Annotated in this window: 110 protein-coding genes, 2 tRNA genes, 3 rRNA genes and 9 pseudogenes (2 of these 124 only partly in view); 109 read left to right on the top strand and 15 right to left on the bottom strand. The window is 31.4% G+C overall.

The genetic code is table 11. The annotated features are described in order from the left end of the window. The 11 genes from EAG11_RS09840 to EAG11_RS09800 form a co-directional block, all read left to right on the top strand. On the top strand, positions 1-553 hold the 3' portion of the coding sequence (locus EAG11_RS09840) for a PhoH family protein (RefSeq protein ID WP_129539036.1). It extends 398 nt beyond the left edge of the window; the window shows 553 of its 951 coding nt (coding positions 399-951); its start codon lies beyond the left edge, outside the window; the stop codon is at positions 551-553. 245 nt (positions 554-798) lie between these two features. Beyond that, a complete protein-coding gene (locus EAG11_RS09835) occupies positions 799-1,632 on the top strand; it encodes a Cof-type HAD-IIB family hydrolase (protein WP_129539035.1) in 834 nt (277 codons plus the stop codon). 688 nt (positions 1,633-2,320) lie between these two features. Then, entirely contained in the window at positions 2,321-2,716 is a 396-nt protein-coding gene (gene tssD / locus EAG11_RS09830) for a type VI secretion system tube protein TssD (protein WP_129539034.1), read from the top strand. A 122-nt stretch (positions 2,717-2,838) separates the two neighbouring features. After that, complete coding sequence (locus EAG11_RS09825; RefSeq protein ID WP_129539033.1) at positions 2,839-4,704, top strand: type VI secretion system Vgr family protein; 1,866 nt, start codon at positions 2,839-2,841, stop codon at positions 4,702-4,704. A gap of 2 nt (positions 4,705-4,706) precedes the next feature. After that, entirely contained in the window at positions 4,707-4,880 is a 174-nt protein-coding gene (locus EAG11_RS21700) for a hypothetical protein (RefSeq protein WP_164998691.1), read from the top strand. Positions 4,881-4,945: 65 nt separating this feature from the next. Then, a complete protein-coding gene (locus EAG11_RS09820) occupies positions 4,946-6,031 on the top strand; it encodes a DUF2931 family protein (protein WP_129539032.1) in 1,086 nt (361 codons plus the stop codon). 105 nt (positions 6,032-6,136) lie between these two features. Continuing rightward, the gene (locus EAG11_RS09815; RefSeq protein WP_129539031.1) at positions 6,137-7,222 is read left to right on the top strand and encodes a DUF2931 family protein; all 1,086 of its coding nucleotides are present in this window, start codon (positions 6,137-6,139) and stop codon (positions 7,220-7,222) included. Between the two features lie 2 nt (positions 7,223-7,224). Beyond that, entirely contained in the window at positions 7,225-7,377 is a 153-nt protein-coding gene (locus EAG11_RS21695; RefSeq protein WP_164998690.1) for a hypothetical protein, read from the top strand. A gap of 14 nt (positions 7,378-7,391) precedes the next feature. Then, complete coding sequence (locus EAG11_RS09810; protein WP_129539030.1) at positions 7,392-8,624, top strand: DUF2235 domain-containing protein; 1,233 nt, start codon at positions 7,392-7,394, stop codon at positions 8,622-8,624. Between the two features lie 378 nt (positions 8,625-9,002). Beyond that, positions 9,003-11,354 (top strand): prolyl oligopeptidase family serine peptidase, encoded by a 2,352-nt coding sequence (locus EAG11_RS09805; RefSeq protein WP_129539029.1) that lies wholly within the window; start codon positions 9,003-9,005, stop codon positions 11,352-11,354. 169 nt (positions 11,355-11,523) lie between these two features. Then, the gene (locus EAG11_RS09800) at positions 11,524-12,474 is read left to right on the top strand and encodes a phosphoribosylaminoimidazolesuccinocarboxamide synthase (protein ID WP_129539028.1); all 951 of its coding nucleotides are present in this window, start codon (positions 11,524-11,526) and stop codon (positions 12,472-12,474) included. 59 nt (positions 12,475-12,533) lie between these two features. On the opposite strand, the gene EAG11_RS09795 is transcribed toward EAG11_RS09800, so the two are convergent. Continuing rightward, positions 12,534-13,079, bottom strand: a complete 546-nt coding sequence (locus tag EAG11_RS09795) for an SRPBCC family protein (protein WP_129539027.1) — start codon at positions 13,077-13,079, stop codon at positions 12,534-12,536. Between the two features lie 25 nt (positions 13,080-13,104). Next, on the bottom strand, positions 13,105-13,566 hold the full coding sequence (locus EAG11_RS09790; RefSeq protein WP_129539026.1) for a DUF1801 domain-containing protein: 462 nt from the start codon (positions 13,564-13,566) through the stop codon (positions 13,105-13,107). 523 nt (positions 13,567-14,089) lie between these two features. Here EAG11_RS09790 and EAG11_RS09785 point away from each other — a divergent pair. From EAG11_RS09785 to EAG11_RS09775, 3 genes are all read left to right on the top strand, one after another. Then, positions 14,090-14,488: an ankyrin repeat domain-containing protein gene (locus EAG11_RS09785; protein WP_129539025.1), complete on the top strand. Its 399-nt coding sequence runs from the start codon at positions 14,090-14,092 to the stop codon at positions 14,486-14,488. A 322-nt stretch (positions 14,489-14,810) separates the two neighbouring features. After that, a complete protein-coding gene (locus EAG11_RS09780) occupies positions 14,811-15,182 on the top strand; it encodes an ankyrin repeat domain-containing protein (RefSeq protein ID WP_129539024.1) in 372 nt (123 codons plus the stop codon). A gap of 351 nt (positions 15,183-15,533) precedes the next feature. After that, positions 15,534-15,920, top strand: coding sequence for an ankyrin repeat domain-containing protein (locus EAG11_RS09775; RefSeq protein ID WP_129539023.1), 387 nt, complete (start codon positions 15,534-15,536; stop codon positions 15,918-15,920). 80 nt (positions 15,921-16,000) lie between these two features. Here EAG11_RS09775 and EAG11_RS09770 read toward each other — a convergent pair whose 3' ends face one another. The 5 genes from EAG11_RS09770 to EAG11_RS09750 all read right to left on the bottom strand — a co-directional run bounded on the left by EAG11_RS09770 (position 16,001) and on the right by EAG11_RS09750 (position 22,682). After that, positions 16,001-17,089 carry a M42 family metallopeptidase gene (locus EAG11_RS09770; protein WP_129539022.1) on the bottom strand — a complete coding sequence of 363 codons (1,089 nt, stop codon included), beginning with the start codon at positions 17,087-17,089 and terminating at the stop codon, positions 16,001-16,003. 292 nt (positions 17,090-17,381) lie between these two features. Beyond that, positions 17,382-18,398: an FAD:protein FMN transferase gene (locus tag EAG11_RS09765; protein ID WP_129539021.1), complete on the bottom strand. Its 1,017-nt coding sequence runs from the start codon at positions 18,396-18,398 to the stop codon at positions 17,382-17,384. Between the two features lie 22 nt (positions 18,399-18,420). Further along, complete coding sequence (locus EAG11_RS09760; protein WP_129539020.1) at positions 18,421-20,610, bottom strand: PepSY domain-containing protein; 2,190 nt, start codon at positions 20,608-20,610, stop codon at positions 18,421-18,423. 9 nt (positions 20,611-20,619) lie between these two features. Beyond that, positions 20,620-21,105, bottom strand: a complete 486-nt coding sequence (locus EAG11_RS09755; protein WP_129539019.1) for a DUF2271 domain-containing protein — start codon at positions 21,103-21,105, stop codon at positions 20,620-20,622. An 80-nt stretch (positions 21,106-21,185) separates the two neighbouring features. Continuing rightward, entirely contained in the window at positions 21,186-22,682 is a 1,497-nt protein-coding gene (locus EAG11_RS09750) for an ankyrin repeat domain-containing protein (protein WP_129539018.1), read from the bottom strand. A 619-nt stretch (positions 22,683-23,301) separates the two neighbouring features. Between EAG11_RS09750 and EAG11_RS09745 the strand changes: the two genes are divergently transcribed. From EAG11_RS09745 to rrf, 8 genes are all read left to right on the top strand, one after another. Beyond that, a complete protein-coding gene (locus tag EAG11_RS09745; protein ID WP_242499329.1) occupies positions 23,302-23,901 on the top strand; it encodes a DUF4294 domain-containing protein in 600 nt (199 codons plus the stop codon). A gap of 242 nt (positions 23,902-24,143) precedes the next feature. Further along, a complete protein-coding gene (locus tag EAG11_RS09740; RefSeq protein WP_129539016.1) occupies positions 24,144-31,037 on the top strand; it encodes a S8 family serine peptidase in 6,894 nt (2,297 codons plus the stop codon). A gap of 289 nt (positions 31,038-31,326) precedes the next feature. Then, entirely contained in the window at positions 31,327-38,232 is a 6,906-nt protein-coding gene (locus EAG11_RS09735) for a S8 family serine peptidase (protein ID WP_129539015.1), read from the top strand. Between the two features lie 892 nt (positions 38,233-39,124). Further along, positions 39,125-40,638: ribosomal RNA gene (locus EAG11_RS09730) — 16S ribosomal RNA — on the top strand. Between the two features lie 123 nt (positions 40,639-40,761). Continuing rightward, a tRNA-Ile gene (locus EAG11_RS09725) sits at positions 40,762-40,835 on the top strand. An 87-nt stretch (positions 40,836-40,922) separates the two neighbouring features. After that, a tRNA-Ala gene (locus EAG11_RS09720) sits at positions 40,923-40,996 on the top strand. Positions 40,997-41,130: 134 nt separating this feature from the next. Then, a 23S ribosomal RNA gene (locus tag EAG11_RS09715) occupies positions 41,131-44,014 on the top strand. A 158-nt stretch (positions 44,015-44,172) separates the two neighbouring features. Further along, a 5S ribosomal RNA gene (rrf, locus tag EAG11_RS09710) occupies positions 44,173-44,282 on the top strand. Together the 16S, 23S and 5S rRNA genes with 2 tRNA genes alongside form the textbook arrangement of a ribosomal RNA operon. A gap of 614 nt (positions 44,283-44,896) precedes the next feature. On the opposite strand, the gene EAG11_RS22275 is transcribed toward rrf, so the two are convergent. From EAG11_RS22275 to EAG11_RS09690, 3 genes are all read right to left on the bottom strand, one after another. After that, positions 44,897-45,151 carry a transposase gene (locus EAG11_RS22275; RefSeq protein ID WP_242499328.1) on the bottom strand — a complete coding sequence of 85 codons (255 nt, stop codon included), beginning with the start codon at positions 45,149-45,151 and terminating at the stop codon, positions 44,897-44,899. An 894-nt stretch (positions 45,152-46,045) separates the two neighbouring features. Then, positions 46,046-47,413, bottom strand: coding sequence for a DUF5458 family protein (locus EAG11_RS09695; RefSeq protein ID WP_129539013.1), 1,368 nt, complete (start codon positions 47,411-47,413; stop codon positions 46,046-46,048). Between the two features lie 2 nt (positions 47,414-47,415). Next, the gene (locus EAG11_RS09690; RefSeq protein WP_129539012.1) at positions 47,416-47,871 is read right to left on the bottom strand and encodes a type VI secretion system contractile sheath small subunit; all 456 of its coding nucleotides are present in this window, start codon (positions 47,869-47,871) and stop codon (positions 47,416-47,418) included. A gap of 157 nt (positions 47,872-48,028) precedes the next feature. Between EAG11_RS09690 and EAG11_RS09685 the strand changes: the two genes are divergently transcribed. The 34 genes and pseudogenes from EAG11_RS09685 (at position 48,029) to EAG11_RS09525 (ending at position 80,190) form a co-directional block, all read left to right on the top strand. Beyond that, complete coding sequence (locus EAG11_RS09685; RefSeq protein WP_129539011.1) at positions 48,029-48,448, top strand: GPW/gp25 family protein; 420 nt, start codon at positions 48,029-48,031, stop codon at positions 48,446-48,448. 8 nt (positions 48,449-48,456) lie between these two features. Then, complete coding sequence (locus EAG11_RS09680; protein ID WP_129539010.1) at positions 48,457-50,217, top strand: hypothetical protein; 1,761 nt, start codon at positions 48,457-48,459, stop codon at positions 50,215-50,217. Positions 50,218-50,221: 4 nt separating this feature from the next. Beyond that, positions 50,222-52,654, top strand: a complete 2,433-nt coding sequence (locus EAG11_RS09675; protein WP_129539009.1) for an AAA family ATPase — start codon at positions 50,222-50,224, stop codon at positions 52,652-52,654. A 3-nt stretch (positions 52,655-52,657) separates the two neighbouring features. Then, a complete protein-coding gene (locus EAG11_RS09670; protein WP_129539008.1) occupies positions 52,658-53,563 on the top strand; it encodes a hypothetical protein in 906 nt (301 codons plus the stop codon). Between the two features lie 33 nt (positions 53,564-53,596). After that, a complete protein-coding gene (locus EAG11_RS09665; RefSeq protein WP_164998689.1) occupies positions 53,597-54,481 on the top strand; it encodes a TssN family type VI secretion system protein in 885 nt (294 codons plus the stop codon). 95 nt (positions 54,482-54,576) lie between these two features. Then, complete coding sequence (locus EAG11_RS09660; protein WP_129539007.1) at positions 54,577-55,713, top strand: hypothetical protein; 1,137 nt, start codon at positions 54,577-54,579, stop codon at positions 55,711-55,713. A gap of 10 nt (positions 55,714-55,723) precedes the next feature. Then, positions 55,724-56,215: a hypothetical protein gene (locus EAG11_RS09655; protein ID WP_129539006.1), complete on the top strand. Its 492-nt coding sequence runs from the start codon at positions 55,724-55,726 to the stop codon at positions 56,213-56,215. 9 nt (positions 56,216-56,224) lie between these two features. Continuing rightward, on the top strand, positions 56,225-56,695 hold the full coding sequence (tssO, locus tag EAG11_RS09650; RefSeq protein WP_129539005.1) for a type VI secretion system TssO: 471 nt from the start codon (positions 56,225-56,227) through the stop codon (positions 56,693-56,695). Next, positions 56,685-57,620, top strand: a complete 936-nt coding sequence (locus EAG11_RS09645; RefSeq protein ID WP_129539004.1) for a PKD domain-containing protein — start codon at positions 56,685-56,687, stop codon at positions 57,618-57,620. The genes tssO and EAG11_RS09645 overlap by 11 nt, the downstream gene beginning before the upstream one ends. A 3-nt stretch (positions 57,621-57,623) precedes the next feature. After that, positions 57,624-59,948 (top strand): type VI secretion system protein TssR domain-containing protein, encoded by a 2,325-nt coding sequence (tssR, locus tag EAG11_RS09640; RefSeq protein ID WP_129539003.1) that lies wholly within the window; start codon positions 57,624-57,626, stop codon positions 59,946-59,948. A 9-nt stretch (positions 59,949-59,957) separates the two neighbouring features. Further along, positions 59,958-60,278 (top strand): DUF5457 domain-containing protein, encoded by a 321-nt coding sequence (locus EAG11_RS09635; RefSeq protein WP_129539002.1) that lies wholly within the window; start codon positions 59,958-59,960, stop codon positions 60,276-60,278. A gap of 98 nt (positions 60,279-60,376) precedes the next feature. Next, positions 60,377-60,733 carry a hypothetical protein gene (locus EAG11_RS09630; RefSeq protein WP_129539001.1) on the top strand — a complete coding sequence of 119 codons (357 nt, stop codon included), beginning with the start codon at positions 60,377-60,379 and terminating at the stop codon, positions 60,731-60,733. A gap of 1,208 nt (positions 60,734-61,941) precedes the next feature. Further along, the gene (gene tssD, locus EAG11_RS09625) at positions 61,942-62,337 is read left to right on the top strand and encodes a type VI secretion system tube protein TssD (RefSeq protein ID WP_129539000.1); all 396 of its coding nucleotides are present in this window, start codon (positions 61,942-61,944) and stop codon (positions 62,335-62,337) included. 169 nt (positions 62,338-62,506) lie between these two features. Beyond that, on the top strand, positions 62,507-62,998 hold the full coding sequence (locus EAG11_RS09620; RefSeq protein WP_129538999.1) for a hypothetical protein: 492 nt from the start codon (positions 62,507-62,509) through the stop codon (positions 62,996-62,998). Positions 62,999-63,184: 186 nt separating this feature from the next. Next, positions 63,185-63,922, top strand: coding sequence for a hypothetical protein (locus EAG11_RS09615; protein WP_129538998.1), 738 nt, complete (start codon positions 63,185-63,187; stop codon positions 63,920-63,922). Between the two features lie 5 nt (positions 63,923-63,927). Next, entirely contained in the window at positions 63,928-64,440 is a 513-nt protein-coding gene (locus EAG11_RS09610) for a hypothetical protein (RefSeq protein ID WP_129538997.1), read from the top strand. Between the two features lie 116 nt (positions 64,441-64,556). Next, on the top strand, positions 64,557-65,276 hold the full coding sequence (locus EAG11_RS09605) for a hypothetical protein (protein ID WP_129538996.1): 720 nt from the start codon (positions 64,557-64,559) through the stop codon (positions 65,274-65,276). A gap of 63 nt (positions 65,277-65,339) precedes the next feature. Beyond that, positions 65,340-65,831, top strand: a complete 492-nt coding sequence (locus EAG11_RS09600; RefSeq protein ID WP_129538995.1) for a hypothetical protein — start codon at positions 65,340-65,342, stop codon at positions 65,829-65,831. Positions 65,832-65,965: 134 nt separating this feature from the next. After that, a complete protein-coding gene (locus EAG11_RS09595; RefSeq protein WP_129538994.1) occupies positions 65,966-66,574 on the top strand; it encodes a hypothetical protein in 609 nt (202 codons plus the stop codon). Positions 66,575-66,686: 112 nt separating this feature from the next. After that, positions 66,687-68,453 (top strand): type VI secretion system Vgr family protein, encoded by a 1,767-nt coding sequence (locus EAG11_RS09590; RefSeq protein WP_129538993.1) that lies wholly within the window; start codon positions 66,687-66,689, stop codon positions 68,451-68,453. 2 nt (positions 68,454-68,455) lie between these two features. Then, a complete protein-coding gene (locus EAG11_RS09585; RefSeq protein WP_129538992.1) occupies positions 68,456-69,784 on the top strand; it encodes a hypothetical protein in 1,329 nt (442 codons plus the stop codon). Between the two features lie 255 nt (positions 69,785-70,039). Further along, a complete protein-coding gene (locus tag EAG11_RS09580; RefSeq protein WP_129538991.1) occupies positions 70,040-70,366 on the top strand; it encodes an immunity 17 family protein in 327 nt (108 codons plus the stop codon). A gap of 5 nt (positions 70,367-70,371) precedes the next feature. Beyond that, positions 70,372-74,835, top strand: a complete 4,464-nt coding sequence (locus EAG11_RS09575) for a DUF6531 domain-containing protein (RefSeq protein ID WP_129538990.1) — start codon at positions 70,372-70,374, stop codon at positions 74,833-74,835. A 13-nt stretch (positions 74,836-74,848) separates the two neighbouring features. Then, on the top strand, positions 74,849-75,298 hold the full coding sequence (locus EAG11_RS09570) for a hypothetical protein (protein WP_129538989.1): 450 nt from the start codon (positions 74,849-74,851) through the stop codon (positions 75,296-75,298). 221 nt (positions 75,299-75,519) lie between these two features. Next, a pseudogene (locus EAG11_RS22270) lies at positions 75,520-75,606 on the top strand (RHS repeat-associated core domain-containing protein); the annotation flags it as partial. Between the two features lie 105 nt (positions 75,607-75,711). Next, the gene (locus tag EAG11_RS09560; protein WP_129538988.1) at positions 75,712-75,990 is read left to right on the top strand and encodes an HNH endonuclease signature motif containing protein; all 279 of its coding nucleotides are present in this window, start codon (positions 75,712-75,714) and stop codon (positions 75,988-75,990) included. A 14-nt stretch (positions 75,991-76,004) separates the two neighbouring features. Then, positions 76,005-76,607 carry a hypothetical protein gene (locus EAG11_RS09555; protein WP_129538987.1) on the top strand — a complete coding sequence of 201 codons (603 nt, stop codon included), beginning with the start codon at positions 76,005-76,007 and terminating at the stop codon, positions 76,605-76,607. A 384-nt stretch (positions 76,608-76,991) separates the two neighbouring features. Then, on the top strand, positions 76,992-77,348 hold the full coding sequence (locus EAG11_RS09550; RefSeq protein ID WP_242499327.1) for a hypothetical protein: 357 nt from the start codon (positions 76,992-76,994) through the stop codon (positions 77,346-77,348). Positions 77,349-77,358: 10 nt separating this feature from the next. Further along, positions 77,359-77,703: a hypothetical protein gene (locus EAG11_RS09545; RefSeq protein WP_129538986.1), complete on the top strand. Its 345-nt coding sequence runs from the start codon at positions 77,359-77,361 to the stop codon at positions 77,701-77,703. Positions 77,704-77,865: 162 nt separating this feature from the next. Further along, positions 77,866-77,973, top strand: a pseudogene (locus EAG11_RS22815) (RHS repeat-associated core domain-containing protein); the annotation flags it as partial. A gap of 168 nt (positions 77,974-78,141) precedes the next feature. Then, positions 78,142-78,384 (top strand): hypothetical protein, encoded by a 243-nt coding sequence (locus tag EAG11_RS22810; RefSeq protein ID WP_371414634.1) that lies wholly within the window; start codon positions 78,142-78,144, stop codon positions 78,382-78,384. A 15-nt stretch (positions 78,385-78,399) separates the two neighbouring features. Then, positions 78,400-78,852 (top strand): hypothetical protein, encoded by a 453-nt coding sequence (locus EAG11_RS09535; protein ID WP_129538985.1) that lies wholly within the window; start codon positions 78,400-78,402, stop codon positions 78,850-78,852. Positions 78,853-79,103: 251 nt separating this feature from the next. Beyond that, complete coding sequence (locus EAG11_RS09530; protein WP_207209652.1) at positions 79,104-79,601, top strand: RHS repeat-associated core domain-containing protein; 498 nt, start codon at positions 79,104-79,106, stop codon at positions 79,599-79,601. Between the two features lies 1 nt (position 79,602). After that, the gene (locus tag EAG11_RS09525) at positions 79,603-80,190 is read left to right on the top strand and encodes a hypothetical protein (protein ID WP_129538984.1); all 588 of its coding nucleotides are present in this window, start codon (positions 79,603-79,605) and stop codon (positions 80,188-80,190) included. A gap of 99 nt (positions 80,191-80,289) precedes the next feature. Here EAG11_RS09525 and EAG11_RS21690 read toward each other — a convergent pair whose 3' ends face one another. Further along, a complete protein-coding gene (locus EAG11_RS21690) occupies positions 80,290-80,451 on the bottom strand; it encodes a hypothetical protein (RefSeq protein ID WP_164998688.1) in 162 nt (53 codons plus the stop codon). Positions 80,452-80,647: 196 nt separating this feature from the next. On the opposite strand from EAG11_RS21690, the gene EAG11_RS09520 reads away from it, so the two are divergent. The 25 genes and pseudogenes from EAG11_RS09520 (at position 80,648) to EAG11_RS09405 (ending at position 93,425) form a co-directional block, all read left to right on the top strand. Then, positions 80,648-81,052 carry an AHH domain-containing protein gene (locus tag EAG11_RS09520; protein WP_207209634.1) on the top strand — a complete coding sequence of 135 codons (405 nt, stop codon included), beginning with the start codon at positions 80,648-80,650 and terminating at the stop codon, positions 81,050-81,052. A gap of 2 nt (positions 81,053-81,054) precedes the next feature. Then, the gene (locus EAG11_RS09515) at positions 81,055-81,645 is read left to right on the top strand and encodes a hypothetical protein (protein WP_129538982.1); all 591 of its coding nucleotides are present in this window, start codon (positions 81,055-81,057) and stop codon (positions 81,643-81,645) included. Between the two features lie 403 nt (positions 81,646-82,048). Beyond that, complete coding sequence (locus EAG11_RS09510; RefSeq protein WP_129538981.1) at positions 82,049-82,267, top strand: hypothetical protein; 219 nt, start codon at positions 82,049-82,051, stop codon at positions 82,265-82,267. A gap of 11 nt (positions 82,268-82,278) precedes the next feature. Continuing rightward, positions 82,279-82,737 carry a hypothetical protein gene (locus EAG11_RS09505; RefSeq protein WP_129538980.1) on the top strand — a complete coding sequence of 153 codons (459 nt, stop codon included), beginning with the start codon at positions 82,279-82,281 and terminating at the stop codon, positions 82,735-82,737. 296 nt (positions 82,738-83,033) lie between these two features. After that, positions 83,034-83,450 (top strand): hypothetical protein, encoded by a 417-nt coding sequence (locus tag EAG11_RS09500; protein WP_242499360.1) that lies wholly within the window; start codon positions 83,034-83,036, stop codon positions 83,448-83,450. A 13-nt stretch (positions 83,451-83,463) separates the two neighbouring features. Beyond that, positions 83,464-83,766 carry a hypothetical protein gene (locus tag EAG11_RS09495; protein ID WP_129538979.1) on the top strand — a complete coding sequence of 101 codons (303 nt, stop codon included), beginning with the start codon at positions 83,464-83,466 and terminating at the stop codon, positions 83,764-83,766. Between the two features lie 315 nt (positions 83,767-84,081). Then, a pseudogene (locus tag EAG11_RS22805) lies at positions 84,082-84,174 on the top strand (RHS repeat-associated core domain-containing protein); the annotation flags it as partial. 159 nt (positions 84,175-84,333) lie between these two features. After that, a complete protein-coding gene (locus tag EAG11_RS09485) occupies positions 84,334-84,585 on the top strand; it encodes a hypothetical protein (protein WP_129538978.1) in 252 nt (83 codons plus the stop codon). 13 nt (positions 84,586-84,598) lie between these two features. After that, on the top strand, positions 84,599-85,111 hold the full coding sequence (locus EAG11_RS09480) for a hypothetical protein (protein WP_129538977.1): 513 nt from the start codon (positions 84,599-84,601) through the stop codon (positions 85,109-85,111). A gap of 141 nt (positions 85,112-85,252) precedes the next feature. Next, positions 85,253-85,546, top strand: a pseudogene (locus tag EAG11_RS22800) (AHH domain-containing protein); the annotation flags it as partial. A gap of 134 nt (positions 85,547-85,680) precedes the next feature. Next, positions 85,681-86,271, top strand: coding sequence for a hypothetical protein (locus EAG11_RS09470; RefSeq protein WP_129538975.1), 591 nt, complete (start codon positions 85,681-85,683; stop codon positions 86,269-86,271). A 278-nt stretch (positions 86,272-86,549) separates the two neighbouring features. Beyond that, entirely contained in the window at positions 86,550-86,825 is a 276-nt protein-coding gene (locus EAG11_RS09465) for an HNH endonuclease signature motif containing protein (protein WP_129538974.1), read from the top strand. Between the two features lie 16 nt (positions 86,826-86,841). Next, positions 86,842-87,459 (top strand): hypothetical protein, encoded by a 618-nt coding sequence (locus EAG11_RS09460; protein WP_129538973.1) that lies wholly within the window; start codon positions 86,842-86,844, stop codon positions 87,457-87,459. Positions 87,460-87,871: 412 nt separating this feature from the next. Then, complete coding sequence (locus EAG11_RS09455; RefSeq protein ID WP_129538972.1) at positions 87,872-88,240, top strand: hypothetical protein; 369 nt, start codon at positions 87,872-87,874, stop codon at positions 88,238-88,240. Beyond that, positions 88,230-88,574: a hypothetical protein gene (locus EAG11_RS09450; protein ID WP_129538971.1), complete on the top strand. Its 345-nt coding sequence runs from the start codon at positions 88,230-88,232 to the stop codon at positions 88,572-88,574. The genes EAG11_RS09455 and EAG11_RS09450 overlap by 11 nt, the downstream gene beginning before the upstream one ends. A gap of 245 nt (positions 88,575-88,819) precedes the next feature. Beyond that, positions 88,820-89,035: an RHS repeat-associated core domain-containing protein gene (locus EAG11_RS09445; RefSeq protein ID WP_129541071.1), complete on the top strand. Its 216-nt coding sequence runs from the start codon at positions 88,820-88,822 to the stop codon at positions 89,033-89,035. A gap of 238 nt (positions 89,036-89,273) precedes the next feature. Then, entirely contained in the window at positions 89,274-89,645 is a 372-nt protein-coding gene (locus tag EAG11_RS09435; protein ID WP_129538970.1) for an Imm44 family immunity protein, read from the top strand. Positions 89,646-89,836: 191 nt separating this feature from the next. Further along, positions 89,837-89,941: pseudogene (locus EAG11_RS22795) on the top strand (RHS repeat-associated core domain-containing protein); the annotation flags it as partial. A 21-nt stretch (positions 89,942-89,962) separates the two neighbouring features. Further along, a complete protein-coding gene (locus tag EAG11_RS09430; protein ID WP_207209633.1) occupies positions 89,963-90,334 on the top strand; it encodes an AHH domain-containing protein in 372 nt (123 codons plus the stop codon). Positions 90,335-90,536: 202 nt separating this feature from the next. Then, positions 90,537-90,920, top strand: a complete 384-nt coding sequence (locus EAG11_RS09425) for a hypothetical protein (RefSeq protein WP_129538968.1) — start codon at positions 90,537-90,539, stop codon at positions 90,918-90,920. A 190-nt stretch (positions 90,921-91,110) separates the two neighbouring features. Then, the gene (locus EAG11_RS22250) at positions 91,111-91,599 is read left to right on the top strand and encodes an RHS repeat-associated core domain-containing protein (protein ID WP_129538967.1); all 489 of its coding nucleotides are present in this window, start codon (positions 91,111-91,113) and stop codon (positions 91,597-91,599) included. A 1-nt stretch (position 91,600) separates the two neighbouring features. Next, positions 91,601-92,188, top strand: a complete 588-nt coding sequence (locus EAG11_RS09415; protein WP_129538966.1) for a hypothetical protein — start codon at positions 91,601-91,603, stop codon at positions 92,186-92,188. Between the two features lie 223 nt (positions 92,189-92,411). Continuing rightward, positions 92,412-92,516 (top strand): annotated as a pseudogene (locus tag EAG11_RS22245) (RHS repeat-associated core domain-containing protein); the annotation flags it as partial. Positions 92,517-92,621: 105 nt separating this feature from the next. Next, positions 92,622-92,912, top strand: coding sequence for a hypothetical protein (locus EAG11_RS22240; RefSeq protein ID WP_242499326.1), 291 nt, complete (start codon positions 92,622-92,624; stop codon positions 92,910-92,912). Positions 92,913-92,975: 63 nt separating this feature from the next. Further along, complete coding sequence (locus EAG11_RS09405) at positions 92,976-93,425, top strand: SMI1/KNR4 family protein (RefSeq protein ID WP_129538965.1); 450 nt, start codon at positions 92,976-92,978, stop codon at positions 93,423-93,425. 180 nt (positions 93,426-93,605) lie between these two features. Here EAG11_RS09405 and EAG11_RS21685 read toward each other — a convergent pair whose 3' ends face one another. Beyond that, the gene (locus tag EAG11_RS21685) at positions 93,606-93,767 is read right to left on the bottom strand and encodes a hypothetical protein (RefSeq protein WP_164998687.1); all 162 of its coding nucleotides are present in this window, start codon (positions 93,765-93,767) and stop codon (positions 93,606-93,608) included. 134 nt (positions 93,768-93,901) lie between these two features. Between EAG11_RS21685 and EAG11_RS09400 the strand changes: the two genes are divergently transcribed. From EAG11_RS09400 to EAG11_RS09300, 25 genes and pseudogenes are all read left to right on the top strand, one after another. Further along, positions 93,902-94,114: an RHS repeat-associated core domain-containing protein gene (locus EAG11_RS09400; protein WP_129541069.1), complete on the top strand. Its 213-nt coding sequence runs from the start codon at positions 93,902-93,904 to the stop codon at positions 94,112-94,114. 40 nt (positions 94,115-94,154) lie between these two features. Further along, positions 94,155-94,439, top strand: a complete 285-nt coding sequence (locus EAG11_RS09395; RefSeq protein ID WP_129538964.1) for a hypothetical protein — start codon at positions 94,155-94,157, stop codon at positions 94,437-94,439. A gap of 27 nt (positions 94,440-94,466) precedes the next feature. Continuing rightward, complete coding sequence (locus EAG11_RS09390) at positions 94,467-94,769, top strand: hypothetical protein (protein ID WP_129538963.1); 303 nt, start codon at positions 94,467-94,469, stop codon at positions 94,767-94,769. Between the two features lie 582 nt (positions 94,770-95,351). Beyond that, positions 95,352-95,516, top strand: a complete 165-nt coding sequence (locus tag EAG11_RS21680; RefSeq protein WP_164998686.1) for a hypothetical protein — start codon at positions 95,352-95,354, stop codon at positions 95,514-95,516. Between the two features lie 23 nt (positions 95,517-95,539). Next, positions 95,540-96,070: an ankyrin repeat domain-containing protein gene (locus EAG11_RS09385; RefSeq protein WP_129538962.1), complete on the top strand. Its 531-nt coding sequence runs from the start codon at positions 95,540-95,542 to the stop codon at positions 96,068-96,070. Positions 96,071-96,526: 456 nt separating this feature from the next. Next, positions 96,527-96,817 carry a hypothetical protein gene (locus EAG11_RS09380; RefSeq protein ID WP_242499325.1) on the top strand — a complete coding sequence of 97 codons (291 nt, stop codon included), beginning with the start codon at positions 96,527-96,529 and terminating at the stop codon, positions 96,815-96,817. A 208-nt stretch (positions 96,818-97,025) separates the two neighbouring features. Continuing rightward, complete coding sequence (locus EAG11_RS21905; protein WP_207209650.1) at positions 97,026-97,367, top strand: RHS repeat-associated core domain-containing protein; 342 nt, start codon at positions 97,026-97,028, stop codon at positions 97,365-97,367. Positions 97,368-97,385: 18 nt separating this feature from the next. After that, positions 97,386-97,601 (top strand): hypothetical protein, encoded by a 216-nt coding sequence (locus tag EAG11_RS09370; protein ID WP_129538961.1) that lies wholly within the window; start codon positions 97,386-97,388, stop codon positions 97,599-97,601. Between the two features lie 14 nt (positions 97,602-97,615). Beyond that, positions 97,616-97,891, top strand: coding sequence for an ankyrin repeat domain-containing protein (locus tag EAG11_RS09365; protein ID WP_129538960.1), 276 nt, complete (start codon positions 97,616-97,618; stop codon positions 97,889-97,891). Positions 97,892-98,112: 221 nt separating this feature from the next. Further along, a complete protein-coding gene (locus tag EAG11_RS09360; RefSeq protein WP_129538959.1) occupies positions 98,113-98,667 on the top strand; it encodes an RHS repeat domain-containing protein in 555 nt (184 codons plus the stop codon). A gap of 4 nt (positions 98,668-98,671) precedes the next feature. After that, positions 98,672-99,121, top strand: a complete 450-nt coding sequence (locus EAG11_RS09355) for a hypothetical protein (protein WP_129538958.1) — start codon at positions 98,672-98,674, stop codon at positions 99,119-99,121. Positions 99,122-99,336: 215 nt separating this feature from the next. Continuing rightward, entirely contained in the window at positions 99,337-99,702 is a 366-nt protein-coding gene (locus EAG11_RS21900; protein ID WP_207209649.1) for an RHS repeat-associated core domain-containing protein, read from the top strand. A 183-nt stretch (positions 99,703-99,885) separates the two neighbouring features. Further along, the gene (locus EAG11_RS09345) at positions 99,886-100,737 is read left to right on the top strand and encodes a hypothetical protein (protein ID WP_129538957.1); all 852 of its coding nucleotides are present in this window, start codon (positions 99,886-99,888) and stop codon (positions 100,735-100,737) included. A 190-nt stretch (positions 100,738-100,927) separates the two neighbouring features. Further along, a pseudogene (locus EAG11_RS22790) lies at positions 100,928-101,032 on the top strand (RHS repeat-associated core domain-containing protein); the annotation flags it as partial. Positions 101,033-101,176: 144 nt separating this feature from the next. After that, positions 101,177-101,419: an HNH endonuclease signature motif containing protein gene (locus EAG11_RS21675; protein WP_164998685.1), complete on the top strand. Its 243-nt coding sequence runs from the start codon at positions 101,177-101,179 to the stop codon at positions 101,417-101,419. 2 nt (positions 101,420-101,421) lie between these two features. Beyond that, entirely contained in the window at positions 101,422-101,892 is a 471-nt protein-coding gene (locus EAG11_RS09335; protein WP_129538956.1) for a hypothetical protein, read from the top strand. A gap of 349 nt (positions 101,893-102,241) precedes the next feature. After that, positions 102,242-102,328: pseudogene (locus EAG11_RS22230) on the top strand (hypothetical protein); the annotation flags it as partial. Positions 102,329-102,358: 30 nt separating this feature from the next. Next, the gene (locus tag EAG11_RS22225) at positions 102,359-102,532 is read left to right on the top strand and encodes a hypothetical protein (RefSeq protein ID WP_242499324.1); all 174 of its coding nucleotides are present in this window, start codon (positions 102,359-102,361) and stop codon (positions 102,530-102,532) included. Positions 102,533-102,627: 95 nt separating this feature from the next. Further along, positions 102,628-103,170, top strand: coding sequence for an SMI1/KNR4 family protein (locus EAG11_RS09325; protein ID WP_129538954.1), 543 nt, complete (start codon positions 102,628-102,630; stop codon positions 103,168-103,170). Positions 103,171-103,465: 295 nt separating this feature from the next. Then, positions 103,466-103,726, top strand: a complete 261-nt coding sequence (locus tag EAG11_RS21895; RefSeq protein ID WP_207209648.1) for an RHS repeat-associated core domain-containing protein — start codon at positions 103,466-103,468, stop codon at positions 103,724-103,726. A gap of 29 nt (positions 103,727-103,755) precedes the next feature. After that, positions 103,756-104,205 carry a hypothetical protein gene (locus tag EAG11_RS09315; RefSeq protein WP_129538953.1) on the top strand — a complete coding sequence of 150 codons (450 nt, stop codon included), beginning with the start codon at positions 103,756-103,758 and terminating at the stop codon, positions 104,203-104,205. 587 nt (positions 104,206-104,792) lie between these two features. Then, a complete protein-coding gene (locus EAG11_RS22620) occupies positions 104,793-104,918 on the top strand; it encodes a hypothetical protein (RefSeq protein ID WP_256387086.1) in 126 nt (41 codons plus the stop codon). 22 nt (positions 104,919-104,940) lie between these two features. After that, positions 104,941-105,510 carry an imm11 family protein gene (locus EAG11_RS09310; protein ID WP_129538952.1) on the top strand — a complete coding sequence of 190 codons (570 nt, stop codon included), beginning with the start codon at positions 104,941-104,943 and terminating at the stop codon, positions 105,508-105,510. 331 nt (positions 105,511-105,841) lie between these two features. Further along, a complete protein-coding gene (locus tag EAG11_RS09305) occupies positions 105,842-106,084 on the top strand; it encodes an RHS repeat-associated core domain-containing protein (RefSeq protein ID WP_129541068.1) in 243 nt (80 codons plus the stop codon). A gap of 2 nt (positions 106,085-106,086) precedes the next feature. Then, positions 106,087-106,497 carry a hypothetical protein gene (locus tag EAG11_RS09300; RefSeq protein ID WP_129538951.1) on the top strand — a complete coding sequence of 137 codons (411 nt, stop codon included), beginning with the start codon at positions 106,087-106,089 and terminating at the stop codon, positions 106,495-106,497. A gap of 387 nt (positions 106,498-106,884) precedes the next feature. Here EAG11_RS09300 and EAG11_RS09295 read toward each other — a convergent pair whose 3' ends face one another. Continuing rightward, positions 106,885-107,436 carry a PAS domain-containing protein gene (locus tag EAG11_RS09295; RefSeq protein WP_230728767.1) on the bottom strand — a complete coding sequence of 184 codons (552 nt, stop codon included), beginning with the start codon at positions 107,434-107,436 and terminating at the stop codon, positions 106,885-106,887. Between the two features lie 440 nt (positions 107,437-107,876). Between EAG11_RS09295 and EAG11_RS09290 the strand changes: the two genes are divergently transcribed. Together EAG11_RS09290 and EAG11_RS22220 are read left to right on the top strand one after the other, a co-directional pair. Then, positions 107,877-108,596: a hypothetical protein gene (locus tag EAG11_RS09290; RefSeq protein WP_129538950.1), complete on the top strand. Its 720-nt coding sequence runs from the start codon at positions 107,877-107,879 to the stop codon at positions 108,594-108,596. A 189-nt stretch (positions 108,597-108,785) separates the two neighbouring features. Beyond that, a pseudogene (locus tag EAG11_RS22220) lies at positions 108,786-109,094 on the top strand (type IX secretion system membrane protein PorP/SprF). 261 nt (positions 109,095-109,355) lie between these two features. Here EAG11_RS22220 and EAG11_RS09275 read toward each other — a convergent pair. After that, positions 109,356-111,563 carry a hypothetical protein gene (locus tag EAG11_RS09275; protein ID WP_129538947.1) on the bottom strand — a complete coding sequence of 736 codons (2,208 nt, stop codon included), beginning with the start codon at positions 111,561-111,563 and terminating at the stop codon, positions 109,356-109,358. An 834-nt stretch (positions 111,564-112,397) separates the two neighbouring features. Between EAG11_RS09275 and EAG11_RS09270 the strand changes: the two genes are divergently transcribed. Beyond that, positions 112,398-114,899: a T9SS type A sorting domain-containing protein gene (locus EAG11_RS09270; protein ID WP_129538946.1), complete on the top strand. Its 2,502-nt coding sequence runs from the start codon at positions 112,398-112,400 to the stop codon at positions 114,897-114,899. Positions 114,900-115,243: 344 nt separating this feature from the next. Here the strand turns inward: EAG11_RS09270 and EAG11_RS09265 are convergent, their stop codons facing one another. Continuing rightward, on the bottom strand, positions 115,244-115,343 hold the final stretch of the coding sequence (locus tag EAG11_RS09265) for a hypothetical protein (RefSeq protein WP_129538945.1). It continues 173 nt past the right edge of the window; the window shows 100 of its 273 coding nt (coding positions 174-273); the start codon falls outside the window, past its right edge; the stop codon is at positions 115,244-115,246.

Genomic DNA, 115,343 nt, shown 5'->3' with positions numbered 1-115,343 from the left:
GGGAACCGGAAAAACGTATACAGGTGTAGCAATGGCTGTAAAAGCGCTTAAAGATAAAGAAGTAAAAAGGATCATACTTACACGACCAGCGGTAGAAGCAGGGGAGAACCTTGGTTTTTTACCAGGTGATATGAAAGAAAAACTAGATCCATATATGCAGCCTCTTTATGATGCTTTGCGCGATATGCTGCCAAATGAAAAACTCGAAGATTATATCTTAAAAGGAATTATTCAGATTGCGCCATTGGCATTCATGCGTGGGCGTACACTCGATAATGCTTTTGTAATTTTGGATGAAGCACAAAATACGACACATTCTCAGATGAAAATGTTCCTGACTCGTATGGGGAAAAATGCCAAATTCATGATTACAGGTGATCCTGGTCAAGTTGATTTGCCAAGAAGAACTATTTCTGGGCTTAAAGAAGCAATATTGGTACTTAAAGATGTTGAGGGCATCGGAATTATTTATCTTGATGATAAAGACATTGTGCGCCACCGATTGGTAAAAAAAGTAATCGATGCATACAAACAAATAGAGAACAACGATTAAAATTGTCAAATGGTTTTTGCGAAATGTCAAATGTAAATCGTAAAATGTATTTTGATATTTAAAGATATTCGTTTTATACAAATCTGTTAGAGAGTTGTGTAAAACGAATGTTTTTTTTACGACTTCGTTAATTTGTGTTAAAGAAATAGTAAAGTTTAACTTATTTCTTTCAGATTTCTCAAATTTCTTTGCTTGCCAGTTTTCAAAGCAATAAATTTGTAAATCATAAATATTTGATACTCGATATGAATTCAGAATCTAAAAAAATTAAAGTAATAATTACCGATTTAGATGGTACATTACTTAATCCAGAACATAAAATTTCTTCTTACACAAAATCAGTTTTTCAAGAACTATACAATCAAAATTATCTAATAATTGTAGCCACAGGACGTCATCATCTTGATGCGTTTGGAATTATTAATACATTAGAAATTCCAGTTTATCTGGTAAGTTCTAATGGAGCACGTATTCATTCGCCAGAGAAGAAAGAACTTTTTGCTTTTGATATAGAAAGCGAAGTGGTAAAATCGGCTTTGAGTGCAGATATCGATCCAGAAATCACCACCGTTTTGTTTAAAGAAGACGTTTGGCTTACTAACAGATTGAGCGAAAAACTAAATGCTTTTCAAGCAGATTTAGTTTATCATCCAGAATTGGTAGATTACTCAAAACTGGAAGACTACAGCGCTATAAAAATATTCTTCACACATGATAACCATGAAAAATTGGTTGCCTTAAAAGATGTGATTTTAAGTACAAGTTCAGACAAGTTACATCATGCTTTTAGTTTACCAAACTGCCTTGAGTTTATGGATAAATCTGTAGATAAAAGTGTAGCAATTGCTAAAGTTTTAGAAATAGAGAATGCAACTTTTGAGGAAGCAATTTCTTTTGGAGATGGTTTTAATGATCTAAAAATGTTATCATCTACAGGAAAAGCACTAATTATGGGGAATGCTCCACAAAATTTAAAAAATGAGTTGCCAGATCTTGAAGTTATCGCGACAAATAGAGAAGACGGTGTAGCTAAATATTTATCTGAAAATGTCTTAGGTAAAGTTCCGGTTACAATTTAGAATATAAAGAGAATAAATCTTTAATTAAACCGCAAAGTCTGTATTTAGTCTCTTTGCGGTTTTTTTGTGCTTATAACTGACGGGATTAAAGGATTTCAAAGCTTTGCGACCTCTGCGTATCTCGATAGTTATTTAAATTGCGCACTTTTTTTAGCCACAGATTATTAAGATTAAAAAGATTCTATCTCTTTACGAACTCTTTGGTGTTAAAAAATATGAGATTGTACCTGACCTCAATCCAAATTGATTTACTATTTCATGCTATTTGATTAGCTGAACAAAACCAATGATTTTATCGGTTGTTATTTCTAAGATATTTCGAAGTTCTTGGGGTAGATTATATTCTTTTTGAATATCTGGAAACGATTGAAATATTAGTTAGCTTAAAAATTCGATGCAATACTTATAAATAAATATATTCCTATATATTGTAATTGTTTCGTTAGTTTTTTTATGAAAAATAGTACAAAATAATTTGTTTATTTCATTTGTAGTCATATATTCGCATTAATATTGATTACGAATCTTCCTCTTCTTTCTACAAGAAGTAAATCAAAAAATACTTTTAGTATAAAGAGAAGAGGTATTCTAAAATCAGTTAGAATACCTCTTCTCTTTGTTTTTACTAGTCGGATAACAGATTGAGGGTTCTAAAAAAACAATTTTAAACTAATTAATTATTTTTATTATGGCATTTAAAGCAATTTTAGAATTTGAAGGAAACGAGTACCAAGTATTATTCTCGAAAGTAGATATGATAAGACATACTGATGGTAAAGGAGCAGTTTCATCTGAAATAAAAGGAGGCAGATTAAATTTAAAAGTAAAATCTACAGACAACACTACTGTTATTGAGCAGGCAGTAAACAGTCAGCACAAACCAGTAAGTGGAAAAGTAAAGTATTTTAAAGCTGATTCTGAGCAAGTAATGAAAGAACTTTCTTTTGAGAATGCTTTTATTGTATTTTTCAGTGAGCAATTAGATGCTTTGGCAGAAACTCCAATGACTACTGAAATTACTTTCTCAGCAGAGAAAATTACATTAGGAAACGCAACATTAGATAACAATTGGGCAAGAGTTTAATTTTTATTATTTAATAAAGGTGGCATCTTGTGCTGCTTTTATTTTGCTTTCTAAATCACTATAATCATTTCTAATGATTATAGTGATTACTTATTTCAATCTTATTACTAGCCTAAAAGACCATGATACAGGAAAAAATTATATTCGGAGTTGACAGAAAAGAAGTTTCTCATTTTACTTCTATCGAAGTCGTGCAAAGCATCAACAATCATCATAAATTCACAATAAAAGTACCTCACTCAGTAATTGAACAACCTAGAGCTTTTACTATGGAAAATGCTCAGAATTGGCTGGGCAAAACGGTACATATTGCTTTAGAGAGAAAAAACAACTTTCTAGGAATAGTAACCAATATTCAATATGCTCAAGAATTAGGTCATGTGGGAAGCCAAATTATTATTTCGGGTTATTCTAAAACCATACTTCTTGAATCGGGAGCAAAACTCAATTCTTGGGAAGATACCAACTTACAAGATATTATTGAGGAAGTAATAAAAACAGCAACAGGCGAGCAATTGCAAAACGATATAAAACCAGAGTTCAGCAGTAATTTAGGCTATCAAACCCAATATCTCGAAACCGATTATCAATTCATACAACGCTTGGCCAAACAATACAACGAATGGTTGTATTATGATGGAGAAAAACTATTTTTTGGCAAACCAAATGCTAGTATGGATTTTACAAAATTAGTTTACAACAAAGATCTTTATAACCTAAATATTTCTGTTCAGGCAATTCCAAATCAGTTTGAAGCATTTACATACAACGAAGATATCAACAAACTGTACCAAGCTAAGACTAGAGACGAAATAGAAGGATTTCCAAAGTTGGGTACTGATGCTATAACTGCTTCTCAAAAATTATATGCCACATCATCATTAGAATATGGCAGAATTGCCACTGGTGACGATATGTATTTGCAAACCATACTGCAAAACCGACAACAAAGTGCTGCAGCCGAATCTAATTTTATAACCGCCACTAGTCGAAACAGAAGCTTACGAATAGGTATGAGCATTAGCATAGATGCCATGCAGGTAAAAGACAAATTAACGGCATTTACCAGCGGACAAGATATTAATAAAATCAACTACGAAACCAACGAAGTAGGTATCTATATTATCACCGAAATAACACATAAAGCCAGCGACATAGGCGAGTACGAAAACACTTTTAAAGCCTTACCTGCCAAAATACGTAAGTTACCTGAGCCAAACATCAGCTTTCCGATAGCTCAAATGCAACAAGCAGAAGTAGTAGCCAATGACGATCCAAAAGGACAAGGCAGAATACGTGTAAAAATGTTATGGCAAGATGCTAAACAACAACGTACACCATGGTTACGAGTAATGACACCCGATGCAGGAACCAGTGGTGAGGTTAGCACCAACCGAGGAATGGTTTTTATTCCTGAAGTAGGAGATCATGTGATGCTTGGTTTTCGCTACAACGACCCCAACAGACCATTTGTAATAGGAAGTTTGTTTAATGGAAAAATTGGTGCTGGTGGACAAGCAGACAATAATATTAAAAGTATTTATACCAGAACTGGAAGTACCATAACCTTTGATGAGGGCGAAAGTAGCATATTGGTAAAAGACCCTTCTGGCAATACTTGGTTTATGGATGGGAAAGGGAATATCAATGTTACTGCACCAAAGAATATTACAATGCAGGCAGGAGAAGATTTTATTGTCAACGCAGGTAAAAATGTAAAAATTGATGCAGGAGAAAATATGGATTGTGACGCAGGAAAAAATATTTCTCAAACAGCAGGTAATGATTTAACCCAAAGAGCAATGGTCGATATTATTGAAAGTTCCGACAATAGAAAAGAAACGGTTGATAAGGATTTTCTACGGCAGTCCGATATTTCTAATGTGGTAGCTTCTGGAGTTACTATTTTTAGCAATAAAGAGAATTTAACCCTACAAAGTGGTAAAACGGTGGAGGTTAACAGTGTAGAAAAATCTAAAATGTTTTAATTATGGCAATCTATAAAATTTGTAAAAACAGAAAAGTGACGGTTAATAATGAATATACTTTAATCGTAGGTGGTATATTAACAAAAATCACAAATCAATCTAATATCGAAGCTACAACAGGGAACCTTACTTTAATTTCGAATAAAAAGATAATCTCCCAAAGCAAAAAGCAGTAGTTTTTTATAACATAGATTATCTAAATTTAAGATTTTTTTGATGTCAAATAAAACACAGACCGATAATGATAAAAAAAACAATGCTTTTATTGCTTCTAGCAATAACAATAAATTCATGTATGGAAAAAAAGTATGAGTGGTCAGCAAATATTTCTGCACCAAGAGAATATCCTGTAGAAGTGTACACAGGAGCAGTTGGAGGTTATTTTTTTAGCCAAATGGGAGGATTTCGTAACTCTGGTTGGGGCGGCTCAGGTAGTATAAATTTTATTAAAGCGACCTTACCTGATAAGCTTGATATGACATGGTTGTCGTATGTTGATGATAAATTTTATACAGGCGAATGGAAACTCCCTACAGAAAAAATACAACAGCTATTTGATGAGGGTTTTTATGCTAAAAGAGGAGAAGAAGGAGTAACAGAACCTTATAAATATATAAAAATTGGCTTTGCTCCAAAAGGAATGGTAGTAGTTTGGGTTGCCGGAAATGGAAGACAAGTTGAAGTGGCTCGTTTTCAGGCACATGAAACCATTATAGACCCGAAACTTATTAGCAAAGACGAGAAGTATATGTTTAAAGAGGACTATGCGAAAAGGGCTCTAACTTACGATGGTACTATATCTAAAGACATTCGAGAACAGATTAAGCAATACGGTTACCCACCACCAGAGGTCTATGAGGAGTATCGAGAAAAATACAACTGGAAACCCAGAGTAATTTTACCTGAAGGCAGTAAAATAACCTCAATGTATATTAAAATGTGTAACGGAGAAATTGAAAATCCGTATGATAGACCAATAGAGCTAAAAAATAGAGCAATTCCTTTTTCTTTTCAAATTTTCTGGTCAATTGGCAGCGGCAAACAAGAACAAGAGTTTGTTTCTAGAATAGCTTTTACCCACGATAAAGAATATTGGGCTAAGTATCTTGAAGGAGGAAAGAATGAAATTCCGGTAGATTTTGATAAAAATCAAATCAGAAAATTGTTTAAAGAAGATCTTGATAAAAATAAGGCTGTCGAATTGGTTATAAAAATTGATCCGAATGTTGAGATAAAATCAGAGCGAGTTACTGATTTGTATTTAGAACAAGATGGAAAACGATATGAGATAAAAGAAAAGGTAACACGAACTGGTAAATACGAATAATTATGAATGTTATATTCGGACATTATACGCCACCTAAAAAAAAGACAAAGTTAGGAAACTAACCATCGGCATTTTTTCTGATGTCAAATAAAACACAGACCGATAATGATAAAAAAAACAATGCTTTTATTGCTTTTAGCAATAACAATAAATTCATGTATGGAAAAAAAGTATGAGTGGTCAGCAAGTATTTCTGCACCAAGAGAATATCCTGTAGAAGTTTATACAGGAGCAGCAGGAGGTTATTTTTTTAGCCAAATGGGAGGATTTAGCAACACTGGTTGGGGAGGTGGAGGCAGTGTAGATTTTATAAAAGCGCCCTTGCCAGATAGGCTTGATATGACATGGTTGTCGTATGTCGATGATAAATTTTATACAGGCGAATGGAAACTCCCTACCGAAAAAATACAACAGCTATTTGATGAGGGTTTTTATGCTAAAAGAGGAGAAGAAGCAGTAACAGTGCCTTATAAATATATAAAAATTGGCTTTGCTCCAAAAGGAATGGTAGTAGTTTGGGTTGCCGGAAATGGAAGGCAAGTAGAAGTAGCTCGATTTCAGGCTCATGAAACTATTATAGACCCGAAACTTATTAGCAAAGACGAGAAGTATATGTTTGAAAAGGACTATACTAAAGATATGTTGACTTACGACAGTACTATATCTAAAGATGTTCGAGAACAGATTAAGGAATATGGTTATCCTGCGCCAGAGGTTTATGAGGACTATCGAGAAAAATACAACTGGAAACCCAGAGTAATTTTACCTGAAGGCAGTAAAATAACTTCAATGTATATTAAAATGTGTAACGGAGAAATTGAAAATCCGTATGATAGACCAATAGAGCTAAAAAATAGAGCAATTCCTTTTTCTTTTGAAATATTCTGGTCTGTAGGCAGTGGCAAACAAGAACAAGAGTTTGTTTCTAGAATAGCTTTTACCCACGATAAAGAATATTGGGCAAAGTATCTTGAAGGTGGAGAGGATGAAATTCCAGTAGATTTTGATAAAAATCAAATTAGAAATTTTTTTAAAGAAGATCTTGATAAAAATAAGGCTGTCGAGTTGGTTATAAAAATTGATCCGAATGTTGAAATAAAATCAGAGCGAGTTACTGATTTATATTTAGAACAAGATGGAAAACGATATGAGATAAAAGAAAAGGTAACACGAACAGGAAAATACGAATAATTATGAGTGTTATATTTGGAAACTACACGCCGCCTAAAAAAGAAGACGAAGCTACGGAACTAGCCATCGGTATTTTTTTGATGGTACCAATAACAATAAAAACAACACCAATGCCAAAGAGTATTATGATAAAAGGGCTAGGGGTGAAAAATTAACACCTGAAGAAACCATTTCTGCAGAGGCGTATAGAAAAAATGGTAAAAACGCCCCAAGCAGCAGTTATCATAATGCTTGGTCTAATGTTGCACGGCTTCATGATGCTTATCCTACAAAATTAGCTGTATATGTTGATGGTATTGGTACTGAATCGGAAAAAGGAGATTCGCCATTAGGGGCTGGTTTCGGAACAGGATTTATTACCAGTGGTACAGGTATATTAGGAAAAGTACAAGAAGGCTGTAAAAAGTTAGCTGAGAAAGTAGCTGAGAAAGTAGCTGAAAAAAGTAAAAATAACAAAGTGAAAATACTTAATTTAGACGTTTTTGGTTTCAGCCGAGGTGCAGCAGCAGCTAGAGTTTTTTTGGATGAAATTGAGAAAATAGCAGATCTATCGGCTGTTAAATTTAAAAATAAAAGAGGTTATTTTGGGTATTATTTAGCTAAAAACAATATCACGGTTGATGTGGTAAGAGTTCGTTTTCTAGGTCTTTTTGACACTGTGTCTTCTTACTCGAAAGGAATAAGTGTGAATCCGAATTTTGATAATGATACAACCGAAATAGAACTAAACAATCTATCTCGGGCAAAAACAGTCATGCACTTTACCGCTACTGATGAACATAGAGCCAATTTTTCGCTTACTAAAACAAGAGTAGGAAAAGAAAGAGAATTTCCGGGTGTGCATTCTGATGTTGGCGGAAGTTACAATGATGGTGTTGAGCTAGTAGGGGTTATTGAGAAAAATTTTAAGGACGAATTAAAAGAGTTTTCAAAGAAACTAATAGCAGAGTCTTGGTATTTAGAAAAGCAATTAGAGGTTTCTTTTTTTGGACCAAAACACGAACTTAAAGGCACACGAGAGTTAAGCAAAAACTACAGTTACATCCCGCTGCATTTTATGGCAGAATCAGCCATAACAACACAAAAAGTACCTTTTCAAACAGAAAAATTAGAAATTAAAAAATACAGTATTGCTAACGATGCCTTGCTTATGCGGGTGAAAAAGCGTTTGCGAGAATATGTTTTAGCTGATGGTGAGCCATATGCATTTAAATGGTTTGGAGCAATTCATGAAAAGTATAAAGGGGTAAAAGCTGGTGATAAACAGTTTGTAGCTTACCAGCAAGAGTTACAAGAGCAAAAAGATTTACGAAAACTCCGTAATGAATATTTGCACTGGTCTGCAGACAATGGTTCTCTGGGTATGGAAGCAGCAAAAGATAGGATACGTAACAAAATTTAAATTATGGCAATCAACAAAATTTGTAAAAATAGAAAAGTGACGGTTAATAATGAATATACTTTAATCGTAGGTGGTACATTAACAAAAATCGCAAATCAATCTAATATTTAAGCTACAGAGGAAAATCTGACTTTAATTTCGAATAAAAAAATAATCACTCATAGCAAAAAGCAATAATTTTTTATTGCATAGATTATCAGAATTTAAGATTTTTGAGATTGTATTATACCGTTATATCTTATGGTAGATTTTCCCACCAACATTATAGATTTTCAATATTATATAGATTTCAAAATTGGTACGTTAATTTCCCTGCCAAAGAAAGATTTTTTTAATTGCAATCAAAGTGTATTTTTGTGTTAATCAAATAACATAAAAATGACTAAAAATATCTTTGTAGCTGCTTTGTTGATTTTTTCAATATCAGGCAAAAGTCAGAACCTGAAGTTGGATGAAATCATGAAAGGGGATTCATTTGTTGGTGTTCAGCCTACAAATCAACATTGGAGTTTAGACGGAAAAAAGGTTTACTTCGATTGGAACCCTAATAATGAGCTAGGTTTAAGTACTTATTTCTGGGAAAAAGGGATGACAAAACCAGTACTTGCCCAACCAAAAGAAGCGGCTTTTTCGCAATTGGATTTTAAAAGAAACCTAACATCCGATATTGTTTATTATATAGACAAAGGAGGATTATATTCTTATTCTATAAATAATAAAATTTCAAAAAAAATATTCCAGCAATCGAATCCGATTTCTAATTTAGAACTAGGCTTTGAAGTTGGAATTTTATTTTTTCAGCAAAATGATAATTTATTTAAGTACAATGCCAAAGAAGGGACGATAGTACAAATCTCAAATTTTAATAGTGGAGATAAAAAGGAGAAAGAATCAAATAAAGATTCTTTTTTGAAAACGCAACAAAAAGAATTATTCCAATTTATTAGAGATAAGGAAGCTAAAAAAGAATGGAATACAGCTAAAAAAAATAGCGTTAAATCTGATTTTCCTAAAGAATATTACTATGGTAAAAAAGATGATTTTGCAAGTCTTAAAGTAAATCCAAACGGAAATTTTGCAACATTTAGTTTAATCGAAAAATTAGATGTTAAGAAAGAAACAATGGAAGTTTTTATCACTGCCGACGGGTATAACCAATCACCTGAGACGAAAGAAAAGGTTTCTATAGATAATTTTGTAAAGACCAGATTCGGAATATATTCAGTTGCTAAAGATTCTGTTTATTTTGTCAATTTTTCTAGTTTAAGTCATATTCAGGATGTACCAAAATATTATGATTCGTATGAAAAGCTTAAAAATAAAGAGAAGTCAGATAAACTAATAACGGTTCAAGCTCCAGTTTATAATGCAAGTGGTTCATTGGCTATAGCCGAAATAAGAAGTCAGGATAATAAAGACAGATGGCTAATTAGTCTTGATTTAGATAAGGGAACTTTTCAGGAAATAGAACATCAGCATGACGAAGCTTGGATTGGCGGACCTGGAATTCCGTCTTATGATTTTGATTCGGGAACTTTAGGATTTCTTTCGGATAACGAAACGATTTACTTTCAATCGGAAGTTACAGGATATTCACATTTGTATACCTATAATTTAAAGACTAAAAAGAAAACACAACTTACTAGTGGTAATTGGGAAGTAAGAGATGTGATTTTATCAAAAGATAAAAAGACATTTTATTTAACTACAAATACAACACATCCTGGAAATAGAAATTTCTATAAATTGGCTGTAGCCAATGGTATTTTAGAACCTATTTTAACTAAAGATGGTGCGCATGAAGTAAGTTTATCTCCAGATGAAAAAACGCTATTGGTACGTTATTCTTATAAAAACAAGCCATGGGAATTATTTATAGGAGAGAATAAAAAGAATCCTGCATTACAACAAATAACTTCTTCGACTACAGAAGAGTTTAAAAAATACCAATGGAGAGAACCAGAGGTAATCACGTTTAAAGCGCAAGACGGAGCTACTGTTTATGCGAGATTATATACTCCAAAGGCAGAAAAAACAAACAAAGCTGCTATATTATTTGTTCATGGAGCTGGGTATTTGCAAAATGCACACAATTATTGGAGCAATTATCATAGAGAATATATGTTTCATAATATGCTGACCGATTTGGGTTATACTGTTTTGGATATTGATTATAGAGGAAGTGATGGTTACGGACGTGATGTAAGAACTGGAATATACCGTTTTATGGGCGGAAAAGATTTATCGGATCAAATAGATGGAAAGAAATATCTAGTTGATAATTACGGAATCGATGCCAATAGAGTAGGGATATATGGTGGTTCTTATGGTGGTTTTATCACTTTAATGGGAATGCTTACTGCTCCGGGAGAATTTGCTTCTGGAGCAGCCTTGCGTTCTGTTACGGATTGGGCACATTACAATCATGGTTATACCGGTAATATTCTTAATTTTCCTGAAACAGATCCAGATGCATACAAAAAAAGCTCTCCAATTTATTTTGCGGATAATCTAAAAGGAAACTTATTGATGCTTCATGGTATGGTTGATGATAATGTAGAATATAAGGATATTGTACGTATTTCCCAGCGTTTTATAGAATTAGGTAAAAAAAATTGGAGCCTTTCATCATTCCCGGTAGAGGCACATGGGTTTAAAGAAACGTATTCTTGGATTGATGAATATGACAGAATCTTGCATTTATTTAATGAGACACTATTAAAAAAGTAATTAGTAGTTGCAGTTTACAGTCGCAGTTTTCAGGCTGAGACTCTAAACTGTGACTGTAACTATAAAAGAGTACTCCTAAAAAAAGAATCTGAATAGATTCTTTTTTTATTTTATTTAGTTTTAAATTTGCATTCGTAAAAGACGAAACAACACAACACAACAAATAATAATGAGCAATACAATTACAACTACTAATTTTAATTTTCCTAATCAGAAATCGGTTTATCGCGGAAAAGTTAGAGAGGTTTATAATATTAATGATGAACTTTTGGTTATGGTTGCTACTGACAGGCTTTCGGCTTTTGATGTAGTTTTACCAAAAGGGATTCCTTATAAAGGACAAATCTTAAATCAGATTGCGACAAAATTCATGGAACTTACTCAGGATATTGTTCCGAATTGGCTAATCGCAACTCCAGATCCAAATGTTGCAGTAGGTCATTTATGTGATCCATTCAAAGTAGAAATGGTAATCAGAGGATATGTTTCTGGTCATGCAGCGCGTGAATATGCGGCTGGGAAAAGAGAAATTTGTGGCGTAGCTATGCCTGAGGGATTAAAAGAAAACGATAAATTCCCAACACCTATTATTACTCCAACTACAAAGGCAGATAATGGTGAGCATGATGCAGATATTTCGCGTGAAGCCATCCTTTCAAGAGGAATTGTTTCTGAAGAAGATTATTTGGTTTTAGAAAAATATACTAGAGCATTATTTCAAAGAGGAACTGAAATTGCTGCAAGCCGCGGCTTAATTTTAGTAGATACTAAATATGAGTTTGGAAAAACTAAAGATGGAGTAATTGTTTTAATTGACGAAATTCATACACCAGATTCTTCTCGTTATTTTTATGCTGACGGATACCAAGAAAGACAAGATAAAGGAGAAGAGCAAAAACAATTATCTAAAGAATTTGTACGTCGTTGGTTAATCGAAAATGGATTTCAAGGACAAGAAGGACAACAAATTCCAGAGATGAACGATGCTTATATTGAATCTGTATCGGAGCGTTATATCGAATTATATGAGAATATTCTAGGAGAAAAATTCGTTAAAGCCGATATTGATAATATTGACGAACGTATCGAAAAGAATGTAATAGCTTATTTAAGTAAATAAGATTTATTTAAAATTAAAAATGAACCTCACAACTTTAAATTGTGGGGTTATTTTTTAGATTATTGTGGACCTTCTTGAATAATTTTTAAATTTTGAAGACCAGTTTCAAGTTGCTCCCCAAGCATTTGATCTATATTCATAAACGCAAGCATTAAATTCATAGGATAAGGAGATCGACCATCAAATCCCCATTTTACTTTAGTTTGTGTTGGAGTAATTTCTTCGGTTGTCATATAAGCGGTATCAGTAGATTGCATAGGAGCCTCAAAACGTAATTCATATTCCAATCGTTCACCAGGAATAATTTTTTTTATTTCTTGTTCTCCTTTGCCAACGTTTTTATCATTGCTATCCCAGCCAGCGATTGCACCAATTGTTCCATCAGTACCAGAAAACGTTTTTCTCATTGCAGGGTCTAATCTGGACCATACGCTAAAATTGTGTTGGTTTTTTAAATACTTTATATAGTTAAAAACACTGTCTTTTGGCTTGTTGATAGTAACTTCTCTTTCTACATGATATTCATTTGGTAAAAATAAAGCTACTATTAATCCTAACATTACGATACTTAAAATCCCGAGAATAATTTTTTTAATAACATTCATAGTTTTATAATTAAGTGGTTTATAATTATTTTGATTTTTTAAGCTGTGTTTCATAGCAATTAATCCATTCGGTAACAGACATTTTTTGTACAAGCGCTGCTATTAGATCATAAGGAATATCATCCATCTTTTTAAAACGAATGCAACTTTTTCCCATATCCAGTTTTTGTTTGCTGTGTTTAGGATATTCAGTAACAAACCATTCTAGTAATTCTGGTTTTGCATAAATTCCCATATGGTACAACGCTATAAAGTTTTTTTGAGATGCTATATTTATAAATGGTAAAGGCAGTTTAGGATTACAATGATAACCTGCTGGATAAATAGAATGAGGTACAAGATAACCTAACATTCCATAGCTCAATTCTTCAGTAAATCCTTTAGGAATATTATTAAGTATTGTTTCACGAAGTTTAAGAAAAGAAAGCTTTCTTTCTTCAGGAAGTGATGATAAATATTCTTCGATTGTTTTGGCTGACGATTGCATTTTAAGTTTTTATTGTAAAGTTAAATAAAATTTAGTGTTGTGAATTTTAATTGTTTATAAAAATAATGTGCTAGTTTTTGTTTTTTATTACAAATTATGCAACCTTTTAGTTTTTTTGTACGTCTTAGTATTATATGGATAACTATTCTAGACTAATTAAAACTTAGTTTTTTATTTTCAAGAAGTTAATCGAATTAAAATCATTAAGAGATCAATCAAAAAATAATTATCATGAAAAAGTCAATCGTTTATTTAGGAATTGCTTTAATCGCTTTTGCAAATACAGCGTAGTAATTTGGAGCACAGATTAAAAATAAGAAAAGCAAAAATTGCGATTTAGTTCTGTAACATTTGGCTTTTTTGTGTGACTAATAATTGGCTGCGTATTTTTAAATTTAAAAGTAAAGTATAGTACTTCGTGTAGTATAATGTTATTTTAATTTATATATCTGTCAAAGAATTTGAAAGAATTCTTAAATCATCAATCAAAAAATCAATCAAAAAATCAATCAAATCAATCATCATGAAAAAAACAATCGTTTTTTTAGGAGTGGCTTTTATGGCTTTAACTCCCGTAGTCCAAGCTTCAAGTAGAAGTACAAGTTTTAAATTATTAAATACTGAAAAAAATATCGTACAAGGATATGATCGAAGTCCTCTTAATGTTGCAATTAGCAAAGGAGATATAGAAACAGTAAAGAAATTTATAGAATATGGTGCGAATGTCAATAAAGTACTAGACGGGATGTCTCCGTTGATGGCTGCAGCACGTTATAATAAAGTTGAAATTATGAAATTTCTTGTGTCTAAAGGTGCTGAAGTTGAGACTGAAAACGAGAATGGGTACACAGCATTGAAGTATGCAGAAGTATCAAAAGCAAAAGAAGCTATTGCTTTTTTAAAAGCTATTCTAAAAAAATAATTATTCTTTAAAGTTTAGTAAAAGACCTCAAGTCTTAATTTGAGGTCTTTTTTTTATTTATAAGCATCGTAAATGATTTAAAATATTGTTTTACATCTATTTGATAATTAGCTATAAAAAAGATGCATTATATAATTATGTAACATTTAGTTTGTTTGTATGACTTATAATAAACGATTTAGCTTTAATACAATACGGTTAAAGTTGTGTTTCAATAAAACGTTTTATAAAGCAAGATACCTTGTTATGCATACTATTGTTTTTATTTATATATTTGTTTCAGAATTATATTAATTTAAAATCATCAATCAAATCAATCATCATGAAAAAATCAATCATCTATTTAGGAGTAGCTTTAGTTACTTTTACAAATGTTGCACTAGCCTCAGATTATAAACCATTTAATTCTAACACGTATATCAGTGTTGATGTTAATCCTTTAAATACTGCCATTTGTAAAGGGGATATAGAAACGGTTAAAAAACTTTTAGAAAACGGCGCAAGAATAAATAAGTTCTCAGGAGGTTTAACTCCATTAATGACTGCCGCTCGTTATAACAAAGTTGAAATCATTCATCTCTTACTTTCTAAAGGAGCTAATCCTCATATTACTGCCGATAATGGGTATAATGCCTTAAAATTTGCAGAAGTTTCAAAAGCTGTAGATGCTGTAGCAATTTTAGAAAAATATTAGTCAATACTATTTTCTTAAATAAACACCTCAAATCTAAAGATAAGATTTGAGGTGTTTTCAATTTACAAAAGTTCAAAGTTTTTTAATTTACTAAGTATTTAAGTATTTGATATATAATGTTTTATTTGTTTTGAAAATAGTGTAACATTTTATTTATTAATACGTCTATATAAGTATAGTTGTTCTTTTTTCAAAACAATTATTTAAAATTGAGCTTCTAATTTTAAGCGAATGTTAATTATTAGTTAAAACAAAGTACCTTGTAATACATAATACCAATTTTAAATATATATTTGTATAAGAATTAATAAAGATTCTAAATCATCAATCATCAATCAAAAAACAATCACCATGAAAAATTCAATCGTTTATTTAGGAATAGCTTTAGTAGCTTTTGTTAATGTTTCTTTAGCTTCAAATCCAGCTAAAAATTTATTTGTTAATGACAAAACTTTTGTTTCAGTAGTCTTTGATTCAGCTCCTTTGAATGCAGCTATAAGAAAAGGAGATATTGAAACAGTTAAGAAGTTTATTGAATATGGAGTAGATGTCAATAATACTTCAGACGAATTGACTCCATTAATGACTGCAGCGAGATATAATAAAGCTGAGATTATAAAACTTTTGCTATCGAATGGAGCTGATAGTACAATAAAAAATGAAAAAGGTTTTACTGCATTAAAATATGCAGAATTGTCTAATGCAACTGATGCAGTTGCACTTTTGAAAAAAGCTTAAATAAGCCTATTATAGTTAGTAAAAATCCCCGCAAATCATAATTTGATTTGCGGGGATTTTAGTTAAAATTAGTTTTAATTTTATTTGAAATATGAAAAAGTCTCTTCATTTTCAATTTTCAACAATGATTCGTAGATCAATTTAATTACATTCTCAACATCATCACGGTGAACCATTTCTACAGTAGTATGCATGTATCTTAGCGGAAGCGAAATTAATGCAGAAGCAACACCACCATTACTATATGCAAATGCATCGGTATCTGTACCAGTAACACGAGAAGACGCTAAACGTTGAAACGGAATTTTGTTAGCTTCTGCTGCATCAATTATAAGTTCACGTAGATTATTTTGAACTGCTGGAGCGTAAGTAATAACTGGTCCTAAACCAATTTTTGTATCTCCTTCAATTTTCTTTTCAATCATTGGAGTTGTCGAATCGTGACAAACATCAGTAACAATAGCTACATTAGGTTTAATGGTTTTGGTAATCATTTCGGCACCACGTAATCCAACTTCTTCTTGAACCGAGTTTGTGATGTATAATCCAAACGGAAGTTTTACTTTATTTTCATGTAATAAACGAGCTACTTCGGCGATCATAAAACCTCCCATTCGGTTGTCGATGGCGCGACAAACAAATTTGTTTTCGTTTAAGATCATAAATTCATCAGGATAGGTAATAACACAACCTACATGAACGCCCATTTTCTCAACTTGTTCTTTGGTTTCACAACCTAAATCAATAAAAATATTGCTGATTTTTGGAGTTTCTTCCTTATCGCGTAATCTTGTATGAATTGCTGGCCATCCAAAAACACCTTTAACGATTCCGTTTTTAGTATGAATATTAACTCTTTTTGATGGAGCAATCTGATGATCTGATCCACCATTTCTTATTACATATATTAATCCATCATCAGTGATATAATTTACATACCATGAAATTTCATCTGCATGTCCCTCAATAACGACTTTATATGGAGCATCTGGATTTATAACTCCTACAGCAGTTCCATATGTATCGGTAATAAAAGTATCAACATAAGGTTTTAAATAATCCATCCATATTTTTTGACCATCACTTTCGTAGCCAGTTGGGGATGCATTATTAAGATAGCTTTCTAAAAAGGTAATCGAACTATCATTTAAGATTGATTTTGTACTCATAAAAATATTTTTTTGCTAATTTATAAATTTGTATTTTATATATTTTACCAGCGTATTCAAAAAGATTATGTAAGTGAATAATCTTTTTTAGTTAATAATTTAGGTAAGAAACAGCCATTTCTTATGCATATGCAGTACCTACAATATAAAATATATAGTAACAAAAGTAAACTTAATTTTGACGAAAGACAAACAAGGATAATCCAGTTTTTGTTAACTTTAACGAATAGGCAAAGTTGCTCAATGAGTAGCCACCAAGATTAAAATTATAAAATGTTTACTGCGATTTATTTTAGTGAAATTTAGCTTTGAATTTTTTAAGACGGAAGTTTTCAGACTTTATAACTTTTCCTTTATCAGTAATCATTAGACAGCTGTAATCTGGGAATTTTTTAAGTAAGAGTAAACCTTCTGTTTGTCCGAGTACCATTATAGAAGTACTTAAACCATTTGCCGTTTCGGCATTAGAACCAAAAATTGTTACACTGCATAAGCCAGTTGCAGGATATCCAGTTGCAGGGTTTATGATGTGAGAATAGCGTTTACCATCAAAAACAACAAATTTTTCATAGCTTCCAGAAGTTGTTACAGCTTCTTGTTCTAAAGGTACAGTAGCTAAGAGTTTTTCAGGATTAAACGGATTGGTAATTCCTATTTTCCATGGAGTTCCATTTGGTTGACTTCCCCAAGTACTCATATCTCCTGATCCATTTATGATTCCAGCTTTGATACCTTTTGCCAGCATCATATCGCGACACTTGTCAGCGGCATAACCTTCTCCAAGTGCACCAAATCCTAATTTCATTCCTTTTAGTTTTAGGAATATAGTAGAATTTACGGAGTCTAAAATGATATTTTTATACCCCACTTTTTCTACCGATTTTTTAATATTTTCCTCCGTTGGCATTTCAGTCATTGATCCGTCAAATTTCCAGATTCTGTCCATGGCAGCAAAACTGATATCAAATCCACCATTTGTTATTTCTGATAAACGGATTGCTCTTTGCGTCAACTCAAAAACTTCACGATCTACTTTTACAGGTCGAATTCCTGAATTTTGACTTACTTCAGAAACTTGAGAATCTGATTTCCAATCTGAAATTAAATTCTCAATTCGTGTAATTTCAGCAATAGATGCATCAATATTTTGCTCAGCAGTAAGAGAATCTTTTGCAACAATTGTGATGTCAAAACGACTTCCCATAAGGAGCGTAGTTCTTTTTCGTAAAACTTGCGCATTGCTATAAAAGCTACTAGTTAGTACAAAAAGAAACAAAAGTTGCTGTATGAAATTTTTATTAACTGACATGTATAGTGTCTTTTAAGTACGGTTAATAACAATCCGTTAATAACTGTCCATTATTTTTAAAATCTAGTATGCTTTTGGATTGCTTAGAAAGGCATAATACATCAAGAGCCATTTCTACATCTTTTTGCATTGCCAACGAACCGCAGATCATTATAGTACCACCTTGTAATAATAATTCAACAAAAAAGGCAGCATCACGATTTATAAGATCCATTACATAAATGTGTTCTGCTTCACGTGATAATGCTAAATGAAAACTATGAAGTTGTTGCTTTTCAATCATAGTCGCAGCAAACTTTTTATATCCAGAAACTGTTTCTGTTTCCATTCTGAAGCCACAATACAAATGAGTTTCAGTTTTTATCTTGTTTTGTTCAATCATTCCAAGGAAAGGAGCAATACCAGTTCCATTTGAAATAAAAGCCACTTTTGGGGATTTTTTTGGAAAGTGAAAAGCTTGATTCTTAAGAATTCTCGCTTTGATGCTATCGCCAGGTTCAAGATTATTTAAATAAGTAGAACCCAATCCATGTGAATGCAGTTTTACAACTAATTGCACATTGCCAGAATGGTTTCCGATAGAATAGAGGCGTTCTCTATTATCATTTGCAGGATAAACGGCTAATAAATCACCAGAAACAAATTTGGTTCTGCTTCCTGTCTGTAAAGTAAGTATAAAAGTATGTTCAGAATCAGAAACAGGAGTTTTGTCTAATACTATTAATTTCTGTAAGCCTTTTGGAACTTCATTATATAAGGAAGGTGTTGGAGATAATGGAATTCCAGTTTTAGTACTCCATAATCTAACCCAGTTTACAAATTCTTCTGCAGATTTATCATTTACAGTTTGTACTTCTAATAAACGATTAGCCCAATTTTGTTTTTCTAGTAAAGAATCAATTTCAAATGCAAAACCGCAATAGTTTGGATAGATTTTTGAACCAAACCCGACAACAGAAAATTGAACTTTATGTTCTTGATTGTGTTTTTTTAGAATGGATGTAAATTTATCTCCATTAGAAGGAGCGTCTCCTAATCCGTGTGTTGATGTGAAAATGATGATATGTTCTGCTTTCGGAAAAGTTTTAAAATTATTCAATTCGGTTATGAAAACTTTTTCACCGTTTGCGATCAATTGTTTTTGAATCGCACTAGCAAATCGCAATGAACTTCCGTTTTCTGAACCAGCCAATAAGATAAATTTGCTTTCCTCAGCTTTGCATTTATTTTTGATTCGGTTTGCTCTTCTTTTTAAGGTCATTGCAAACCCCGAATAAATAAAAAACAAAATGTTTAGACAAGCAACTGCTAGAATTATTGCCCAAACTGCATTGGTTTTCCCAGTATGTAGATTAAGGCTTAAAAGAGCCAATTGCGATCTCATCGGAGAAAGTTTCTCTGTTACTACAGCGCCAGTTACCTGATTAACTTCGATTTCTCGATCATTTAATTGAATGATATAATATTCTTCTGGATCATCAGAGAAAGGGAATTCTATTTTTTTAACATCAGATAAAAGAGTTTGTTTGAATATTGATGGAGCATCATTTTTTTGTTCCGCAACTGTTATTGATTTTTCGAACTTATTATTCTCTTTGTCCATGAAAAAGTTAAACCTTTCCAATGTTAAATAAGTTCCAGTGAGTGCAATAATTAAAATCGGAATTAAACTCCATCTTCCTAATATGATATGATAATATTGAGAAAAATAATCTTTAGTTACTTTTGAAAAGAATTTACGAACTCCCAACTGTCTTTTAACAACAAGAACAAAACCCGAAATTGAAATTAAAAAAAGTAAAAATGAAATAATTCCAACAAAAAGACGGCCTGTTTCTTTTAAAAATAAAGAACGATGAAAAGCAGTAACCCATTGAATGAATTCAGTCTTTTTTAAAGGTTTTCCTAACTCTTTGGCGGTTAAAGGATCAATATGAGCATTAACGTCATTTCCGTCTTGATCAATAGCCTGCAACGTTACAAACTGATTATGATCTACAGTTAACTCTGTAATTTCAGGATATACCTTTTTTAAAATAGGTAAAGTCTGTTCTAAAGTTATTGTGTCAAAATTTGTTGCTCGATAAGGAAGCGTTTTTTCTTGTACAGCATCAACGGCCAAAACGATACCTGTAACAGATGCAATAAATAGAAACAAAGAAGAAAACAAAGCCAAAGCCAAGTGAGAGTAACGCCAAAAAGAAAGAATCATTATATGCTATTATATTTTATTTAATCTTACGTAACGGATGTATCCTTTACCTTCTGTTTTAGTAGCTAATCCTTCTGTTGTTAGAGGGATTTCTAAGTCGTTTACATAATATTTTTGATCCTCAACAGCACTTTCAAATCTTAATTTGTATCCAGAATTGATTTTAGAATTTTCAATTTCTATCGTGGTAATGCTTCTGTCTCCGCCTGTTACAGAGGCACCCGTTTTTGCACTAATATTATCAGATGGTTTTTTAGAATGAAACTTATTCCATTCTTTTAGAGTGTTATACCATTTTTTATCATCACCCATTACATAAAGTGTTTTTTCATATTCTCCTTTAGCATTGATAAGAGAAACAACAATATAGGCTCCTTCTCCCATATAGTTTGACATTTGAAGCATGCATTTGTATTTTGAAGCTTGTGCAGAAGCTTGAAAAGATATTAGGCAGATAAGGGCTCCAGTTAGAGCTATTTTAAATATTGATTTCATGATGTAATTGTGTTTGTATTATTCAATTCCTAATAATGCGATCTTTTATTGTTATTTTAAAGAATCGCAAAAAGAAGTTATTATTTTAAAAATTCTAAAGAGACGTTATTTTTCGTCAAAGTTTCATTTTCTTTTGCTAAAGCATATGCACTTTCGTCAAATTCAGTTTGAATATCTTTTTTTGCACCAATAGACAATAAATATTTCAATATAGAATCGTCTTTAGAAACCATTGCAGCTTTATGAAGAGCTGTTAAGCCATCTTTGTTTTTTGCATTTACGTCAATATTTAAAGAAGCTAATTTCTTTAATAATGTTAAATCATTTTTAACCATTGCAATGTGATACAAGGTACTTCCATCCACTTGTGGAGTTGCTAGGTTCAATCCTTTATCTTGAAGTAATTTTATTTTAGCATCGAAAGGATCTTTTGCTGAAGTAGCTTCACGACTATTTTGCGGACGGTATGATTGTACTAAATAAAAGCCTAAATTATTTCCGTCTTTATCTTTAACTGCAACGTCAGCTCCTTTTGCTAAAAGAATTTCAACAGCTTCGGGAGTTCCTGATTTTACTGCAAATGTTAAAGCAGATTCCCCTTTACTATTTTGTGCATTTAAGTTTTTTACTACCGGAAGTAATTTTTCTAAAACAGCAGTATCTTTTGCCGAAGCAGCAATCATTAATGGTGTATTTCCGTCTTTATCGGTTTTGTTTGCATCTACGCCTTTTGCCAAGAAATATGTAACGATTTCAGTTTGGTTAGGTTTAGCTACTAAAAAGTGAAGAACATTTTCTCCAGACTTTGTTACAGCGGTTGGTTTTATCTTAACTTCTTCAACTAAATATTTATAAGCTTCAAGAGAAGTTGCTTCTCTACGAGCTCCTTGTGCTGCAATAAGAAGTGCATTATCATTAAACTTAACTCCTTTTTCTAAAAGTTTCTTTAAAAGAGCAACATTTCCAGATCTAGCTGCGTAATTAAAAGCAGTGTTTCCTTGGTTATCAACGTCTTTTAATGACATTCCTTTAGTCGCAAAATAAGTTGATAATACTAAATCTTTATCATTAGGAATTGCCATTAATAATAAATTAGCTCCATCTCTATATTTTTTCTTTGGATCAATACCTGCTTTGAAAAAAGTGTCGTATAAAGCCGTATTAGATTGTCCGTTGCTAGCAGCGAAAACAACCGGTGTTGCACCTTTACTATCTTCAAGATTAATATCAGAACCTTTTGCAATAAGATATTCTACAAGTTCGATATTTCCTTTGTTGGCTGCCCAATGTAAATAAATACGACTGTCATGAGTCATTTTATTTACTGGATTTCCAGGCTGTTCTAAAAGGAATTTTATAGTAGCTATTGGAGCATCATTGTTAATTGCTAAAACAACTGGATCAAAAGCATTTTGATTGGGCTGAGACGGGTTGCTTCCTTTTTCTATTTCGGCTTTAACAGCACTTACATCTGGTGACGTTTTCCAAAATGATTGTTCTAGTAAGATGTTTTTTTGCTGTGCACTAACAAATAAAGTAGCAGCTAATGCTATAGAAATAAAAAGATTCTTCTTCATATTTATGTATTTATTGTTTATTGATTTTTGACAAGATTTGTTTTTTATTAGATAGAAATAACTTATCTATTTAGAATAAATAAGAATAGAGCAAATGTAAATATTAATATCTTTAAATCAAGTTTAATTTATCAAAAAATAAAAATAATTGGAACTTTAGATTTATATTATGTTAAATATGCTTTATACATTTTATTGTCTCTTTTTAGTTATTGTTTTATCTATTATTGATGTCAATCAAAGACTATTAGTTACATTCTGATCTTTTTATTGAAATTATTTCTATATAATTGGTAAATGAATTTTTTATGTCAAAGTAGGGATAAAAAGAAGTAGAGGTTATTTTCTAATTATTGTAAGCTAGTTGTTTTCAGATATAAACTAGTTTTTTTGATTCATATTTGGAGGCTAATATTATTTTTTAAATTGTTAAGTTGTTGTATATTAGTTTTATATGATATTTTTTTTCTAAAATATAAATTTGGTATTACAATTGTATATAAATGTATAATTTTACATTCAAATTAATAACTCAATGAAGTTTAGAACTTATTTATTTTGCTTTTTTCTAGTGTGTTTTGTTGGTCATGCTCAAATCGATAAAAATAATCCCCAACAAATGGGATACGTTTTAACCGAAAAGGATTCTATATTAAACGATACAATTCAATTACCAGAAATTATTATTTCAAAAGAAAAGCTTGATCCTGAGGCTCAAAAACAATTTTTAATTTTACAGAATAGAGTTTATAAAACATATCCATTTGCTAGATTGGCTTCGGATAGATTAGTTGCTCTTAATAAAGGTATGGCTCGTTTATCTTCAAATAGAGAAAAAAAGAAATATTTTAAAATTGTTGAAGATTATCTTAATAATGAATTTGAAGGGAAACTAAAGAAGTTATCTCGTAAGCAGGGGCAAATATTAGTGAAGCTCATTCACCGTCAAACAGGAACGACTACATTTGAGTTAGTAAAAACTTTAAAAAGTGGATGGAAAGCCTTTTGGGCTAACACTACAGCTAATGTTTTTGATATTAGTTTAAAGACTGAATATGCTCCTTATGAGGTTAATGAGGACTATTTAATTGAAACAATCTTAATTCGTGCTTTTGAATCAGGAAGATTACAATATCAAGCACCAGCTCATCCAGTTGATTATAATGATCTTAGTGAGCGCTGGCAAGAAAAAGCCAAAGAAATGAAGGCCATAAAATAGCTTTATTTTTTATTAAAAATTATGAGAAGACCTATCAAATATGTTTTGATAGGTCTTTTTTTATAGCGTTATTTTGATTAGTAAAATAAAATCCTTTTTAAATAACTTAAATCTTTTAATTCCCATAACTATCCATAATTTAATATAATAAATCTTATAATATAGGTTTTTGCAGAATTAATTTGTAAGTTTAATCTTTATTTTGTTTTTTAGAAATAAGTGTTAATCAAATAGTTTTCAAAATGAAGAAAAAATTACTTAACCTAATTATGATGTTTTTAGCTATTTTGGGATGGTCACAAAACATTTCAGAAACTGATTTTTCTATTACTATAAATGGAAATAAAATTTCGACTACTGAAAATTTTAAACAGCAGTTTATAGAATTAAAAAAGAATACAAGCAAACGACAAAGACTTGATAAGGAATATATTTTGTTGCAATTTATAAGAATACCTTCAATAGATGAGCAACAAAAATTGAAAAAACAAGGAGTCACTTTGCTTAGCTATTTATCAAATAATGCTTATTATGCTACAATTGAATCTGATTTTTATAGTAAAAGAAATGTGTCTGATAATATAAGAAGCATAATTGCGATTGATCCAAAATATAAATTAGATCTAATGCTTGCCAATAATACTATTCCAGATTATGCTTTAGAGGAAAATGGAGTTAAGGTAGTAGTAAGTTATTTCAAAGGAGTAGATTCAAAAGTTATCTCAAATGATTTATCAGGTTTGTTTGTGAAAAACATAAAAATTGAAGAACCATTTAATCAAATTTATCTGCAGGTTTCTAAAGATAAACTAGAAGATATCGCAAAAAAATATTGGGTACAAAATATTGAATTAATTGCAGCTCCTGTTGAAAGTGATAATAAACCAGGAGTAACTTCGCATAAAGCAAATGTTTTGGGATCTACTATTTCAGGTTTAGAATATGGATTAACAGGAAAGGGAGTGAAAGTTGGTGTTTGGGATGGAAATTTAGAGAACCATAAAGATTATACAGGGAGAGTAATTAATAAGGAGTATGAATACAATTCATCTCATGGCAGTCATGTAGCAGGAACTATTGGTGGGGCTGGTTTATTAGATCCTAGAGCAAAAGGGATGGCTCCAGAAGTACAAATGTATGGATGGAATTTTAATACCCAATCAAATGGTTTATCGGTTGCAAGCGAAAGATTAAAATCAATTGCAGAAGATGGAATTGAAATTACATCAAATTCTTATGGAACAAGTCTTACTTCTGGCTTTAGTACCTATAGATATAATGGATCAGATTATGGTGATGATTTTGTTACCGCAATGAACCCTTATCTTTTAAACATATATTCTAATGGAAATGCTCAAACTATATATCCGGGAGGATTTAATACTTCTACAAAAAATTCGAAGAATTCATTGCATGTTGCAGCAAATAATCCAAATGATCAGATTAGTGGTTATAGTAGTTTTGGACCAACAGTTGATGGACGCTTGGTACCACAAATTGCAGCAGTTGGGAGCAATGTGTATTCATTAGATTATAGTAATTCCTATCAGTTCATGAGTGGAACTTCAATGGCAACACCAGGAGTAACTGGTATAGTTGCTTTGTTATACGAAAGATATAAAGGTATTTATGGAGAGAAACCATTAGCTTCATTAATGAAAGCTTTAGTTGCTAATACCGCAAAAGATGTTGGGAATCCAGGTCCTGATTATAAATATGGTTTTGGAAACATAAATGGACTAAGAGCAGTAAAAGTATTAGATAAAAAAATGTTTTATACCGCTTCTGTTGCTAATGGAGAAAGATATGAAGAAAAAATTATAGTTCCAAAAGGATTGGTTTCACTTAAAGTAATGCTTGCCTATTCTGATCTTCCAGGGACACCAGGAGCAGGATCAATTCAGGTAAATGATTTGGATATTAAAATAGTAAAGGATGGAACAACGATTCTGCCTTGGGTATTAAATCCAATAACACCAGAAGCAAATGCCACTCGTGGAATTGATAGAATGAACAATATTGAGCAGATAACAGTAGACAATCCTACTGAGGGAATCTATAAAATTATAGTTACAGGTACAACAGTTCCTTTTAACAATCAGGAGTTTTCAGTGGTGTATGATTTTGTGACTCCAGGATTAGTTCTTACCTATCCGATAGGTGGAGAAAAATTTAATCCAGATACGACTGAATATATTCGATGGGATTATGAAGGAGATACTAAAACGTTTACCATTGAGTACTCTCTAGATGGAGGAATTAATTATCTAATACTCGCAAAAGATGTTCCATCAGTAGCAAGAAATTTTGAATGGAAAATACCAACTGGGATAGTTGCAAATGCTAAAATAAGAATAAGCGCAGGTACAAAAGTAGATGTTTCCAAAGAAGTATTTACTATTATTACAGAACCTAAAAATTTAGTTATCACACCCTCAGTATGTGGCACTCCATCTTATAAAATGGATTGGGATCCTATTAAAGGAGCAAAATATGAAGTTTTAAAAATGAACGGTTATAAATTTGATGTTGTAGCAACTGTTACAGAACCGACTTATATATTTGATAATCTTGCTGTAAGTGAGGATAATTGGTTTTCTGTTCGTACAGTAGATGGCATTACAGGAATAGTTTCTGAACGAGTTCGTGCCGTAAATGTAGAGCCAGTGTTTCAACCAGTATTAAATGCTTTAAAATTGCCGTTTCTGGAGAATTTCAATAATAGAAAAGCAACCAATTATGTTATGTCTAAGGGAGTTGCTGGAGGTATTAAATATGAATATATCAATGCAGAACTATTAGATGGTGTAAAGATGGAAGGCTCAAACACAACATCTACCTCTTCTTGGGTAGAAAGTACAGCAATAGATGCATTTGCAAATAATCCAGATTATATAAAAAAGATAGCATTTTGTGATATAGATGCAACAAGCCTTGCTGGAAAAAATATCCGAATGAAGTTTAATTTATTATGGAATAGTGTTGGACCAGTCAATAAAAGTTTTTTTAGAGTCCTGATAAATGGAAATCTTGTAAATAGCCATGAAAATAAAACGGATTATGGAGGGACACAATTATCAGGTAATACTGAATTAACCTATGATTTATCAGCTTATGCAGGAACTACATTTAGCATAGTATTCGAAACAGTTATAGATAATAACTTTATTGTAGTGAATAAAAAGAATGTTTACAATTTAGTTTTTGTAGATAATATTGCTATTTACGAAGCTACGTCAACTGATTTAGAATTAACTTCATTTATTCCAAAGACTAGCTTAACAGCAACAGAAGTTGTAAAAATAAAAATCTTCAATCATTCTCCAGTTGCTATAAGTAATATTCCAGTTTCTTATAAAATAAATGATGAAGAAGAAATAATTGAAACAATTCCAGGACCTATTAGCTCATTAGCAGAAATAGCTTATGATTTTACAAAAGCAGCTGATTTCTCTGCTCCAGGGCAATATACTGTTGTTGCTAATGTGAATTATATAGGGGATGAAGTAATAAAAAATAACACAGTTACAAATACATTTTATAATACTGGTACAGATGTTTTGATGGGATCTGTCGCTAGTATGACAACTTGTTCGGCAGTATTTACAGATGCAGGTACACGTTTTAATAATTATCCAATAGGAGTTACGCAAATAATAACTTTTAAGCCAGAAATTACTAAGAATAGTATAAATGTAAATTTTACTGATTTTGATCTCGAGATGGGTTATGATTTTTTATATGTTTATAATGGTTCATCTATAACAGCTCCATTGTTAGGTGCATTTACAGGAGCTGACTTACCAGAATCTTTGACTTCAACGGCAAGTGGAGGAGAATTAACCTTTAAATTTGTTTCTACTGATTATGTAAATAGAAGGGGTTGGATCGCAGCTATTAGTTGTGTTACAAAACCACTTGTAAATGACGCAGGTATAGTTTCTGTAGTAACTCCAGAAATTCTTGGTAAAAAATCAAGTACACACAACATAACAATTAGAGTTAATAATTTAGGGTCTGAAGCATTAACAGACCATCCAGTATTTTATCAGGTAAATAATGGAACAAAAGTTACTGAAACAATTCCTGCTATTCCAGGATATTCAACAGTTAGTTTTACGTTTAATGCCAAAGCAGATTTATCTACTGTTAATGCTGAATATAAAATTAAAAGTGGAATTGATATAGCAGATGATAATAGTGCTAATGATGTAATCGAAAAAACTGTATATAATAAAAATGAACTACCAGTTCACATTAATACAGATGGATATGCAATATCTAAATTGAAATGGAATGACATTGTAAATACTTCAGGAACTACAGCATATTCAGATTTTAAGAGTATAAAAATCCCTGTATATGCTGGCTTTACTTATCAGCCAGAGGTTACAATTAGTAGAACAGGAGTGCCAATTACTAGAGACCAAACAGCAAATGCGGGTGTTTTTACAATGATTGTTATTGACCTAAATGGTGATGGTAACTTAACAGATGAATTTTATGCAGGTAATTTTTGGGTAAATACATTACCTGCTTCGACATCACCTGCGATTAAGTCAACACCAACAGTGCATTATTTTAGAAATAAATCCTCATTAGTAGGAGGTTTAACTATTCCGTCAGGTACAAAAGCTGGTGAGAAACTAATGCGTATTATACATATGTATCGTTCGCCATATGAGTATTTTAATGTTAATCTTGGACCAACTATTGATGGAGTAACAACTTCTAATGAAGATTTTGAAATAGAAGAATATACAATTGATGTATTGCCATTTACTGTAGCAGATGCAAGTGTAGAGAGAATTGTAACGCCACTTAAGTCAGGTAAGAAACCAGTTTCAGTGGAAGTAGTGATACGTAATTATTCGAATACTCCAATTACGAACTTCCCAATTGCCTATAAAATTAATGGAATCAACGAAGTAGTTGAAACTGTAGTAGACCCTATTGCATCTAAAGCGACTGCTAATTTCACATTTACTACAAAAGCAGATTTGAGTCTTCCAGCAGATTACACAATCGATGTTTATACTAAATTGAAAGGTGATACAGATGCTACAAATGATTCTAAATCAGTAACAATAGCACATGTTCCAAATTATGCTACAAACGTTACAGGAACTTTTGATGGATTAGATGATTTTGTAGTTATTGATGCTAATCCAGCTTTAAATCTTACTAATAATTATACATTCGAAGCATGGGTTAATCAGAAGGAACCAAGTATTTTAGGTAGAATATTAGATAAAGGTACAGTGCTGTTTTTTATACATAACACATCTAGTCTTAGCATTTATAAAGAAAATAGTTTAGTACTTTCTATAACTACTGCCAAAGGTTCTTATGTTATAAATACGGGGCAAAATTCAATTAAGCAAAATACTTGGCATCATATTGCTTATAGGGTAAGTAAAACCAATATTTATAAAATTTATATAGATGGAGTTTCGGTTCCTTTTACAAGCACAGGCATAGCAGGAGAGGCAAGTTCAAATGCAACATCATCTGCTTATATAGGAAACAATGCAGGTTTAGCACGTGGCTTAAATGGGAATATAGACGAAGTTCGTATTTGGTCAGGAGTTCGTACTCTAGCAGTAATAAAAGGCAATGCAATGAGAAACTATGTTGGAAATGAACTAGGTTTGGATGCCTATTACTCCTTTTCTGAAGGAGATAAAGAGTTTGTTCATGACTCCTCAATATATGATAATACAGCTGTTGTGAAAAATGCTGATACAAATGGCATAGGAGAGGGGAAATTTTGGAACGTACCAGTTTTATTGCAAAAACTAGATTTTATAAATCAACTATCATCATCATATGATGCAACTACCAAAACATATACAATTTTATTAAAGAAAGGAACTGATGTAGCTACTGCTGTTGCTAAATTTTCATTGGAGATGCAAAGTATTGCAAAAATAAATGGGATAACACAAATAAGTGGCAAAACAAAAAATGACTATACAAATCCAGTGATCTTTACTGTAGAAGGTGTAGGTTTTAATGCTGGAATTAATGAAGTCTATACATTAAAAATTATAAGTAATTTAAAAACGGAAAGTAAGTTACTATCTTATGATTTTAAAACAGCTTCTAATCCTGAGTTAACTGAAGAGATTAATACAGAAATAGTTGGTAATAATGTTACTAAAACTCTTCCTTATGGGGTTAATCTATCTAATTTAATTGCAGATTTTACTGTTTCATCAGGAGCGGAACTATATATAGATGGAGTGAAACAATTAAACTCAAAAACTACTTCATTTGATTATACAGATAGTTTTTTAGTAACTGTAGTTTCAGAAGATAAGTTTTCTCAAACAAATTATACAATAACTTTAGATGCAAAGAATTCTGAAACCAATGTTATATCTTATTCGGTAGCAAACCAAATAGGAGCAACTATAATAAATTCAGATTTAAAAACGATACAAGTTTTTGTTAATAACAACGCCAATTTAAGTGCTTTAATTCCAAGTTTTCAAATATCCGATTTTGCATCATTGCGTATTGGTACCATTAAACAAGATAGTGGAGTCACGGAATTAAATTATACTTTACCTGTGGTATATAATGTAATGGCACAAAATGGTACAATCGAAAATTGGATAGTAACAATTGAGAGAGTCAGACCGACAATCATACTTAAGGGAAATACAGTTGTATATTTAAACAAAGGATGTCCGTATATTGAAGCAGGTTATACTGCTAAAGATAATTTGGATACGGATATCAGTGAGGGAGTCACGGTCTCAGGAACAGTTGATATAAATACGGCAGGTCAATATATCTTAACTTATAAGATAAAAGATCTATTGCAAAATGAGTCTTTAGTGACTCGTATAATAAATGTATCAACATCAGTTTGTGCTCTGGAAGTAGATAAGAATGAAATCGATGGATTTGTAATTTATCCAAATCCAGTAAAAGAAGGAAAGGTATATGTACAGACAGCCTTTACCGGTATAAAGAATATTGTGATATCTGATATGGCAGGAAAAATTGTTTTTACAATTGAAACAGAAAATAGAGAATTAAATATTCATAGACTACCATCAGGAGTTTATATTATGAATGTAGAGCAGGATGGTAAGGTATCAACTCAAAAACTTATTGTTGAATAAATAGATTGCATAATGTGAATTATTCTAAAGTGGCTACTATAATTATAGTAGCCACTTTTTTTATTAAATCACTTTTTCTAATCCAAGATTGCTTTTTAAATATTTTACTTTTTTTTGATTTTGTTAAAAATGAAAATATTTTTTTTGTTGTTTTTCTCTTGTGTTTGGTGGCTTTTATGTATTTATTTAACAAACTAATTTTGTTATCGTTGTTTTTTATGAATTTATTTGTAGGTTTACTCTTTAGTGGCTTTTTTTTAACTTATTATTAATCAAATATTTTTGTAAAATGAATAAAAAAATACTTAGTCTTATTGCGATGTTTTTAATTATTTCAGTGGCTGCACAGAGTATTCCTGAAAATGATTATTTTATTTCTATAAATGGGAATAAAATAGTGACGACTGCTAATTTTAAACAGCAGATTAAAGAAAGAAAAAATAGTACCAGTAAAAAGCAAAGCCCTCAAACGGAGTATACTTTGTTACAATTTAAAAAGATCCCATCTGAGGATGAGCAGCAAAAGTTAAAAAGACAAGGAGTAACATTACTTAGTTATTTGTCAAATAATGCTTACTATGCTTTAATCGAATCTGATTTTTATAGTAAAGGGAATGTGTCTGATAATATAAGAACCATAATTACAATTGATCCAAAATATAAATTAGATCAAATGATTGTAGATCAAATTATTCCAGATTATGCTTTACAGGGGAATAATGTAAAAGTAGTGGTTAGTTATTTTAAAGGAGCCGATAGTGAATTGATTTCGCAAGATTTAGCCAATTCATTTGTAAAAAACATCAAAAAGGATCCTTTTTTTAATCAAATTTATTTAGAAGTTTCTAAAGAAAAATTAGAAGAAATAGCCAAATTTAATTGGGTTCAAAATATTGAATTAGTTCCTCCACCTGTAGAGAGTGACAATCTTCCAGGTTTGACTTCGCACAAAGCAAATGTTTTAGGATCTGCTATAGCAGGTCTAGGATATGGATTAACAGGAAAAGGGGTAAAAGTAGGAGTTTGGGATGGGAATCTTGAGCCACACAAAGATCATACAGGAAGAGTAATAGCAAAAGAATACGAGTCTAATTCATCTCATGGAGAACATGTTTCGGGAACTATTGGAGGAGCAGGTTTATTAGACCCAAGAGCAAAAGGAATGGCTCCAGAGGTAAAAATGTATGGATGGAATTTTAATACTCAATCTAATGGATTAAATAATTATCAAGAAAGAGTATTATCTGTTCAGCAAGATGATATAGAGATTACATCAAATTCTTATGGAATAAACCTTACTTCAGGGTTTAATACGTTTAGATATAATACGGGAGATCGTGGAGATGATGATGTAACAGTAGCATATCCTTATCTTCTAAATATTTATTCTAACGGAAATGCGCAAACGGCATATCCAGGAGGATTTAATACATCTACAAAAAATTCAAAAAATGCTTTACACGTTGCTGCTAATAATCCTAATGATTTAATTAGTAGTTATAGTAGTTTTGGCCCTACACTTGATGGGCGTTTAGTGCCACAAATTGCTGCGGTTGGTACCGATGTGTACTCATTAGATTATAGCAACTCATATCAGGTTATGAGTGGAACCTCAATGGCGACACCAGGAACAACAGGAACAGTGGCTTTACTTTATGAGAGATATAAAAATATCTATGGTACAAGACCATTGGCATCCTTAATGAAAGCTTTGGTAGCAAATACAGCCAAAGATGTTGGTAATCCAGGTCCAGATTATAAATACGGATTTGGTAATCTTAACGGATTAAGAGCAGTTAAGGTTATTGATAAAAATATGTTCTACACAGCATCAGTAGCTAATGGAGCAACTTATGAAAAAGATATTGTAGTTCCGGCAGGATTAGTTACGTTAAAAGTAATGTTAGCTTACTCAGATACTGGTGCAACTCCAGGTGCAGGTTTAGTTCAGGTTAATGATTTAGATATTAAAATTGTTAAAGATGGAGTTACTACTTTACCATGGGTATTAAATTCAACAACACCCAACGCAAATGCAACAAGAGGGGTTGATAATTTGAATAATATCGAACAAATAACCTTAGACAATCCAGCTCCAGGAACTTATAAAATCATTGTTACTGGTACAAAGATACCTCTAATTCCTACTCAGGAGTTTTCAGTAGTATATGATTATGTAGTTCCAGAATTAATTCTTACCTATCCAATAGGTGGCGAAAAATTCAATACAGAATCCACAGAATATATCCGTTGGGATTATGAAGGAGAACCAAAGCCCTTTACTCTAGAATATTCAATAGATGGAGGGATGAATTATGTAATAATAGCTAAAGATATTCCATCTGCAGCGAGAAATTTTGCTTGGAAAGTTCCAGCAGGAATAGTTGCTAATGCTAAAATAAGAATTAGTGCAGGGACTAAGGTAGTCGCTTCTAAAGAAATTTTTAATATTATAACTGAACCTAAAAATCTAGTTATTGCACCAGCGGCATGTGGAGTTTCTTCCTATAAAATGGATTGGGATCCTATTGCAGGAGCAAAATATGAGGTATTAAAAATGAACGGGTACAAGTTTGATGTTGTAGCTACAGTTACTGATCCTACATATACATTTGTAGGTGTAGCGGTAGGTGATGACAACTGGTTTTCTGTTCGTACTGTAGATATTGCAACAGGTATTGTTTCCGAACGAGTTCGTGCGGTAAATGTAGAGCCAGTTTCTCAACCAATTTTAAACGCCGCTAGTTTACCATTCCTTGAGGAATTCACTGATAGAAAAGCAACAAATTATGTTTTTTCTAAAGGAAGTACAGGAGAGGTAAAATATGAGTATGTAAATGCTCAGTTTTTAGATGGAGTAAAAATGGCAGGATCAGAAGGTACAGCTTCGGCTCCTTGGGTAACAAGCCCAAAGACTAATGTGGCATTTACTAATAATCCAGATTATATCAAAAAAGTTACTTTTTGCGATATCGATGCAACTAGTTTAGCAGGAAAAGCATTAAGGCTGAAATTTTTTTTAGAATGGGCCAATGTGACTCTGGCTGGAGTTGATAAAAATCTTTTTAGAGTTACGGTAAATGGAATTCCAGTATTAAGCCACGAAAATCAAGATGTATATGGAGAAACTGCTTCATATAGTGATAAAGAATTAACTTATGACTTATCAGCTTATGCAGGAACTACATTTAGTGTGGCTTTCGAAACAGTAAGTGATAACGATTTTGTAGCAACAAATAGTGGCAATGTATATAGTGCAATCTATATAGATAATGTTGAAATTCTTGAAGCTACAGCTACCGATCTGGCATTAAATTCATTTACACCAAACACAGGATTTACTACTACAGAAACTGTACAAGTAAAAGTTTACAATAACTCTCCAGTAGCTGTTAGTAATATTCCAGTATCGTATAAAATTAATAACGCCGTAGCAGTTGTAGAGACAATTGCAGGTCCAGTTAGTCCATTAAGCGAGGTGACTTATAATTTTACTCAAAAAGCAGATTTTTCTGTGCCAGGTGTGTATACAGTAGTAGCTAATGTAAATTATCCAGGTGATTTAGTCTCAGATAATAATACATTAACAAAAAAGGTTAATAATACAGGTTCAGATGTAGCGATGGGATCAGTTGCTAGTTTAATAACCTGTGCTGCTACTTTTACAGATAGCGGAACTCGTTATGGAGATTATGCAGATAACCTTAATCAAACAATAACTTTTAAGCCAGCTACACTAGGTGCTAGCGTTAAAGTAGATTTTAGTGCCTTTGATGTTGAAGCAGACTATGATTATTTGTATGTATATAATGGGGCAACAAGTGCAGCTACTTTAATAGGGGCTTTTACAGGAAATACGTTACCACCATCATTAATATCTACAGCTACAGGAGGAGAGTTAACTTTTAGGTTTACTTCAGATGGTGGAGTAACTGAAGCAGGATGGGTTGCAGCAATTACTTGTGTAGTCAAGCCAATTGTAAATGATGCGAGTATTGTTTCTATAGTAACGCCAGAAGTTATAGGTAAAAAATCTAGTGCACATAATGTAACTATTAGAGTTAGTAATTTAGGACCTGCTCCTCTAGCAAATTATCCAGTATTTTATCAGGTAAATAATGGAGCGAAAACTATCGAAACAATTGCAGCTATTGCACCATATTCAACTGTAAGCTTCACATTTGATGCCAAAGCAGATTTATCTACTGTTGATGCTACATATATAATAAAAAGTGGTGTCGATCTTGCAGATGATAATAGTGCAAATGATGTAATCGAGAAAACAGTATATAACAAAAATGATTTACCAATTCATACCAATACTGATGGATATGCAATATCTAAACTAAAATGGAATGATGTTATTAATACTTCAAGTACTACAGCGTATTCAGATTTTAAAAGTATAAAAATTCCAGTATATGCAGGATTTACTTATCAGCCAGAAGTAACAATAATAAAAACAGATACCCCTATCACGCAAAATCAAACTGCTAATGTAGGAGTATTTACTATGATGGTAATAGATTTAAATGGAGATGGTAATTTAACAGATGAGTTTTATGCGGGGAATTTTTGGGTAAATACAACGAATACATCAACATCACCAGCGATTCCATCAACAACAAGTACACATTATTTCAGAAACAATTTAACTTTAGTTGGAGGTTTAACTATTCCGGTAGGTACAACTGCGGGTGAAAAACTTATGCGCATTGTACATATGTATCGTTCGCCTAACGAATATTATAATGTAAACCTTGGACCAACTATTAATGGGCTTACAAGTTCAAGATCAGATTTTGAGGTAGAAGAATATACAGTTAACGTATTGCCATTTACGGTAGCAGATGCTAGTGTTGAAAGAGTTGTTGCTCCAATTAAACCAGGTAAAGCACCAGTTTCAGTTACGGCTTTACTTCGTAATTACTCGACTACACCAATTACAAACTTCCCAGTAGCATACAAAATTAATGGAGCAAACGAAGTAGTTGAAAATTTCACTGGCACAATTGCTGCAGGAGGAACTGCTAATTTTATATTTGCAACAAAAGCTAATTTAGGAATTCCTGCAGATTATACAATCGATGTGTATACAAAATTAGTAGGAGATACAGATGCTACAAATGATTCAAAATCGGTGACGCTTTCACATGTTGCAAGCCTTTTAACAAACGTAACAGGAACTTTTGATGGAATAAATGATTTTATAAAAACAGATATTACCCCAGCATTGAATCTTACTAATAACTATACATTCGAGACTTGGGTTAATCAAAAGCAACCATCAGTTTTTGGAAGGCTTTTAGATAAAGGGACTGTCTTGGCTTTCATACATAACAATAGTAGCTTATCTATTTATAAAGAAAATAGTTTAGTGATTTCTATAACTACGCCAACGGGTTCTTATGTTATTAATACAGGAGCATATACCATTAAACAAAACACTTGGCATCATATTGCCTATTCAGTAAGTTCAGCTAATGTTTATACAGTTTATATAGATGGAGTTTCAGTTCCTTTTACAAGTACAGGTACAGCAGGTCCAGCTAGTTCAAATACAACTGCTGCTGTTTACATAGGTAATAATGCAGGCTTGGCTCGTGGTCTAAACGGTAATATAGATGAAGTGCGTATCTGGGCGGGAGTTCGTAATCAGGCTACAATCATTGTAAATGCGATGACAAAACATGTAGGTAACGAACCAGGGCTATTAGCACATTATTCATTTTCTGAAGGAAATAAACAATATGTTTTTGATAGTACTATAAGTGATAATACGGCAGTAGTTACAAATGCAGATACAGATGGACAAGGAGAAGGTAAATTTTGGAATGTTCCGGTTTTATTGCAAAACATTCAATTTGTAAATCAACTTTCGTCATCTTATGATCCAGCGACTAAAACTTATTCTGTGTTATTAAATGATGGAGGAGATGTAACTAATGGAATCATCAATTACAATTTAGGGATGAGAAGTATTGCGAAAATAAATGACGTTACACAGGTTAACGGTGTTACTCCAAATGACTATACAAACCCTGTTACACTAAAAGTAGAAGGAATAGGTTTTAATACAGGTATTTCTGAAACCTATACTATAAAAGTAGATGTTGATTTGAACAGCGAAAGTAAGTTGCTCTCTTATAATTTTAAAACTGTTTCAAATCCAGAGTTAGTTCAAGATATCAACACAGATATAGTAGGTAATAATGCGACTAAGGTGGTTTCTTCTGGAATTAATGTATCAAATTTAATTGCAGATTTCACTGTTTCGCCAGGTGCAGAGCTGTATATAGATGGAGTAAAACAATTAAACTCAAAAGCTGTAGTGTCGGATTATACAAATAGTTTTCTAGTTACAGTAATTTCAGAGAATAAGATATTTCAAACAAATTACACAGTAACATTAGATGCAAATAACACAGAAGCAAATCTTATAGCATACTCAGTAGCAAATCAAGTTGGAACTAGTATAATTGATCCAGTTTCAAAAACGGTAAAAGTTTTTGTTAATAACAACGCTAATTTAAGTGCATTGATTCCGAGTTTTCAAGTGTCCAATTTGGCAACATTGCGAATAGGGACTTACATACAAAATAGCGGAGCTACGACATTAAATTATATTTTGCCTGTAGTTTATAATGTAATGGCACAAAATGGTACAATCGAAAATTGGACAGTAACAATCGAGAGAAGTAAACCAATAATTACACTTTTAGGTAATACAGTGGTTTCTTTAGATAAAGGATGTCCGTATATCGAAGCAGGTTATACTGCCAAAGATAATTTAGAAGCAGATATTACAGCAGGAGTTTTAGTATTGGGAACAGTTGATGTAAATACACCAGGTCAATATATTTTGACTTATACAGCAAAAGATGCTTTGCAAAATGAATCTATTGCTATTCGTATAATAAACGTATCTGGAACAGTTTGTACGTTGGGAGTAAATACAAATGAAATCGATGGATTTGTTATTTACCCAAATCCAGTAAAAGACGGAAAGCTATATGTACAAACTACGTCTACCAATACAAAGAATATTAGAATATCTGATATGGGAGGAAAAATTGTTTTCACAGCCCAAACAGAAAACAAAGAATTAAACATTCATAACCTACCAACAGGAGTTTATATAATAAAGGTAGAGCAAGATGGTAAGACATCAACTCAAAAACTTATTGTAGAATAAACACATTGCTAGATTAAGTTATTTATAAGCGGCTACTATATATAGTAGTCGCTTTTTTTTGTATCCTATATATAGGAGTAATATTCTGTTATTAATATATAAGAGAAGTTTTTTCGGGAGCACTTTCCTGCTATCCGCTCCAATCTTAGCCTTTTTAAAGGAAAAAGGCTAAGGATTTCCTCTTTTATCAGGGCTAGGGAGTTCGAAATCTGCTGAATCAGCCAAATCTGCGAGAAACAAGAACCCGAAATCCCAGCAAAACCGAGCAAAAACAAGAGAAGAAGAGTTTAGTAAGTAGAAAAATCTTAGAAAACCCAAAAACACCGAAGCAGTAAGGTATGAGTTATCAATGCATTAAGAAATAAACGCAAAATAAGCGCAAAAATGCGATCGAAAAGTATTGTTTATCTATAAAAAGGTGGTAGTTTTGCACCCGCAACAAACAAGACGTTCACTGACACACTGGTAAGCAAAACAATCGGATTTGGAAGCGAAAGTTTCTAAAAAAAAGATTAAAAAAAGCTTGTGAGTTTGGAAAACGAAAGTTACATTTGCACCCCGCAAACGAAGTTCATCGAACACTTCTTTAGATAAGAGTTAAGTGAGATAAAACAACGGAAGTTCCTTGAAATACTGCTAAGAAAAACGAAGAAAACGAGAAATAAAATTTCTTAAAAAAAACTTCAAAAAAATCTTGCCAGTTAAAAAGGAGTTCATTACTTTTGCACCCGCTTTGAGAAACAAGCGATACAAAATAAGTAGACAAGTTCTTAGACATATTGAATTGACAGCCGTTTCGAAAGAGATTTCGAAACAAAGAATAAAGAGTAATAGAATCGCAAGATTTGAATATAACCGATAGAATCTTAGTCGCAATATAATATAAAAATATACGATGAAGAGTTTGATCCTGGCTCAGGATGAACGCTAGCGGCAGGCTTAACACATGCAAGTCGAGGGGTATGCTTCTTCGGAAGCAGAGACCGGCGCACGGGTGCGTAACGCGTATGCAATCTACCTTTTACAGAGGGATAGCCCAGAGAAATTTGGATTAATACCTCATAGTATTATTAAATGGCATCATTTTATAATTAAAGTCACAACGGTAAAAGATGAGCATGCGTCCCATTAGCTAGTTGGTAAGGTAACGGCTTACCAAGGCTACGATGGGTAGGGGTCCTGAGAGGGAGATCCCCCACACTGGTACTGAGACACGGACCAGACTCCTACGGGAGGCAGCAGTGAGGAATATTGGACAATGGGCGCAAGCCTGATCCAGCCATGCCGCGTGCAGGATGACGGTCCTATGGATTGTAAACTGCTTTTATACAGGAAGAAACCCTGGTTCGTGAACCAGCTTGACGGTACTGTAAGAATAAGGATCGGCTAACTCCGTGCCAGCAGCCGCGGTAATACGGAGGATCCAAGCGTTATCCGGAATCATTGGGTTTAAAGGGTCCGTAGGCGGTTTAATAAGTCAGTGGTGAAAGCCCATCGCTCAACGGTGGAACGGCCATTGATACTGTTAAACTTGAATTATTAGGAAGTAACTAGAATATGTAGTGTAGCGGTGAAATGCTTAGAGATTACATGGAATACCAATTGCGAAGGCAGGTTACTACTAATTGATTGACGCTGATGGACGAAAGCGTGGGTAGCGAACAGGATTAGATACCCTGGTAGTCCACGCCGTAAACGATGGATACTAGCTGTTGGGAGCAATCTCAGTGGCTAAGCGAAAGTGATAAGTATCCCACCTGGGGAGTACGTTCGCAAGAATGAAACTCAAAGGAATTGACGGGGGCCCGCACAAGCGGTGGAGCATGTGGTTTAATTCGATGATACGCGAGGAACCTTACCAAGGCTTAAATGTAGTTTGACCGATTTGGAAACAGATTTTTCGCAAGACAAATTACAAGGTGCTGCATGGTTGTCGTCAGCTCGTGCCGTGAGGTGTCAGGTTAAGTCCTATAACGAGCGCAACCCCTGTTGTTAGTTGCCAGCGAGTCATGTCGGGAACTCTAACAAGACTGCCAGTGCAAACTGTGAGGAAGGTGGGGATGACGTCAAATCATCACGGCCCTTACGCCTTGGGCTACACACGTGCTACAATGGCCGGTACAGAGAGCAGCCACTGGGCGACCAGGAGCGAATCTATAAAACCGGTCACAGTTCGGATCGGAGTCTGCAACTCGACTCCGTGAAGCTGGAATCGCTAGTAATCGGATATCAGCCATGATCCGGTGAATACGTTCCCGGGCCTTGTACACACCGCCCGTCAAGCCATGGAAGCTGGGGGTGCCTGAAGTCGGTGACCGCAAGGAGCTGCCTAGGGTAAAACTGGTAACTAGGGCTAAGTCGTAACAAGGTAGCCGTACCGGAAGGTGCGGCTGGAACACCTCCTTTCTAGAGCCCTATATGTTAGCAGTAATGCACGTTAGGGAAAGAAGACGAAAGATTTTAAAGGTTCATCTCTAAAGATTATATTACTCTGCTGTTAGTTCAAATAATAAATTTAAGTAAAAACAGAGTCTCGTAGCTCAGCTGGTTAGAGTACTACACTGATAATGTAGGGGTCGGCAGTTCGAGTCTGCCCGGGACTACTATTTAAACTTAAATAAAAGGAAATTTTAGAAGTTGAGCATTTATGAGCGAATTCATAACTCATAATTCATCATCATTTTAAAAATGGGGGATTAGCTCAGCTGGCTAGAGCGCCTGCCTTGCACGCAGGAGGTCAACGGTTCGACTCCGTTATTCTCCACAGATCAATCCCTTAATTGGGTGCGATAAAAGTTCATTGACATATTGAGATAAGAAAATAATAAAAAGTAGAAAGCGTTTTTATTAGCGATAATAAAAACAAAAAAAAACGGTCATATTAATTTATGATTGGTACAATAAGCAAAATAAGGGCGTATGGGGGATGCCTTGGCTCTCAGAGGCGATGAAAGGCGTGATAAGCTGCGAAAAGCTACGGGGATCGGCACACACGAATTGATCCGTAGATACCTGAATGGGGCAACCCACTATGTTGAAGACATAGTACACCGATAGGTGGGCAAACCCGCTGAACTGAAACATCTAAGTAGGCGGAGGAGAAGAAAACAAAAGTGATTCCGTAAGTAGTGGCGAGCGAACGCGGATTAGCCCAAACCAATGTTGTTACGGCAATGTTGGGGTTGTAGGACCACGATATTTGTTGCGCAAAGAATTAGAATCTACTGGAAAGTAGAACCACAGAGGGTGATAGTCCCGTATAGGTAATGAGTGTAAATGATAGTGGTATCCTGAGTAGGGCGGGGCACGTGAAACCCTGTCTGAATTTGGCGGGACCATCCGCTAAGGCTAAATACTCCTGAGAGACCGATAGTGAACCAGTACCGTGAGGGAAAGGTGAAAAGAACCGTGAATAACGGAGTGAAATAGATCCTGAAACCATACGCTTACAAGCGGTCGGAGCCCTTTCGTGGGGTGACGGCGTGCCTTTTGCATAATGAGCCTACGAGTTAACGTTGCTGGCAAGGATAAGTGGTTAAGCCACGGATCCGTAGCGAAAGCGAGTCTGAATAGGGCGCTTTAGTCAGTAGTGTTAGACGCGAAACCGTGTGATCTACCCATGGGCAGGTTGAAGCTGTGGTAACACACAGTGGAGGACCGAACCGGTTGACGTTGAAAAGTCTTCGGATGACCTGTGGGTAGGGGTGAAAGGCCAATCAAACTCGGAAATAGCTCGTACTCCCCGAAATGCATTTAGGTGCAGCGTTGTGCATAAAGTTATATAGAGGTAGAGCTACTGATTGGATGCGGGGGCTTCACCGCCTACCAATTCCTGACAAACTCCGAATGCTATATAATGTTTCGCAACAGTGAGGGCTTGGGTGCTAAGGTCCAAGTCCGAGAGGGAAAGAACCCAGACCATCAGCTAAGGTCCCCAAATATATGTTAAGTTGAAAGAACGAGGTTTGTCTGCCCAGACAGCTAGGATGTTGGCTTGGAAGCAGCCATTCATTTAAAGAGTGCGTAACAGCTCACTAGTCGAGCGGACGAGCATGGATAATAATCGGGCATAAACATATTACCGAAGCTATGGATTTAGAGTTTACTCTAAGTGGTAGGGGAGCATTCTAACAGGGTTGAAGGTGTGTCGTAAGGCATGCTGGACTGGTTAGAAAAGAAAATGTAGGCATAAGTAACGATAATGCGGGCGAGAAACCCGCACACCGAAAAACTAAGGTTTCCACAGCTATGCTAATCAGCTGTGGGTTAGTCTGGTCCTAAGGCGAACCCGAAAGGGACAGTCGATGGCTAACGGGTTAATATTCCCGTACTACTAATTACTGTGATGGGGTGACGGAGTGATGAAAGCGCCGCGAACTGACGGAATAGTTCGTTGAAGTACCTACCTATAAGATCTGCAGGCAAATCCACAGATTTTGGGGAAATACGATAGTACTCGGAGACTTCGGTTGAAGAGATAGTGCGCCTAAGGGCTTCCAAGAAAAACCTCTAAACTTCAGGTAATTAGTACCAGTACCGTAAACCGACACAGGTAGTTGAGGAGAGAATCCTAAGGTGCTCGAGAGATTCATGGCTAAGGAATTAGGCAAAATAGACCTGTAACTTCGGGAGAAAGGTCGCCAGCAGCAATGCTGGCCGCAGTGAAGAGGTCCAGGCGACTGTTTATCAAAAACACAGGGCTCTGCAAAATCGTAAGATGAAGTATAGGGCCTGACACCTGCCCGGTGCTGGAAGGTTAAGAGGAGATGTTATCTTCGGAGAAGCATTGAATTGAAGCCCCAGTAAACGGCGGCCGTAACTATAACGGTCCTAAGGTAGCGAAATTCCTTGTCGGGTAAGTTCCGACCTGCACGAATGGTGTAACGATCTGGACACTGTCTCAGCCATGAGCTCGGTGAAATTGTAGTAGCGGTGAAGATGCCGCTTACCCGCAGTGGGACGAAAAGACCCTGTGCACCTTTACTATAGCTTAGTATTGACCTTGGATAAATGATGTGTAGGATAGGTTGGAGACTGTGAAGTGGCGTCGCTAGGCGTTGTGGAGTCATTGTTGAAATACAACCCTTTGTTTATCTGAGGCCTAACCCCGTTATTGCGGGGGACATTGCTTGGTGGGTAGTTTGACTGGGGTGGTCGCCTCCAAAAGAGTAACGGAGGCTTCTAAAGGTTCCCTCAGTACGCTTGGTAACCGTGCGTAGAGTGCAATGGCATAAGGGAGCTTGACTGAGAGACATACAGGTCGATCAGGTACGAAAGTAGAGCATAGTGATCCGGTGGTTCCGCATGGAAGGGCCATCGCTCAAAGGATAAAAGGTACGCCGGGGATAACAGGCTGATCTCCCCCAAGAGCTCATATCGACGGGGGGTTTGGCACCTCGATGTCGGCTCGTCACATCCTGGGGCTGGAGAAGGTCCCAAGGGTTGGGCTGTTCGCCCATTAAAGTGGCACGCGAGCTGGGTTCAGAACGTCGTGAGACAGTTCGGTCTCTATCTACTGTGGGCGCAAGAAATTTGAGTGGATCTGATTCTAGTACGAGAGGACCGAATTGGACAAACCTCTAGTGTATCTGTTGTTCCGCCAGGAGCACCGCAGAGTAGCTACGTTTGGAAGGGATAAGCGCTGAAAGCATATAAGCGCGAAACCCACCACAAGATGAGATTTCTTTTAAGGATCGTGGGAGATGACCACGTTGATAGGCTATAGATGTAAAGGCAGTAATGTCATAGTCGAGTAGTACTAATAATCCGTAAGCTTATGTACGCCTTTTCCCCCGACGCAAGTCGGGGGAGAAACTTTCTAAAAAATTATTTTTTCTTTATCTCAGTGTGTTAAGATATTATTGTAATTATTAATTATTAATTATCAATTGTTAATTTTTAATTTTTATTACAAAAGTTGCCTAAAGCAACTAACGACCTTAAGGTGGTTATTGCGGCGGGGCTCACCTCTTCCCATCCCGAACAGAGTAGTTAAGCCCGCCTGCGCAGATGGTACTGCAGTTATGTGGGAGAGTATGTCGTCGCCTTTCTTTAGAATCCTCATCATGAATTTGATGAGGATTTTTTTTTGTCCAAAACTTTTTGGGAGATAAGGCAAAAGGCAATCCCGATAGCTATCGGGAGCAAAGTTTAATGGAATCAAGTGCAAATGATGGGGATTATCCAAAAAGATTAGATAATCTGAATAAGAAGAAATCACTTTTCGTACTCTTTTAAATTGACGTCTAAACGCTTTTACTTTAGCGTTAAAAGATTCCGCTGAAGCATTAGTCATTAGTACTTCTATTATCAAAATAGTTTAAGATTGACTAGTAATTAAACGTTAGTATTAAGTAGGATATTAAAGTTCTTAAAACCTGATTCTTCTACATCCCTATATTAATGTGCTAGTTTGGTCATAGCAATGAGTTTGTTGTTATAAATCCCACGAAGGTGCTGTACTAGTCTATGAGTTGTTTTTATATCAGGATATAGGCTAAAATAAGATCTGAGCTCTTTTATTTTGTCTCTCAATCCATTTTTTACTAGATTTATAAAGAATACATCTACTTCTGGCTAACAACTGTTTTACAGAGTCTGCACTAGACAAAAGCTCTGGAATATAGGTTTAGCTCTCTATTTTCGATTATAATATCAATCTATCCTAAGCATCCATAGTTTTCCAACGATATTTGATTCTAAGCTCCTGTAATGCATCTAGAGCTAATTTTTGAACATGAAATCTATCGGTAACCTGCACGACTTTTGGAAAACATCTTTTGGAAATCAATTTCAAGGAATTGGCTATGTCAAGTGTTATCTCTTGGACACAATTTTTTTTTTTTGTAATCAATTTATCAGATATGTTCAATAACCTGATCAGCCTTTGTTCTGACAAGAATAGCAACTGAGCAACCATTTTTGTCTCTGGCTTCCTTATTAGTAACAATAGTAAGAAGCTCTCCTTGAGACAAAACTACTTCATCAATTGATAAATAAGTACCCATATTTTCAGGGTACAAATTTCACTGATGATCATATTAACGTTGAGTCCATGTATTAAAAGGATTTAGTTTTTTTATATTGCCTCTGTGGTTTCTTCCTATTGACTCCAAGCAAGCTTCCGATGGTTCGACAATCAATAGCAGTCATATCTATTAATTTCTTTAAAAAAAAATGCAAACTCTTGAGGCATGTGGCTTCCCTTAGTAACTAAATTCCAATCTCTTTTAACGATCTCACCTGTGTCTTTATTAGTCCAGGGACGTCTTTTGATGTGCAGATACACAAGCTTGTCTCTTAGAGCAAAGTCCTTAATAGTAATCTCATCTTGAAAGCACTTTGATACTAACTGAAGGCCATTAAACTCCGCTAGAGGTTTGGAATTCTCTTCAAAGTGTAGGTGTAATATTTCTTCTGTATTTGTAGACGAAACAACTTTAAAGTGTTCTACTAAAAAATCAGGAAGCATAAATTTCAAAAGCTCATAGGGAGCATGATAAATTATTAGATTGCAAATCTCTTATTTTATTTTGACACTTCCTCCTCAAGATTTGTTCTTGATCCGACTTTGTATTTATATTTATAAATGCTCAGATAAGAAAATAAAAATTAGCTAAAAAGGTGCTTAAACACATTGTTTTTGCACCTTTTAGCTATTATAAGCCATTGTAATTTCCGTAAATAAAATGTAATCAAATAAAGCCTAAGTCTTATTTAATCGGTTTTATTTACTGATACTTTAAAAAAGGTGCTTTTCAGCACCTCCAAAAAATTTAAACTTTTTCGTGGTAAAAATTAAGCTAGGATTATATTAAACTTGTTTGTAATCACTATGCCAAACAGCTTCTTCTGGACCATCTCCTTTATGCCCGTCTAATTGAATTACAAAACTTTTAGCTGGAAAATAAGGTGTAATGTGAATGTCTAACAATATTCTATCTTTTTGAGTTTTATCTTGCTCAATTTTCATTACAGTAAATTTCTCAATAAGGTTAGTTGGACCTTTAATTCCATCCAAAAACTTAATGATTTGACTTCTTAGATCTGCTTCTGTTCTAGTAGTCCAGTTCTCAAAAGCTCTTCTGTTTAGGAAATCAAAAAGTACTTTTGTAATGTGGTCAAATACTCTAACTACCGAATAGGTTTGTAAACCTAAGTTATCTCCGTTAAATAATGTTTTTGCAGAGAAAGCCATGATTTTGCTATATTCATTAACCATTGGTACTAGCCCCATTTTCTCAAGTTCAGAAATTTCACTTTTTTTCAAATCAAAACGAACACTTTCTACTTCATTAAGACCACCAAACTTTTTACCTGCAACAACTTGAGACATCAAAGTTTTGTATATTTTACCAGCTAATGAAGTAGATGGTGGAATATATAAATTTTCTTCTTCGCCTACTTCATCATATTTACTTCTTCCTAACAAATAGTTACAAGTCATGATGGTATTTGATTTATAAATATCCCCTCCAGTATGATTAGCGTTAAAGAAAATATCTATAACGTCATCTGGTGTTTCAAGATCTTGAAAATCAGTTAATAAAACAGATTTGTTCTCATGAGCTATCTTAGACCATTTATCTAAAACTGCATTTGAACCCAAATAACCTGGTACAGAAAGAATAGAGTAGTTTTTTCTTAAATCTAATCTATCAAAATTTTGTTTTAATTCATTAGAAACATAATCAAAAAACAGCGTGTTATCTAAATCTTTCAATTGTGAAATATCTGCATTTAAGATAGTTACGTTCTTAATTTTGTCACTTTCCGTATTTTTATAAAATAAAGCTACACTTCTGTATGATGTTTCTAATTCTCTTGAAACATTTAAAGCATATTTTAAATTTTTATTTAGTGTAGAATCTGCAGATGTAGCTTTTGCATTAGCAACTTCAATCATCGATTCAACTGAATTATTGTCTTTTAATAAATCCAACCACAATTCAATTTTGTTAGTAAGATTTGTTCTCTCACTTTCCCATTGAGCATCATGAAGAAAAATGTTTTTCCTTGCTTTTCTAGTAGGGTTTAAGTTTGATAATCCATCAATTACGTTTTCTAAAAAGGCAAAACCTCCGTATTCGTTTAACAAGTTTATTTTGCTACTTGGAGATTCTTGTAACAATTGTTCGTTCGATGAACCTTGACTTTTTTGTTCTTTAGTTTGGATAGCCATGTTTATTGTTTATTATTATTGATTTCTTTTTTTGCATTTTCAAGCAATTCTATAATTGCATCCTTAACTGCAGGATCCTGAATAGCTTTTATTAGACCTCTATTGCTTGAGAGTTGTCTTATAATTTTGTAAGCTTGTTCTTTCTCTGTGTTTAATTTATTTAAAAAAGGACTATTTTCTCTAATCGATTTTGCTCCGAAATCTCCTAGGTTTTTAAAAGTCATTGATTCACTCAAATCGGAGCCATCTTCAGTAGTAAATTCGAAATCTACATTCGGTTTGAAGTTTTCAAAGACAGCTTCTACTGTTTGTAAATCATATACTGCCTCGGGTCCTACGGGTTGCTCATTTGTAAGTTTTTGAATCAACAAGGTTCTGTTTGAAGGAATTTCTAAAATTGATTCATTGGCATCAATTTTTACTTCATTACCACCAATGCCATAATTGAACATGCTCATAATTTTATAGATTTTTAGTTAATTTTGTAAAATTAATAAAAAATAACTTGTAAAAAATAGTGATTTGTAAGTATTTTATTTTCATTTTTGTAATTTTTATACAAAGGAAGTTTTGTAGGCCTAATTTTTACCAAAGTAAATGTAATCTTTTTTTAATATGAAATATCTTAAATATCCCATAGATTTCAAGTCTTTACTGCATGGTTCGCAAGAGAATTTTTGTAAGATAGAAGAATCGATAGCTTACAATATTATGATGATAATTACAACCGCTTTTGGAGAGATTCCAGAGACACCAAGCTACGGAACTATTATTTGGGATTTAGAATTTAATCAACATATCAAGAAAAGAGACTGGGAAGATTTAGTCAGAAAATCATTATTTGAATCTATTACTGAATTTGAAAAAAGATTAATTCTAGGAGAAGTTACTATTTCTTTAGATGAAATTGATGACAAGGAGTTAAGTTCAAGTATAAGAAGAAAAGCAATTATAGTTGTTAAAGGTTCCATCATAGAAAGTTTAATTCCATTTAATTTTCATACAAAATTGAATATAAGCCCAATTTCTCAATAATATTAAATATGAAAGACGTCAAGTTTATTGAAATTAAAAACAGAATACAGAAAAAATGTTTAGAAATCTGGGGGATTGAAGATATCCATATGGCAGATCCTTTGGTGATGATGATGTTAGAGGTTTTTGTGTATGAAATTTATTATTTGTATCAGGAGGGAGTAGAATCTGATAATAAAATTATCCAGCGTATTGCTCAAGAAATTGTACCAAGTCAATGGAATCTTCCTATGCCAGCTCATACTTTAGCAAGTACAGTTGCTACTAAAGGTATTGTAATATTAAATGCAGATACTGAATTTGTGGTAAAATCAAGTATGGTCACTAATACCGATTTTGATATTCATTTTACTCCTTTTACCAATGAAAACATTATTGAAGGCGAGATTAGTTTTCAAATGTATAATTCATTTTTGATCGATTCTTTAAAAAATGTGTCGCATTTACCTTCAGAACATAAGGTTGCAGATCATAGTGTATGGGTTGGATTAGATGCTACTAAAGAGAATCTAGAAAAATTGAATTTTTTGAAATTCACATTGATAACAGAGAATTCATCATTAGATACATTTTTAAAATATGTAACTGTAAAAGATTCTAAAGGAAACATTCTTGAAATCGAAAATGAAAATTTTGAGGAAGTTCAAGATAATAAGCACTATACAGAAACGATAAAAGCTTTCTATCGAAATTTTATTTACAAATTAAAACTAGATTCTGAAAATCTAGTGTATGAATCTATTCTAGACAAATTTGCAATTGATAAAGAAGCATTAAAATCGAGCAAAAAAAATTCAGGCTTGATTTGGTTAGAATTTATATTTCCTGAGATTTTCTCTAAAGAAGAATTGGATAAGATCCAAATAAAAATAAACACTTTTCCAGTTGTTAACAGAAAATTAAATCATAGGGTTCATAATGCTCAAATAGAAGGACGTCTTTTTCCGATGAAAGCTGAGGCGAATACACATTTTCTTGATGTGATGAAAGTTTTTAATGAAAAAAATATTGAATTCATCAATGGTATAAAACAGCCTCATATTCTTGCTACAAATACATTTACTCTTTTTTATGGTGGATTAGAAAATTACGATTCCCGAAATGCTAAGTTTTTCCTTAAAAAATTAGTACGGGCGTTAAGAGAAGATATCAGTGCTTTTTCAAATATTAATGCAGATTATATTGATGCTACGATGACTAAAATTAATGAGGAAATTAACATAATCGAAAATAAAATCAGTAGTAGTTATAGTCAAGTAAATGATGAAGAGGAAGTGTATGCTTTAATTCATGAAACGAATAAATCTAAAATTATTTATTGCTCGTATTGGACATCAAATGGACAGATAGCTAATAATTTAAAAAAGGGTACTATTTTAAAACAAACTGTTTTATCAGAGTTAGCTCAAGATTCTACTGTTTTTGAAACTAGTTCATTTGGAGGAATTTATAGAAATAACAAAATTGAAAAACTAATTAATCTACGATATGGATTTTTGTCCAAAGAAAGGTTGGTTACCAAGCAAGATATAAAATCAGCAGTACACTTTCATTTAAGAAATGTTACTAAAGATGTATTAATAACAGATGGAGTAGGTATTAGCGAAGAAAGAAAAAAGGGAGTTTTTAGGACTATTGATGTAGAAGTTATTTTGCAAGATAAATATGCAGTACAAGCAGAAAATAAGCAAAAAATAGGTTTGTTCTTAAAGGAAACTTTAGAAAAACAATCTGTCATGAATATTCCATTTCAAATAACAATTAACTAAACTTATGAATGAATTAGATTATAGTCCAAGCTTATTATCTGCTATTAAATCTGCTAAATCATTAGCTATCCAAGACGGGCATAGTACTTATGGGGTTGCTCATTTGGCTTACGCATTATTATTTGAGCCAACAGGATTGGTAGAGGTACTAAGAACACTATCAAAAGACATAGAATATATAAAAGAATGGTTTGATGTGAGAAAGGAAGTATATACTTCTGTTCAAAATAATGGAAATATCATTATAGCAGATACTGAAATCGAGCATGTTTTTTCAGAATCAAATTTCAATAAAATCAGGTTGGGAGTAGATTACATTGATGCATTTTGTGTTTTTATTGCCATTATTAAGCCAGGATTGGTTTATAGTGACAAACAAATTGATGGATTAAATTTAAGTGACAAAGAGCTTTTGAAACATTTTGGATTGCGAAATACTCAAAAAAGCTTTAGTCTGGTTGATGATGGAGAAGAGCAGGAAACTATCGATATTAACTATTGTGATTCATTATATAAAAAAAATATTATTGAAGAAGGTAGTAGTATTATTGGAAGAAATAAGGAAGTAAGATTAATTCTTGAGAATATAGAACGGTATGAAAATCAAGGTATTTTACTGATAGGTGAGTCAGGAATAGGCAAGACAAGTATCATAAAAAATCTCATCTATCATTTGCATGAAACAGATCCCAATTTTTTTGAAGAAACCCTAGTACTATCTTTAAATTCATCCAAACTAGTAGCAAATTGTGGAAGTGAAAATGAAATTTCAAAAAAGCTAATTGAAATTTTTGAAAAATTAGCTAAAAACGGAAAGAGTATACTTTTCATTGATGATATACAGGTATTATTAAATTCTTCGAACTCAAAATCGAATGCAGTAATTAATATCATAAATACACAATTAACCGAAGGAAGCATTAATATTATTGCTACAATCGATTCTGATTCTTATAGAAAATCTATTGAAGGAACTACTATCAACGGAAAATTTGAAAATATTTTCATAGAAGAATTAGACTATTCTTTATTGCTTGAATGTCTTGATATTTATAAAGATAAACTAGAAAAACATTATAAGATTGAGATTGAAAATGAAGTTTTAAAAGAAGCAATTCATTTATCTAAACGATTTTATAAAGAAAAAAAATTACCCTATGGAGCTATTGATTTATTAGACAGGACAGCTTCTTCAGTGATTGTTTCAAATGCAAATTCATTAGTTGAAATTATAAGAATAAAAGAGCAAATTAAAGAATGCGATCCTGATGATGAATCAAAAATTAGTTTGCTAAAAAAGGAAATATACAATCGAATAAGCTGTATTGTAACGAGTAAAATCGAAGTTGTCGAGAATTCAAAAAGTGTCAAAAATGAAGTGGTTACTTATGGAGATATAGAGAAGTTATCAATCAATATTGAGGCTATTGCAAAAGAAAAGATAGCTACTGTTACAAAATCTGAAATTTTAGCTGTTGTTTCTAATGCAACAGGAATTCCTTTAGGAAAAATAAGCGCAGGAGAAAAAGAAAAGCTTCTAACAATTGAGGATAAATTACAAGAAAGAGTAAAAGGGCAATCACATGCTATAAAAACACTTTCGGAAGCTATTATAGAATCGAGAAGTGGTTTAAGCAATCCTAAGCAGCCTATAGGGTCATTTTTCTTTTTAGGACCAACAGGAACTGGTAAAACTGAATTAACGAAAACATTGGCTGAGTTACTGTTTGATGATGAAAACGCTATGATCCGATTTGATATGTCGGAATTTAAAGAAGAACATTCAGCTGCTTTATTATATGGTGCTCCTCCAGGATATGTGGGGTATGAAGAAGGAGGTATGCTAGTCAATAAAATTAGACAGAAACCTTATTCAGTTGTGCTTTTTGATGAAATTGAAAAAGCACATGCTTCTGTTTATGATGTTTTTTTACAGATCATGGATGAAGGTAAAGTACATGATAAATTAGGACGAGAAGGAGATTTCTCTAATGCTATTATCATTTTTACATCAAACATAGGCAGTCAGTGGATTCAGGAACAGATAGAAAGTGGTCATTTGCCAACTTCTAATCAATTAATTGATATCATGAGCACTCATTTCAGACCTGAATTTCTGGGACGTTTGACAGAAGTTGTTCCCTTTGCACCTATAAATATTGAAATTGCAAAAGCCATTTTTAAATTACATCTAAGCCGTTTACAAGAGCAATTAATAAGCATTAAGAATATTTCATTTGACATATCAGACGCTGCCTTAGAGTATTTAACAAATAAAGGATTTTCTAAAAAATATGGAGCCAGACCTATTGCAGGAACAGTGCGAACATATTTGAAAAAAACTATCTCAAAATTAATTATATCAGAAGCTATTCTTGAAAATGAAACTATTGTTTTGGATATAAAAGATGATGAGTTTATTTGGGAAAAGAAATAAGTTATGGAACAAGATATTACTGTTTTAAAACAACAAGTCAATTTTAATTTAAGAGGAGAGGTCCTTTTTTATGAATTACAAAATCTTCTAGAGGACGAAGCAGAAGTTTTTGTTAGACATAGAGGGCTTTCAAAAAGAAATAATTCTAGGGACGCAATTGATATTTCTTCCATGTTATATCAAGAAGGAGCACGGCTTACAAAAGAAGCACTTGTTTTGCATCTGGCAAAAAACAGTGTTTATCATAATTTGCCCGAGTTACTTTTTCATCCATTGTCGGTAAGTAATCCAACAATGTCTAACAAAGAAATTGTAGAGGCTGTAAAAGAAAATAAGGAAACTGAAAATGAAGCTTTAGATTTTTTTATGCCTTTTGATAATGAGATTTTTTCTGCTCATACAGATTTTACTATAAGAAGCCTCCATTTATTTAATGATAAAATAGATTTGTTTTTAAAAATAGTCGACGAATTAGTGGCTATCGAATTTGAATTGACTAAAAATCAAAAAAGAAACTTGTTTATTTATTTGTGCGAATCAGAAAAACTAAAAGAAAATCTTCCAGAACTAGAAAAAGTTTTAGAAATGCTTTTGGGGAATGTGGTAAAGCTAAAATACAAAAAACATGTCTTTACAATATCACCCTTTTTAAAACTTAGCAATGGTATCTTAGGGTTTAATTTAGGACTTTGTGGATCTGTTGAAAGTGAGATAGATGATGTAGAAGTTGCTCTGTATTTTGAAGGAAATATTGACTATTCTATATTAGAACGCAAGATGATACTTACTCGCAAAATATTAGAGTATTTTATTATTAGTAACAGGAAAATTGATATTGTATTTTTTAATAACTATCAATTGGGAATAAAGTTAAACGAAAACTATTTAGGCATTAATACCATTTTATAATTTTTAAACGATAATAAAAGAGAAAACATTCAGATGAATACAATACTTCCATTTTTTTTAAAATACCTATTAGCACCGCTTTTGATATTGATTATAACTCTTGTAATGAGTCAATTTTCGAGTATAAAGATCAAAACTAAATCGGCTATAATATTTGTTTTGTGCTTTTCGCTTATAGCAGCTTTACCATCTTTATTTGCTTTTTTTAATAATGAGTTTATTTGGTTAGGCTTATTATTTTCGGTTTTTTACTATTTAATACTTGGAGTCGGATTATTATATTTTATGGATACAGCTATGTTTCAAAATATAGGAGTTCAAAATAGTGCTCCAGGAAAATTCTTCTTGTTTTTAATTGTAGCGATTTTATCCTCTTGGATATACTATTTGGTATTTAACTATATCGCAATATCAAGTTATGCGCATATAAGTCTGCTTAATATTCTATGGTTATTTGCACCAATATTTTTTGAAGAATCAAAGAAAAAGTATTTGCAAATTCCAGATCCATTTTATGAATATTGGAGAGTTGGGAAAGAGCGTAAAGATATTGAGTATTGGGACAACATTGATAAGTTCCGTTTAATGCAGGTATCTATAAATATAAAGAAAAAAGTCAATTCGGATATTTTCTCAAAGTTTGATGTAAAAATCGCGCAAGATGTTAACCTGGGCAATTGGTTTGATAAATTTATAGAAGATCAAAATTATAGATTCCCAAATGATGCTATCGAATCAAGTGCAGAGAATGAAGATACAGGTTGGATTTTCTATACAGCAAAATATTTTAGTTTCCCATTGTTTATCAGAAACCTAAGTCCTAATCAGACTATTTCTGAGAGTAAACTAAAAAACAAGCAGATCATTTTCGCAAAAAGAGTGGCTTTAAATAGAAATGAAAATGAAACTGAAGAGTAACAAAGACAAACTATTTTCTTTTAATCTCATATCAATTTTAAAAATAAAAAAACTAGCAAACTAACTAATACTCGAATAAAATAATTTAAGCAATTATGAAATCAAACATACATTTACCAATTAATTGGACAGATGGAGTAAAACTTACTAAAGACCATTTTATTAATAATTATTTCAATTTTATAACAATTGTTAGTGATTATAATAAAGTGCAGTTAAATGATTTTAATTATGGCTGTATCCAGACAGTTGGTGGAAAATCAATAGATATTGATATAAAAATTGAAGGAGGGCAATTAGTTGTCTATTTAAAAAAATGCGAATTGATTGCTAAGAATGGGCATTTAATTTCTTTTAATCAGGATATCTATGGGACAAAACTTCCTGAAGTAAGTATTAAAGCAAATGATTTAGATAGAAATTCTTTTGAGCATTATTATGTTATTGTATCTATAAACCCTTATAACTTAGTTCCAGTAGGTATTCCAGATCCAGAGATAATTCCGTTGCATCACCCACATGCACTTCCAGAGATAAAATTACATATTATTAATAAAAAAGAAGTAAATGATAATTTTTTAGAAGGTTACTTTTTAATTGTCAAAAAAATTGCATTCCAAAACGGGACATTTGTTGTAGATGATAAATATATAGCTCCAGTTGTAAAAGCAAAAAGCAATGAATTTTTAAAACAATTTCTTTCAAAAGTAAATAACGAATTATATCTGTTGAATGATTTTTCAATTAAAATTCATAAAAAGAATGTGCAGAGTTCAACTAATAATAGGTTAGTATCTAACACATTTAGTTTATGTACTAAAATAATTGATTATTATGCGGAGCACTGTTTTTATCTTAAAAATATTGCTTCAGAGGAGTCTCCAGTGTATATGTTCGATAAAATAATTGTTTTAGCAAATCACCTTCTTTCTTCTTTAACTTTAATGGATGACAAAGAGAAAGAAGTTTTATTGCAGTATTATTATGAATGGATTGATGTTAAACCATCAGAATTGTTAAGTGTATTGTTTGAAGCAAAAAGTGCAGTTTACGATCATAACGATATTACACAAACACTAGAAAAACTGAATCAATTTTTGGGTGTTTTAAAACGCTTATGGCAAAAATTAAGCGAGTTAGAATATATCGGAGTTAGAAAAGAAAATATTGTAATTAGTGAAGAAACCAAAACAGCTCCACAAAGAAGTAATACATGGTCGATACTAGATTAAAAACAAAACGATGAAACCACTTAATTATACTAAAATAAACACCGAGAAGCGTAAGTTTTACACCATGTTTGTAATAACATTTGCTTTTATTTTTTGTTGTTTGTATGTTACATTAATAACTGCAAATAAAGGAGTTGCCGAATTAGAGCAAAAAAATAAATACTACAATGATATTGCTGTAAAACAAGGTGAAATGAACTTACTTCTTGATGAAATATTAATTGAAATTAACGATTTAAGATTCAAAGATAGAACATTGAACGAACGTAAAAATCTTCAATCTTTAATTAATGAAAAGCGATTTGCAATTAATAATGAAATCCAAAAATCTAAGACCAATCTAGCAAATTCTTTTGGTTTATACGAAGAGTTTTTGGTAGAGCTTCAGCGTATACAAACTAAAATTGATGTATTAAAAGAAGTTGAGACAGGTTATAATATCAATAAAGTTCAGTTAGAAAAGTGTATTGACAAACACAATCAGGAAAATAAAAAAAAATAATCCATAATTATGAAAAAGGCAATAGAATTGGATGAAACATATTGGAAAAAAATAAAATTCAATTTAATATTTATCATTAGTGCTTGTGTTATATATATCGGTGTTACCAAATTTTTATTAAAAACACCCAATTTTAATAATACAGATATGCTCAATAGAATTAATGACTATGAAAAAATGCAGAAAATTAAAGTTGATTATGCTAATAAATCAAAAGTAATTTTCAAAACAATTGATACTATAAAGTATGATATTAATCAGGTACAACGAATAGATGAAGTAAAAAGGAACATATCAGAATATAAGCAATTGTATAAGGACAATGAGTTTCATTCGTCATATAATTTCTGCTTGATAGGCGGGAATTTATTGAACGTTTTTTTAGAAATAAATCTGGAAGAAAGTACCGTCAAAAAAAATGATACCCTTATTGTAAGAAGTCTTAACGAGTGTAAAGCAAATTTTAAAAATGAACGTTAAAAATAAAACAGTAGTTATCCTTTTGCTTAGCATTGCGGTAATTTTAATTATAGTCGCATTATTATTTCCTTTTAATAAAAAGTTAAGCAATCTTGATTTTTCAATAGTAGATGCTAATGATAATCATCAATATGAATTAAATGAAAAATTATCGTTTAAAATAAATGATAGTACTTTAATCTCTGATAAAAAAGCCGTTTGGTATTTTGGTAATGGAGATTCAATTGTAAGTAAGAAGAATGTAGAATATACCTATGAAAAATCAGGTAAGTATTTAGTAACATTAAGGATTGATGATAAGTTTGATTTTTCGAAGCAAATTAATATTGTTAATGGACGAGCGATGACTGCTAAAGATTCTATTCCCAAAATATTCTGTGAGGAATTTGGTTATGTAGGAGAAGAAATTGTCTTTACAGGATATTCTCCAAGCTCTAATAATTGGTATTGGGAATTTGGTGAAACAGGAACTATTGATTCTTATGAAAAACAAGCGATTTATGTTTTTAATAAGCCTGGTATTTATACTGTAAAATTAGAAACGGAAAAAACTAGATATCCGATTACAAGAGAAATAGAAATTTTTCAATTGTATGAGCCATTCAAAGAACCAGTAATTGTGGACTCTTCAAGTATTGTATTAAATGATATAAAAAGGCGATTACAAATTATTGCCAATCTAAGTGCAAGAGATACCAGAGCGTATAAAGAGCAGGTTAATTACATAAAGAATAAATATATATGTAATAATTTGTCGGATGTGGTAGTGGTAATCAATGAAGAAAAATACAATGATTTTTTAAGTTATTGCCAGGGACTTCATTATTTAGATGGAAATGCGACTGTAATTCAAGAAGTAAAATTAGATACGATCAAATGCTTTAAGCAAATAAATATTACCCAAAAAACTAAAAAAACAAAGTAATATATGAAAATTAGCATTTTACTTAGATATACTTTTTTGATGTGTCTATTGATCACAAATCCTATTTTTGCGCAGGTAAAAAACAGCACAAGTGTTCTCAAGAAAACAGAAAAGACAATTAATACTTATGATAATGAGAAGCAAAAGGAAAGCGAAAAAACGGAGCTTAAATTAGTTTTTTCAGATAGAACGGATAATAATATTTATGAAGAACCTTATAGTTCTAAAGTAAAAAATAAAGCAGCTATTCTGTCTCCGATGTATGTAATCAATCAGGATAAAAATTATTATGAAGTGGTGGTGGCCGATAAAAAGATGATCGGTAAACCCAAAGGAACTCTATCTGTTTTAAGGAGTAAAAAAAATCATTTTTCTAATGCCAAAGAAGTTCAATATCTAGGTTGGATCAAAAAAGACAATGTGATTGAATATAGCAGGGCAATGCAAAATCAAACAAATCTAAAGTATGTGAGGTATTTTGTAGCTTGTAACACATTAGACAATTTGTTTTCTAGTGATAAAAATGTCAAAAAAAAGGCTCTTTTATTAAAGAACGAACCGAATTTAGAAACAGTAGCTAAAAAAAATATCAAGTTAAATGATTTCGTATATGTATATAAAATAGATAAAACTACTAAATCGGCTTTTGTATCTAATTTTGATGATATAACAACAAAAGATACTCTCAATCATAAATATGGCTGGGTGCCTATTCAATATCTGAATCCAATAGAAGACAATATGGTTGTAAAACTAAGTACAGCCGATAAATTAGAATTATCATCTGGGAAAATTACTTTTCAGGCAAATGAACTTTATAAAAACACTTTTTTTATAAATGAAAATCAATCAAGTAAACCAATCAAGTTTGATAATATAAGTAAGGTTTTGTTACCAATAAATATTTGGAACCATGATAAAAATAAAATTACAAACTTAAGAGGTGATGATATTACTATAAAAACAATTGAGCAAATTGCATCTCAAAGTAAGAACATTAACTTTTATTATATTTTTGAGAATAATAATTCAACAAAACAGTATTTAAAGAAAACGCTTTCGGCATTACAAAATCTCAAATTAACCACGAGTAATGAGTTGTATGCAAATTATAATTTTACCTATTCGTTTATAGCCAAAGGAAAATATAAAAGTTATTATTTAGCAAAATCGCCTTCTTTTTCAAAATGGTTTGATTTAATTGAAAAAAGTATCAAAACACCTGAGGAAATTTCTAAGGAAAATATTTTGCCTAACAACAATAATGGAATTAGTCAATTTTTGAGTTCAGATGCCAATTTTGAGAATAACTTTTTTATTTTGGCAGGTTTAGATAATTCGATAAATTCTACTTTACCAGATAGTTTCAATGCCTTAGCCAAAAATAATGCAAAATTATTATTCATTCTTTTTGGAAATGAAAATACAGCCGATAATCAGGATTTTATCCTGCAAAGTAAAATGTATTTGAATGAGGCTAGTAATGCAAATAAAAGAAATATTCAGAACTATTATGTAGATCCAAAATTGGTTATAAAAAACGATGAGTTTACATATAATGGAGAATATGATAACGATTACATCTACAATGCTCCTTTAAAAAGTAATTTCAACGGAGGTATCGTATTCCCGAAATTAAATAGTGAACTTACTCCAGAAACCATAAATAAAGCGATTGATAGTGTTATTTGTAAAACTATAAAAACAAATAATACCTTATTAAAATCATTAACGCAATATAAAAATGAATTTAGCTTTTTGCGAAGCCAGCCAAGTCAAAAAATAAATAATTTAATTGAGAATGCTACTCAAAAAGATGGTGTTGATACCAACATTACAAAAAATTATAAAGACGAAACGTTTGTAATAAATGCAAAAGACACCCTTAATAACAATTTAGAAGATAAGGTATATATTTTACTAACAGAAAGCGAAATAAAGGAACTTCTTGAGAATTATAGAGAGTTAATTAGCAAAGAGTACACTAACGAGAATATCGATAAAGTCGAGATCCTTAATTTTAAGGATAAATGTAAAATGTATGCAGGAAATATAAAAAAAACAGAAAAGATAAGAGCTAGAAGTTCTTTGGCAGATTTGCTTTACTTCAAGACTAGAGTATTTGTTAATAGTCCTCAGTTGCATGAAATAAGAATTAAAGATATCCGAAAGTTTAAGAAAAAACGAGAGGAGTTTAGATCGCTTTTTACAGCTTTAAATGCAAAGCTAGAAGTTTTAGAAAAAATGCAACGAAACAGTGCTTTTGAGGTTTTTGATGAGGAATCTCAAATTAAATATTATTATATATCAAAGAATCTTTTATTATAAATAACGATTATGGAGATTATTAAAACAATAGAAATAGCCAAGCCTTTGCACGAAATAATTTTAGAATTATTTTATTTTGAAAGTAAAGGCAAACCTTGTGAGCTTACCAAAAAAGAAATTTTATGGAAACTAAAAGATTCTAGTATTTCTGAATACCAGATGGAAGAAGTACTCAACTGGATGGTTCATCATAAAAAACTAAATGAAAATTTAGGACTTTATAGTTTAGACCGCTTTGAACTTATTGATTTAGAAGAGAAATTTAAAAACGAAAGATTGAATAAAGAACAAAAACAAGAACCTATTTTTTTACTAATTATAGTACTATAAATAACATACATAATGCTGCAAAACCAAAAGTACTAGAGATATTTGCTCAGTACATTTTGCCCACTTTTTTACTGTCATATATAGTCTTTATCTTTTTCTTGATTAACAAGCTGAATAATAGCTTTGAAATTAATAATGACAAAATCGAAGATGTAAGTGAACTGACTCTTACTGAGCCTAAAACAGGAGTTATTAGAAAAAAAGAGGCATTGTCTGACAAGGAAGTAAAACGACTATTTTCTAATCAGCATCAAAACATTTTATACTTAAATAGAACGATTGACTCTTTACAGAAGCAAGTAAATAAAATAAATGAAATTCATACGGCAGCTACCTTGGATATAAACAAACAGATAAATTCTCTGCAGCCTCAAGTAAATGGGATATTCTTGCATATTGCTTTAGTTCTTTTAGGGTTTGTCTTATTGTTTTTTATGAAAAATAACATTAATTAGATATAGAGGGGTACTGGTATGTAATTAGTTCGCTAAATGGAAATTTTCTCATGGGAGAAAACTAAAAAGTGCTAGTTAGTTAAGTTGAACCTATGTCAGACAGATATTTTTAAAGTTTGAAGGAAATTGGAAAAAATAGTTCGGAAAATTAAATGTGAAAAAGAAATTTAAACATACTACATGTAAGGAAAATTGGAACAAAGAAGCTGATATAAAAAAAAATAGCAGTTCACCTTTTGTCATTTACGTGCTAATCTTAGTTTTTATTTATTTACTAGCATTAGTATTATTTTTTAGAAAAATATTTTTGATTTCAGTGCATTTTCTTATTGGGTTGGATTAGGTTTATGGATGTTGTTTTATAGTAACTCACAACGAATTGTAGACAAAAATCAATTTAAGGAATTCACGTTATTAGGTTTACTAATTCTGATTTTAAGCACAATTCTACTAATTGCAACAAAAAGTAGTTTTTTAAATTTTCTCATGACTGGATTTCCATTCTTTTATATTGTTTATTTCCGTCTGTTACTATTTTTATTCTATAAAGACTTTGCAAACACTTATAATAAACCAATTATTCTTTTTGCATCAAGAGGAGGTAAGTGGGCACCTGAAAATTCCGGACATGGATATACTATTTCTAAAAAGGAAATAATTTTTTCCGATTTACTTTTTTTTGGACCTTTCATATTTGCGCTCATTGTTGCGTATTTTGTACTTAGAAAGTAAATCATTAGAATCATTTTGTTTTCAATAAGATGTTTTATGTGTCTGAAGGAACATGATTTATCTTAATTTTTTTTTTATTTTCAGAAAATAGGAGCTTTATTAGAAGAGAGACAAAGCATTTTATTTGAATTATATAAAAATATTTTTATTTAAATAAAATCACAGATTCTCTGTTAGCCCAAGTAAACACTAGATTCTTACATTTACGAGTTGAGGTTTTTGATTTTATTTTTATATTTTTGATGAAAAAGATGGTTAATTAGCTTGTTTATTCAATTTTGTGTTATATATTCGTACAAGAATTGATTGCGAATCCTCCTCATCTTCCTACAAGAAGCAAATCAAAAAAAAGTACATTAGTACAAAAGAGGTATTCTAAAATCAGTTAGAATACCTCTTTTTTTGTTAATACTAGTCATACAAAACAAAGAGGATTCTAAACAAAAACAATTTTTAACAATTTAATTATTTTTATTATGGCATTTAAAGCAATTTTAGAATTCGAAGGAAACGAGTACCAAGTATTATTTTCAAAAGTAGATATGTTAAGACATACTGATGGTAAAGGAGCTGTTTCATCTGAAATTAAAGGAGGTAGATTAAACGTAAGAGTGAAATCTACAGACAACACTACAGTTATTGAGCAGGCAGTAAACAGTCAGCACAAACCAGTAAGTGGAAAAGTAAAGTATTTTAAAGCTGATTCTGAACAAGTAATGAAAGAACTTTCTTTTGAAAATGCTTTTATTGTTTTCTTTAGTGAGCAATTAGATGCTTTGGCAGAAACTCCAATGGTAACAGAGATCACTTTCTCAGCAGAGAAAATTACATTAGGTAATGCAACATTAGATAACAATTGGGCAAGAATTTAATTTTGCTTATTGGAACAAGAAGCGGTTTTTTACCGCTTCTTGTTTTTATAAAGTCATAATGTTTTATCATGTTTAGATATCCATTCTCAAAGAATAAATACAAACTAACATTTTTTATTATGTTTAGAAGTTTTAAAATCAGGAATTGTTCCATTTTAAGCTAAAACTTATGAAAGGAATACTATTTTTTTTCTTTATAGCATTCTCGGCTAATGCTCAAACAGCGTTACATAATATAGTAAAATCATGTAATTATTATTCAGAAACTGATATTTCTAAATCTAATAGAATCAAATATTATATAGGCAAGGATGAACTAACAAAATTTAACGCGACAAAAGTTATTGAACTCTATAAAGATTTAAGTATAGTACCCGAATTTTATATAGTACCTATAAATATATCCGCTGAGTTTAATGTATACGTCGAAATACCCTTTGATGTTATTGGTGAAAAAAAAAATATAATGACTCCTGCTATATATGGCTCCTACTTACTATTTGACAAAAAAGTAAATATATTATATCGTATAGAGTCGGATATGGCATGTGGTTCGGTATATAAAAAAAGCAAAAAGATTTTAGTTACCAATAGTTCTTTTAATACATTAATGGATCCTGTCTTTATAGTTGATAAAAATTTTAATAATTTAAAAATATAAGACTCGTAATCATAGCAATTATATTAACATTATTATTGTTTTGTTAAATACTTGGAGATAATAAATGATTTTCAAAGATGACTTACAAAATGAACGTGAAATGCAATTATTAAAACTTAATAAATGTCAATGATTAGAATAGCTTATTTAGCAATTTTGAGATTAAATAATTAAAATAAAGTTATTATGCTTCGATCATCAAATACAGGAAAATATAAAAATGCAAGTTCATTAGGTGTTAGAAGTCCACGATATAATAGAGAAACTGGCGAATGGGAAAATACGGACAGGTTAGCAGCAACGATTGTAAGAAGAAATGCAAATAGTTTATTTAGTCCTAAAGAATTAAGAATGGGAGAACCTCCTATTATATGGGTCGTAGATGACTCTCATAGTCATAACATTATAAAATTCGCAAATGATTTTAGGTATATTAAAGGAGATAATTATTTTGATGTTTTTGCGCATGCAAATTACAAATATATAGAAGGAAGAGATTCTAACGGAAAGATTGTAGCTATTAGAAGTGCCAAACAGTTTGTAGAATTAATGAAAAAAGCTAGTATAGAGTTTAAAAGGGCTTTTGAGAGTGATGCTTTAATAACTGTAAAGTTACATGCTTGTAATACTGGAGCAGATACAGATCATAGGGGCAATCCAATTATAAGCTCAATAGGTCAACAAATTTCTGAACAATATGAAAACATTATTATAATTGCACCAGATGGAAAAGTTGTTACAGCATCCGGAATAGATCCGAATGGGAAAAGTGAAAGTAGTGCAAATGCTCATGAAAAAGGTGTTTGGGATAGTCATGATTCAACACCAAATTCGGATGGGTCACAAGGGTCCTATAGAATGTTTTTTAAAGGAAAATTAATTTATGAAGACTCTAGTGTTGGGCTAAAACCTGCTAAAAAATAAAAGTTATGAATAATCGATATTTAACAAATCTTCTTGTTTTTTTAGGAGGTGTTTTTTTAGGAGTTATTTTATTTAGCTCTTATATTAAATCATCTAAAGATAAAGTAGAAAAAGATTTAGTTAATGATAGCTACGCAATAAGTAATAACCATCAAGAGCTTTCTAACAAACTTGAATCAGATATAATTAATCAAGGAAATATTAAATCATATAATGAATTAAGAGTTTCTTATATTGATAAAGATATGTTTGCTTTTCTTCCTTGGGCATTAATAATGGCTAATAAATACAATAATAACGACGCTTACTTTGACGTGTATTATAGCCTTTTTGATTTAAACTGTACAGCGTGTAATAATCAAGAAGTAGAAAATTGGTCTTTGGATAAATTAAACCGTAAAGAACAAGATTTAGCAATTTACTATCTAATCAAAGCTTCTGAAAAAGGGCACTCCCAGGCAAAAGAAATATTAGACATATATAAATCAAAAGGTAAATATCTCAATATTTTACATTAATTATATTTACGTAGAGGTAAAAAAATATAAACTCACCAAACATTATAATAATTTTTGAGATAAGTTTTAAAAGATGTACCATTCTCAACTTAAATAATTATAAAAACTAATTTATTATGTCTAGATCATCATCTTCAGGGAAATATAGAAATAGCTGTTCGTTAGGAGTTAAAAGTCCACGATATAACAGGGAAACAGATGTGTGGGAAAATACTAATATGTTAGAAGCAATGATTGAAAGAAGAAATAATCAATACCGGTCTAATAATCCATTTGATGTTGTTCCTTATTTGGTCACATCATTAACAAAACCTGAACTAGACCCTATATTTAGAAAAGGAATTTTTACAAAAGCACTGGGTCTTACAATGAGAGATATAATGAAGACCAATACTGGTAAAAACTATATATCGCAGTTTATGAAAAAAAACGACATGTTTTACGGCTATAAAGCTCGAGCTGATGGAAAATATTCTGACGTTATACTTAATATTGTTCAATTCGAATTAGACAAAGACAATAAAATTTACGAAGGATCACGAGGTTTTGCGCATCGTGAAGGAAATGTTACCTTATCTCAGGACAAAGAAACTGGAAAATTATTGATTAATATATATACTAATCAATCAGATATTGATGCAATCTCGCACGAACTTTTTGTTCATAATGCTGGAGGTATCGAAGAAATAATTCAAGGATTTAGAAGAGGTGGTTTAGATGAAGCTGAAAAAATTAAAAGAAGTATTTATAGTGCAAATGAAGATCATATAGCTCTTCGAGATTTGGATTCAAACCATAAAGGTATTAGGATGTATAAAAAATTACTCAAGAACTAGAAAAAGTTGATCCAAAATATAAAGAAGTTTTTGATAATGTGGAAAAAGTTAATCTGATAAAATATGGGGATCTTAAATAAAAACACTAGTTGGTTTATTTTATTGCTATTATTTTTTTTTAGTTGTTCAAAAAAAAGTGATGTTTTAACAAACAAAAAAAACGATGAATATCGTGAGTATATTTATTCTAATGATACCATTTTATGCATTTCTGGGAATTTTTCAAAGAAGAATAAAACAATCGATACTACTATTTATTATAAAAAAAGGAATGATTTTTATAAAGATTTTTATAATCCTACTGAAGGACCAATCTCTATAAAAAGTAAATTGTCTTTTTCTATAAATAAAGATACTTGCTACAATTATAATGTAATATTCGATTCGCTCTATTGTAAAATTTCAAAAATTGGGAACAATAAATTCCAGACTATTTATGGAAAACATGACAGTTTGAACTATAAATATAAACGAATCTTTTATTATGATAATAATTATAGAATATATAAAATTGAAGAAATAGATAATGATGAGAGAATCATCTTTGAGAAATAATAATGAAGTAACAACAATCTTTTTAATTATAAGTTTATGAAACCATCAACAATTATATTCGGAATAGATTCTAAAAAAGATTATTAATTAACTTGATAATCTTCATAGACAACAATTAAAAACTCTTAATAATAATGAAAAATACAATTTTGATAATTAGCTTTTTAATGTTTTTAAGTTGCAAAGAAAAAGATAATAAATCTTCGCTTGTAAAAATTAAGAATATTAATGGAATCGTCGAAACAATAATTGATCAAGATAGTTTAAAATTTTCCAGAAATAAATTAAGTCCTATCTCTCTTTTTTGTGAAGATCTAATAAAAATAAATATTCATATTCCAGAAAGTACTGATAAACAAAATATTCCGTCTATTCCATTTAATAATGTCTCCATAAATGATTTATTAAATTCCAAAATAGAAAGAGATTTTTTTTTCTCAAAATCTGATTCTTCTTATTTAGTCTCACAAAATCTAGGGCAGAAAGAATTTAAAATAGAGCAAAAAATAATAGATAAAATAAATTCGACAACATTCGAGAAGGAAAAAGTAAAACAAGAAAATAGAACAAAATATGATTTTTATCAAATGACAATACCTGTTTTTTCAAATGATATGACTAAAGCTTACGTTGAGCTTAATCACTTTTGCGGAGGGCTTTGCGGAGACGGAAAAGCATTCTTTTTGTCTAAAATTAATGGAAAGTGGAGAATTATAAATAAGCACCGAACTTGGGTTAGTTAAAAACGCTTTGCATAATATTTATTTGGATATTTAAAATTGAAGTAACAGATATTGAGAAAATCATCTTTAAAGATGAGAGGTACTATACCAGTAATTATTAAACTATAAAAACATGACACGACCAGCAATAATATTTGGAATAGACGGTAAAAAAATAAGTCATTTTACCAGCATTGAATTGGTACAGGTAATAAATGGCCATCATCAATTTGAAATTCATGTCCCACACGCGGCAGTAGAGAGTCCTTTGGCATACACGCTGGAAAATGCGCAAGGCTGGTTAGGTAAAGTGGTACATATAATGCTTGAGGAGAAAAATAATTTTTTAGGGGTTGTTACCAATGTCGATTTTGATCAGGAAATGGGGCATTCAGGTAACCAGATAATTGTGTCTGGATATTCTAAAACGATATTGTTAGAATCAGGAGAAAAGTTATATTCCTGGGAAGAACTACCCTTAAAAGATATTGTAAAAGAAGTAGTTAAGAATGGTTCTGGGGAGCAATTACAGAACGAAATAAATCCTGAGTATACCAGTAAAATGGACTATCAGAATCAGTATCTCGAAACTGATTTTCAGTTCATCCAGCGATTAGCAAAACAATATAATGAATGGTTGTATTATGACGGAGAGAAATTAGTTTTTGGCAAGCCTAAAAGTTTTGATGATCCTATATCGTTAATGTATAATAGAGATATTTCAAAATTAAAAATATCTGTACAGGCTGTACCTAATAAATTTAGTGCTTTTACTTACAACGAAAGCACAGATAAGCGTTATACGGCTAAATCTAAAGATACAGTAGGTGGTTTACCCAAATTAGGAAACGAAGCATTTGCAAGCTCAAAAGATCTTTTTGCAACACCTGCTTTTACGCACGGTGTTGTAAGTACAGGTGATGATTTAATTCTGGAATCTTTCTTAAAAAAGAAGCAAGAAAGTGCTGCTGCCAATACCAATTACGTTAATGCAAGTACTAAAAATTCAAAATTAAAAATAGGAAGTATTGTCAATATACAATCGAGTGTTTTAGAAAACTCGAGCATGATTACACAAGAAGTAGGTTCTTATATTATTACCGAAATTACGCATTATGCTACACATTTAGGAGAGTATGGGAATGATTTTAGAGCGATACCTTCAAAAATACTAAGCTTGCCAGAACCGGATATTGCTTATCCAATTGCACAAACACAGCAAGCGATTGTAGAGAGTAATACCGACCCGAAAAATAAAGGAAGAATTAGGGTGCAAATGCTTTGGCAACAAGGTACTTCGATGAAAACAGCCTGGCTTCGTGTCATGACCCCTGATGCAGGTGGACCAAATAATAGAGGAATTGTATTTATCCCTGAGGTAGGAGATTCTGTAATGTTAGGGTTTAGACATAACGACCCCAACAGACCTTTTGTATTAGGAAGTGTATTTAACCATGTTATCGGAGCTGGTGGTGGTAGCGGTAATAACACTAAAACTATTAGAACTAAAAGTGGTAGCACCATAGCTTTTCAGGAAGATAAAAAAAGTATTACTATAACAGATGGAGCAGGAAATTCTGTGGCATTAGATGGAGCAGGAAATATTTCGGTTGCATCTTCGGCTTCAATAACGCTAACTACAGGTAGTAGTAGTTTAACATTAAAAGAAGATGGAACTATTGATTTATCGGGTAATAAAGTAACGATTAATGGTGCGGAGACACTGGATCATAATAGTCCAAAAGTAACTGTAACTGGTTCGGAAGAAGTTGTAGTGACCTCTCCGATAAAAGTAGATATAAATTCGGCTGCAGAAGTTTCTGTTACAGGAACTGCATTAGCAACTTTATCTTCATCGGCAACCACATCTGTAGAGGGAACAATTATTAGATTAAATTAAATATGGCAACTAGTAATTCGGTACAAAATGCTATGGATAGTTTAGTAAGTAAATGGCAAAATGCTTATATCTCAAAAGATGTAAAAATGGTATGCATTACTTATACCCCAAAAGAGGAATCTATGATGGAAGCTTTTTTGGATTATATCTTAGCATTAGACAACCAAGTAGAAAATTTTGTTTGGGTTTTTGAATCTGTTTTTGAAAATGAAGAATCTTTTGCTCTCGATATTGCTAAAGAAATGCAGGAACTAGTGCAGAATTGGAACACTATGAACAAACCTGTAGAATATGCTACTTCAGAAATAAATTGGGAACCACTTTTAGAGCACACTAATTCTAAAAACCCAATGCAACTTTTGGTAGATAATTTAAATAGTTTCGCTAAGAATCTTTTTCCTAAAAGGGACATAGAAGTGTGTTATGTTTTCAAAAATTATGGTATTTCAAAATCTGAGGCTTATCAGTGGACAAAATTATCACTAGCCTTTCCTTTCGAAAAAAATGTTTCGTGGACAGTAGTACAATCAACAGAAAATTTGGTATATCAAAAAGTAGTAGATCATTTTCCTAAAGAAGTAAAAGAAATTAAAACTGACATTAATGTTAATGCAGTTGTAGAACAATTAGTTGCACAAGCAGACCCTACCAAGCCAGAAAATGTATATCGTAGCGAATTGGTAAAATTAATGCATGCTGTTGAAGATCGGAATCAGGATAAGGTAAGTATTCAAGCAAAAAAATGTTTAGATATTGTTCTTCGAGAATTAAAAAATGATACAAACTGGATTTCTCAAATTGTTACCGTTTATGTAATCTTATATAATGATCAAATTGGTTATAAAAACTACGATGAAGCAATTTATTTTGCAGACAAAGCAGTAGAAGCCTCTATAATTGCTCAAAAAGAAACGGAGCCTTCAATCGGTAATAGATTGGCAGGTCAAACTCATATAGGCAGAGGTAGTATTTATGTTTTAAAGAACGATTGGAGAAAAGCTAATGCTGATTACATAAGTGCAAAAGAAGCATACAAACAATGTGATGATTATTTAATGCAAATAGAAGCCTGTCGTCTTTGTGGATGGTCAGGTAATAAATTTGATGTAGAAAAAAACGTACTGCCTTTTTATATCGAGGGCTTTAATTTACATACAGAATTAACCCCTCAATTATTATCAAATTCAACTTTTCCGTTGCTGTTAAAAGATGTAATTTATAATTCAAATTTCGAAAACAAAGTAAGTAAACAAAAGCTAGACGAAGTATTAATTCCTCTTTTTGGTGAAAATTATAAATTTGAAATTGATCGATATGGAACAGGTAAATAACCTATACGAAGTTATTGCTAACTTAAATTGGAAAAGAATTTTTTCTTTTATAGTAATTGGAATTCTAATTTTTGGTTCGGTATATCAAAGAAATTGGAACCTTAGTAGCAAAGACAAAATTACATTGCCTAACAAACAAAAAGTATCTAGAAGGGGTATAAATACATTTTTAGTATTTATTTTTTGCCTAATTAGTTTAATAATTTCATTAACACTATTCTAAAAAACAAACAAAACCTACAAACAAAACCTATTATGAAAGAGCAATCAGAAAGCATTACAAACCAATTTAGCCAATTTTTAACTCAAAATCCACATTATGGTTATTTGTTAGCCGCAGTGGGGTTTACTATATTTTTTCTGGGATATTTGTTCAGATGGAGTTGGATTATTAATCCTGAGGGGAGCACGCGATCTGTGTTTTTATATGAAGTATTTGGAAAAGAAACCATGCGTAAATTAATGATAGTTGTTATGGGTGTAGTGGTTTTTCTTTGCGTTGGAGCTTTTTTTCTTTCTAATTCAAAACAAAAAGATAGCTTAAAAAACACTTCTGATAAAGAGGTTACTCAACAAAAATAAACGGCATGGAAAAAGAATCTAAATATGCAGATAAAAGCTATCATGAAAAAGTGAGCCAACAGCTTGCTATTACCACAGCTAAGAAAACGCAAGGGATTTCGGCCAATGTAACTACTGCTCAAAAGACATATAATAATAAAAGCCTAAGTACTTCTACCAAAGTTACGGCCTTGGCACTTAATGCTGTGGATACCGGAATACAAGCCTTTGGAGCTGTAACAAGTATGGTAGATGGAGTATTAGGAGCGGCATTGATGCCTATGTTAGAAGGTATCGGGATGAAAGGAATGGCATCGCTACCAATCTCCAAACAGCTTGATCCAGTATTGGGTATAGATATTCATATGGTAACTATACCGCCTTCTCCGGCTCCTATACCAATGCCACATCCGTACATAGGAATGCTTTTTCGCCCAAAAGATTTCTTAGCGGCCGCAATTGCATCTATAATTCCACCGCCACCTGCGCCACCGCCAATGTCTGAAACCCCCACAGATGGAGAACAAACAGAGGCCAATAAAGTACAAGCATTAACCGTAGCACATACCGCAGCCACAATGATTGTGGGTATGATTGGTGCTACTGTAAAAATTGGAGGTTTTATACCGCGTGCGGTAGCGAGTACACCTACAAAAAATATTCCTCATTTTCCGATGGGAGCAGGATTTCATCCTGTTTATTCTAGATTGTGTAGTAAAAATAACGGACATGCTCTTCTAGGTAGTTTGCTAGCTCTTGCAGATGGTGATCCTATTGGTGGTGGTGGTGCCCATTTGCATAATAGTTGTCAAGATATTGGTATTTTTTCTCCCCATACTTTTCGTCCTACAAAAAATAAGGACGATTCAATTAAGATAGGGTTAAAACTATTTTTGCCTACGAGTGTAATAATCCCCATACCCACATCAGGATTAATTATTACGAATCCTGTTCCTGCACCTTTTAACCCAATTACAATGCTCAAAAAAATGCTAAGAGCAACATTGGGGAAGTTTGTAGGGGGTAAAATGCACAAATTAGTCAACAAAAAAATTGGTTCGGGTAAGCTACAAAATATGCTGCACAAAGGAATTTGTACAGTTACAGGTCACCCTGTAGATGTAGCCACAGGTAACTTTTTTACGGATGAAGAAGATTTTTTCTTGCCTGGTCCCATACCTTTATCATGGGAACGTACCTATTATAGCAAATCAGATTATCAAGGCCCGCTAGGGAATGGATGGCACCATGCTTATGATATGGCAATGCATGTAGACGATGATACCAATACTGTTACCGTAAGGCTTACCGATGGTAGACCCATTGCTTTTGAAAAACCTAGCCTAAAAAAACCAACGTTTAATAAAGCAGAGCAACTCGAACTTTTTGTAGACGATACCAATCGCCTGTACCTTTGGGATATAAAAGAAAATTTATATTATTATTTTACTCCCAACTCTTACAACGACTTGCATCTTCTGCAAACTGTAGCCAATGCCAATGGATTTGCTCTTTTTTTTGGGTATGATACTAATGGTTTTTTGATCAAAATAACCGATGCAGCTCATCGAGAACTTACAGTTATTAACGATAACCAAGGCAGAATACTAACCATTACGGCACCGCATCCAACGGCATATAACCAGTTTTTTGCAATTGCCACCTATGAGTATGATGCAATAGGGAACCTTGTAAAACAGACCAATGCTGAGAACGATAGTATGTTCTTTGAATATAAAGACAGGCTAATGACCAAAGAAATTTGGCGTAATGGTCTTAATTGGTATTTTGAGTATGATGGTACAGCACCTGGAGCGCGCTGTGTACACACTTGGGGAGATGGAGATATTTACAACCACAAATTATTTTTTGAAGAAGGCAAAACGATTGTAACCGATAGCCGAGGGCATGACATTGAGTACTACCATAAAAACGGACTCGTATACAAACGTATTGATCCTAATGGAGCTATAAATCAGTGGCTTTACGACAAAGACAATCAACTACTTTCTGAAACTGACCCGCTAGAAAATGCCTATTTATTTGGCTATGACAATCGTGGTAACCAGATACAAACCACCAACCCAATGGGGGGGACTGAAACGACAGACTATAGCTTTTTGCATAAGAACCTACCAAGTTTATTAGAAACGTCATTGGGTGGAAAATGGAAATGGAAATACGACTCTAATGGGAACACTATAGAAGTTACCAACCCCAATAATGCCAAAACCAAAATAGAATACCAAAACGGTTTACCTAATACTATTATAGATTATTTGGGTAATAAAACACTTTTGGAGTATGACAAAAATTATAACTTAATACAAATAACAGAACCTACAGGTGCTATAACCTTATATAGTTATGATTCTCTAGGAAGAAATATTACTACACAAAACGCAAAAGACGCTAAACAAAAACTGTTTTATGACCTACTAGGTAGAGTAACCCAAGTAGATGATTTTGATGGGAATGAGATAAAATTACAATACGATGGTATAGACAACCTGTTGCAATACAATGATGCTCAGACTGAGGTAAGCTACACTTACAAAGGGATGTGGAAAATGACAGGTAGGTATCAAAACCAAAAAAAGACTCTCTTTTTTTACAATAAAGAAGAACAGTTGATACGAATAGAAAACGACCACCAGCCCTACACTTTTAAGCGTGACAGCGTAGGTAATGTAGTCGAAGAAAGTCCGTTTGACAATGTAGTGCGTCTGTATAAACATGACCTTGCGGGTAATGTTCTGCAAAAAGAAATAGAAAACCACGAAAGTACTCTAGCTCAAAATGCCAAAACGAATTATGAGTATAACAGATTAGGCAACATACAAAAAATTACCTACACAGATGGCATAGAACACCTGTTTGACTATAATCCAGCAGGCTTACTCATCAGTGCTATAAACCCAGCTAGTGAGGTAACCTTTGCCTACGACACCTTAGGTAATATTACCCAAGAAACACAAAATGGTACCATTATAACCAATACGTATAATGCAGTAGGACAACGTACCAATTTGAAAAGTAATCTAGGAGCTAACCTGGATCTGGAGTATAATGAGTTGGGGCAGTTAAGCAAAATGAAAACCCAAGAAGACTGGCAAAGCACTTTTGGTTATGACCAAATGGGACTAGAAATACAACGTTTACTACCAGGTAACATACAACAAACTACCAACCGAGATGCGCTAGGACGACCAACGGAACAACTTGTAGGACATGCCAGTAAACGTGTTAAAAGCCGAAAATACCAATGGGGAATAAACAACCAATTAAGACAAATAATAGACTCTACCACAGGTGTAACTAATTTTGCATATAACAAAAACGGGCACTTAACAGAAGCAAAATATGCCGATGGAAGTATCCAAAACAGATATCCGGACGGCAAAGGAAACCTATACGAAACACCCGAAAAAAAGGATAGAACGTATACCCGAGATGGGAAATTAGAAAAAAAAGGCAGTTGGCATTACAAATATGACCATCTTGGTAACTTAATAGAAAAATATAAAAAAACAGGAAGTATTTTTTCTTTTAAAGAAGAGCATTGGTTTTATGAATGGAATGCCACAGGAATGCTTAAAAGGGTACAACGCCCCGATGGTGACTATGTAAACTTTGCATACGACGCCTTGGGCAGAAGAATATACAAACATTATAAAAAAACATTTACTAACTTTGCTTGGGATGGTAATGTGCCTTTGCACGAATGGAAAACATTTACGACTAAAGACGTACTCTCAGACAATATTATAACATGGGTATTTGAAGAAGACAGTTTTTCTCCAATAGCCAAAATAAAGAATGATAAACAGTATAGTATAATAAATGATCATTTAGGTACGCCAATAGAAGCGTATGCTGATGATGGAAAACTTATTTGGGAGCGTTCTTTAAACAGTAACGGTAAAGTTCTAAAAGAAACTGGCTTTGAAAACTTTTGCCAATTTTTGTATCAGGGACAAAGTTATGATAGTGAAATAGAACTTGCCTATAATCGTTTTAGGTACTATGACCCTGAGGAAGGACGCTACATAAGTCAGGATCCGATAGGCCTTTTAAGCGGGGAGTTTGGGTTTTATAATTATGTTCATGATACGAATGCGTGGATTGATGAATTAGGACTTGCAAGTAATGCTTATAAAGCCGCATGGACTAAAGCAAGGAAAAAATACTGGTCAGACGAATTAGAAGCAATTCCTGGTAGGTTTTCTGAAAGAAATAAACAACGAATTAGAGAAGGCAATTCTCCACAGATTAAAGTTATTGTAGAGGATAAATTAGGAAACAGAAGTACTAAATATGTGTCTATGGAACTTGAACATACTCATTTAAAACAAAGAGGAGGCTCATTAAAAGCTCATGAATCTTGGAATTTGACAGAAGCAAATCCTTGGGGACATGCTTCAATGGATAAATATCGACATGTTGGGACAAAATTGATAAAAATTTTAGAAGGCCTAAATCCTAAATAAAAATATTTAAATTATGATAGAAAATAAGATTTATATAAAAGTAATATTTGAAATAGCAGAGAAATCAAATAAAAAAATTGATACAAATAATTATATGTCTTCAATACAGTATGCAAAGGAAGCTATCAAGAAGGCAGATCAAAGCGAAGAAAAACTGTTGGACTTTTTAGTTAAAAATATTGATGAAGTAATTTCTTTTTCTGTGAAAAAATTAACAACTTTAAATAGTACAGATGAAAAAGATGAAGATGATGATTGGATTTCAGATGATGGTGATGAAGATGAAGTTGTAGAAGAATTAGGACTTTCAATGACATTCTTGATATATTATTTAATCGAATTAATTCTTATAAAAAAAGGGGATGATTCATTAGAGAAATATTTAAAAAAAATGCGTATTCCTAATGCTAAAAAATGTGCAAAAGAGTTAGAGGATATTTACAAATCTATATATGAAAAGTAATCCTGATGTTTCTCTCTCTCTTGCGCAAGTTTCTAGCTTGTGCACGCAAAGTAATTTAAAACGACAAAACCCGCTATTTTTAGCGGGTTTTATGGTTTTATATAAAAGTCAATTTTTATTGTGTTAACTGCTTGTTTTTTTTTATTTGAAAGAAAAATAAGCTATTTTTGAAGTTAAACAAAAGTAAGTTCTAATAATTTAGTTAAAGTTATGACAGTGAAATAGGACTTGCCTATAATCGTTTTAGGTACTATGATCCAGAGGAAGGGCGGTACATAAGTCAGGATCCAATTGGACTATTAAGTGAAGTTTATAATTTTTATGCTTATGTAGAAGATAGTAATAATGAATTAGATTTATATGGACTAGCTAGAAGTAAGTATGCTACTCGAAGCAAAGCTAGTCTAAAGCAGATGAGAAAAAACTTTAATAGTAGAGGACGAAAAAAATTCTTAAAAAGATTAGGAAAGGATGAAAAATCTTTAAGAGACAGAGGATTTTCGGAAACACAGATAAAAGAAATAAAGTTAGGTAATGTACCTAAAGATTATGAAGTACATCATAAAAAGCCATTGTTTAGAGGAGGAGATAATAATTTTAATAATTTAGATTTAATGGAAAAAGCAGATCACAAAAAGTACTTCAAGGAACTTCATTATTATGAAGGTGATGTATCTCCTTATTATTTATAAAATTAATTTAGATTATGAAATATATAATTGAATGTAATAAATGTAACAGTTTTTTTGAAATTTTTGAAGAAGGAATATTAAGAATAGAAGTTGCTAAAAAAAACAAATGGAGTTCTATATTATTTGTTTGTCCTCACTGTAATCAGCAAACTTCTTGGAATAGGCTTACAGAAATACACAATAATAGTAATTTATTGACTCAAAGTAAGGATGGTATGGAAGTTGAAATTGATAAAGATTTATTACCAAAGGATTATTATACTTTTAGAATAAACACAAAAAAAAATACTATTTGTATTTCTAAAAAAAGGAATGATTTTAATCTTTACTCTTTAGAAGAGTTATTTAAAGAAGTTTTTATTGATAAAAATAAATTTGTAACTATTTTTCAATTACAGGGATATTTAAAATCCATGTTGGAAGTTGGTGTGGAATTTAAGGAAAAAGAAATATCCTTATTAGAAAATGCATTATCAATTGGTGAAGAAAATGGAGATATTTTATTTATTGATAAAAGAGAAGAAAATAGTAATTTATACATTTTCTATCCCGATGGAGGTGATATTGATAAATTGAAATTAACTTTAAATGATATTGTTAGTGGTAAACAACAATAGCGCGGAAATTGTTTCCGCGCCCGCAAGAGAATCGACAAATAATTAAAACAACAAAACCCTGAGCAATCGGGGTTTTGTTGTTTTATATAAAAGTCAATTTTTATTGTGCTAACTGTTGTGTTTTCTTTTTTATTTGAAAGAAAAATAAGCTACTTTTGAAGTTGTACAAAAGTAAGTTCTAGTAATTTATTTAAAGTTATGATAGTGAAATAGGGCCTTGCCTATAATCGTTTTAGGTACTATGATCCTGAGGAAGGACGGTACATCAGTCAGGATCCGATAGGACTTTTAAGTGGTGAGTTTGGGTTTTATAATTATGTTGATGATTGTAACAATGAATTAGATGTCTTTGGTTTAACAAAAACTTATGGGAAAGGTTTTGTTATGACTTCAAAAAAGAAAACCAATAAGAGAGAAGGTGGTAGACGAGAAGATACATTTAAAAGAATTTTGCAGAGTATTCATGGAGAAAATAATGTCTTAAGCGAAAGAATGCTTTTGGATGGTAATGGGAATAAAGTTACTAGTGGAGGAACTGGACGAAGAGTAGACTTTATAGTCACTGATAATAATGGAAAAGCAATAAAATCTTATGAGGTAACAAGTAAGACAGCTAATAAAGTGCCCCAAATGACAAAAGAAAATATTATTAGAAATAATGGAGGAACTAATATTAAGGATGCCAATGGTAATCTTGTCGATGTGTCAAAAGTAAGAACAGATATAATTAGATTAAAATAAAAAATAGAATATGGAAGCAAAATTTATGTTAAGATACTCAGATGTAGAAAAAAGTTACTCAAAACAAAAAGACAAGGATAATTTATTCTTGATTTTTAAAAATTTGTACAAATTTGCTTTCTTAAATAGATTGTTAAAAGAAAATTTAGTTGATGAATTAGGTAATTTTGATAAAGACAAATTATTAAATGAAAGTGATTTAACTGAAGTAGGCTTGAAAATTTTTGAAAAATTAATGTACAAATGGCTAACTTATACAAGTAATGATGACGGAAAAGTTGACAGAATAAATAATATTAAAATGCTAGAGAAATATTATGATAAATTATTGAAAGACTACGAGAGTAAAAAATAATTCAACTTATCTTAGCTACTATAAATATTAGTAGTATACATAATTAGAGTATAACAAAAAAACTGAACTGCCCCCAAAAAGTTAGACACTATCTGGGGGCATTTTTATGGAAAGAAAAATAAGCTACTTTTGAAATTGTATAATACCAAGTTCTGGTAATTTATTGAAAGTTATGACAGTGAAATAGAACTTGCTTATAATCGTTTTAGGTATTATGATCCTGAGGAAGGGCGGTACATATCTCAAGATCCATTAGGATTATTATCTGGTGAATTTGGATTTTATAACTATGTTGAAGATACGAATGCATGGATAGATGTTTTTGGTCTTGCTAAAACCTATGCCCAAAAGAAAGCTTGGAAAGATGCAAGAGAAGCTTATTGGAAAAAGGAAGCTAAAAAGAATAAAAAAAATTATTCTGACCATAACTTAGACCGTATGAAAAGTGGAAAAGCACCTCAAATGGAAGTTATTGTACGTAATAGAAAGACGGGTGATTTTGAAACTAAAAAAGCATCTATGGAATTACATCACAAAAAGGCACAACACAAAGGAGGGTCTAACAAGTCTTCTAATTTACAAAAAGTTAATCCTTGGGAACATGAGGCTGTAGATGAATATAGACATACTGGAAGTGATTTGATAGATGTAGTACAAGATGTAGGAAGTTTTGGTGGATAATTATAAAATAAATATATGGAAGAAATAGATAAATTAATTAAATCTACAGAATATCAAAATGTAATTTTAAAAGTCTCAAAGAATAAAAAAATATTAGATAATTATTATGATTCTTTGTTGAAAATAGCCAAAAGAAATTTGGAGATATCGGATGTGAAATTAGAATATTTAGAAGAATTACTTAAAAATGATGAAAAATCTTTAATTTATTCATTTGTGAAAATGGGATTAATTATCGACAATCAAGAAGAAGAGTTTTCTAAAGGAGAAGAGCCTTCAAACGATGAAAAGATGGTAACAATAAATAATTTAGGAAAATCAATTACATTTTTAATTGATGATTTGATAGAATATTATTTACTCAAAAATAGTCAAAAAGAACTAGAAAATTATTTGAAGGCAATCCGTATTCCAAATGCAAAAAAATATGCGCAAGAGTTGAAAGAAGTTTATGATTCGATAAAATAACACTGCTCTGCGAAGAGTTCTTACCCGATTGCTCGGATATGCGTAACGATAGTGCGGAAATTGTTTCCGTGCTAGCAAAGAGAATCGACAAATAATCAAAACACAAAACCCTGAGAAATCGGGGTTTTGTTGTTTTATAAAAGTCAATTTTTATTGTGCTAATTGTTGTGTTTTCTTTTTTATTTGAAAGAAAAATAAGCTACTTTTGAAATTACACAGTAGCAAGCTCCTTGATAGACAGTAGGTAATTTATTGAAAGTATAGCAGAGACAGGGCTTGCCTATAATCGTTTTAGGTACTACGATCTTGAGGAAGGGCGGTACATAAGTCAGGATCCGATTGGCTTGGCTTCTGGAGAGTTCGGGTTTTATAACTATGTTCATAATACCAATGCGTGGATAGATGTTTTTGGATTATCTGCTTATGCACCGACCCATCACATAGCTACTAATAAAGATAAAGCATGGAAAGATCAATTTAGAGCTCTCTTTAAAAAACATGGATTTGGTAAATTTAAAAATGGTAGAGAGCGAAAAGATGTTCTAAATGACCCTCGTAATAAAGTAGATGTTGTAGGTCATAAAGGACCGCATAATGAAACAGATTTTCATAAAAACATTTTAAGAGATTTGACCGAAGCAGGTGAAAATGGAGGAGATGCTGGTTTTGAAGCTAAACTTGCTGAAATGAAAACTGACTGTACCACAGTAGGTAGTGAAATGAATAAAATTATCACTAAAACTTATTAATATGAATTACTACCAACTAAGAATTAATGAAGAAAATAAAGTATGGAAAAAGTATTTTACTTTTAATCAATATTTTTATTACAAAAAAGAAGAAGTAAAATTTCATTTGATACATAATTTAGAGAATGTAGTAAATAATCTAAAAATTCAAGCTCTAAACAGCCAAGGGATTGTGCTGGATCAGAATGAATTTACAAAATCTACAGCTCCCAACTTTAATAGAACGCAAAGCATTATGCTTATTAAAGATTCCATCTTTAAAAAAGAATTATTTGAGGATATAAAAGGTTTAGAGTTTATAACAATACAAATAGAGGGTAAGTTTCAAAACAATTACAAATTAATGAATTTCACCAATGTCATAGATTGTGTTGATCATGTTAATTCCATTAGAAAACAGTTTACTTTTTTTAGTAAATTAATTTTATTAAAATCTAAAATCCCAAAAGAAATTGATGGATTTTTTTTATCGGGTTGGGATCTTTATGGTGAGTTTGAAATTATCGTTAATGATAAATTGAGAAACCAATTGCTAAAGTTAGAAAAGGTAAAAGATTTTTTAATTTTTGATGAAATACAGGTAATCTAAATGTAGTATTGTAAATAATCCCTTATTGTCGCAAGCTTCTAGCTTTTACACGTAAAGAGAATAAATACAAACCCCGCTAATTTAGCGGGTTTTGTTGTTTTATAAAGCGAGTTGTTGAATTTTCTTTTTTGTAATAAAGGCATCTAAGAAAGTTTTAACAAGATGTTTTTCTTCGGGGTTTAGTTTTTCTACTTCTTGAAATTGTCTGATTAATTCTTTATCAGTTAATTGTAATTCTACCTGCTCAGAACCGCCATTCATTAAAAAATCGGTGCTTGTGCCTAATATAGAAGCCAGTTTTTGTAGTATATCAGATGATGGGCTACTTTTTCCTTTTTATTTGAAAGAAAAATAAGCTATTTTTGAAAAGATAAAATAGTATCAGAATGAAATAAAAAAGATGCTCACGCGAGCCAAAAAGAGGTGTAGCTTTATCTTTCTCAGGATCCAATTGGGCTTGGCTTCTGGAGAGTTTGGGTTTTATAACTATGTTGATGATTCTAATAGGTGGATTGATGTTTTTGGGCTATCTGCCTATGCACCCACCCATCATATAGCTACTAATAAAGATAAAGCATGGAAAGGTTTATTTCAATCACTTTTTAGAAAACATGGATTTGGGAAATTTAAAAATGGCAGAGAACGTAAAGATGTTCTAAATGACCCGCGAAATAAAGTAGATGTAGTAGGCCATAAAGGGCCTCATAATGAACCAAGATTTCACGAGAAAATTTATGACAGATTGAAAAAAGCTGGTGAAAAAGGAGGTGATGCTGGTTTTGAAGTTGAACTTGCTAAAATGAAAACTGAATGTACGCAAATTGGTAGTGATATGAACAAGATTATTACTAAAACATATTAATTATGGCATATTATAAATTAAACCTAACAGGTGAAAATAAAGTTTGGAAAAAGTACTTTACTTTTAAAAATAATTTTTTTTTAAGTGGAAAAGAAATTAATTTTACTGATATTTATCCATCAAAAGAAAAGATAGATAGGTTAAAAATTCAAGCTCTAAATGATAACGGATATGATGTATTGAATGAGAATGATTTTACAAAAGACATAGCTCCTAATTTTAAGAGAATAGATGGAACTATGATTATTAAAGGCTCTGTGTTCGAAAAGGAATTATTTGAGGATATAAAAGGTTTAGAGTTTGTACCCATAAAAATAGTTGGTAAATTTAAAAGCGATTATAAATTAATGAATTTTACTAACGTTATTAACTGTGTTGATTATGTTAATTCAACTAAAGCAGAATTTGATTTTTTAAGTACATTAATTTTGCTAAAATCTAAAATTCCAAATGATGTTGACGGGTTCTTCCTGTCAGGTTGGGCAAATTATGATAGATTTGAGGTTATTGTAAATGATACATTAAAAAAACAATTATTAAAATTAGAAAAAGCATCAGAGTTTTTGATATTTGATAAAATAGAGGTAAGCTAATTGTATTATTATAAATAGTCCTTTATTGTCGCAAACATCTAGCTTGTGCACACAAAGTAATTTAAAACGACAAAATCTGCTAATTTAGTGGGTTTTGTCGTTTATAAGCATACTACTATGACCATGAGGGAGGGCGGTATATAAGTCAGGATCCAATTGGGCTTAGTTCTGGAGAGTTTGGATTTTATAATTATGTTGATGATTGTAATAATGAATTAGATGTCTTTGGGCTTAAGAGAACTTACGAAAGAGTTAGGGCTCATGGAGAGATTGATGGTGTTAGAAGAACTGATTTAAATCAACGAGCACGAAGAAGAAAATTAGCTGATAAGAATAAAAAAATATTGGTTTCAGACAGAATAAAAGCAACTAATAAAAAAACAAGGTTGTTCCCAACAATAATATGGCTGATGCTCATGCAGAAATGGGAGTAATACAGCAATTTCATGATTTAGGATTAACAGAAGGAAAACATATGAATCTAGTAATCACAGGAGAAAAAATGTGTAATTATTGTGCTTCATCTAAAACTGGGGTTTTAGCAGCAGCTAAAGAGTCTGGATTAAAGTCCATCACAATTACAGACAAAGTAGCTAATACAATAAATACTTTTAAATTTTAAATCAGTTAAAAATGGAAGAATATTTATTGATGACAAAAATTTGTTATAAACAAAATGGAAAATCAAAATTATTAAAAAACACTAATCTGAGTGTAGAAAAGATAAAGGAAGATATATTAGAATATTTTGATTTGGGACATTGTAGTATTGAGCTTATGTTTAGGAAAAAATATTATGGTGATGGGAAAAATGTATTATTATATATACCCGAAAATGAAATTTCCATATCAAGTTTAAATATTAAATTCTGTTTTGGTATTTTTTTAATGACTTGTTTAGATTCAAATGGAGAATTGTATAGTTTCATTAATAAGAGTTCTGTAGACAATTTAAAAGAATATTTTATTCAAGACGAAATTTATTATGAAGAAGAATTATGTTTTGATATAAATGTTGTTATAGAAATTGCTATTGATTTTGTGTTAAATAAAAGAATAAATTTAAATTATTTTGAAACTGTTTTTTCATAAAAGTTCCCCCCGTGCTGGCGCAAGCTTCTAGCTTGTACACACAAAGTAATTTAAAACGACAAAATCTGCTAATTTAGCGGGTTTTGTTGTTTATAGAGATATTCTTTTAAAAATCATCTCTTTAAATTGAAAGAAAAAGCCTGTTTTTGAAACAGATAAAAAAATAAAAGTACGTTCTTAAAGAAAAAAAAGCCTTGCGCGAAGCAGATTGAAGTAGGTGATTTTGAAAAAATGGAGTAGAGAAGAGACTTGCTTACAATCGTTTTAGGTACTATGATCCTGAGGAAGGACGGTATATAAGTCAGGATCCGATTGGCTTGGCTTCTGGAGAGCTTGGATTTTATAATTATGTTGATGATTGTAATAATGAATTAGATGTTTTAGGGTTAAAAAAAACATATTCTGACCCTAAAAAATTAAGCTTAACCGAAGAGGGCAAACATCATGTCATAGATAGACACTGGGGTAGTCATCCTGATTGGTCACATAAAAGTAAATGGGTTGGAAATAGAGCTGAATGGAAAACAAAATCTCGTAAAACTTTTAAAAATCCAGATAGAATTAGTAGAGATGGAAATCGTTATATTTATGAAAAAGAATTTAAAAAGCCGATAGGTAAAGACGCTCTAGGAAATGATTTATTCAAATCTAGAGTTGTAACAGAAGCAAACGGAGATTTAGTAACTTCCTTTCCTCAGGCAGATTGGAAATAAAAGAAACATTAAAATGGGATTAGATATCGTTATATATAAAGAAAACAATCAAAAAAAGATAACAGAAATAAAAGAAAAAACACATAAAGTTATTTTCTCTACTCAAAATGATTTATCAGAAATGACTCAATTAATTAGATTAAAAGATTATTATAAAACAAATGTTCATCTTGAGCTAGAAGAAGTCAAAGTTTTGATTGATGATTTGAAAAAAATTTCTAAACAAATTGAGAGCTTTCACAAAAATGAGATTATCAATATTATTAACCTACTCTCAGAACCTATGCTAAAAAAAGTTCATATTGCTGGAGATTAAGTGTTGAAATAATAAAATAAATTCTTCGTGCTGGCACAAGCTTCTAGCTTGTGCACACAAAGTAATTTAAAAACAAGAAACCCGCTAATTTAGAGGGTTTCTTGTTTTATAGAGATAATGTTTTATTGTGCTAATTGTTGTGTTTTTTTTATTTGAAAGAAAAATAAGCTATTTTTGAGTTGTAGAGTAATAAGTTTTACTAATTTATTGAAAGTACAGTAGAGAGAAGATTTGCTTACAATTGTTGTGTTTTTTTTTATTTGAAAGAAAAATAAGCTGTTTTTGAAGTTGTACAGCAATAAGGTTTGGTAATTTATTGAAAGTATAGCAGAGACAGAACTTGCTTACAATCGTTTTAGGTACTATGACCCTGAGGAAGGGCGCTACATAAGTCAAGATCCGATTGGACTATTAAGTGAAGAGTTCGGGTTTTATAATTATGTTGATGATTCTAATAGGTGGATTGATGTTTTTAGGCTTTCTACTTATGATGGATTAAGACCTGAAAACGGATATGAAAAAGGGAAAAAACATGGTATAAAACAGCAAGATAGTGATGCTATTAAGATGGCGACAAAAACGACTCCTATAGGAAGATGGGGAAATAAAAAAGATTTAAATTATGCTGTAATTCAGGTAGCTACATTAAATCCAGGCGAAATGAAAGACTTTCCTATAAACTCTGATCACAAAAGTACAGTGTTTCATTCTGATGGATCACAATCTGTTCCTGATAAGATTAGGGTTAGAAATAATGGAAATGGTACATTTCATGGCTTTCCAATAAATTCTTCTACAGCTGGTCCAATAGTTCAATAAATCAATTTAAAAAATGTTTAAGATAAAATTTAATTGCGAAAATGTAATCGGAACTTTTGATGAAGATGACGAAACAGTAGGAGAAGCAATAGAGTCTTCTTTTGGAAATTATGATACAGATGTTTTTATTTATTGGAACAGCTATATAATATATCTAAACAAAAAATGTGATATTAGTGATATATACAATGATATAATTAAAATGATCTTATGTCTAAAAGAGAATAATACTGAAAATATTGCTATAAATTTTTTATCTAGCAATTTTACAGCTAAATGGGATTTTAGTATAAAAAAAGACTTTATAGCCGTTACACCTAGATGGATAAACGTAAGTTTAGAATACGAAGGAAAAATGATTGATATTCAAGATTTGCATTCTATTAGAGAAGATATTATTTTAAATATTGATATTAAATCTTTTATTGACGAATGGAATAATCTATTATTAAACATTAAAAAACACCTAATATCTATTGGCTATAACAATAATTTAGAAGGATTTGAATACTTAGAATCTATTTAGCATCCCCTCCCGTTGGTGCAAGCTTCTAGTTTGTGCATGCATATAAGTACAACACAAAACCTGATCAATCGGGGTTTTATTATTTGATAAAGTGATTTAAAGGAAAGAAGAAAGGATGAAAATCCTGAGGAAGGGCGCTACATAAGTCAAGGTCTGATTGGACTATTAAGTGAAGAGTTCGGGTTTTATAACTATTTTCATGATACGAACGGTTGGATTGATGTTTTAGGACTATCGGCTTATGCTCCTACCCATCATATTGCAACTAATAAAGATAAAAAATGGGATTTTCGATTTCGAAAACTTTTTAGAAAACATGGATTTGGTAAATTTAAAAATGGCAGAGAGCGTAAAGATGTTCTAAATGACCCGCGAAATAAAGTAGATGTAGTAGGCCATAAAGGACCTCATAACGAACCGGGATTCCATGACGAGATTTATGACAGATTGAAAAAGGCAGGTGAAAAAGGAGGTGATGTTGGTTTTGAAGGTGAACTTGCTAAAATGAAAACGGAATGTACCCAAGTTGGTAGTAATATGAACAAGGTTATTACTAAAACATATTAATTATGACCTACTATAAATTAAGAATCAATGAAGAAAATAAAGTTTGGAAAAAGTACTTTTCTTTTGATGCTAGTTTTTTTTTAAGAGGAAAAGAAATTGATTTTACGGATATTTATCCATCAAAAGAAAAGATGGAGAAGTTAAAAATTCAAGCTCTAAATGATAACGGGTTGGTTGTATTAAATGAGAATGAGTTTATTAAAACTACAGCTCCTAACTTTGATAGAATAGATAAAATTACGCTTATTAAAGGCGCTGTGTTCAAAAAGGAATTATTTGAAGATATAAAAGGTTTAGAGTTTGTACCCATAAAAATAACTGGTAAATTTAAGAGTGATTACAAATTAATGAATTTTACTAACGTTATTAACTGTGTTGATTATGTTAATTCAGTTAAAGAAGAATTTGAATTTTTAAGTACATTAATTTTGCTAAAATCTAAAATTCCAAATGATGTTGACGGGTTCTTCCTGTCAGGTTGGGCAAATTATGATAGATTTGAGGTTATTGTAAATGATACATTAAAAAAACAATTATTAAAATTAGAAAAAGCATCAGAGTTTTTGATATTTGATAAAATAGAGGTAAGCTAATTGTATTATTATAAATAGTCCTTTATTGTCGCAAACTTCTAGCTTGTGCACACAAAGTAATTTAAAACGACAAAATCTGCTAATTTAGTGGGTTTTGTCGTTTATAAGCATACTACTATGACCATGAGGGAGGGCGGTATATAAGTCAGGACCCAATTGGGCTTAGTTCTGGAGAGTTTGGGTTTTATAACTATGTTGATGATTCTAATACAGAGTTGGACTTATATGGTCTCGCAAGGAGTAAATATGCAACTAGAAGTAAAGCCAGTTTAAAAAAAATGCGTGAGGCATTTAATAAAAGAGGAAGGAAAAATTTTCTCAAAAAATTAGGTAAAGATACTGACGCATTGAAAAAAAGAGGTTTTTCAGATGACCAAATAAGAGAAATCCAAGCAGGGAAAGTACCTAAAAATTATGTAGTTCATCATAAAAATCCTTTATTTAGAGGAGGAACCAATAGTGCTTCAAATTTAGATTTAATGAAAGCAAAATTTCATCAAGAAAACTTTCAGCAACTTCATTATTATGATGGACCAACTTCTCCTTTTTACTAAAAAAAAATATACATATATGATATTACAATGCGAAAATTGTAATCAGTATTTTAAAGTTACTGATTTAGATAGTACTAGAATTATTAATGCTCAAAAAGAAAATAAAAAATTTTTAGTTTTATTTTGCCAAAAATGCTTTAATCATACTTCTTGGAAGCCTGAAAATGAAATTTTTAGTGATGAAAAATTACTAGAAAAAGAAATTACTAATATTAACAAATTTGAAACTGTCAATGATTTAGGAATTAAAAATGATATAGAAAGTTTTTTACCAAAAGAGTATTATCAATATTTAGTAGAAAATAAAGAATTAGAAATAAGAATTTCAAAAGATAGAGATAACTTTAACTTATTTAGTTTAGATGAATTATTTACAAATGTTTCGATAGATAATGAAGAATATTTAACTATTTTTCAATTAAAAGGATATTTCAAAACATTAAAAGAAGTTGGTTATGAATTTACTAAAAAAGAAGTTGAATTATTTGAAAATTCATTGGCAATTGGCTATGAGAATGGAGATATTTTATTTATCGATAAAAGAGAAGAAAATAGTAAACTATACATTTTTTATCCTGATGGAGGAGATATTGAAAAAACAAAGTATACTTTAAATAATATTGTCAATAGGTAATATAAGGAAACTGGCTTTGAAATCTTTTTTTTCCTGCTCTCCGCTGGAGCAAGCTTCTAGCTTGTGCACGCATAAATGCAACACAAACCCTGAGCAATCGGAGTTTTGTTGTTTTATATTAAAGTCAATTTTTTATTATACTAACTGCTGTGTTTTCCTTTTCATTTGAAAGAAAAATAAGCTATTTTTTAAATTGTACTGTAACAAGTTTTGGTGATTTATTGAAAGTACAGCAGAGAGAAGATTTGCTTACAATCGTTTTAGGTATTATGACTCTGAGGATGGGTGCTACATAAGTCAGGATCCAATTGGGCTTTTATCTGGAGAGTTTGGATTTTATAATTATATAGAGGATAGTAATAATGAATTAGATGTCTTTGGCTTAACTAAAACCTATGGCAAAGGTTTTGAAATGACTTCAAAAAAGAAAACTAATAAGAGAGAAGACGGTAGACGAGAAGATACATTTAAAAGAATTTTGCAAAGTATTCACGGAGAAGATAATGTCTTAAGCGAAAGAATGCTTTTGGATAGTAATGGGAATAAAGTTACTAGTGGAGGAACTGGGAGAAGAGTAGACTTTATAGTTACAGATAATAATGGCAATGCAATAAAATCTTATGAAGTTACGAGTAAGACAGCAGATAAAGGTGCTCAAGTAGCAAAGAAAATGCAATTAGAGGTAAAGGAGGTACATTTGTTAAAGATAAAAACGGCAATATGGTTGATGTCTCTAATGTTAGAACAAAAATTATACGAATTAAATAAAAATGGAAAATAATTATTTATTATTTGATGTTGATGCAATGATAGATGCATACATACGACAAAATGACAAAGAAAGAACTAAAGTAAAATGTATTAATTTATTAAAATTTTGTTTTTATAAAAATCTTTTACTAAAAAACCCTTTTAATGAAAAAAATGAATTAGAAAGTGGAATTATTAGAGAAAGTGATTTAACTGAATTAGGTTTGAAAATTTTTGAAAAATTAAGCTATAAATGGTTGGTTTATACAGACAAAAATGATGACAAAATTGATAGAATCAATAATATAAAAATGTTAGAGAAATATTATGATAAATTGTTGAAAGACTACGAGAGTAAAAAGTAATTCAGCTTATCTTAGCTAGTATAAATGCTAGTTGTATACCATAATTATAAAACAACAAAACCTGTTAATTTAGCGGGTTTTGTTGTTTTATAAAGCTAGCTGTTGAGTTTTACTTTTTGTTATGATAGCACCACGCACAGTATTGGTAAAGGAAATTACTTTTTTTCATTTGAAAGAAAAATAAGCTATTTTTGAAATTGTATAGTAGTAAGTTCTGGTAATTTATTTAAAGTTATGATAGTGAAATAGAACTTGCTTACAATCGTTTTAGGTATTACGATCCCGAGGAAGGACGGTATATAAGTCAGGATCCGATTGGACTATTAAGTGGAGAGTTAGGGTTTTATAACTATGTTGAAGATACGAATGGGTGGCTGGATATTTTTGGATTGGCGAAGTCGTATAATAAAGGGAAGCATGGTAACAGAAAGGGCTACAAAGAGCAGAAGGCTATAGTTTAAGAGATAGAACAACAGGAAGATTAAGAAAATTTGGAGAAACAACTAGAGGTGATAGGAAATTTGGTAGTGGAAAACAAAGAAGATATTCTAAAAAATATTTAGATAATAATAATTTAGATTATGTAAAAGAGACGCAGGGTTCTAAAAAAGGGATGCACAAATGGCAACATGATAAAATTATGGATTATAAAAGTAATAATGGGGGAAATAGACCTGATTTAAATAAAAGTGATTATTAATGAAATATTTTATAGGAGGAGAAATCGAATCAGATGTTTATGATAGATTTCGTATACAAAGGAATAAGATTTTAGATTTTTTAAAGCCAATAGAAGAAATTAAAACTTCTTCTATTAATGAAATTAGTTTTACGGTGTATGTGTTGAAAAAAACAAAAATTGCACCTATAACAAAATATATAAAAAAATCAATGAGATTAGAGTTAGAGATACCAATTGATTATAATATATTTTTGAAGAATACAGATGACGATAATTTTAAATTAATAAAAAAATCTATAATAGATGTTATGGTTAAATATGAAAACAAAAATATCGAAAAAGACTCATTACATGTAATTTATTCCAAAATTAAAGAATTACTAGAGTAAAAAGTAATCTCCCCCTAGCGCAAGCTTCTAGCTTGTGCACGTAAAGTAATACAAAACTACAAAACCCGCTAATTTAGCGGGTTTTGTAGTTTAATAGCGATAATGTTTTATTGTGCTAATTGTTATGTTTCTTTTATTTGAAAGAAAAATAAGCTATTTTTGAGTTGTACAGTAATAAGTTTTGGTAATTTATTGAAAGTACAGTAGAGAGAAGACTTGCTTACAATCGTTTTAGGTACTATGACCCTGAGGAAGGGCGGTATATAAGTCAGGATCCAATTGGGCTACAAAGTGGAGGGTTCGGGTTTTATAATTATGTGCATGATACAAATGGATGGATAGATGTTTTAGGACTCTCGGCCTATGCTCCAACTCATCATATTGCAACTAATAAGCATGACGATTGGGAACATAAATTTAGAGATCTTTTTAGAAAACATGGATTTGGTAAATTTAAAAAAGGCAGAGAACGTAAAGATATTCTAAATGATCCACGAAATAAAGTAGACGTAGTAGGCCATAAAGGACCTCACAGTGAGGAAGATTTTCATAAAAATATTTTTGACAGATTAGAAACAGCTGGTAAAAAGGGTGGTGATGCTGGTTTTGAAACTGAATTGGCCAAGATGAAAACTGAATGTACTCAAGTTGGTAGTGAAATGAATAAAATTATTACGAAAACATATTAAAAATGGATTACTATAAATTACGAATAACTGGAGAAAAAAAAGTTTGGAGAAAATATTTTACTTATGCTGAACGTTTTTTATAAACGAAGAAGAAACCAAGTTTACCGTTGCATATTTTAAAAATATAGAAAATAGTTTTACTATTGAAGCATTAAATGACAAAGGTATAGTTTTGGATGAATCTGATTTTAAAAAACAAAAAATGGCTGAGTTTAGTGTTATCGAAAGAATTTTGTTTATAAAAAAAAACATACTAAACAGAGCTGTTTTTACTGATATAAAAGGAATCTTGTTCAACGAGGTTAATGTTAGAGGGAAATTTTCAGATTCTTATTTATTACTAAATTTTACAACTGCTGTTAACTGTATTAATGAATCAAAATCGATTAAAGCAAACTTTGAGTTTTTTAGCACTTTAGTTTTAGATAAATCAAAAATACCTATGGATGTAGATGGTTTTTTTTTAAAAGATTGGGATAAGTATGGTGGGTTCTTCTGTATTGTTAATGAAAAATTAAAGGATACACTTTTAACTTTAGAAAAAGCAAAAGAATTTTTAATTTTTGATAGAATAGAATGCGAGTAATGCACTTACAATTGTAAGCTCCTAGTTTATGCACTAAGAGAATAGAACTATAAAACCCGCTGATTTAGTGGGTTTTGTCATTTTATAATGATAGTATTTTATTGTGTTAACTGCTTAATTTTTTTATTTGAAAGAAAAATAAGCTATTTTTGAAGTTGTACAGCAATAAGGTTTGGTAATTTATTGAAGTATAGCAGAGAGAAGATTTGCTTACAATCGTTTTAGGTATTACGATCCCGAGGAAGGACGGTATATAAGTCAGAATCCAATTGGCTTGGTTTCTGGAGAGTTTGGATTTTATAACTATGTTGAAGATACGAACGGGTGGATTGATGTTTTAGGACTATCGGCTTATGCTCCTACCCACCATATAGCAATTAATAAAGATAAAAAATGGGATTCTAAATTTAGAACGCTTTTTAGAAAACATGGATTTGATAAATTTAAAAATGGCAGAGAGCGTAAAGATGTTCTAAATGATCCACGAAATAAAGTAGATGTAGTAGGCCATAAAGGGCCACATTCGGAGAAAAATTTTCATAAAAAAAATTATGATAGATTGACTAAAGCAGGTAAAAAGGGAGGTGATGCTGATTTTGAAGCTGAACTTGTTAAAATGAAAACTGAATGTACTCAAGTTGGTAGTGAAATGAATAAAATTATTACTAAAACATATTGATATGAATTATTATGATTTAAGAATCAATGAGGAAAATAAAGTTTGGAAAAAGTACTTTAATTTTGGGGAATATTTTTTATATAGAAATAAAGAAGTAGAATTTCATTTGATATACAATATAGAAAACAAAGTAAACAATTTAAAAATTCAAGCTATAAATAGCCAGAGAGTTGTATTGAAAGAGAATGAGTTTACTAAAACGACAGCTCCTAATTTTGATAGAATACAGAATATACTGTTTATTAAAGATTCTATCTTAGATGAAAAATTATTTGAAGATATAAAAGGTTTAGAGTTTACAACAATAAAAATAGATGGTAAGTTTCAAAACGATTACAAATTAATGAATTTTACTAACGTTATAAATTGTGTTGATTATATTAATTCAGTTAGAGCGGAATTTGATTTTTTCAGTACACTTGTTTTAGATAGAACTAAAATACCAAACGATCTTGACGGGTTCTTCCTGTCAGGCTGGGATGAATATGGTGAGTTTTATTGCATTGTAAATGATAAATTGAAAAGCCAATTACTAAAAATAGAAAAAGCATCAGAGTTTTTAATTTTCGATAAAATACAGGTAAGTTAAGTGTGATTTATTAAAATAAGATTTATTCTCTGTTGGAGTAAGCTTCTAGCTTGTGCACGCAAAGTAATTAAAAACACAAAACCCTGAGAAATCGGGGTTTTGTTGTTTTATATAAAAGTCAATTTTTACTGTGTTAACTGCTTTATTTTTTTTATTAGAAAGAAAAATAAGCTATTTTTGAAATCATACAGTAGTAAGCTCTTTGATAGACAGTAGATAATTTATTGAAAGTTATGATAGTGAAATAGAACTTGTTTACAATCGTTTTAGGTACTATGCCCCTGAGGAAGGGCGGTATATAAGTCAGGATCCGATAGGACTTCTGGTTGGATTTGAGTTATATGCTTATGTTCATAATACAAATGGATGGATTGATGTTTTTGGATTAGATGGAATTACGATTGCAGAGTTATTAAAAGATGAACCTGAATTATTGCAAAATTTTAGAGATGAGTTCAAAAATAATCCTCAATGGCAAGGTATTGATCCTGATAAAACCAAAATACAATATGTTGATAAAGCTACTGTCGATGATATAAGAAAGAAGAAAGGTGAAAGCGTAGGACATCATCCGCATGGACTGGCTCTAGATGGTCCAGAGGGGCAAAAACTTACAATAACGAATGAAACACAGAAAATAAAAAATCCGTTAAATTCTTTAGCTACAAAAATGCAAAGACAATTAATAAAAAGGCTTAAAAGTACAGGCTATAATAAAAAATAGAAATAATATGCAAATAGAAGACTATATTAATGAGCTAATTAAAAAAAGTGGATTTATGATCCTATGGATAAACAAGATTATAATTTAGAAAATATTGCTGATGGAAAATTGAAAAATATTGATATTTCATATATACTTTTTTTAAAAAAAATTAATAAACTGACTAATAAAGAGGAAACTGTATGGTTTAACTCATTAATTGATTATTCAAATTTAGGAACTGATAAAAGTGCTTTTTTATGGAATGATTTTGAAGTTGATAGTTTGGAATGTGCTGAAGATGATGAAGAAAGAAATGAAATTGTTAAATTTTGGAAAAAATATTTACCTTTTCTTATCTCTGTAAAAAATGGATATTCATATCTAGGAATTGGTATTAAGGGAGCGAATATTGGAAAAATTGTTTATGGAAGAGAGCCTGAATATGAAGAGATTGAAGTTATTGCAAATTCATTTGAAGAATTTATGGAATTACATTCTTCTGAAACAGCTCAAATAAAAGATTTTATTTAAAACACCATGAGATAAGTGTTCCGTTTGTGAGCACGATAAAAAATTATTTAAAAAGCAAAAGAATCTGGATTTAAACCCCGCTCTGCGAAGAGTTCTTTATAAGTGCTGTGCGAATGTTTCTGAGTTCGCACTGAGAAGATAATAAATACAAACCCCGCTAATTTAGCGGGGTTTGTCGTTTTATAAAGCGAGTTGTTGAATCTCCTTTTTTGTAATAAAGGCATCTAAGAAAGTTTTAACAAGATTTTTTTCTTCGGGGTTTAGTTTTTCTACTCCTTGAAATTGTCTGATTAATTCTTTATCAGTTAATTGTAATTCTACCTGCTCAGAACCGCCATTCATTAAAAAATCGGTGCTTGTGCCTAATATAGAAGCCAGTTTTTGTAGTATATCAGATGATGGGCTACTTTTTCCTTTTCATTTGAAAGAAAAATAAGCTACTTTTGAAGTTGTACAGCAATAAGTTTTGGTGATTTATTGAGAGTATAGTAGAGAGAAGATTTGTCTACAATCGTTTTAGGTACTATGATCCTGAGGAAGGGCGGTATATAAGTCAGGATCCAATTGGGCTACAAAGTGGAGAACTTGGATTTTATAACTATGTTGACGATACGAATGTTTGGATTGATATTTTTGGACTTACAAAAACTTATTCTAGGGTTGACAAAATTAAGAAAGCCATGACATGATGAGAAAAGTAGAACTACTTTTTCAGTTGCCAAAGTTAAATTGAAAAATGGGAAAAAGGAAATTTGGGTAAGTTCTGCTGGCAAAAAAGGGTATGTTCCTCCTAGAATTAGAAAAGCAACAGGTACTGAAAAAGTAATTAAAAATAAATCAATTTCGGGAGATAGTATTAACAGATTAAATGATGCTGAACAAACAATTTTAAGAGAGGCAAATGCTCGAGGAGCTACAATAGAAGAAATTGGTGCTACAAGGGATATGTGCAAAGCTTGTCAAAATGCATTTTCTAATCAGTTAAATACTGTAGTAACACCACTGAAACCATAGAACCATTATTAACATTAAAAATGAAAGATGAACAAAGAAGATTTTCAAGATTATAAATTAGAAATTGAAGAGTTAACAGAATTACTAAATAGTGAATGGCTTGATTTAAAAAATTTAATTATATCAAACAACATTAATTTAGAAAAGACACTATTAGTTGGTTACTATGAAGATGAAGAAGGGATAGAATATGGATTACTTTACAATAAAAAAGAAAATTTTATCATAAAATTTGAAGTGTCTGACAACAATATTTCACTTACTGAAATTAATAATGTTAATGAAATAAGTGATGAGTTTCCTCAATTATTAGTAGCTATTGAACTTTAATCAAAATCATGGTTAAGTATCCCTACTTCCTTGAAATGTACATTAATTGAAACGATTATTATAAGTTGGTAAGTTGTGCGAAAATCTCTTGACTTCGTATTAATAATATTGAGCATACAAAAACAACAAAACTCCTCCATTTTGCGAGTGGTTTTGTTGTTTTGTATAAAAGTCAATTTTTATTATGCTAACTGTTGTGTTTTTTTTTATTTGAAAGAAAAATAAGCTATTTTTTAAATTGTACTGCAATAAGCTTTGGTGATTTATTGAGAGTACAGTAGAGAGAAGATTTACTTACAATGGATTAAGTACTATGCCCCTGAGGAAGGGGGGTATATAAGTCAAGATCCGATAGCACTATTATCTGGAGAGTTTGGATTTTATAATTATGTAGAGGATAGTAATGCATGGCTAGATGTTTTTGATTTAGCTAAAAAATATTCACAAAGAGTTCAAAATTTACCAGAACATTTACGAAAAAGACCAAAATGGAGGAAAAAAATAAAAGAAGATTTAGATAAAACAGCAATTAATGGTAAATTCTATGACCAAAAAACGAATAGAGAAATTACAGGTAAAAAAGTGATTGGACACAAAGAATCTTGGCGAAATTACCCAGATGACCCGGTAAATCATACCAAAACTAGAAAACAAGTTGCAGATGACTATAATAATATTGACAATTTAGGATATGAATGTGCAACACAAAGTTCAATCGACAGTGGTACATTTAAAGGATTGGAATAAATTAATTTGTAAAAATAATTAGCATGAATATTAAGGACTTAAAATTAGTTTTAATAAATAATAATTTCGAAGAATTTAAAAAAGCTTTGGAAGATTTTGATGTCAACGAAAAAGATAACTATGGAAACATCCTACATTATTTTATTGGAGGAGGATTTTCAAATGAAAACAGCAAAAAATATAAAGAAATTATCGATTTGTTAATAAAAAAAGGGATTGACATTAATGAAAAACAAGAAAAGGGAAGAGATAAAAGGAGTCCTTTACATTTAGCTGTTCTTCATAAGAAAAAAGAAATTTTTGATTACTTAATCGAACTTGGGGCAGATATTAATTCAACTGATGGATATGGAAATAATGTATTGATGACAGCAATTGAAAGATTTAACTTTGGGGATGAGAGTGATAGAGAGTATTTTATAAGTAAATTAATAAAACTTAACGCGGATATTTTACAGGAAAATAATTACGAAGTAAATGCTAAAACGATGATATTAAGGTACAATGAAGGTGAGGGGGTTAGGAAATTTATTTCTAATTCATTATTGCGATAATTGGTGATTTTCTTTTTCCCCCGCTGCCGCAAGGTTCTAGCTTATGCACACACAGTAATTTAAAAGAACAAAACCCGCTAATTTTAGCGGGTTTTGTTCTTTTATAATGATAGTATTTTATTGTGCTAATTGTTGTGTTTTTTTTATTTGAAAGAAAAATAAGCTATTTTTGAAATTACACAGTAAGAAGCCCTTTGATAGTCAATAGGTAATTTATTGAATGTATAAATGTAAACTCAAAAATCTTAATTGACTACGGTGTACCTAAAGCAAGTGTAGATAAAATTAAAGCAGATTCTATTCAGCATGTTAAAGTTTTAAAAATTTATTTAAAGCAATTATGGATAAAATAATTAATAGACTAAAAAAAATATTGACTCATTTAATATTGACCAACTAGATGAAGATATAGTAGTTCTCAGAGAATATAATAATATTAATGAATACAAAATTATTATGGATACATTATTTTCAATATTGGAAAGCAATCCTGGTGAAGATTTTGGAATGCCGGGTCAGATAGTTCATTTTTTAGAAAGTTTTTATAAAAATGGGTATGAAGAAAAACTACTAGGATCGTTACAAAGAAAACCCACTAGCCATACAGTTTGGATGTTGAATAGGATTATAAATGGTAGTGAAGGAGAGTTATTAATTAAATATAATAATTTTATGAATCAATTATTAAAACGAGAAGACATTGATGATGCTTTAAGGTTAGAAATTAGTGATTTCTTAAATGATTAATTGAGAAATAAATTTTTTCAAAAATCTCCCGTGCTGACGTAAGCTTCTAGCTTATGCACGCATAAATGCAACACAAACCCTGAGCAATCGGGGTTTTGTTGTTTTATATAAAGTCAAATTTTATTGTGTTAACTGTTGTGTTTTCTTTTTTATTTGAAAGAAAAATAAGCTATTTTTGAAGTTGTATTGTAATAAGTTTTGGTAATTTATTGAAAGTACACCAGAGAGAAGATTTGCTTACAATCGTTTTAGGTATTACGATCCCGAGGAAGGGCGGTACATCAGTCAGGATCCGATTGGCTTGGCTTCTGGAGAGTTCGGGTTTTATAACTATGTTCATAATACCAATGCGTGGATAGATGTTTTTGGTTTAGCTAAAAAATATTCACAAAGAGTTCAAAATTTACCAGAACATTTACGAAAAAGACCAAAATGGAGAAAAACAACAAAAGAACATTTAGATAAAAATAATCTAAAGAGGAATGGGAATTTTGTAGACCATAAAACGGATAGAGAAATTACTGGTAAAAAAGTGATTGGAATAAATTAATTTGTAAAAATAATTAGCGTGAATATTAAGGACTTAAAATTAGTTTTAATAAATAATAGTTTCGAAGAGTTTAAAAAAGCTTTAGAAGATTTTGACATCAACGAAAAAGATAATTATGGAAACATCCTGCATTATTTTATTGGAGGAGGGTTTTCAAATGAAAACAGCAAAAAATATAAAGAAATTATCGATTTATTAATAAAAAAGGGATTGACATTAATGAAAAACAAGTAAATGGAAGAAATAAAATGAGTCCGTTACATATAGCTGTTCTTCTTTCTAAAAAAGATTTTTTTGATTATTTAATAGAGGTTGGAGCAGATGTTAATTCAACCGATGGAAATGGTAACAATATTTTATCAACAGCTGTAACATGGTGGCAAAGAATAAACGACGATTATTTTATTAGAAAACTGATTGAAAATGGTGCAGATGTAAACCATGAAAATAATTACGGTAGAAGTGCAAAAATGGGAGCACTAGAAAATGATGGTAATGAAAGTATTCATAAATATTTTATTTAAAGTATAAAGTCAGTTCCATCGCTCCCGCAGAATCTTTTCGTGTGGCGCAAAGAAAATTGATAGAGAATAAACAACAAAACCCGCTGATTTAGCGGGTTTTGTTGTTTTATATAAAAGTCAATTTTTATTGTGTTAACTGCTTGGTTTTTTTTATTTGAAAGAAAATATGCTATTTTTGAAATCACACAGTAGTAAGCTCTTTGATAGACAGTAGGTAATTTATTGAAAGTTATGATAGTGAAATAGAACTTGCTTACAATCGTTTTAGGTACTATGACCCTGAGGAAGGGCGGTATATAAGTCAGGATCCAATTGGCTTGGCTTCTGGAGAGTTTGGGTTTTATAATTATGTTGAAGATCCTAATGGATGGCTAGATATTTTTGGGCTTGTTGGTGGTGGCTCTTATTCTCAAGTAAGAACATCTAATATTGGAGGAGAAGTTCATCATATGCCAGCAAATTCTATTAATGGATTAGGACATGGATCTGGACTTGCAATACATATGACAACTGATGATCATGCTCAAACAGCTTCGTATAAAAATATGCCAGGGGCAAAAGATTATAGAACTAGACAGAAGCAACATATAAATAACAAAAGATTTGATAAAGCCATGAGAATGGATATATTAGATATCAATGCAAAAACTAAATCAGGCAAAATTACCAACGATTATTCACAAAGTATGGCAGAAGCTGTTGATAGAGCTTTAAAGAAAAAATTTATCACTGAAGCACAACATAAGAGACTGAAAAAATTAGCTTATTCAAAATAACACTATGAAAGAAGAACTTAACATAATTCCATTTGTTTCTGTAGGAGAGATCAAATTTGGCATGACCAAAGAGGAGGTTTTTGAACTAATGGGGGAAGCAAATGATTTGATTAATGATCTAATTATGAATGAAGTAAGAGCGTATTATGACGATTTTGTATTAGTGTTCATAAGAAAAAGACTAGTTGATTTTAGATTTTCAAGTGAAACTAATTTAGAAAATGTAAAAATTTTTATTAATAATATTGATTTAGTTAATACAAATAATATAATTAATGTTTTATCGTCATTGTCAAATTCAAAACCTTCAGAAGAAGTAAAAGGATATATTAATTTTTATGGTTTAGGTATATGTTTGGGAGGTTTTGGTAAGAGGAAAATAAATTCAGGTAAAGAGATAAGGGTTTTTTCAAAAGGAAGATTAGGATATTATAAAATATTTTTAGAAGCTTAAGGAGTACCCACCTATCCAAAGTTGTTCATTAAAAGAAAATGTTTCTGACTTCGCACTGACAAGATAATAAATACAAAACCCACTAGATTAGCGGGTTTTGTTGTTTTATATAAAAGTCATTTTTATTGTGCTAATTGTTGTGTTTTTTTTATTTGAAAGAAAAATAAGCTATTTTTGAAATTGTACAGCAATAAGGTTTGGTAATTTATTGAAGTATAGCAGAGAGAAGATTTGCTTACAATCGTTTTAGGTACTATGACCCTGAGGAAGGGCGGTATATAAGTCAGGATCCAATTGGCTTGGCTTCTGGAGAGTTTGGGTTTTATAATTATGTAGAAAATCCAACACTGGGAGTTGATGTATTTGGGTTAGCAAATTCATATAGAAAGAAAGATGGAAAATTTGCGAAAAAACCTGGAAGAAAGAAAAAGAAAAAGAAAAATGACACACATGGAAATTCTGTAGATAGCAAAAAAACGAGACAACACTATGTAATTGTTGATCAAGATGGAATACCATATCATGGAGTAGGAGATGTAAAAGGAGTAAGAGCAAATAAATCTAGAAAGATTACAAAATGATCCTTTAAATCAAGGTAAAACCTTTAGTATACAAAGTCAAACCAATCATCCAAATAGTATGGGGGCATTGAAAGGCGAAGCTCAGGGGATTGCGGATACTGGTGGAGCTAGTCCTCAGAACCCACGTAATTATAATAATATTAACTCGCTCGGTGCGCCATATATTTAAAAATTTTATAAAAGATGAATATAGAAGAACAGTATAGAAAACCGAATTTGGCAAGTGAGCCAACATTTTACTTTAATTCGTATGAATTAGAGGCTAACATAGCATTTGTGAAAGAGAGGAAAATTAATAATTTAACACTTATTCCGAATCCTAATGGGTATAATCTAAAAGATCTAAATTTTTTAAAAGAAATTCCTTTTTTAAAAGAACTGCACATGGGAGCATGCAACCAAATTCAAAACTATGAGGGATTAAAATTTTTGAAGGATATGGAATTGTTAATTATAGGTTCTGATAAAAAAAACATTATTGATTTTTCAAATTTAGAAAATTTGACTTGGTTGAGTTTTTCTTATTCTAAAAACATCATAGGACTCGAAAAATTAGTCAACCTAAAAACAATTGGAGTTGGTTCAGCAAATGATGATTTTTGCAATATTGATGTTTTTTCTAATTTCAAAAAATTGAATACTCTCTCAATAGTTCAAGGAATAATTACAAATCTTGAATTTTTAAAAGATAATACTAGTCTTGAGTTTTTAGAATTTAATTATATGAGACGAGGTTTTAGTTTACAAGGTATACAGTATTTAAAAGATAGTCTTAAAAGATTAAAATTAGTATCATCTAAAAAAATAGATGATATTGAGTTAGTGTCTGTATTAGAGAAATTAGAGTGGTTGATTTTAAGTAATTCTGTTGCCTTGAAAGATTCAGGTTTTTTGAATAATTTAAAAAATATTGAAGCCCTTACAGTAAGTGGTAGTTCATATTTTATAGATGGTGATTTAAGAAGCTTAAAAGAAATGCGAGACGCAATAAAACACTATAAAGTGCAAGACAAAAAACATTATTTTTATGAATAAAGTTATGACTTTTATCAAGTTCAAACTAAAGAGGGTTGTCTGCATGATTAGTGCCTACAGCATGATTTAAAATAATAAAAACCACTAATTTGAACTGCCCCCAAAAAAGTTAAGCACTATTTGGAGGCATTTTTATGGAAAGAAAAATAAGCTACTTTTAAAGTTGTACAGTAATAAGTTCTGGTAATTTATTGAGAGTATAGTAGAGAGAAGATTTGCTTACAATCGTTTTAGGTACTATGACCCTGAGGAAGGGCGGTATATAAGTCAGGATCCAATTGGGCTTAGTTCTGGAGAGTTTGGGTTTTATAATTATGTTGGAGATAGTAATAGTTGGATTGATGAATTAGGGCTTTATAAAAGTGCTTATAGAAAAAGAAGTAAAGCAGAAGTTGAAAAATTTAGAAAAAGATTTGAAAAAAGCGGTAGAATAAGATTTGTGAAAGATGAAACATCTTTAAGGAATAGTGGTTTTAATGATGCAGATATTGCTCGTATGAAAAAAGGACAAGTGCCAGTAGACCATGTTGTTCACCATAAAAAAACACTTTATAGAGGAGGTAATAATTCATACGATAATTTAGATTTATTACATAAAGATGACCATGGTGGAAAAGGAATTTATGGTGCTTTACATGATTATCCTGAAGGAGCTAATCCTTATGGAGCAAAATATAATTAGATATGGATATAATAAAATGTGATAAATGTAACTTAGATTTTACACCATCAAATGAGCAACAAATTCAAATACAGGAAGCAGCGGATAATAAGATTGAAAGACTTATTCTAAAATGTCCGAATTGCGGTAGAATTGTTTTTGTATTTCCTTTACTATTATTAGGGATAAAAAAAGATATTCCGATTGAAATTGAGGATAAAAGACTTTTTTGTTGTCCAACTCTTTCCTGTATTGGTTTTGTTGAAGAAGATAAAGAAGCAAAAGTATTTGGATGTTCAGAATGTGGTTCAGAATGGGATAAAATAGAAAAAGTGTATGTTGATATTGAAAAAATAATCAAGCAATATCCTTATAGAAAAGAAGTGTATCTGAAAAAGAATGGAATTTGGAAATCCATTGATTTAGAAAAAATACCAAAAAAATATTATGATAAAGTTCAGATGGAATCAGAGCTCAATGGTGCAAATTTGTAATTGTGTTTTCAATTTAAATAACAAAACCCGCTAATTTAGCGGGTTCTGTTGTTTTATAAAGCGAGTTGTTGAGTTTTACTTTTTGTTATGATAGCATCAATTAGAATTTTGATTACAGATTTATCACTTTCTGCATTTTTTCGATGGCTTTAAATTGATTTAGAAGATCTTTATCTGTTAGAGAACTAGCTGCCAAATCATCAGAGCTTCCTCGTTAAAAAATTAGAAGATGCACCACGCACAGTATTGGTAAAGGAAATAATTTTTTTTTATTTGAAAGAAAAATAAGTTATTTTTGAAATTGTATAGTAATAAGTTCTGGTAATTTATTTAAAGTTATGATAGTGTAATAGAACTTGCTTACAATCGTTTTAGGTACTATGACCCTGAGGATGAGTGGTATATAAGTCAAGATCCGATTGGACTATTAAGTGGAGAGTTCGGGTTTTATAACTATTTTCATGATATGAATGTGTGGATTGATGTTTTGGGGTTGACACCAACTTATAAACTTTCTAGGGGTAAATTTGGGAAGCATGTTGAAACGGTTGAGAGAGTTTTTGGAAAAAGACATTCATTAAAAGGATTAAAAAGAGGAAAAGGTACTCATGTTGAAGAAGTTTTTATTGATGTTAATTAGTTGTAAAACAGTTATTTATTTAGGTTTTGTAGAAAGAATAATATAAAACATGGAGATGTTTTTGATGTTGAAATAACAGATTAATAAATTAAAAAATGGAAGAATTATTTATAAAGTATATAGAATTATCAAATTCCTTAAGGCCTAATTATAAGGAAAGCATAAAGAAATCTGGAGATGACTATTTAAAATTAAAAGATTTACCAATACCCCTTAAATTAATATACTCTACTGTTAATGGTACGCCTTATGAAGTTAAAGACCAGTCGTTAATGGACTTCATTCCAGGTTTTTTATTGACTAATGTAAATGAATTTAATGATTTTCTTTTTGAGTTCAGAAAAAACTATGAAGAAGAATCATATTTTCCATTTTTGGTAAATTATTCATCCGATTTCTATCTTTTAAAAGTTGACGAAATGAATAATGATTTAGGTATTTATATTTCTACTCATGATGATATAGATATATTTAAGATTCATAATTCATTTGAAGATTTTATAAAGACTTCTATTGCCTTTTATGAAAATGATGTGTATTTTTTAGATAACGATGGTTATTTAGACATGGATTTTGATAGATATATGACAATTGCTCAAAAAATGAATCCTAATATTAAATATTGGTTTGAGGACTGATGCACAGCTTAGTTCTTAATTATGAATATCTAAAGTTTACCTCTGCTTTCCTTTGAATAAATTTAAAGTTTTTTTATTTAATTAAAAGTTAAGACGAATGTCTCTCAGTTCTCACTGAGGAGATAATAAACAATAAAAGCCACTATTTTAGTGGGTTTTGTTGTTTATAGACATATTATTTTAAGAATTAAAAGAAAAAGCTTATTTTTCAAACAGATGAAAAAATAAAAGTGCGTTCTTAAAGAAAAATAAAAGCCTTACGCCAAGAATATTGAAGTAGATAATTTATTGAAGTATAGCAGAGAGAAGATTTGCTTACAATCGTTTTAGGTATTACGATCCCGAGGAAGGGCGGTATATAAGTCAGGATCCAATTGGCTTGGCTTCTGGAGAGTTTGGGTTTTATAATTATGTTGAAGATACGATTGCATGGCTAGATATTTTTGGGCTTGTTGGTGGTGGTGGCTCTTATTCTCAAGTAAGAACATCTAATATTGGAGGAGAAGTCCATCATATGCCAGCAAATTCTATTCTGATGCTCAGACTAAGAGATTAAAAAACTAGCTTATTCTAAATAATAGAATTATGAAAGAAATATTTAAAATAATACCATTTAAATCTGTTGGTAAATTGTTTTTTGGTATGAATACCATTGAAATAGAAAATATTTATGGCAATCCAGTTGATGTTGTAGAAGATGCAATTCTTGGGGAAAAACGATTAATATTTAAATTTTTTATTGCGGTCTTTATTAGGAATAAATTGGTCGAAGTTTATTTTAAAGAATCAAATTTTAATGAAATAGATGTAATGATAGATGAAATTAATATAATTGGGAATAATAAAAGAATTGAGCAATTATCACAAAATAAAAAAGCTAAACCATCTGTTTTTGTAAAAGGGAATATAAATTTTTATGGATATGGAATTAATTTAGGTGGTTTCAAAAAGACAACATATTATACTGAAAAAGAGATTATTGTTTTTTCAAAAGGGAGATTAAAATTTTTTCAAGATTATTATTTAACTTCATAGATAAATAACTCTATTAGTACCGAATTTATCCCGTGCTAGCAAACCTTCTAGCTTGTGCACACAAAGTAATTTAAAACAACAAAACCCGCTAATTTAGCGGGTTTTGTTGTTTTATATAAAAGTCAATTTTTATTGTGTTAACTGTTGTGTTTTCTTTTTTATTTGAAAGAAAAATAAGCTATTTTTGAAGTTGTATTGTAATAAGTTTTGGTAATTTATTGAAAGTAAAGTAGAGAGAAGATTTGCTTATAATTGTTTTAGGTACTATGATCCTGAGGAATGACTGTACATAAGACAGAATCCAATAGGACTATTATCTTGCGAGTTTGTTTTTTATAATTATGTTGGAGATAGTAATAATGAACTGGATATTTTAGGTTTAGCAAAGTTTTCAAATACTATATTATCGGGGCCTTTGTATCATACTCGACAAATAAAAATACCAAAAAAGGAAAAAAATGGACAAATAGATTTAAATCATTCTTTGATAATCATGGTTTAGATATGGATGGAGCAGATAATAAAGTTTATGTGTCAGGTAATAAAGACCAGATTCAGATGCTTTTCATCAACATGTTTTTGATAAATTGTCAGAAGCTATAGACAGTATCGATCCAATAAAGGACAAGCAAGAATATAAAGATGCTGTAAAAAGTGCCCTTTCAAATATTGCAAATGACGCTCAATCAAGTGGTACAAACGTAAACAATTAGCTTTTAAAAATTTAAATTAATTATGGAATATTATAAATTAATAGCAAATTTGAGTAAATACCCGAAGACATTAGATTTTACTAATGTTTTAAATTATTCTGATTTTGAAATTAGAAAAGTAAATAGTGATATTGAAAATGAAATTAATTTTAAAGAAAATTTTAAAATTGAAGTTGATATAGATTCAGGTAAAAAGGAATTAGATTTCAATCTATCATATCAAGGATTAGTTATTGTTAGTCAAAGGTTAAAATCAATTTTAGAATATGATGGAGGAAACATAGATTTTATAAAAGTAGATGTTATAAACTTCAATTTAAAAGAGGAATATTATGCAATAAAAGTAAAGGATTTTTTTGATTGTGTTGATGAAACAAAATCCGAATTTGAATATTACCCAAGCGATAATATTTTGAAAAAAAATAAATATAAAAACCTCAATAGATACTATATTGATAGTACAAAGGTTGGGAATAGTAAAATTTTTAGGATAGAAAAATATTTCCCACAAATTATTATTACTGAAGATTTAAAAAGAATATTTGTAGAAAACAAAGTAACAGGTATAGATTATAACACTACTTGGGAATAAAAGTAGTAAAGTATCAGATGTATTGATGGTTAATTATTTTATGCGATATTCTCCCTTTACTAGTGTGAGTATTCTACTCCTGAGCACAATCAAAATCATAATACAACACAACCCCTTACATTTGCTCGGGTTGTGTTGTATTATAAAGCCAATTATTGAATTTTATTTTTGGTATAATTTATCAATCAATAATTTATCTCATTAAACAATCAGAAGACATATCAAGAGCATTAGAAACTTTAGCCATAATATAGGAAGAAGTGTTACTTATTTTTATTTGAAAGAAAAATAAGCTGTTTTTGAGTTGTACAGTAATAAGTTTTGGTAATTTATTGAAAGAATAGTAGAGAGAAGACTTGGTTATAATCGCTATAGTTACTATGACCCTGAGGATGGGCGCTACATAAGTCAGGATCCAATTCGACTACTAAGTGGAGAGTTCGAGTTTTGTAATTATGTAGAGGATAGTAATGCATGGTTAGATATTTTTGGGCTTGTTGATCGTGCTAATAAGAAAGGTCTGATTACTGATGCTCAGTCTAAAAGATTAAAAAAAACCGTATATTCAAAATAATTATGAGTAAAGTTTATGATTTAATTCCTTATATTTCTGTAGGAGATATAAAGTTCGGAATGACTAAGACAGATTTAGTTGATGTTTTTTCTAAAGAGCCAGATCTTGTTTCAGTTTCTTTTTCAAAGCGAACTACTTTAGAATGGGGAACTATTAAAGTAAGGCTTAATAAAAAAGGACTAGTAGATGAAGTTTCTTTTATTGATGACTGTTCTGTGTTATGTGATGGAATGGATATTTTTAATGATCTTAAAACCATAAAAGAATTAACAAAAAGAGAAAAACCGTATAATACAGTAGGTTTTAAAGTCTTTTTTGAATTTGGAATAGCAATTACTGGGTTTAGTACAAAGAAAGATTATAAATCATTATCAGTTTTCTCAAAAGAATTAATAAATGTTTGGAAAAGCTAACACGAATCTTTTATAAAAGAGTAATATAAAACAAAAAAAACGTGCTTGTGCGCACTTCTTTTTTTCTGTTTTTATGTGACAGAAGTAACAGGGCTTTCTAACAAGGTCTAAATAATAGTTATTAAGACCTTGTTTTTTATTTTTAAATCATAAATTTAAGATCTTAATGAAAACCTTAGAGATCATTTTTTAAACTGTTTAATCATAAATTTTAGATAGACAGATTTAGATCTTGTGATAAAAAGATATTTTTTGATATAATTCTAACTGATTGTCTAGGTTAATTATTTACTCGATTTATCATCTTTAGTAATCTGTTTATCAGTTTATAATTTGACTGATTTAAAAGAACCTAGCAGGTATGGAGAATTTGAAGATTCTGAATTGCTAACTAAATATTTTATTAAAAAAGCCTTTTTTACCAAAAGTATCTTTAATATATTCTTCATAAGTCATTTTTTTCTCTTCTAGAAAACCAATTAGGTATTTCTCACTAGCATCAACACCACTTGAAAGCTCAATTTGAAGTAATCTTTCGTATAAAGGCTTAATCTTCTGCAAGGCCTCTTCAGGTACCGCTTTACGTTTTGCTAAAAAATTTGCGATCTCATTATTTTTATCTTTACTAATTTCAAAATCAGTAACCATCCAATAATATCTCCCAGATTTAGCCATGTTTTTAACTACAGCATGAAAATTACGACCTGCTTTTAAGTTTTCCCATAAAATTTTAAAAATGACTTTAGGCATGTCCGGATGTCTAATGATATTATGCGGTTTAGCCATCAATTCATAATCCTCATAACCCGATACATTCACAAATCCTTCGTTGGCATATTCGATATTGCCAAATCGATCTGTTTTGGTCATTATTAATTGCTTTTTGTCCCAAACGACTTCTTTATCTATTGGGGTTGGTTTTAGTAAAGTTAACTCCATTTTTATTTGTTTTTAGTCGTACAATAGTATGATAAATTGAATTAAATAACAAATTTTTAAAATAAAATAAAAAAAAAGGTATAATTGTTGGTGGTATTTAGTTGTGTGTTAACATTAGAATGATTTTTGTTTTTGATAAATTTAAGAGCGTTATTTTGAGCGTTTATTTGTTCATAAGCATCAGACTCTAAAAAAATAAATTTGTAAATAAGAAAAAAAAGAATCAAGTATTAATGAAAAATACAATTTCGTTTTAACTATTTTAAAATTAGTTTTTTCTCATGAGGCTAGAAAAATTATTCTATAGTTTTATTTTTTGCTTTATTCTATTTAGATTTGACAAAGGAGACAAAGTCTTTTATAAGCTATTTAAGAAAGTGAATCTTCCTCTGATAGCGCCTTGTTTGAATTGTAATGATTTTTTTAGTAATAAGTAGTTAATGATTTATAGCAAAGAAAATTTCCCAAAAATATATTCTGAACGCAATCTGACTCTTACTATATTGATGTATGTGCTGTTTGGAATTTTATGTATCGCAATGTTAGCTTTATTTATTGGAATTCCTTTAAGTATTCAATTGGAGTATGGTAGCCCTTTGTCTACAGGTGAGATAATCTTCAACCTTATTTATTTCCCTTTATTTATTTGGGGTATTTGGGCTCTTTACAAGAATTACAAACGTCATAAACTTAAAAAAGTCATCTCGATTTCTGTAGATGAATATGGTATGCATCACCACCAATTTGATGGTACAATTCAAAGTGTTTTATACAAAGACTTGGAGCGGAGTAAAGAAGTTTATGTAAGTGATATTGATCGGAAAATTGGAACAAAATATTCTCCTGGATATATTTTTGGTTTTAAAGATGGTAAGCAGATTCCGATTCATTTTTCTAAACCAGACAATGGAATGACTTATATCCCGAAAAATAAATATGAGTTAATTGGTCATTTTCTGCAGGGTGCTGTTTTATTTTTTCCGCACCTAAAAATTTCTCAGGCTGTTTACGCTGATTATTTTATAAATCCTACCACTTTTGAATTTGATAAAAAAGCCCAAAGGATTACCTATTTAATGATTTTTATATTTCTTCTCGTAGTCTTGATTGCAATCGACCTATTTACAAAATATACAAAAGGTTTTTCGATATTATTTTAATTAGTAAAAAACAAGTGACCTTTTAAAGGAGTATTTGGTGTTTTATTTTTGGGATTACGAATGTAATAAAATAAAGGGATTTGCTAAAACTTTGATTCTGTTAGATTAAATGCTAGATATGTCCCCCCTACAATAAGTGGTTCAACTGTTTACAATTCGCCAAATATCTTTTTGACTACTGGATACAATATGGAGTTAAACAGTGAGTTGGTATTTGAGCCTTCGATATTAGCAAAACATGTTAAAACAGCTCCTTTAACAATTGATTTTGCACTAAATTTTGAGTATAGAGAATCATTCTGATTTGGAGTATCTTACCGTTGGGATAATGCTATGACTGGATTAATTGGATTTGATGTATTAAAAGACTTTCATGTGGGATACGCTTATGATTATAACTTAAATTCAATTGCTAAGTATGCTCCAAGTTCACATCAATTTCATTTGAAATATACTTTTAAACGACCTAAAGAGCTTATGAGGCAATGGCAATTGTAATACCTCAAAAAAGATAAAGCTCAATCAAGTTTATGGCTTTCTAATGTATATAAGATTTGAAACTAGAAGTATTCAATACGCCTGGTTTATATTTTTGGGAACTCTATTGGGCGTTGTAGTTTCTCTTTTGTTATTTAATAATTTTATTTTGTGCATATGAATACATAGAGCGTATTAAGCGTAAGAGAAAAGTTGATATTAATATTATAGGGCTATTATATTCTTTTTCTTGTATACTATAATTGCCTATCAAATTTTAATTCATTTCTTTTTTACTTCAAATTGAAAATTTTCAGCACCTAATAAACCATCACCACTTACACCCTCGATATTTCCTAAAAACAAGGTGTTAATATCCGAACAGAAAAAGGTTACAGTTGCTTCTCCTTGCTCATTAGTAATAATATCTGGTTTCCAAAACAAAGTATTACGGTAATCAGGAATAGGATCATTCAATGTTACATCGTCATAAAATGCTTCGTAAAATACTTTCTTTCCATAAAAACCTTTGATTGCAATAGTATTGAACATTGATAGAAGTTCCGATTCAGTTAATTGTTCGTTATTACCAGCAACAGCTTTGTAACCTGGGTAAGGTGGATGTTTAGGGCAGTTTAATATCCCATTTTCGCACACATAATCATTAGAAGGCTTTACTTTGGCTAAACTGTCTAGTTTTCCTATGAATTTGTCCCGAAATATTATCTTCTTTTTTGAAGTTATCAAAACTTCATTCAATTTGTTTATTTCTGGACGATCTTCAAATTTTCGTAAAACTTCTGGTTTGATTTCCAGTTCTGCTGGTATTGGATAAATCGTTGTTTTGATTTTGCGCTCTTTATTGATGTTTTCAAACGAAAAATCCTTGGCATTAATGCTGTATTTAGAATTTTGAGGAGCAATCAATTTCAGATATGTATAGCCTCCTTCTCCTTTTTTTAAATCATTTGGCGTAATAGTAAAAGTTCCGTTTGCATCTGCAATTAAAAAATCGGTTCCTTTTTTTTCATCGGAAGAAAATATTTTTACACCTTGTGGCTGTGGTTCTTTTGATTTTGAATCGGGGTTTTTTAAATTGATTTTAGCTTTTAGTTCGTCAAAAACAATCGGTCTTTGGGGAGTGCCCTGTTCTCTTAAATTGGATTCTTCCCACACATAACTTCGCCATCCCTGAGTAAGTAATAATAGGTTTAATGACTGTTTTAGATCTTCATTCTGTTCGTTAAAATAATATTCGGGATCATAAATATTACCTTTTAATTGGGTAGAAAGAAAATAGTGGGTAAGTATGTTTTTTGAGTCGCGTTTGTTTTTGTATAATTCATCGTAGATGCTAAGTGCTAAATGGGCTACTATGGGCTGTTGATTTTGGTCTGTTACTTTTATTTTTAGAGTTACTTTATCTCTTGTATCGTAATTTTTTTTATCGAGTTCGACCTTAATGTTTAATTTTTGGTCTGAGTTTATATAAACTAATCGCTCTGCTTCAGGAACAGAATTTTCATTAAAAAGGGTGATTTCTGCAATGCCCTGCGGGATATCTTTTAAGGGGAACTTAATTATTAACTCTTTTTTTAACAAGCCTCTTGCAATGGAGTAAACGATTCCTCGTATTTGCAATCTTAGACATACGTTTTCTTCATTTAGCCCCGTGCTTTGCGAAACTTTAAAAATTAAATCTTCTTTTGTCTGCTCTATTAATTGTAATGTTTTACCGCTTTGATATATTTTTGCCAAGGGATATTGCTCTTTAGATACTGGTGTCGTGAGTTGAATATAATATTTTTTATTTACATTGGGTGTAAAAACTAAGCTTCCCATCCCTGCATGACTACTTTTAAAATCAAGCAGAGGGACATTGTTTTCATACAAGTTACCCGAAACATTCACAGGCAAGCCATTTGAATCGACAGTCTTAAATGCCAGCGTAGTCTTGATTCCTGAGACTAGGTTTCCTCCTTCAGGAAAAGTATAAAATTGCAAAGCGCTCTCTTTTTGAACTGGATTAGCAATAGCTTTACTCTTTATTGATTTTAAAACCTCGAATTTCTTTACAGCATAAAATTCTTTTGTATTTTTTGTATAGGAAAAAGAACTGTAAGCTACGAGGGAATAAGTTCCCTCTTGCAATTTACTATCCAAAAATAGATGGCCATTGACAAAGCCTTTTTCTATTTCATACTTCTTTTCCCAAACAACCTTATCTGTTTTGTCTTCTATTAATTGAACAAACAATATTTTACTTCGCTCTGAAGGCATAAAATAGTTTCCATCCAAAACATATCCTTTAAACCAAACATCCTCTTCTGTTTCATAAATATTTTTACTAGTTTGCAGATATATTACGTCAGAAGTATTATTTCTGGTTAAACTATCCAACTGTTCAATTAATTGATCTGTTATTATATTGTTTTGTGAAAACAAATGGAAGGAACAGAGCATGAAAAAGAAAATGAGTTTTTTTATCATATTTGAATTTTAAATTACTTTGTAGTTTCTAGTTTTATTTTAGCAATATGACACTAGGCTTACTACCCTTTTTATAACATAATATTAAGGCATCTTATCTTTTTTTAGAGAATTTTATATACCAACCAGAACTCAATCAATAATTTGGAATAAATAATTGCGCTAAAAGGTGAAATTTAATAATTAAATATCTCAGAAAAAAGACATATTTAATTATGCTTTACTTTATGAGTTGTCTCGATAAAAATACAGATATTTTTTTATTGATGAAGAATTTTGTATAGATTTTGATAAAGCTACATGGTCTTTTTTTAGGAAAACTATTTAAGTATTCTTTGGTTATGTCTAAATATGAAAAATGAATACAGTTTATTTACTTTTTCATTTGAGTGGGTTTCTTCTTATTCAGATTATCTAATCTTTTGATCTAATTCCCAAGTTTTGCGTTTGATCTGGATTGATTCAACTTTTCATTGGTTTTTGGGATATAGTCAATACACTTTTATATTGATTACTGATTGTGACGGCACAAATTTTAAATTCCAACGGCCACTTTTTTCGAGTATTTTCCTTGGTTTCAAATTTATAGAGTGATGAGTTGTTTTGTAATTATTTCTTCTTACAATTTATAAATTTAAAATCTAATCAATATTTTAAAACCGCCTTAGCTTTTTGTGGCAAAAAAGGTATCACCTCCAAGTGCTATATGCTTCTTTTTTGCACTTTCTCATCAATACTGCCTAAGCATTTAATTGCGAAAAAGGCAGCAACTCCACTTGCAATTTAAATGCGTTTATTTTCATTACTTTACTATCTTTAGCCAAAATCTGAAATATGCGAAAACTATTACTTTCACTGTTATTGCTTCCTTCTTTATTTCAAGCGCAAAATGCAGCTAGTGCCGATCCAGGATTTATTCCTGCTACGGTTTGGAATAATTATGAAAAACAAGTCAACGATATGGCGCTTCAGTCCGATGGCAAAATTGTCATTGAGGCTACCCAATATGATTACGATACGGGATGGACGCGAACCATAGAACGACTCAATGCAGACGGTTCGAGTGATGCTGCTTTTAGGGTATTGACCGATAATACGGCAAATAGGCATGAATGTCTGATACTGATACAGTCCGATGGCAAAATTATATTGGGCTCCCAATTTACTGTAGCAGGTGTAATCAAACCTATGATTCGACTGAACACCGACGGTAGTATTGATACAACCTTCGACACACCAGCTTTGCCAGCATCTTCTTATATCTACTGTTTGACCTTGTTGCCAGACGGGAAGCTACTGGTTGGAAATGACTCTTCTAAAAAACTGCTTCGCCTGACCGCCGATGGTGCTTTAGATACCACTTTTTATGATGAGCATCCCGAAATACAGTCTTGCAGGGCCGTATTGGTATTGCCAGATGGCAAGTTGATTGTAGCCGGCTCAATGTCAGATCCAGGAGGGGCGGTTACGTACTACCATCTTGAAAAACTAAATGCCAACGGCACAATAGATCCAACATTTGATATCAGCACAAGTTTTATAGGTCGGAATGGTTATACGTCTTCATTGGCATTACAGCCTGACGGAAAAATACTGGTGGGCGGAAGGTTCGATACATGCGACGGCAACAATTCTAAGAGCTTAGCACGGCTGCACCCCGACGGAAGTTATGACAACACGTTTACATCCCCAATATATGACACAGAACCTGTGGTAAATGACATTTTGGTGCGACCTAACGGCAATATCCTGATTGGAGGTAATTTTAGTGCGAGCAGTATTTATGGTATTGCTATGCTGTTACCAAACGGTTCAGTAACATATTCTTTTTCGCCATCGACGGCTGGTACTAGCGTTACGATTTCAGAATACTCGGAAGTGCGCAGGGTCTTGCAGCAACCTAACGGTATGATCTTGCACTGTGGTGATTATGGAAATATTGGAGGTCAGTATAATAAGACCAGCATGATTCGCTTGCTAGGTACTGATAGCTACCTTGTAAACGGCTATACCCGACTTGACATGCAAAATAATGGGTGTACCGATGCCGATCCTGGATTTCCGTACCTTAAGTACAAACTGGTGAACGGTACGAACCAAAGTTCTTATTATTCCAGTTCCAATGGTTACCATGGCGTCATGCTCAAAAATGGCACAAGTGTTATCACGCCTATACTTGACAATCCGACTTGGTTCAGCGTTTCGCCATCAAGTATCAGTCTGAATATGCCATCGGCAACGAATTATGCAAACCAGAATTTCTGTGTGACCGCAGTCGGAAGCCACCATGATTTGTCGGTTGTAATAGTGCCAATTGACAGAGCGAGACCAGGTTTTGACGCCTATTATAAAGTTTTGGTTAGGAACAATGGCAATCAAACGGCAACAGGTACTGTACGATTTACGTACGATGCCGCTACGGCGGAATATATCCAAAGTACCCCTTTGGCTGCAAGCGCAGGTTTTGGCTCGGTGACATGGAATGTTGAGGGTTTATTGCCGTTATCTGAAGTTGAATATATTGTAAAACTAAACTTAAACACCCCTACCGATACGCCACCACTGAATGCCAATGATGTATTGAAATTTTCAGCAGTGGCAAACATTGCTCAAGACGAAGTTACGACAAATGATGAAGCGACATTGGAGCAAACGGTAGTAAATTCGTTTGATCCTAATGATAAGATTTGCCTCGGAGGTGACTATCTGCGTCCGGAACATGTAGGTGATTATATGTATTATCGCATCCGATTCGAGAATTTGGGTACGGCATCGGCGCAAAACATTAAGGTGACCGATATGATTGATACCACTAAATTTGATATCGCTAGTTTGAGTCCAGTAGACGGTAGCCATCCTTTTACTACCCGCGTGATACAAGGTAATCAGGTCGAGTTTATGTTCAACAACATACAGCTTGGGTTTGCTGATGAGAATAATGATGGCTATTTGGTTTTTAAAATTCGTTCATTGAATTCGCTTACAGAAGGTGCTGTGCTAGAGAATACAGCTTCGATTTATTTTGACTACAATCTCCCTGTTGTGACAAATACTTCGGTCGTGACGGTGCAGAGGTCTTTGCATACTATATCATTTGAAACGATTAAATTGGCGCTTTATCCTGTTCCTGCGGGCGATATGGTATTCATCAGTATTCCCAAACAAGTTAATGTTCAGTCGGTAACAGTGTATAATCTTTTAGGGCAGTCGGTACTTGAAAATGTAAGACCCGGACCCCTAGGCGATGTGAATGTTACAACACTTGCTAGTGGAAGCTATTTAATGCGGGTGAGGACGGAACTGGGCGATGGTGTGATGCGGTTTGTTAAAAAGTAGGTGCTGGGCGTAGTTGGTGGTCCCTAAGGCATTTGCCCGTAAAGATAATGTGATCGAAAATAAAGAATAGCATTGAGTTATCCTGAAAAAGGTTGACTGAATTAATCACATAAAATTAATTAAATCGGAACAGAATTACTTTTGTTCCGATTTATTTTTTTTCATTTTTTCAATTTCACTTTATTTTGTAAATGAGCTTGATTTGGAGTCAGTATATTGATTGTCTCGTCCTAAAAATAAGTTGACTTATTTGGAGTTACAATAATTTTTTTAATGAAAAGAAATAAATAAAATTATCTTATTTTTTTACTAAACTTAGTACAGCCGTTTTATTTTTCCATTTTTTACAATATACAACCCATCTTCACACATGATATATATATATTAAATTTGGTTTTTTTAATATTTGTAAACCAACCTGGGAATTTATATTGTTTCAATGTT

Origin of the sequence: Flavobacterium sp. 140616W15 (genome assembly GCF_003668995.1) — a bacterium.
Classification (GTDB): domain Bacteria; phylum Bacteroidota; class Bacteroidia; order Flavobacteriales; family Flavobacteriaceae; genus Flavobacterium.
The sequence above is the reverse complement of the archived record's forward strand: the minus strand, read 5'-3'. Positions and strand labels throughout refer to the sequence as shown.

Bases quoted from the DNA above. Each gene is read 5' to 3' on its own strand.
- EAG11_RS09570 (WP_129538989.1), top strand. From the start codon at position 74,849: ATGATAGAAAATAAGATTTATATAAAAGTAATATTTGAAATAGCAGAG.
- EAG11_RS09800 (WP_129539028.1), top strand. From the start codon at position 11,524: ATGAGCAATACAATTACAACTACTAATTTTAATTTTCCTAATCAGAAA.
- EAG11_RS09495 (WP_129538979.1), top strand. From the start codon at position 83,464: ATGGGATTAGATATCGTTATATATAAAGAAAACAATCAAAAAAAGATA.
- EAG11_RS09310 (WP_129538952.1), top strand. From the start codon at position 104,941: ATGGAATATTATAAATTAATAGCAAATTTGAGTAAATACCCGAAGACA.
- EAG11_RS09300 (WP_129538951.1), top strand. From the start codon at position 106,087: ATGAGTAAAGTTTATGATTTAATTCCTTATATTTCTGTAGGAGATATA.
- EAG11_RS09815 (WP_129539031.1), top strand. From the start codon at position 6,137: ATGATAAAAAAAACAATGCTTTTATTGCTTTTAGCAATAACAATAAAT.
- EAG11_RS21690 (WP_164998688.1), bottom strand. From the start codon at position 80,451: ATGAATGGCGGTTCTGAGCAGGTAGAATTACAATTAACTGATAAAGAA.
- EAG11_RS09590 (WP_129538993.1), top strand. From the start codon at position 66,687: ATGACACGACCAGCAATAATATTTGGAATAGACGGTAAAAAAATAAGT.
- EAG11_RS09765 (WP_129539021.1), bottom strand. From the start codon at position 18,398: ATGTCAGTTAATAAAAATTTCATACAGCAACTTTTGTTTCTTTTTGTA.
- EAG11_RS09385 (WP_129538962.1), top strand. From the start codon at position 95,540: ATGAATATTAAGGACTTAAAATTAGTTTTAATAAATAATAATTTCGAA.
- EAG11_RS21685 (WP_164998687.1), bottom strand. From the start codon at position 93,767: ATGAATGGCGGTTCTGAGCAGGTAGAATTACAATTAACTGATAAAGAA.
- EAG11_RS09780 (WP_129539024.1), top strand. From the start codon at position 14,811: ATGAAAAAATCAATCATCTATTTAGGAGTAGCTTTAGTTACTTTTACA.
- EAG11_RS09670 (WP_129539008.1), top strand. From the start codon at position 52,658: ATGGAACAAGATATTACTGTTTTAAAACAACAAGTCAATTTTAATTTA.
- EAG11_RS09645 (WP_129539004.1), top strand. From the start codon at position 56,685: ATGAACGTTAAAAATAAAACAGTAGTTATCCTTTTGCTTAGCATTGCG.
- EAG11_RS09560 (WP_129538988.1), top strand. From the start codon at position 75,712: ATGAGAAAAAACTTTAATAGTAGAGGACGAAAAAAATTCTTAAAAAGA.
- EAG11_RS09585 (WP_129538992.1), top strand. From the start codon at position 68,456: ATGGCAACTAGTAATTCGGTACAAAATGCTATGGATAGTTTAGTAAGT.
- EAG11_RS09770 (WP_129539022.1), bottom strand. From the start codon at position 17,089: ATGAGTACAAAATCAATCTTAAATGATAGTTCGATTACCTTTTTAGAA.
- EAG11_RS09485 (WP_129538978.1), top strand. From the start codon at position 84,334: ATGGCGACAAAAACGACTCCTATAGGAAGATGGGGAAATAAAAAAGAT.
- EAG11_RS09575 (WP_129538990.1), top strand. From the start codon at position 70,372: ATGGAAAAAGAATCTAAATATGCAGATAAAAGCTATCATGAAAAAGTG.
- EAG11_RS09535 (WP_129538985.1), top strand. From the start codon at position 78,400: ATGGAAGAAATAGATAAATTAATTAAATCTACAGAATATCAAAATGTA.
- EAG11_RS09355 (WP_129538958.1), top strand. From the start codon at position 98,672: ATGAAAGAAGAACTTAACATAATTCCATTTGTTTCTGTAGGAGAGATC.
- EAG11_RS09455 (WP_129538972.1), top strand. From the start codon at position 87,872: ATGACTTCAAAAAAGAAAACTAATAAGAGAGAAGACGGTAGACGAGAA.
- EAG11_RS09610 (WP_129538997.1), top strand. From the start codon at position 63,928: ATGAATAATCGATATTTAACAAATCTTCTTGTTTTTTTAGGAGGTGTT.
- EAG11_RS09480 (WP_129538977.1), top strand. From the start codon at position 84,599: ATGTTTAAGATAAAATTTAATTGCGAAAATGTAATCGGAACTTTTGAT.
- EAG11_RS09690 (WP_129539012.1), bottom strand. From the start codon at position 47,871: ATGAGCATGTTCAATTATGGCATTGGTGGTAATGAAGTAAAAATTGAT.
- EAG11_RS09635 (WP_129539002.1), top strand. From the start codon at position 59,958: ATGGAGATTATTAAAACAATAGAAATAGCCAAGCCTTTGCACGAAATA.
- EAG11_RS09505 (WP_129538980.1), top strand. From the start codon at position 82,279: ATGGAAGAATATTTATTGATGACAAAAATTTGTTATAAACAAAATGGA.
- EAG11_RS09510 (WP_129538981.1), top strand. From the start codon at position 82,049: ATGGCTGATGCTCATGCAGAAATGGGAGTAATACAGCAATTTCATGAT.
- EAG11_RS09740 (WP_129539016.1), top strand. From the start codon at position 24,144: ATGAAGAAAAAATTACTTAACCTAATTATGATGTTTTTAGCTATTTTG.
- EAG11_RS09660 (WP_129539007.1), top strand. From the start codon at position 54,577: ATGAAATCAAACATACATTTACCAATTAATTGGACAGATGGAGTAAAA.
- EAG11_RS09580 (WP_129538991.1), top strand. From the start codon at position 70,040: ATGAAAGAGCAATCAGAAAGCATTACAAACCAATTTAGCCAATTTTTA.
- EAG11_RS09415 (WP_129538966.1), top strand. From the start codon at position 91,601: ATGAATTATTATGATTTAAGAATCAATGAGGAAAATAAAGTTTGGAAA.
- EAG11_RS09345 (WP_129538957.1), top strand. From the start codon at position 99,886: ATGAATATAGAAGAACAGTATAGAAAACCGAATTTGGCAAGTGAGCCA.
- EAG11_RS09435 (WP_129538970.1), top strand. From the start codon at position 89,274: ATGAAATATTTTATAGGAGGAGAAATCGAATCAGATGTTTATGATAGA.
- EAG11_RS21700 (WP_164998691.1), top strand. From the start codon at position 4,707: ATGGCAATCTATAAAATTTGTAAAAACAGAAAAGTGACGGTTAATAAT.
- EAG11_RS09735 (WP_129539015.1), top strand. From the start codon at position 31,327: ATGAATAAAAAAATACTTAGTCTTATTGCGATGTTTTTAATTATTTCA.
- tssO (WP_129539005.1), top strand. From the start codon at position 56,225: ATGAAAAAGGCAATAGAATTGGATGAAACATATTGGAAAAAAATAAAA.
- EAG11_RS09365 (WP_129538960.1), top strand. From the start codon at position 97,616: ATGAGTCCGTTACATATAGCTGTTCTTCTTTCTAAAAAAGATTTTTTT.
- EAG11_RS09270 (WP_129538946.1), top strand. From the start codon at position 112,398: ATGCGAAAACTATTACTTTCACTGTTATTGCTTCCTTCTTTATTTCAA.
- EAG11_RS09825 (WP_129539033.1), top strand. From the start codon at position 2,839: ATGATACAGGAAAAAATTATATTCGGAGTTGACAGAAAAGAAGTTTCT.
- EAG11_RS09680 (WP_129539010.1), top strand. From the start codon at position 48,457: ATGAAAGACGTCAAGTTTATTGAAATTAAAAACAGAATACAGAAAAAA.
- EAG11_RS22810 (WP_371414634.1), top strand. From the start codon at position 78,142: ATGAAAAGTGGAAAAGCACCTCAAATGGAAGTTATTGTACGTAATAGA.
- EAG11_RS09295 (WP_230728767.1), bottom strand. From the start codon at position 107,436: ATGGAGTTAACTTTACTAAAACCAACCCCAATAGATAAAGAAGTCGTT.
- EAG11_RS09465 (WP_129538974.1), top strand. From the start codon at position 86,550: ATGCGTGAGGCATTTAATAAAAGAGGAAGGAAAAATTTTCTCAAAAAA.
- EAG11_RS09750 (WP_129539018.1), bottom strand. From the start codon at position 22,682: ATGAAGAAGAATCTTTTTATTTCTATAGCATTAGCTGCTACTTTATTT.
- EAG11_RS22225 (WP_242499324.1), top strand. From the start codon at position 102,359: ATGAATGTGTGGATTGATGTTTTGGGGTTGACACCAACTTATAAACTT.
- EAG11_RS09760 (WP_129539020.1), bottom strand. From the start codon at position 20,610: ATGATTCTTTCTTTTTGGCGTTACTCTCACTTGGCTTTGGCTTTGTTT.
- EAG11_RS09835 (WP_129539035.1), top strand. From the start codon at position 799: ATGAATTCAGAATCTAAAAAAATTAAAGTAATAATTACCGATTTAGAT.
- EAG11_RS09555 (WP_129538987.1), top strand. From the start codon at position 76,005: ATGAAATATATAATTGAATGTAATAAATGTAACAGTTTTTTTGAAATT.
- EAG11_RS09655 (WP_129539006.1), top strand. From the start codon at position 55,724: ATGAAACCACTTAATTATACTAAAATAAACACCGAGAAGCGTAAGTTT.
- EAG11_RS09315 (WP_129538953.1), top strand. From the start codon at position 103,756: ATGAAAGAAATATTTAAAATAATACCATTTAAATCTGTTGGTAAATTG.
- EAG11_RS09675 (WP_129539009.1), top strand. From the start codon at position 50,222: ATGAATGAATTAGATTATAGTCCAAGCTTATTATCTGCTATTAAATCT.
- tssD (WP_129539000.1), top strand. From the start codon at position 61,942: ATGGCATTTAAAGCAATTTTAGAATTCGAAGGAAACGAGTACCAAGTA.
- EAG11_RS09615 (WP_129538998.1), top strand. From the start codon at position 63,185: ATGCTTCGATCATCAAATACAGGAAAATATAAAAATGCAAGTTCATTA.
- tssR (WP_129539003.1), top strand. From the start codon at position 57,624: ATGAAAATTAGCATTTTACTTAGATATACTTTTTTGATGTGTCTATTG.
- EAG11_RS09325 (WP_129538954.1), top strand. From the start codon at position 102,628: ATGGAAGAATTATTTATAAAGTATATAGAATTATCAAATTCCTTAAGG.
- EAG11_RS09785 (WP_129539025.1), top strand. From the start codon at position 14,090: ATGAAAAAAACAATCGTTTTTTTAGGAGTGGCTTTTATGGCTTTAACT.
- EAG11_RS21695 (WP_164998690.1), top strand. From the start codon at position 7,225: ATGAGTGTTATATTTGGAAACTACACGCCGCCTAAAAAAGAAGACGAA.
- tssD (WP_129539034.1), top strand. From the start codon at position 2,321: ATGGCATTTAAAGCAATTTTAGAATTTGAAGGAAACGAGTACCAAGTA.
- EAG11_RS09390 (WP_129538963.1), top strand. From the start codon at position 94,467: ATGAACAAAGAAGATTTTCAAGATTATAAATTAGAAATTGAAGAGTTA.
- EAG11_RS09695 (WP_129539013.1), bottom strand. From the start codon at position 47,413: ATGGCTATCCAAACTAAAGAACAAAAAAGTCAAGGTTCATCGAACGAA.
- EAG11_RS09550 (WP_242499327.1), top strand. From the start codon at position 76,992: ATGACTTCAAAAAAGAAAACCAATAAGAGAGAAGGTGGTAGACGAGAA.
- EAG11_RS09595 (WP_129538994.1), top strand. From the start codon at position 65,966: ATGAAAAATACAATTTTGATAATTAGCTTTTTAATGTTTTTAAGTTGC.
- EAG11_RS09425 (WP_129538968.1), top strand. From the start codon at position 90,537: ATGGCTGAGTTTAGTGTTATCGAAAGAATTTTGTTTATAAAAAAAAAC.
- EAG11_RS09460 (WP_129538973.1), top strand. From the start codon at position 86,842: ATGATATTACAATGCGAAAATTGTAATCAGTATTTTAAAGTTACTGAT.
- EAG11_RS09755 (WP_129539019.1), bottom strand. From the start codon at position 21,105: ATGAAATCAATATTTAAAATAGCTCTAACTGGAGCCCTTATCTGCCTA.
- EAG11_RS09805 (WP_129539029.1), top strand. From the start codon at position 9,003: ATGACTAAAAATATCTTTGTAGCTGCTTTGTTGATTTTTTCAATATCA.
- EAG11_RS09290 (WP_129538950.1), top strand. From the start codon at position 107,877: ATGATTTATAGCAAAGAAAATTTCCCAAAAATATATTCTGAACGCAAT.
- EAG11_RS09335 (WP_129538956.1), top strand. From the start codon at position 101,422: ATGGATATAATAAAATGTGATAAATGTAACTTAGATTTTACACCATCA.
- EAG11_RS09545 (WP_129538986.1), top strand. From the start codon at position 77,359: ATGGAAGCAAAATTTATGTTAAGATACTCAGATGTAGAAAAAAGTTAC.
- EAG11_RS09745 (WP_242499329.1), top strand. From the start codon at position 23,302: ATGGGATACGTTTTAACCGAAAAGGATTCTATATTAAACGATACAATT.
- EAG11_RS09820 (WP_129539032.1), top strand. From the start codon at position 4,946: ATGATAAAAAAAACAATGCTTTTATTGCTTCTAGCAATAACAATAAAT.
- EAG11_RS09405 (WP_129538965.1), top strand. From the start codon at position 92,976: ATGGATAAACAAGATTATAATTTAGAAAATATTGCTGATGGAAAATTG.
- EAG11_RS09600 (WP_129538995.1), top strand. From the start codon at position 65,340: ATGGGGATCTTAAATAAAAACACTAGTTGGTTTATTTTATTGCTATTA.
- EAG11_RS09450 (WP_129538971.1), top strand. From the start codon at position 88,230: ATGGAAAATAATTATTTATTATTTGATGTTGATGCAATGATAGATGCA.
- EAG11_RS09665 (WP_164998689.1), top strand. From the start codon at position 53,597: ATGAATACAATACTTCCATTTTTTTTAAAATACCTATTAGCACCGCTT.
- EAG11_RS09775 (WP_129539023.1), top strand. From the start codon at position 15,534: ATGAAAAATTCAATCGTTTATTTAGGAATAGCTTTAGTAGCTTTTGTT.
- EAG11_RS09275 (WP_129538947.1), bottom strand. From the start codon at position 111,563: ATGATAAAAAAACTCATTTTCTTTTTCATGCTCTGTTCCTTCCATTTG.
- EAG11_RS09620 (WP_129538999.1), top strand. From the start codon at position 62,507: ATGAAAGGAATACTATTTTTTTTCTTTATAGCATTCTCGGCTAATGCT.
- EAG11_RS09795 (WP_129539027.1), bottom strand. From the start codon at position 13,079: ATGAATGTTATTAAAAAAATTATTCTCGGGATTTTAAGTATCGTAATG.
- EAG11_RS09790 (WP_129539026.1), bottom strand. From the start codon at position 13,566: ATGCAATCGTCAGCCAAAACAATCGAAGAATATTTATCATCACTTCCT.
- EAG11_RS09515 (WP_129538982.1), top strand. From the start codon at position 81,055: ATGGCATATTATAAATTAAACCTAACAGGTGAAAATAAAGTTTGGAAA.
- EAG11_RS09605 (WP_129538996.1), top strand. From the start codon at position 64,557: ATGTCTAGATCATCATCTTCAGGGAAATATAGAAATAGCTGTTCGTTA.
- EAG11_RS09685 (WP_129539011.1), top strand. From the start codon at position 48,029: ATGAAATATCTTAAATATCCCATAGATTTCAAGTCTTTACTGCATGGT.
- EAG11_RS09380 (WP_242499325.1), top strand. From the start codon at position 96,527: ATGGATACATTATTTTCAATATTGGAAAGCAATCCTGGTGAAGATTTT.
- EAG11_RS22275 (WP_242499328.1), bottom strand. From the start codon at position 45,151: ATGGTTGCTCAGTTGCTATTCTTGTCAGAACAAAGGCTGATCAGGTTA.
- EAG11_RS09470 (WP_129538975.1), top strand. From the start codon at position 85,681: ATGACCTACTATAAATTAAGAATCAATGAAGAAAATAAAGTTTGGAAA.
- EAG11_RS09525 (WP_129538984.1), top strand. From the start codon at position 79,603: ATGAATTACTACCAACTAAGAATTAATGAAGAAAATAAAGTATGGAAA.